This is a genomic window from Clostridium beijerinckii, assembly GCF_018223745.1.
Taxonomy (GTDB): Bacteria; Bacillota; Clostridia; order Clostridiales; family Clostridiaceae; genus Clostridium; species Clostridium beijerinckii.
This window is the reverse complement of record NZ_CP073653.1, coordinates 425001-540343: the sequence shown is the minus strand read 5'-3', so window position 1 is coordinate 540343 and position 115343 is coordinate 425001. Positions and strand designations below refer to the sequence as shown.

Annotated in this window: 103 protein-coding genes, 10 tRNA genes, 1 rRNA gene, 1 pseudogene and 2 riboswitches (2 of these 117 cut by a window edge); of the genes and pseudogenes, 16 read left to right on the top strand and 99 right to left on the bottom strand. The window is 29.8% G+C overall.

Annotation, left to right across the window (positions count from 1 at the left end; genetic code table 11):
• The 3 genes from KEC93_RS02660 to KEC93_RS02650 all read right to left on the bottom strand — a co-directional run.
• Positions 1-120, bottom strand: the 5' portion of a protein-coding gene (locus KEC93_RS02660; RefSeq protein WP_011967823.1) for an alpha/beta-type small acid-soluble spore protein. Its footprint begins 72 nt before the window's first position; 120 of the gene's 192 nt are visible here — the first part of the coding sequence; it begins with the start codon at positions 118-120; its stop codon lies beyond the left edge, outside the window.
• A gap of 214 nt (positions 121-334) precedes the next feature.
• On the bottom strand, positions 335-1351 hold the full coding sequence (locus KEC93_RS02655; protein ID WP_039770333.1) for a hypothetical protein: 1017 nt from the start codon (positions 1349-1351) through the stop codon (positions 335-337).
• Between the two features lie 354 nt (positions 1352-1705).
• Positions 1706-1780, bottom strand: a tRNA-Trp gene (locus KEC93_RS02650).
• Positions 1781-2032: 252 nt separating this feature from the next.
• Here KEC93_RS02650 and KEC93_RS02645 point away from each other — a divergent pair.
• Positions 2033-3100, top strand: a complete 1068-nt coding sequence (locus tag KEC93_RS02645) for an NAD(P)H-dependent flavin oxidoreductase (RefSeq protein WP_017213011.1) — start codon at positions 2033-2035, stop codon at positions 3098-3100.
• Positions 3101-3198: 98 nt separating this feature from the next.
• Here the strand turns inward: KEC93_RS02645 and KEC93_RS02640 are convergent, their stop codons facing one another.
• From KEC93_RS02640 to KEC93_RS02630, 3 genes are all read right to left on the bottom strand, one after another.
• Positions 3199-3579 (bottom strand): RidA family protein, encoded by a 381-nt coding sequence (locus KEC93_RS02640; RefSeq protein WP_077869000.1) that lies wholly within the window; start codon positions 3577-3579, stop codon positions 3199-3201.
• Between the two features lie 208 nt (positions 3580-3787).
• Positions 3788-3862: transfer RNA gene (locus KEC93_RS02635), tRNA-Trp, on the bottom strand.
• A 187-nt stretch (positions 3863-4049) separates the two neighbouring features.
• Entirely contained in the window at positions 4050-4952 is a 903-nt protein-coding gene (locus KEC93_RS02630) for a metal ABC transporter substrate-binding protein (RefSeq protein WP_077869001.1), read from the bottom strand.
• Positions 4953-5399: 447 nt separating this feature from the next.
• On the opposite strand from KEC93_RS02630, the gene tsaE reads away from it, so the two are divergent.
• The 3 genes from tsaE to rimI are packed head-to-tail and all read left to right on the top strand — an operon-like array spanning position 5400 to position 7032.
• Positions 5400-5861, top strand: coding sequence for a tRNA (adenosine(37)-N6)-threonylcarbamoyltransferase complex ATPase subunit type 1 TsaE (tsaE, locus tag KEC93_RS02625; RefSeq protein WP_011967818.1), 462 nt, complete (start codon positions 5400-5402; stop codon positions 5859-5861).
• On the top strand, positions 5858-6592 hold the full coding sequence (gene tsaB, locus KEC93_RS02620) for a tRNA (adenosine(37)-N6)-threonylcarbamoyltransferase complex dimerization subunit type 1 TsaB (RefSeq protein WP_077870048.1): 735 nt from the start codon (positions 5858-5860) through the stop codon (positions 6590-6592). The genes tsaE and tsaB overlap by 4 nt, the downstream gene beginning before the upstream one ends.
• Complete coding sequence (rimI, locus tag KEC93_RS02615) at positions 6592-7032, top strand: ribosomal protein S18-alanine N-acetyltransferase (protein WP_011967816.1); 441 nt, start codon at positions 6592-6594, stop codon at positions 7030-7032. The genes tsaB and rimI overlap by 1 nt, the downstream gene beginning before the upstream one ends.
• 152 nt (positions 7033-7184) lie before the next feature.
• Here the strand turns inward: rimI and KEC93_RS02610 are convergent, their stop codons facing one another.
• From KEC93_RS02610 to kduD, 7 genes are all read right to left on the bottom strand, one after another.
• Positions 7185-7949 (bottom strand): DeoR/GlpR family DNA-binding transcription regulator, encoded by a 765-nt coding sequence (locus KEC93_RS02610; RefSeq protein ID WP_011967815.1) that lies wholly within the window; start codon positions 7947-7949, stop codon positions 7185-7187.
• Positions 7950-8145: 196 nt separating this feature from the next.
• The gene (gene rd / locus KEC93_RS02605; RefSeq protein ID WP_023974876.1) at positions 8146-8307 is read right to left on the bottom strand and encodes a rubredoxin; all 162 of its coding nucleotides are present in this window, start codon (positions 8305-8307) and stop codon (positions 8146-8148) included.
• Positions 8308-9086: 779 nt separating this feature from the next.
• The gene (locus tag KEC93_RS02600; protein WP_011967813.1) at positions 9087-9668 is read right to left on the bottom strand and encodes an ECF transporter S component; all 582 of its coding nucleotides are present in this window, start codon (positions 9666-9668) and stop codon (positions 9087-9089) included.
• A 190-nt stretch (positions 9669-9858) separates the two neighbouring features.
• Positions 9859-9976: riboswitch (FMN riboswitch) on the bottom strand.
• A 163-nt stretch (positions 9977-10139) separates the two neighbouring features.
• Positions 10140-10529: a bacteriohemerythrin gene (locus tag KEC93_RS02595; RefSeq protein ID WP_011967812.1), complete on the bottom strand. Its 390-nt coding sequence runs from the start codon at positions 10527-10529 to the stop codon at positions 10140-10142.
• Positions 10530-10834: 305 nt separating this feature from the next.
• The gene (locus KEC93_RS02590) at positions 10835-11461 is read right to left on the bottom strand and encodes a bifunctional 4-hydroxy-2-oxoglutarate aldolase/2-dehydro-3-deoxy-phosphogluconate aldolase (RefSeq protein ID WP_039773875.1); all 627 of its coding nucleotides are present in this window, start codon (positions 11459-11461) and stop codon (positions 10835-10837) included.
• Positions 11462-11550: 89 nt separating this feature from the next.
• The gene (locus KEC93_RS02585; RefSeq protein WP_023974874.1) at positions 11551-12498 is read right to left on the bottom strand and encodes a sugar kinase; all 948 of its coding nucleotides are present in this window, start codon (positions 12496-12498) and stop codon (positions 11551-11553) included.
• 136 nt (positions 12499-12634) lie between these two features.
• The gene (gene kduD, locus KEC93_RS02580) at positions 12635-13417 is read right to left on the bottom strand and encodes a 2-dehydro-3-deoxy-D-gluconate 5-dehydrogenase KduD (protein WP_039773877.1); all 783 of its coding nucleotides are present in this window, start codon (positions 13415-13417) and stop codon (positions 12635-12637) included.
• Between the two features lie 243 nt (positions 13418-13660).
• Between kduD and KEC93_RS02575 the strand changes: the two genes are divergently transcribed.
• Positions 13661-14470, top strand: a complete 810-nt coding sequence (locus KEC93_RS02575) for an IclR family transcriptional regulator (RefSeq protein WP_039773878.1) — start codon at positions 13661-13663, stop codon at positions 14468-14470.
• A gap of 243 nt (positions 14471-14713) precedes the next feature.
• Here the strand turns inward: KEC93_RS02575 and KEC93_RS02570 are convergent, their stop codons facing one another.
• From KEC93_RS02570 to KEC93_RS02560, 3 genes are all read right to left on the bottom strand, one after another.
• Positions 14714-15526, bottom strand: a complete 813-nt coding sequence (locus KEC93_RS02570) for a Cof-type HAD-IIB family hydrolase (RefSeq protein ID WP_023974872.1) — start codon at positions 15524-15526, stop codon at positions 14714-14716.
• A gap of 131 nt (positions 15527-15657) precedes the next feature.
• Positions 15658-16275 (bottom strand): sugar phosphate isomerase family, encoded by a 618-nt coding sequence (locus tag KEC93_RS02565; RefSeq protein WP_023974871.1) that lies wholly within the window; start codon positions 16273-16275, stop codon positions 15658-15660.
• A gap of 234 nt (positions 16276-16509) precedes the next feature.
• Entirely contained in the window at positions 16510-16977 is a 468-nt protein-coding gene (locus KEC93_RS02560) for a methylated-DNA--[protein]-cysteine S-methyltransferase (RefSeq protein WP_023974870.1), read from the bottom strand.
• A 754-nt stretch (positions 16978-17731) separates the two neighbouring features.
• On the opposite strand from KEC93_RS02560, the gene KEC93_RS02555 reads away from it, so the two are divergent.
• Positions 17732-19825, top strand: coding sequence for a glutamine synthetase III family protein (locus KEC93_RS02555; protein WP_023974869.1), 2094 nt, complete (start codon positions 17732-17734; stop codon positions 19823-19825).
• A gap of 155 nt (positions 19826-19980) precedes the next feature.
• Here the strand turns inward: KEC93_RS02555 and KEC93_RS02550 are convergent, their stop codons facing one another.
• The 5 genes from KEC93_RS02550 to KEC93_RS02535 form a co-directional block, all read right to left on the bottom strand.
• Positions 19981-20874, bottom strand: coding sequence for an ROK family protein (locus KEC93_RS02550; protein WP_023974868.1), 894 nt, complete (start codon positions 20872-20874; stop codon positions 19981-19983).
• Positions 20875-21218: 344 nt separating this feature from the next.
• Entirely contained in the window at positions 21219-21608 is a 390-nt protein-coding gene (locus tag KEC93_RS26415; protein WP_236892102.1) for a helix-turn-helix domain-containing protein, read from the bottom strand.
• A 23-nt stretch (positions 21609-21631) separates the two neighbouring features.
• Positions 21632-21847, bottom strand: a complete 216-nt coding sequence (locus KEC93_RS26410; protein ID WP_236892100.1) for a hypothetical protein — start codon at positions 21845-21847, stop codon at positions 21632-21634.
• Positions 21841-22665, bottom strand: coding sequence for a MerR family transcriptional regulator (locus tag KEC93_RS02540; RefSeq protein ID WP_023974867.1), 825 nt, complete (start codon positions 22663-22665; stop codon positions 21841-21843). Before KEC93_RS02540 ends, KEC93_RS26410 begins: the two co-directional genes overlap by 7 nt.
• Before the next feature lie 20 nt (positions 22666-22685).
• Positions 22686-23990 (bottom strand): MATE family efflux transporter, encoded by a 1305-nt coding sequence (locus tag KEC93_RS02535; RefSeq protein WP_077869788.1) that lies wholly within the window; start codon positions 23988-23990, stop codon positions 22686-22688.
• A 186-nt stretch (positions 23991-24176) separates the two neighbouring features.
• On the opposite strand from KEC93_RS02535, the pseudogene KEC93_RS02530 reads away from it, so the two are divergent.
• Positions 24177-25787 (top strand): annotated as a pseudogene (locus tag KEC93_RS02530) (IS1182 family transposase).
• 307 nt (positions 25788-26094) lie between these two features.
• Here KEC93_RS02530 and KEC93_RS02525 read toward each other — a convergent pair.
• From KEC93_RS02525 to KEC93_RS02490, 8 genes are all read right to left on the bottom strand, one after another.
• On the bottom strand, positions 26095-27018 hold the full coding sequence (locus tag KEC93_RS02525; RefSeq protein ID WP_023974865.1) for a DMT family transporter: 924 nt from the start codon (positions 27016-27018) through the stop codon (positions 26095-26097).
• Positions 27019-27073: 55 nt separating this feature from the next.
• Positions 27074-28030 carry a Gfo/Idh/MocA family protein gene (locus tag KEC93_RS02520; RefSeq protein ID WP_077870060.1) on the bottom strand — a complete coding sequence of 319 codons (957 nt, stop codon included), beginning with the start codon at positions 28028-28030 and terminating at the stop codon, positions 27074-27076.
• A 354-nt stretch (positions 28031-28384) separates the two neighbouring features.
• A complete protein-coding gene (locus KEC93_RS02515; protein ID WP_031276413.1) occupies positions 28385-29995 on the bottom strand; it encodes an IS1182 family transposase in 1611 nt (536 codons plus the stop codon).
• Between the two features lie 127 nt (positions 29996-30122).
• Complete coding sequence (locus KEC93_RS02510; protein WP_077868718.1) at positions 30123-32300, bottom strand: Tex family protein; 2178 nt, start codon at positions 32298-32300, stop codon at positions 30123-30125.
• 155 nt (positions 32301-32455) lie between these two features.
• Positions 32456-32791, bottom strand: coding sequence for a hypothetical protein (locus tag KEC93_RS02505; protein ID WP_039768503.1), 336 nt, complete (start codon positions 32789-32791; stop codon positions 32456-32458).
• A gap of 17 nt (positions 32792-32808) precedes the next feature.
• A complete protein-coding gene (locus tag KEC93_RS02500; protein WP_077868717.1) occupies positions 32809-33720 on the bottom strand; it encodes a site-2 protease family protein in 912 nt (303 codons plus the stop codon).
• A gap of 198 nt (positions 33721-33918) precedes the next feature.
• The gene (locus KEC93_RS02495) at positions 33919-35418 is read right to left on the bottom strand and encodes a sensor histidine kinase (RefSeq protein ID WP_023974860.1); all 1500 of its coding nucleotides are present in this window, start codon (positions 35416-35418) and stop codon (positions 33919-33921) included.
• Positions 35408-36103 carry a response regulator transcription factor gene (locus KEC93_RS02490; RefSeq protein WP_077868716.1) on the bottom strand — a complete coding sequence of 232 codons (696 nt, stop codon included), beginning with the start codon at positions 36101-36103 and terminating at the stop codon, positions 35408-35410. Before KEC93_RS02490 ends, KEC93_RS02495 begins: the two co-directional genes overlap by 11 nt.
• Before the next feature lie 194 nt (positions 36104-36297).
• Here KEC93_RS02490 and KEC93_RS02485 point away from each other — a divergent pair, with 194 nt between their 5' ends.
• Positions 36298-36630, top strand: coding sequence for a hypothetical protein (locus KEC93_RS02485; RefSeq protein WP_017213034.1), 333 nt, complete (start codon positions 36298-36300; stop codon positions 36628-36630).
• 134 nt (positions 36631-36764) lie between these two features.
• On the opposite strand, the gene prfB is transcribed toward KEC93_RS02485, so the two are convergent.
• The 15 genes from prfB to KEC93_RS02410 form a co-directional block, all read right to left on the bottom strand.
• A protein-coding gene (prfB, locus tag KEC93_RS02480) for a peptide chain release factor 2 (protein ID WP_373866474.1) occupies positions 36765-37863 on the bottom strand; the annotation gives its coding sequence in 2 pieces (ribosomal slippage) (positions 36765-37790 and positions 37792-37863; 1098 coding nt in all).
• A gap of 170 nt (positions 37864-38033) precedes the next feature.
• Positions 38034-40592 (bottom strand): preprotein translocase subunit SecA, encoded by a 2559-nt coding sequence (secA, locus tag KEC93_RS02475; RefSeq protein WP_023974858.1) that lies wholly within the window; start codon positions 40590-40592, stop codon positions 38034-38036.
• Between the two features lie 344 nt (positions 40593-40936).
• On the bottom strand, positions 40937-41470 hold the full coding sequence (gene hpf, locus KEC93_RS02470; protein ID WP_011967781.1) for a ribosome hibernation-promoting factor, HPF/YfiA family: 534 nt from the start codon (positions 41468-41470) through the stop codon (positions 40937-40939).
• Positions 41471-41885: 415 nt separating this feature from the next.
• Positions 41886-42542: a ComF family protein gene (locus KEC93_RS02465; RefSeq protein WP_011967780.1), complete on the bottom strand. Its 657-nt coding sequence runs from the start codon at positions 42540-42542 to the stop codon at positions 41886-41888.
• Entirely contained in the window at positions 42515-43531 is a 1017-nt protein-coding gene (locus KEC93_RS02460) for a hypothetical protein (RefSeq protein ID WP_023974857.1), read from the bottom strand. Before KEC93_RS02460 ends, KEC93_RS02465 begins: the two co-directional genes overlap by 28 nt.
• A gap of 18 nt (positions 43532-43549) precedes the next feature.
• Positions 43550-45778, bottom strand: coding sequence for an SF1B family DNA helicase RecD2 (gene recD2, locus KEC93_RS02455; RefSeq protein WP_039768516.1), 2229 nt, complete (start codon positions 45776-45778; stop codon positions 43550-43552).
• A 453-nt stretch (positions 45779-46231) separates the two neighbouring features.
• Positions 46232-47407 (bottom strand): methionine adenosyltransferase, encoded by a 1176-nt coding sequence (gene metK, locus KEC93_RS02450; RefSeq protein ID WP_011967777.1) that lies wholly within the window; start codon positions 47405-47407, stop codon positions 46232-46234.
• A 236-nt stretch (positions 47408-47643) separates the two neighbouring features.
• Positions 47644-47741, bottom strand: a riboswitch (SAM riboswitch).
• Between the two features lie 117 nt (positions 47742-47858).
• Positions 47859-47943: transfer RNA gene (locus KEC93_RS02445), tRNA-Tyr, on the bottom strand.
• 12 nt (positions 47944-47955) lie between these two features.
• Positions 47956-48030: transfer RNA gene (locus KEC93_RS02440), tRNA-Thr, on the bottom strand.
• Positions 48031-48060: 30 nt separating this feature from the next.
• Positions 48061-48136 (bottom strand) — tRNA-Val (locus KEC93_RS02435).
• 9 nt (positions 48137-48145) lie between these two features.
• A tRNA-Tyr gene (locus KEC93_RS02430) sits at positions 48146-48230 on the bottom strand.
• A gap of 12 nt (positions 48231-48242) precedes the next feature.
• Positions 48243-48317 (bottom strand) — tRNA-Thr (locus KEC93_RS02425).
• A 26-nt stretch (positions 48318-48343) separates the two neighbouring features.
• A tRNA-Val gene (locus KEC93_RS02420) sits at positions 48344-48419 on the bottom strand.
• A 9-nt stretch (positions 48420-48428) separates the two neighbouring features.
• Positions 48429-48513 (bottom strand) — tRNA-Tyr (locus tag KEC93_RS02415).
• Positions 48514-48672: 159 nt separating this feature from the next.
• The gene (locus KEC93_RS02410; protein ID WP_011967776.1) at positions 48673-49077 is read right to left on the bottom strand and encodes a hypothetical protein; all 405 of its coding nucleotides are present in this window, start codon (positions 49075-49077) and stop codon (positions 48673-48675) included.
• Positions 49078-49177: 100 nt separating this feature from the next.
• Here KEC93_RS02410 and yyaC point away from each other — a divergent pair, with 100 nt between their 5' ends.
• Positions 49178-49714, top strand: a complete 537-nt coding sequence (gene yyaC, locus KEC93_RS02405; protein WP_023974855.1) for a spore protease YyaC — start codon at positions 49178-49180, stop codon at positions 49712-49714.
• Positions 49715-49781: 67 nt separating this feature from the next.
• On the opposite strand, the gene mreB is transcribed toward yyaC, so the two are convergent.
• The 25 genes from mreB to KEC93_RS02280 all read right to left on the bottom strand — a co-directional run bounded on the left by mreB (position 49782) and on the right by KEC93_RS02280 (position 73879).
• Entirely contained in the window at positions 49782-50816 is a 1035-nt protein-coding gene (mreB, locus tag KEC93_RS02400; RefSeq protein ID WP_011967774.1) for a rod shape-determining protein, read from the bottom strand.
• A 79-nt stretch (positions 50817-50895) separates the two neighbouring features.
• Positions 50896-51150: a sporulation transcriptional regulator SpoIIID gene (gene spoIIID, locus KEC93_RS02395; RefSeq protein ID WP_011967773.1), complete on the bottom strand. Its 255-nt coding sequence runs from the start codon at positions 51148-51150 to the stop codon at positions 50896-50898.
• Between the two features lie 107 nt (positions 51151-51257).
• Positions 51258-51995, bottom strand: a complete 738-nt coding sequence (locus tag KEC93_RS02390; RefSeq protein ID WP_023974854.1) for a M23 family metallopeptidase — start codon at positions 51993-51995, stop codon at positions 51258-51260.
• Positions 51996-52435: 440 nt separating this feature from the next.
• Positions 52436-53494, bottom strand: coding sequence for a stage II sporulation protein D (gene spoIID, locus KEC93_RS02385; RefSeq protein WP_011967771.1), 1059 nt, complete (start codon positions 53492-53494; stop codon positions 52436-52438).
• 566 nt (positions 53495-54060) lie between these two features.
• Positions 54061-55323 (bottom strand): UDP-N-acetylglucosamine 1-carboxyvinyltransferase, encoded by a 1263-nt coding sequence (gene murA, locus KEC93_RS02380; RefSeq protein WP_077868715.1) that lies wholly within the window; start codon positions 55321-55323, stop codon positions 54061-54063.
• 161 nt (positions 55324-55484) lie between these two features.
• Positions 55485-56135, bottom strand: a complete 651-nt coding sequence (locus tag KEC93_RS02375) for a hypothetical protein (protein WP_011967769.1) — start codon at positions 56133-56135, stop codon at positions 55485-55487.
• 214 nt (positions 56136-56349) lie between these two features.
• Positions 56350-56757, bottom strand: a complete 408-nt coding sequence (gene atpC, locus KEC93_RS02370) for an ATP synthase F1 subunit epsilon (RefSeq protein ID WP_011967768.1) — start codon at positions 56755-56757, stop codon at positions 56350-56352.
• Between the two features lie 15 nt (positions 56758-56772).
• Positions 56773-58164, bottom strand: coding sequence for a F0F1 ATP synthase subunit beta (atpD, locus tag KEC93_RS02365; protein ID WP_011967767.1), 1392 nt, complete (start codon positions 58162-58164; stop codon positions 56773-56775).
• A gap of 14 nt (positions 58165-58178) precedes the next feature.
• Positions 58179-59030, bottom strand: coding sequence for an ATP synthase F1 subunit gamma (gene atpG / locus KEC93_RS02360; protein WP_011967766.1), 852 nt, complete (start codon positions 59028-59030; stop codon positions 58179-58181).
• Positions 59031-59071: 41 nt separating this feature from the next.
• Positions 59072-60586, bottom strand: coding sequence for a F0F1 ATP synthase subunit alpha (atpA, locus tag KEC93_RS02355; protein WP_011967765.1), 1515 nt, complete (start codon positions 60584-60586; stop codon positions 59072-59074).
• A gap of 10 nt (positions 60587-60596) precedes the next feature.
• Entirely contained in the window at positions 60597-61136 is a 540-nt protein-coding gene (locus KEC93_RS02350; protein WP_011967764.1) for a F0F1 ATP synthase subunit delta, read from the bottom strand.
• A gap of 2 nt (positions 61137-61138) precedes the next feature.
• Positions 61139-61618, bottom strand: coding sequence for a F0F1 ATP synthase subunit B (locus KEC93_RS02345; protein ID WP_023974852.1), 480 nt, complete (start codon positions 61616-61618; stop codon positions 61139-61141).
• A gap of 52 nt (positions 61619-61670) precedes the next feature.
• Positions 61671-61886: an ATP synthase F0 subunit C gene (gene atpE / locus KEC93_RS02340; RefSeq protein WP_017209887.1), complete on the bottom strand. Its 216-nt coding sequence runs from the start codon at positions 61884-61886 to the stop codon at positions 61671-61673.
• A 54-nt stretch (positions 61887-61940) separates the two neighbouring features.
• Positions 61941-62621 carry a F0F1 ATP synthase subunit A gene (locus KEC93_RS02335; RefSeq protein WP_023974851.1) on the bottom strand — a complete coding sequence of 227 codons (681 nt, stop codon included), beginning with the start codon at positions 62619-62621 and terminating at the stop codon, positions 61941-61943.
• A gap of 1 nt (position 62622) precedes the next feature.
• Positions 62623-62988, bottom strand: coding sequence for a hypothetical protein (locus KEC93_RS02330; RefSeq protein WP_023974850.1), 366 nt, complete (start codon positions 62986-62988; stop codon positions 62623-62625).
• Positions 62989-63707: 719 nt separating this feature from the next.
• On the bottom strand, positions 63708-64889 hold the full coding sequence (locus tag KEC93_RS02325; protein WP_023974849.1) for an acetyl-CoA C-acetyltransferase: 1182 nt from the start codon (positions 64887-64889) through the stop codon (positions 63708-63710).
• Between the two features lie 121 nt (positions 64890-65010).
• Entirely contained in the window at positions 65011-66201 is a 1191-nt protein-coding gene (wecB, locus tag KEC93_RS02320) for a non-hydrolyzing UDP-N-acetylglucosamine 2-epimerase (RefSeq protein ID WP_011967759.1), read from the bottom strand.
• Between the two features lie 237 nt (positions 66202-66438).
• Complete coding sequence (locus KEC93_RS02315; RefSeq protein WP_011967758.1) at positions 66439-66933, bottom strand: deaminase; 495 nt, start codon at positions 66931-66933, stop codon at positions 66439-66441.
• 81 nt (positions 66934-67014) lie between these two features.
• Complete coding sequence (gene upp / locus KEC93_RS02310) at positions 67015-67644, bottom strand: uracil phosphoribosyltransferase (RefSeq protein ID WP_011967757.1); 630 nt, start codon at positions 67642-67644, stop codon at positions 67015-67017.
• Between the two features lie 388 nt (positions 67645-68032).
• Positions 68033-68482 (bottom strand): ribose 5-phosphate isomerase B, encoded by a 450-nt coding sequence (rpiB, locus tag KEC93_RS02305; protein ID WP_023974847.1) that lies wholly within the window; start codon positions 68480-68482, stop codon positions 68033-68035.
• A gap of 50 nt (positions 68483-68532) precedes the next feature.
• Positions 68533-69582, bottom strand: coding sequence for an L-threonylcarbamoyladenylate synthase (locus tag KEC93_RS02300; protein WP_017209891.1), 1050 nt, complete (start codon positions 69580-69582; stop codon positions 68533-68535).
• A gap of 55 nt (positions 69583-69637) precedes the next feature.
• Entirely contained in the window at positions 69638-70225 is a 588-nt protein-coding gene (locus tag KEC93_RS02295; protein WP_011967754.1) for a hypothetical protein, read from the bottom strand.
• Between the two features lie 65 nt (positions 70226-70290).
• Entirely contained in the window at positions 70291-71373 is a 1083-nt protein-coding gene (gene prfA, locus KEC93_RS02290) for a peptide chain release factor 1 (RefSeq protein ID WP_011967753.1), read from the bottom strand.
• 135 nt (positions 71374-71508) lie between these two features.
• Positions 71509-73269 carry a peptide chain release factor N(5)-glutamine methyltransferase gene (gene prmC / locus KEC93_RS02285; RefSeq protein ID WP_077868714.1) on the bottom strand — a complete coding sequence of 587 codons (1761 nt, stop codon included), beginning with the start codon at positions 73267-73269 and terminating at the stop codon, positions 71509-71511.
• A 25-nt stretch (positions 73270-73294) separates the two neighbouring features.
• Positions 73295-73879, bottom strand: coding sequence for a thymidine kinase (locus tag KEC93_RS02280; RefSeq protein ID WP_017209894.1), 585 nt, complete (start codon positions 73877-73879; stop codon positions 73295-73297).
• 189 nt (positions 73880-74068) lie between these two features.
• Between KEC93_RS02280 and rpmE the strand changes: the two genes are divergently transcribed.
• Entirely contained in the window at positions 74069-74278 is a 210-nt protein-coding gene (rpmE, locus tag KEC93_RS02275) for a 50S ribosomal protein L31 (RefSeq protein ID WP_023974844.1), read from the top strand.
• Positions 74279-74491: 213 nt separating this feature from the next.
• The gene (locus KEC93_RS02270; RefSeq protein ID WP_039772942.1) at positions 74492-75598 is read left to right on the top strand and encodes an MGDG synthase family glycosyltransferase; all 1107 of its coding nucleotides are present in this window, start codon (positions 74492-74494) and stop codon (positions 75596-75598) included.
• Positions 75599-75639: 41 nt separating this feature from the next.
• On the opposite strand, the gene rho is transcribed toward KEC93_RS02270, so the two are convergent.
• The 14 genes from rho to KEC93_RS02200 all read right to left on the bottom strand — a co-directional run bounded on the left by rho (position 75640) and on the right by KEC93_RS02200 (position 91391).
• Positions 75640-77082 (bottom strand): transcription termination factor Rho, encoded by a 1443-nt coding sequence (gene rho, locus KEC93_RS02265; protein WP_039772945.1) that lies wholly within the window; start codon positions 77080-77082, stop codon positions 75640-75642.
• Positions 77083-77390: 308 nt separating this feature from the next.
• Complete coding sequence (locus KEC93_RS02260) at positions 77391-79001, bottom strand: CTP synthase (RefSeq protein WP_039773938.1); 1611 nt, start codon at positions 78999-79001, stop codon at positions 77391-77393.
• Positions 79002-79165: 164 nt separating this feature from the next.
• Positions 79166-79474 (bottom strand): hypothetical protein, encoded by a 309-nt coding sequence (locus KEC93_RS02255; RefSeq protein WP_023974841.1) that lies wholly within the window; start codon positions 79472-79474, stop codon positions 79166-79168.
• A gap of 105 nt (positions 79475-79579) precedes the next feature.
• On the bottom strand, positions 79580-79996 hold the full coding sequence (locus KEC93_RS02250; protein ID WP_011967745.1) for a YwiB family protein: 417 nt from the start codon (positions 79994-79996) through the stop codon (positions 79580-79582).
• A 131-nt stretch (positions 79997-80127) separates the two neighbouring features.
• Positions 80128-80865 (bottom strand): stage II sporulation protein R, encoded by a 738-nt coding sequence (gene spoIIR, locus KEC93_RS02245; protein WP_011967744.1) that lies wholly within the window; start codon positions 80863-80865, stop codon positions 80128-80130.
• A gap of 63 nt (positions 80866-80928) precedes the next feature.
• Positions 80929-81771 (bottom strand): 4-(cytidine 5'-diphospho)-2-C-methyl-D-erythritol kinase, encoded by an 843-nt coding sequence (ispE, locus tag KEC93_RS02240; RefSeq protein WP_023974839.1) that lies wholly within the window; start codon positions 81769-81771, stop codon positions 80929-80931.
• A 148-nt stretch (positions 81772-81919) separates the two neighbouring features.
• Complete coding sequence (gene cphA / locus KEC93_RS02235; RefSeq protein ID WP_039771792.1) at positions 81920-84562, bottom strand: cyanophycin synthetase; 2643 nt, start codon at positions 84560-84562, stop codon at positions 81920-81922.
• A complete protein-coding gene (locus tag KEC93_RS02230) occupies positions 84534-85379 on the bottom strand; it encodes a cyanophycinase (RefSeq protein ID WP_011967741.1) in 846 nt (281 codons plus the stop codon). Before KEC93_RS02230 ends, cphA begins: the two co-directional genes overlap by 29 nt.
• 6 nt (positions 85380-85385) lie before the next feature.
• Positions 85386-85562, bottom strand: coding sequence for a hypothetical protein (locus tag KEC93_RS02225; RefSeq protein ID WP_155715372.1), 177 nt, complete (start codon positions 85560-85562; stop codon positions 85386-85388).
• A 146-nt stretch (positions 85563-85708) separates the two neighbouring features.
• On the bottom strand, positions 85709-87271 hold the full coding sequence (locus KEC93_RS02220; protein ID WP_039771790.1) for a DUF3794 and LysM peptidoglycan-binding domain-containing protein: 1563 nt from the start codon (positions 87269-87271) through the stop codon (positions 85709-85711).
• Positions 87272-87733: 462 nt separating this feature from the next.
• Positions 87734-87976 (bottom strand): Veg family protein, encoded by a 243-nt coding sequence (locus tag KEC93_RS02215; RefSeq protein WP_011967739.1) that lies wholly within the window; start codon positions 87974-87976, stop codon positions 87734-87736.
• Positions 87977-88591: 615 nt separating this feature from the next.
• Positions 88592-89131, bottom strand: coding sequence for a glutathione peroxidase (locus KEC93_RS02210; RefSeq protein ID WP_077869019.1), 540 nt, complete (start codon positions 89129-89131; stop codon positions 88592-88594).
• A gap of 238 nt (positions 89132-89369) precedes the next feature.
• Positions 89370-90230, bottom strand: coding sequence for a sporulation peptidase YabG (yabG, locus tag KEC93_RS02205; RefSeq protein WP_011967737.1), 861 nt, complete (start codon positions 90228-90230; stop codon positions 89370-89372).
• A 162-nt stretch (positions 90231-90392) separates the two neighbouring features.
• Positions 90393-91391 (bottom strand): CotS family spore coat protein, encoded by a 999-nt coding sequence (locus tag KEC93_RS02200; RefSeq protein ID WP_011967736.1) that lies wholly within the window; start codon positions 91389-91391, stop codon positions 90393-90395.
• 108 nt (positions 91392-91499) lie between these two features.
• Here KEC93_RS02200 and KEC93_RS02195 point away from each other — a divergent pair, with 108 nt between their 5' ends.
• Positions 91500-92621, top strand: coding sequence for a glycosyltransferase family 4 protein (locus KEC93_RS02195; protein ID WP_077869020.1), 1122 nt, complete (start codon positions 91500-91502; stop codon positions 92619-92621).
• A gap of 319 nt (positions 92622-92940) precedes the next feature.
• Here the strand turns inward: KEC93_RS02195 and KEC93_RS02190 are convergent, their stop codons facing one another.
• From KEC93_RS02190 to KEC93_RS02180, 3 genes are read right to left on the bottom strand one after another with little or no spacing between them, the layout of a single operon-like run.
• On the bottom strand, positions 92941-93996 hold the full coding sequence (locus KEC93_RS02190) for a CotS family spore coat protein (RefSeq protein WP_077869021.1): 1056 nt from the start codon (positions 93994-93996) through the stop codon (positions 92941-92943).
• Positions 93997-94051: 55 nt separating this feature from the next.
• On the bottom strand, positions 94052-94858 hold the full coding sequence (locus KEC93_RS02185; protein WP_077869022.1) for a spore coat protein: 807 nt from the start codon (positions 94856-94858) through the stop codon (positions 94052-94054).
• A gap of 1 nt (position 94859) precedes the next feature.
• On the bottom strand, positions 94860-95876 hold the full coding sequence (locus tag KEC93_RS02180; protein WP_017210071.1) for a CotS family spore coat protein: 1017 nt from the start codon (positions 95874-95876) through the stop codon (positions 94860-94862).
• 128 nt (positions 95877-96004) lie between these two features.
• Between KEC93_RS02180 and KEC93_RS02175 the strand changes: the two genes are divergently transcribed.
• Positions 96005-97123 (top strand): glycosyltransferase family 4 protein, encoded by a 1119-nt coding sequence (locus KEC93_RS02175; RefSeq protein WP_023974834.1) that lies wholly within the window; start codon positions 96005-96007, stop codon positions 97121-97123.
• A gap of 156 nt (positions 97124-97279) precedes the next feature.
• Here KEC93_RS02175 and KEC93_RS02170 read toward each other — a convergent pair whose 3' ends face one another.
• The 5 genes from KEC93_RS02170 to tsaD all read right to left on the bottom strand — a co-directional run bounded on the left by KEC93_RS02170 (position 97280) and on the right by tsaD (position 102480).
• A complete protein-coding gene (locus KEC93_RS02170) occupies positions 97280-98434 on the bottom strand; it encodes an ABC transporter substrate-binding protein (protein WP_017210069.1) in 1155 nt (384 codons plus the stop codon).
• Between the two features lie 12 nt (positions 98435-98446).
• Positions 98447-98755 (bottom strand): PTS sugar transporter subunit IIA, encoded by a 309-nt coding sequence (locus KEC93_RS02165; protein ID WP_011967729.1) that lies wholly within the window; start codon positions 98753-98755, stop codon positions 98447-98449.
• A 199-nt stretch (positions 98756-98954) separates the two neighbouring features.
• Positions 98955-100184 carry a S1C family serine protease gene (locus KEC93_RS02160; RefSeq protein ID WP_077869023.1) on the bottom strand — a complete coding sequence of 410 codons (1230 nt, stop codon included), beginning with the start codon at positions 100182-100184 and terminating at the stop codon, positions 98955-98957.
• Between the two features lie 265 nt (positions 100185-100449).
• Complete coding sequence (locus tag KEC93_RS02155) at positions 100450-101451, bottom strand: alpha/beta fold hydrolase (protein ID WP_077829975.1); 1002 nt, start codon at positions 101449-101451, stop codon at positions 100450-100452.
• 9 nt (positions 101452-101460) lie between these two features.
• Positions 101461-102480 (bottom strand): tRNA (adenosine(37)-N6)-threonylcarbamoyltransferase complex transferase subunit TsaD, encoded by a 1020-nt coding sequence (gene tsaD / locus KEC93_RS02150; RefSeq protein WP_077869024.1) that lies wholly within the window; start codon positions 102478-102480, stop codon positions 101461-101463.
• A gap of 476 nt (positions 102481-102956) precedes the next feature.
• On the opposite strand from tsaD, the gene KEC93_RS02145 reads away from it, so the two are divergent.
• Positions 102957-103655, top strand: coding sequence for a RusA family crossover junction endodeoxyribonuclease (locus KEC93_RS02145; RefSeq protein ID WP_077869025.1), 699 nt, complete (start codon positions 102957-102959; stop codon positions 103653-103655).
• A gap of 21 nt (positions 103656-103676) precedes the next feature.
• Positions 103677-104240, top strand: a complete 564-nt coding sequence (locus tag KEC93_RS02140; RefSeq protein ID WP_077869026.1) for a GDSL-type esterase/lipase family protein — start codon at positions 103677-103679, stop codon at positions 104238-104240.
• Positions 104241-104317: 77 nt separating this feature from the next.
• Here the strand turns inward: KEC93_RS02140 and KEC93_RS02135 are convergent, their stop codons facing one another.
• A complete protein-coding gene (locus tag KEC93_RS02135; protein WP_077869027.1) occupies positions 104318-105274 on the bottom strand; it encodes an NAD(P)/FAD-dependent oxidoreductase in 957 nt (318 codons plus the stop codon).
• Between the two features lie 24 nt (positions 105275-105298).
• Positions 105299-105871, bottom strand: coding sequence for a sulfurtransferase-like selenium metabolism protein YedF (gene yedF, locus KEC93_RS02130; RefSeq protein ID WP_023974827.1), 573 nt, complete (start codon positions 105869-105871; stop codon positions 105299-105301).
• 289 nt (positions 105872-106160) lie between these two features.
• Between yedF and KEC93_RS02125 the strand changes: the two genes are divergently transcribed.
• The gene (locus tag KEC93_RS02125; RefSeq protein ID WP_077869028.1) at positions 106161-108044 is read left to right on the top strand and encodes an LTA synthase family protein; all 1884 of its coding nucleotides are present in this window, start codon (positions 106161-106163) and stop codon (positions 108042-108044) included.
• A 56-nt stretch (positions 108045-108100) separates the two neighbouring features.
• On the opposite strand, the gene KEC93_RS02120 is transcribed toward KEC93_RS02125, so the two are convergent.
• The 6 genes from KEC93_RS02120 to KEC93_RS02095 all read right to left on the bottom strand — a co-directional run.
• Positions 108101-108910, bottom strand: coding sequence for a putative ABC transporter permease (locus tag KEC93_RS02120; protein WP_077869029.1), 810 nt, complete (start codon positions 108908-108910; stop codon positions 108101-108103).
• 45 nt (positions 108911-108955) lie between these two features.
• A complete protein-coding gene (locus KEC93_RS02115; RefSeq protein WP_077869030.1) occupies positions 108956-110299 on the bottom strand; it encodes a TldD/PmbA family protein in 1344 nt (447 codons plus the stop codon).
• A 2-nt stretch (positions 110300-110301) separates the two neighbouring features.
• Entirely contained in the window at positions 110302-111687 is a 1386-nt protein-coding gene (locus KEC93_RS02110; protein WP_023974823.1) for a TldD/PmbA family protein, read from the bottom strand.
• Between the two features lie 291 nt (positions 111688-111978).
• Positions 111979-113076 (bottom strand): polysaccharide deacetylase family protein, encoded by a 1098-nt coding sequence (locus KEC93_RS02105; RefSeq protein ID WP_023974822.1) that lies wholly within the window; start codon positions 113074-113076, stop codon positions 111979-111981.
• Between the two features lie 165 nt (positions 113077-113241).
• A tRNA-Asn gene (locus tag KEC93_RS02100) sits at positions 113242-113316 on the bottom strand.
• A gap of 72 nt (positions 113317-113388) precedes the next feature.
• Positions 113389-115343 (bottom strand): 23S ribosomal RNA (locus KEC93_RS02095) (it continues 955 nt past the right edge of the window).

Here is a 115343-nt window from a genome sequence, read left to right as displayed (position 1 = left end):
ACTCAAGTTACCATTGTATTCTTTAAATGGTATTCCTAGTTCTTGAGCTACTTCGTCCTTGAATTTTTCCAAGCCACGTCTTGCTTCTGGAACTAATGTCCTATTATTGTTGTTTGACATAACGATCCCCTCCTCGGCTAATTGATAGAATCAGTAAACAAAACTCTAAAAATTTTATCTACCGATAATAGTATTTTAACCTTACGATTATTTATTATTCTCATTAATATAAGGACATTCTTCAATATTTATCCTCTATTAAATATTAAAATAGGAATCTCTACTCAATATAAATTTATCGATTTTACTATTGCACTACTAAATTCAATTTATTCTATACAACTATCTCTTTAAATGTTGTTTCTATATCTCTTTTTATATCAGTAAATATATCACTCTTATCTTTAATAAAAGAATTTAGCAAATCAATGGTTATTGAATTCAATTCAATAATATCTTTATCTGTAATTAAATTATCAGCCTTGCCTCTTTGTAAATACTTATTCATATCCTTAAAGAATCTATACACTTCATCTTTAATTAAATCCTTTGACATTAAGTCTTCTTTCATATTTAATAATCTTTTTCTAATATCTAATGCTTTTAATGGAAATAGTAAATACATGTTTTTTTCGCTTAATTGCTTAAAATCATATTTCCATCCTTTGATTATATTAATTGTATAATCTAGATTTTTTTCCTTAGCTTCTGATTTAATTGGATACACATCAGGAACTTCAATATTGGAATTCAATATTATCATGGATTTAGAATACTTATCCTTCAAAGCATATTCACTTTTATTTACACTTTTCCTCTTTTTTGCATTAAGGCTTATTACATTGTTATTATTCGATAAATTTACCTTAGTTATCATTATTGCTATATTTTCAGCATCGTTAGCGTGAAACTGTACCCTGTATTCAAACTTCCTATACTCATCTTCTGCTAGTATCTTCAAATCATAATTTGAATCTTCTAACTTAATATCTTCATTTATATCTATATTTTTTTTAGTCTTATTATATTTCATTCTCGCATCCATATTTAAATCATCATTATATAATGAATTTACAAGCTCAATTATTGTTGTATTATTTAACAAAAAAATTCTCTCAATAATTTTATTTAGGTTCTTTATACCACCATTCTTATTGAATTCCTCATTATATCTTATTTTCGAGTTATTAGCTTCATCATCTTCTTTGAAGCAATTAAACTTCTCTCTAAAAGATATATAGGACTTATTGCTTTCTTTTTCATTAATAGTATTATTAGTTGATTTTGCCAATCTATTTTTATTCTCTATTCCTTTTTTTCTAACTTCGTTTAGCAAAACTAATTTATTCATATCGTATTCCACCTCACAATGGATTATTACCATAATATGTCTTCAATATTCAAATATTGAATGTATTTTATAATAGCTCATTCACAAGACACAAAATAGTTTTTATAAATACATAATTATTTATGTTTACATATAGTTCATTATATTAATAAAATTATATACTTTTTCTGGGAAAGGTCAAGTTATTTTCTACATTTTATACTAAATTATTCTCTTTTTACTTATTTTTAGCTAATTATTTACACAAATATACAAACCAATCAGATGCATTTCTGTAACTCTAAAATATATTTTTTTATAAGCCATACATTTTTGTACATAAAAAAGCCGTAGTACAACGTACTACGACCTTTGTGGCAGGGGCAGTAGGATTTGAACCCACAACCAATGGTTTTGGAGACCACTACTCTACCGTTGAGCCATACCCCTAAGACATTAAGTATTGTATCATGTGTTTATCATTTATGTCAACAATTTTATTATTTTAATTTTTAGTAATCATTCAAATCAATAAATTATTATAATAATCTTAACACCCCAATGCACCAAACAAACTTAACTAAATAGTAGTTTTTTTAAATACTTCTTGTTTAACTACTCATATTATTTTATAATAAAATATAATACTTTGATAGTCAAAATATTTTATTGTCGAATTTTTCGTGAAAGGATATATGTAAAATGAATTTTAATTCTCTTAAAATTGGAAATTTAGTTGCTCCTATTCCTATTATTCAAGGGGGTATGGGAATTGGTGTTTCATCTTCTAATTTAGCTGCTGCTGTTGCTAATGCTGGTGGAATTGGAATCATCTCTGCTGCACAACTTGGTTATAATGAAGATGACTTTGAAAAGAACCCTTTAGAGGCGAATTTAAGGGCTTTAAAAAAACATATTACTATTGCTAAAGCTAAAGCAGTAAATGGCATTATAGGTATTAATGCTATGGTAGCAACTAATAATTATGAAGATCATATAAAAACTGCAATAGAAGCTGGAGTTGATTTAATAATCTCTGGTGCAGGACTTCCTACTATGTTACCTAAAATAGTAAAGAATTCCTCTGTAAAGATTGCACCAATAGTTTCTTCTTTAAAAGCAGCAAAAGTAATTTTGAAACTTTGGGATAGGCACGATAATGTAGCTCCAGATCTTGTTGTAATTGAGGGACCAAAAGCCGGCGGTCATTTGGGCTTTAAAGTTGAAGAGTTAGAAGATGAAAATTTAGATTTTGATAAATCTGTTGTAGATATAATAAATGAAACAAAGAAGTACGCTGAAAAGTATAATAAAGAAATTCCAGTAGTAGTTGCTGGCGGTGTTTTTGATGGATATGATATTGCTAAATATTTAAAATTAGGTGCTAGCGGCGTTCAAATGGCAACGAGATTTGTAGCAACTGAAGAATGTGATGCTTCGGATGAATTTAAAAATGCCTATGTTAATTGTAACAAAGATGATATTCAAATAGTAAAAAGTCCCGTTGGAATGCCAGGTAGAGCTATGAAGAATACATTTGTAAAAAGAACTAGCTCTGAGAGAGAGAAAATAACTCATTGTTATAATTGTTTAACACCTTGCAACCCTGCTAATACACCTTATTGTATAAGCAAAGCTTTAATAAATGCAGTAAAGGGTAACCTTGATGAAGGTCTCATATTCTGCGGTGAAAATGCAAGCAGAATAACAAAAATCACAACAGTGAAAGAGCTTATGGATGAATTAGTATCTGAAATTAAGAAAGCTTAAAAAAATAGACTATTTCAAAGAACTTCCTTATCACGAGGATATCTTTGAGATAGTCTATTTTATTTACAATAATATTATTTTAGCATTTCATCTATAAACTATACATTTTTGAAAGCTATTACTTCAACCTCGCATAATACTCCTTTAGGAAGCTCCTTTACGGCAACGCATGAACGCGCTGGATTACTAATAAAATACTTAGCATATACTTCATTAAAGTTAGCAAAATCACTCATATTTGCAATAAAGCAAGTAGTCTTAATTACATTTTCAAAATTAATATCATTAGCTTCTAATATAGCTGATATATTTTTCATTACTTGAGTTGCCTGCTCTTTTATATTACTTCCTACAACCTCACCAGTTGATGGATCCAACGGTATTTGTCCTGATGTAAATAATATATTTCCAAATCCTATTGCCTGAGAATATGGTCCAATTGCTGCTGGTGCCTTTTTTGTATTTGTTACTTCTAACATTTTATAATCCCTCCAAATCAAAATTAAGTTATATTAATTTACTTTTTATTAATACCATCATTATTTATATCTATTGATTTAAATTCATATCTCTAATAGGGAAAATTAAGTATTATAAATACGGATTTCCTTATGATCCTAATTCTTTGTTGTTGTAATCAAATTTTTTTATATAAAAAAATCGTAGTACAATGTACTACGATTTTTGTGGCAGGGGCAGTAGGATTTGAACCCACAACCAATGGTTTTGGAGACCACTACTCTACCGTTGAGCCATACCCCTAAGACAATAATCATTATATAACATATCTATAAAGAAAGCAACATATTTTTATAATTAATTATCGTGAAAATAAAACTACACTAAATATAAAATACTTTATATTTATATTCAAAATTTGCAAATTCTTTAGTGCAGTATATAATCACATCTAATAATAAAAAGATATATAACTCCAAAATAAGTAATTCTATTTTGCATTACTGGAATTTACGACTTCATTGGGTTTAGCCCATTTTGATAATTCTTTTATATTGTATAAAATCAAATCATCAAAAGACATATCTCCATAATATTTCCACAACTTTATAGTATTATAACCTGACAAATCTAATTTCGTTCCTTTTTCACCATCAACTATTATTATTATCTTTTTAGGATCTAAATTATTAATTTTTATGAACTCACTTAACTCATGATTATCAAGCTGAATAGTGTTTAAATTTAAAGACTTAGTTAAGTAATCAAAATCATTATTTAATGTAATAAATTTATATTCACTTAAGGATTTTATTTTCTCACTATATTCCTTTATGCTAGTATCAAAATTTTTGATAGCTTCATTATAATTTTCCTCATAATAATCTCTATTTTGAGGGTCTCTATCTTGAATAGCTGCCTTTACATTGTATAATGCTATTTTATACTCTTCTATACCTTCAAAATAGTAAGGATTTTCTTTAGTGTCATTATCATGCCCATAATTTAATAATTTTATGCCTCTAGCTAAATTTATTATCCCAAGGCTTCCTTTCTTCAATTCACTAATTAGTGAATCACTCCATGGTTCAAAAGATGTGCCAGAATATATAAATAAATCCATATTGGATATATTATTTAAAACATCTTCACTATATTTAAATTCACTAATATCTTTCTCATTAGTAAACATATACTCCGCATTATTCTTTTCCTTTATAATTTTTTTAACCATATAATATTGTGGTTTATTAACTATCATTATATTTAGATATTTATCTCTGCTTTCAGTTCTATTATTCTCAGTATTAGCTAATAAAGGATTTGAAAAAAAACTCATACCAAAAGACAATGCTATGGTTATTATCACCATGGCAAAGGTAATTTTCTTCAAAGACAAGTCACCTCCAAAATTTAACTGACTTCATTTATAACTTTCTTTTTAATATGTACTGTAATTAATTTCTTAAGTTAATTATTAATTAACATTTATTAGGTTAAACATAAAATAATTCACTTTATATATATTGAGTTACATATGTTACCTCAGTAATTACTCTGTTAATTAAATTTTAGCATATACCTATTCTTATTATACCAACTAATTTAAAATAAATATATACAAATTTATTACATTTTTTTGAATGCTTATTTCCTGTTTTATATAATTAAATTAGTTAATACATTATTAATTTGCTTTTATGCAATTTTGAGATAAAATAAAAAGATGAGAGTTTTTAGATTTAACAATTATTAGGTTCTATACATAATAACTATATGTAAGTTATTGATATAAAATTCTAATTAATAAGAATTAATTCTCACTTAAAGGAGGCACTTCATGGAATTTGAAATTTATAATGTAGATGATACTGCTAAATTAGGAATAAATTTAGGCAAATTATTAAATGCCGGTGATATAATCTGCTTAACTGGTGATTTAGGTGTAGGTAAGACTCATATTACAAAGGGCATAGCTAAAGGATTAGGCATTAACGATAATATTACTAGTCCAACATTTACTATAGTGAACGAATATGATAGCGGTCGATTAAAGCTCAATCATTTCGATGTTTATAGAGTAAGTGATCCTGATGAAATATATGCAATTGGATTTGATGATTATATATTTTCAGATGCAGTATCAATAATAGAGTGGGCAAATTATATAGAAGAAATTCTACCAAATGATTTACTTCATATAGATATAAAGAAAGATTACAGCAAAGGCGAAGATTATAGAAAAATCACGCTAAATGCTTATGGAAAAAGATATGATTATATAAAGGAGTTGAAAATATGATTATTCTTGCCGTAGATTCATCTTCTAAAGTGGCAACTGCTGCTTTGATGAAAGATGATAAACTACTTGGAGAAATTACATTAAACGATAAGAAAGAACACTCTATAATACTAATGTCTATAATTCAAGAGTTGCTAAACAATAACAACTTAAGTATTGATGATATTGATGGCTATGTTATTTCGAAGGGTCCCGGTTCATTTACTGGACTTAGAATAGGCATGGCAACAATAAAAGGTCTTAGCTTGGGAAGTAACAAGCCTTACATTAGTGTTTCTAGTTTAGATGCACTTGCATTTAGCGTATCTAATTTCGATGGTATAATATGCCCTATAATGGATGCTTTAAGAAATAGTGTTTATACTTCACTATATAAAGGAGAATATACTTGCTGCAGTAACAATAATGCTTCAAATTTACCTATAAAATTGGAACGTCTATTAGATTATTCAGCATTGGATATTGATGAACTTATAGAAATAATTAAATCCAAAAATGAAAAAGTTATTTTTATAGGCGATGGTGTTGATAAATATAAAGATTATTTGATTGATAATTGTCCAAATTCATATTTTCCTCCTAATCACCTTAATTTAATTCGTGCCTCTTCATTAGGTGAAATAGGCAGTGCACTATTAAAGAACGGAGAATATGACGATCCAAATTCTGCTCCGGTTTATCTCAAAAAATCTCAGGCTGAAAGAGAATACGAGCAAAGGATGAGATTATAGTGAATATAGCTATAAATTTAATGAAAGAAGAAGATATAGATGAAATTTTAGATATAAGCTCGTTGAGCTTTTCTATATGCTGGAGCAAAAATTCTTATATGCAGGAACTAACCAATCCTGTTGCTAAATATTTTGTTGCTAAAGTTGATAATAAAGTTGTAGGATTTGCTGGAACATGGATAGTATTGGATGAGGCTCATATAACAAACATAGCAACACATCCAAACTATCGAAAACAAGGAATAGCCTCTAAAATCCTAGAAGAATTACTATCTTATTGTAAATCTCAAGGGTGTGTAGCATATACTCTCGAAGTTAGAAAAAGTAATGCCGCTGCCAAAGCCCTTTATGAAAAATATAACTTTAAACAAGAGGGAATTCGAAAAGGGTACTATGAAGATAACAAGGAAGATGCTATTTTAATGTGGTTAAAGGAGTAATATCTCAATTACAAATTTCTGTGCTTAGGTAAACATATCAAAGAGACAATTCATGCAATCATTATGTTCAAATTGCATAAATTGTCTCTTTACACTTATCATCAATTTATATGCAGCAAAAAACTACCTCTAATAATTGATTTACTTATATTCTATATCAATTCAATTTCATTACTTTCTAACACATCTATAATTGGTTGATTAGGCTTTTCATCCGTTATTATAGCATTTATATCATCAATCATTGCAAATTTATAATTACCATCTACAAAAAATTTCTTGTTCTCCATAACTAAAAATGTCTTTTTACTCGATTGTATTATTGTGGCCTTAGTAATTCCATCCTCAATTTCAAAAGTAGTTATACTTTTATCAAAGGCATCAATTCCACAACTTCCTATAAAAGATTTATCAAATTTATATTTTTTAATAAAATCATTAGTTGAAGATCCAATAAAACCATTAAGAGATTTATTTAAAACTCCAGATGCAACTACAACAGTAATATTATTGGCTGCCTTTGCTAAAATATTTGCTATCTCCAACATATTGGTTACTACAGTTATTCTTTTTTGAGTTGTTAAAATAGATTTAGCTATAAGAATATTAATTGTTGATAAATCTAAAAATATAGTTTCCCTATCTTGTATTAGTTCTAAGGCTTTCTTAGCGATTATGCTTTTAGTTGAAATATCTATCTTCTCTCTTTCTGAAATGTCATACAACTGCGATGATTCCCTTATTTGAATCGCACCTCCATACGTCCTTTTCAGCTTTCCTGCATGCTCCAGTTGTTTTAAATCTTTTCTAATACAATCTTCTGTCACATTAAACTTTTTGCTTAAATCCTTAACTTTAACTTTTCCATATGTATTTAGAATATTTAATATTTCGTTTAGTCTCTCTTCTGTAAACATATCTATGCATTCTCCCATTTTTTATTATTTAGGACCTTGTGGTAAATAATTAATCTAAATATATTATAAGGGACTTTCAAAATATAATAAAATTATTTTGATAGCCCCTTATATCTATTGTTTTTAAATATTTTATTCTTATTTATAAATTTTCTAAAATAATTATATAGTCAAATTTAAATTAAAACAATATCTACTATTGTTCTTTTTCAAAATCTGATTTTGGAACTCCACATAATGGGCAAACCCAATCGTCTGGGATATCTTCAAATTTTGTTCCTGGTGCAACTCCATTATCTGGATCACCTGCTGCCTCATCATAAATATAACCACATACTGTACAAATATATTTTTCCATAAAAAAACCTCCCTTAGATTTGATAATTAAATATTAATAAATACATATCTTACTATATTAATTTATCATCTTGTAAAATATATATCAATTAAGCGCTTCTGCATTTATTGCGATGAGCTAATTAGAACGATCTTTAGTTTAAAAGTTTCTATAATTATATCATTTTTGTGACTTCTTGCAGAGTTAATAATTTAACTACTACCTCTCTCTATTATTACTTGTTATTCCTTATGATATACATTTAGCCATCTATCTTGTTGCATTTCACATACTATCATAAATTATTGTAATCTCATTTTTTTATATTCACTTGATCATTAAATATCTTTTTTAGTGTTTAAATATTTTCTATATATATAATAGCAAATAATTCATTATTAATCAATAATTATTATTAATTAATTTTAATTTTCTATCATATGAATTTATTTTATAACCTTTTGAACAATAAATATTAATACATATAAAAACTATAATATATCTATCTGTTTAACGTTAATTATTTATATATTATTATAACCATTATGCCAAATTAAATCTAAATTATAAAATTTAAAAGGAGAAAGCACTCGTCTTTATGTGAATAGTTGCTATTAAAATTTGATCTGATATTAAATGAGTAATCATCTTTAGCTTATTTAATAATCATGTTAAAAATCAATTTAATATTAATGTTTATATATAACATTAAATTTATATACCAACCAATATACAATAAAAAGCTGTAACAAAATTCGAATTATTTTGTTACAGCTTTTTCTGCTTATATTATTTTAAAATTATACAATTTTTGTCTTATTTTCTGGACTGCCAAAGTTTGGTTCAACCTTAAAAATTGAAACAGATACTTTTTTGTATAGAATATATGTTAATACCGACACCATAACCGCCTTTACTCCATTGAAAGCTAGTAATGCCCAAACATAATTCTGTAACATATCCGCTGGCATCTTCATCCCATAAGCTGGCAATAATAAATATATGTTACCCACGATTCCCATTGCCTCCATTGCAATTCCACCTATTATCATTCCTAATATTGCATTTTTCTTATTCTTATTTCTATAGTAGATAAATGATGCTGGTAAAATTAATGCTGCTCCAAACAAGAAGTTTGCTGTCTCTCCAACAAAACCTGTTTGACTTCCTCTGATTAATGGAACCAAAAGATTTTTTATTAATTCTATTATCACCCCTGCTACAGGACCAAATCCAAAAGCACCCAACAATGCTGGTACATCACTTAGATCTATCTTAAGCCATGGAAACGCAGGTATTATTGGAAAATCAAAATACATAAGTATAATTGCAATTGCTGATAATAAAGAGATTTTGATTAATTTACTTGTTTTTTCATTCATATTCTTTGCCTCCCAAAAGATTATCTTCTTGGTGTAGCTTATTAGGAATTTAGTGCCAAAGTATTCTTAGTACATTAGTTACTCCTGAACTATTTGCAATACTTAATAAAAAAAACAAAAAGCCCTGATGTAAAATACATCAGGGCATACATTCAGCAAGTAATAATAAATCAACTTTCAATTCCTAATAGGTTACCTTCTTTCATCCAGACTATACTGTCGGCCTCGGAGTTACACCGAATCTGCTTTCTTAAAAGCTCGCGGGCTATACCGCCGGTAGGGATTTACACCCTGCCCTGAAGATATATATTTTATTTTCTTTATTATATAACTTTAATCAATACTTTGCAACATCTATTTGAGCACTTTTTACATTTCTAAATTTTTAATAAAAAAAGAGTAAGATTTCTATATCTCACCCTCACCGCAAAATAATTATAATAAAAATTTAACCGTTTTATTATAATTATATTATTCTCCTATAAGCTTATCGGTTTTTAATATATGCTCTGTTAACCAATCATTTAAAAAATTCAAAAGTTTTATTAAACTTTCATCTTGATTTTCATCAATATTTTTATAATCGATTTCTTCAAGACTTTTAATAAATTTATCATGCTCAATCTTTTGAGTAAAGAGTCTTTTATAGTTTATACTTTTCATATATTCTTCTTCTGATTTAAAATGAAAAATTGTATAATCCTTCAGTTCGTCCATAATATGTATTATCTTATCATACTTATCAATTGCAAATTCATCTTTTAACAGCGTATAAGCTTGATCTGCTAATTCAAAAAGCTTTTTGTGTTGCTCATCAATCTGATCAATTCCGATTTTGTATTCTTCCTTCATTTCATACATGTATAATACCTTCTTTCTACTCATTATTTTAATCATACTCGGTTCATTTTTTATTAATATATCATTTTTTTAATATAAAGTCACTACACTTAGCCTTTTATTCAATAGATAAATTTCTAAATATAAATTGCAAATTGATATTATTTAACCCTACATTTTAAATAATATTAATAGTATCTGTTGCTTTCTAAAACAATCTGCCTTTTAACATAACTATTTTATAAATAGCTCAGAAAATCATTAATAAAAAAAAGATTTAAAGCACTTAATCAATAAAATTAAGTGCTTTAAATCTTTACTGAAAATTATAAATTTTTAACTTTACTTATAACATCTGCGCAATATTCTTTTACACCTGTAACACCGTTGCTTTTATAAACTTTATTTAAATCACTACCTATACCGCTACAATCTGCTCCTGCTTGTATCCATTCACTTATATTATCTTTGTTTACTCCTCCAGTAGGCATAACGCTAAGGTCTGGGAATATTGATTTTGCTGCCCCTATAAATGCCTTTCCAACAACATTGCCTGGGAATACTTTGATAAATCTTAAACCTAATTTGTAAGCCTTATTTAACTCTGACATTGTCATTAATCCTGGAATTATTAATGCTTTTCTTTGATTTGCATAAGCAATTACATCTTCATCTATACAAGGAGAAACAATAAAATCAGAATTATTTTCGATACATGCATCTACAGCATCTTTTGTTAACACAGTTCCTGCACCAACACAAGCATTTTTATATTCTTCTTTCAATTCTTTTATTAACTTTGGCGCATTTGGCACACTCATAGTTACCTCTATAATTTTCATTCCGCCTTCGATTGCTGCTATACTTATTTCTTTTGCTTCTTCATATGTTTTAGTTCTAATAACAGCTACTGCCTTTTCTTCTTTTAATGTATTATAAATTTTTTCAAACATTATTTATTACACCTCATCTTTAATTTATTTTATTTAAAATTAATCTACATCATTCATAAAATACTTTATTAAATACAAATATATATTTCTTAACGTTCTATTTTCTTTGCTTGTCCTAAATGTACTAAAACATCATCATAGTAAGGTAGTCCCTCATTATCGCCTTCGACACCTACAACTAATGATCCAACTGCATTTGCAAATCTAACACAATCTTCTAGTGACTTACCTTTTAATAAGGCCGTTAAAAATCCTGCTGCAAATCCATCTCCTGCACCTACTGTATCAACTAAAGCTTTTGGCTTAATAGCTTCAATATCATAAATATTTTTACCATCTGAACCTATAGCTCCCTTGGCTCCTTTTTTAACTATCACTTTTTCTATTCCTTTGTTATGGAAAACTTTTATTGCTTCTTCTATATTTGTATCTCCCAATAATATCTCTATTTCTTCATCACCTATTAAAAGAATATCAACATAAGGTAAAAGTTTTTCTATATAGTCTTTTGCTTCTTCCTTAGTCCACATCTTTAATCTAATATTTGGGTCAAATGATATTATAAGATTATTCTTTTTAGCTAATTTTACTGCTTCTAATATAACTTCTCTATTATTTTCAGTTATTGAAGGAAAAACTCCTGTAATATGAAGAACTTTTGCATTTTTTATATATTCTTCATTCAATTTCTTTGCATCCATTGTACTAGTTGGAGATTTTTCTCTATAATAAAATGATCTACTTGATCCATCAGATAAAACTTCTCTAAAATATACTGAAGTTGGATATCCATCAACAAGTTGTACCTCTGATGTATCTATCCCCTCACCTCTTACAATCTTTAGTATATATTTTCCGAAATCATCATTTCCCAATCTACTTATCCATCCAGATTTTAACCCTAATCTTGCACATCCCATTGCAACATTTAATTCTGCTCCACCTACTTTTCTTTTGAATGTGTCACAAAATATTATTGGTCCCTTTTCTTGAGGGCACATTGCAATCATTGCATCTCCTATAGTAATTACGTCCATAAATAAATACACCACTTTCACTATATATTTGTTTTTAACCTTACCAAATAAGTTAGAGATAGATTTCTATATTCATACTTTTGATAAGGCCATTTTTAAATTTTAGTCAATATTTATATATAATTTTGAATACTGATTATCTTACTAACCATCCTCCATCAACTGCTAGAATATGACCATTAACATAATCAGATGCTCTGCTTGCTAAAAACACTACCGCTCCCATTAAGTCAGATGGTTCTGCCCATCTATCTGCTGGTATTCTTCCCTGTATTTCTGCATTTCTTTCTTTATCTGCCCTTATTGGTTCAGTATTTGCTGTCTTTATGTATCCAGGTGCTATCGCATTTATTTGAATATTTTTACTCGCTAATTCATTAGCAAATGCCTTTGTTATACCTGCAACTCCATGTTTACTTGCTGTATATGGAGGCACGAACTTTCCACCCTGAAATGATAACATAGACGCTATATTTATTATTTTACCAGATCCTTGTTTAACCATTATTTTAGCAACTTCTTGGCTTAAGAAATATACAGCATTTAAATTAATATCCATAACTGCGTTCCAGTCTTCTTCTTTATAATCAAGAAGAGGTGTTCTTCTTATGGTTCCAGCGTTATTTACTAATATATCTACCTTCCCATAAAATTTCATCGCAGAATCAATCACATCTTTCCTTCCTTCTTTTTGTGTTAAATCTGCTTTCACGAATACCGCTTTTCTACCTTCTTTTTCTATCAATTCTCGTGTATCATCCCAATTATCACCGTGGGTAGAAATAACTAAATCTGCTCCTGCCTTAGCTAATGCAACTGCATATCCTTGTCCAAGACCTGTATTTCCTCCAGTAACTATTGCCACTTTTCCATCTAATCTAAAAAAGTCCATTGAAAACTGATTCAAAATGTTTTCCATTATCTATTCTCTCCTTTCCATATAAATATTTCCATCCTTACATGTATTATTAAATTTTTTCAATACACGCCATCGTTCCGTATTGTGGAACTCCGTTTCATTTATTATCTTAATTCTAATATCATCACTTACAATTGTCAATGATACTGGTATAAAAATAAAATTTTTAACTTTTTATTTGTTAAAATTAAAATTAAACATTACAATGTAGTATAAAGATAAAACTATTTAGGAGGATTTTATATGTCAGAGGATTTAAGCAATCCAAACTTAGTTCAATCGGTGGAACGTGCTCTTGATATACTTGATTGCTTAGCCGAATATCCAAAAGGATGTGGAATTGCTGAATTGTCAAAAAATTTAGGTTTAAGCAAGAGTACCATACATAGAATAATTACAACTTTAAAATATAAAGAATATGTTACGCAAAATGCAGAAAACGATAAATATCAATTAGGAATTAAGCTTCTTAACTTATCTTCTTCTATAACAAATAGTATGGATTTAATAAATGTCGCTAGGCCTCATATATATGACTTTGCTAATAAGTTTGATGAAGTCATACATCTTTGTATTCCTGACGAGTCATTTACTAACATAATTTATGTAGATAAGGTATCTTCCGAAAATACTAGTAGAAATATAGTAATGTCTTCTAGTATAGGAAAAAAAGCGCCTATTTATTGTACTGCTTCTGGTAAATTGATATTATCTCAATATTCTGATGATAAAATAAGAGAATTATTAAAAGATACAGAATTCATAAAATATGCAGAGAACACAATAACTGATATAAATGTTCTTATAGAAGAAATTCATGTTATAAGAAAGAACCTATATGCATTAGACAATATCGAATACGATACGGGTGTTATATGCATAGCTGTTCCTATTTTTGATAGAACCAATAAAATTATTGCTGCAACCAGTCTCTCATCCGTAACACTCTTTAATACTATGGATGATTTACTAAAATACAAAGAGGAATTTATGAATGTCGCTAAAAATATTAGTAGACTTATGGGATATGCATATTATACAGATATAAAATAAATTTTTTAAATAAAAAACTAATAAATTTCAAATATAAAAAGGCTGGAATTGAAATAAATTACATACATTTGCTTAAGTTTATAAATAAACATTACACAAATATATGTAATTCATTTCTATTTCACATAAATTAAATAACATGAGTTAAACTTAAATTTTTTTATACTTATTATCTATGCTTATTCATCTCTAAAAAAAGAATTTTATGAAAGTTCTAAATAAAACGGCTGTAAAACATTTTCTTTATTTCTTGTTGATAACATATTTTATCAGTGCTTCTGCTACCCCATCTTCATCATTAGTTAAGGTTACATCATCAGCATGTCTCTTCACGTCTTCCGGAGCATTTCCCATCGCTATTCCAACTCCTGCATACTCTAACATATCAATGTCGTTATAATTGTCTCCCATTGCTATTATTTCTGATTTATCTATACCGAATTTCTTTTGTAGACAGGTGATTGCAGATGTTTTTGATGCTTTTATAGGCATAATTTCTAAGTATGTCGACTTTGAAGGATATATATTTAAATCATTACCATAAATATTTTCTTTTAAGAAGTTTATTTCCTTTGGATTAGACATACATAAAATCTTACTTGGTCCTACTCCTTCTCTTTTCCATTGTTCTATTAATTTATTAAAATCAATAATATTAGGAATGATGTTAGTTATTTCACTTTCTTGTTTAGCCCAATAATCTAATTTTTCTATATACCATTCATCATCCTTATATAAACTCATATGAATGTTATTTTCACTTGTTAACTTATATATTTTCTCAAAATTAGAAACATCAATTGCCTCACTAGCCAATACACTATTATCCTTATCTAAGATTAAAGCACCGCTATAGCATATAATTGGTTCCTCTATTCCAAGTTCTTCTTGAAGAAACCTTATTCCTTTTGGCATTCTAGCTGAAACTAAAATTACAGGTATTTTCTTATTATTTGCAACTTTATTTATAGTACTTTTCACCTTTTCAGTTACTTCATGATTTGAATTTAACAAGGTTCCATCAATATCTAAACATATCATTCCAAATTTATCCATAGACTCATCCCCTAACTATTTATAATAAAACGTCAAATTACTTATAATTGCTTATTGAATTCAATATTTATAAGCAAATAAAACTCAATTTTATTCTCCTAAATAACACTACTTAAATTAATATGTTTTCTTTATATAATCACTAGACTTTTAGGATTAATTTTAATATTATGCAATTCCATAATGTTACTAAAAGAAGAAACCGATATTGGATCAACAATAATAATATCTGCCCGATCTAGGTTTAATCCTTTATAAAAGGCATCTTTTTCATACTTTTGATGTTCGGCAAGTAAAATAACCTTCTTAGCTCTTTTCACAATCTCCCCTTTAATATAAGCATCTTCTTCATTTTCATAATAAATACCATTACCTTTTATAGCTCCAGCTCCTATAAATGCCGCCTCAAACTCAATTTTGCTCAAATACTCATCATAATTCCTTCTATAGAAAAAGCGATTTTTCTTGTTAAATTTTCCATCAATCAAGTTTACTACAATACCATTCTTTTCCGAAAGTATATTAAAATTATCTATGGAATGAGTAAATATGGTCGCTTTTTTATCTAAAGATCTTGAAAGAAATTCAACACTAGTAGAAACATCAAAAAAATACGTTTTATTGTTATGAATAAATTTCATTGCCTTTTCAACAATCTTAGTTTTTTCATTAACATTTAATTTCAACCTCTCCTTATATGAAAATATATTGTCTTTATTAAAATTTTCATACCCTTCTTTCCCAATCATAAAATCACCCCTCATAAGTAATTATAAGTACATTTAATTATTTTTTCAATACTTATAAGCACTTTAATCATCATTCACCTAAAATACCTTATATAATAATTATTTAAAGAACTGAAACTTTACTTGAAACAATGTTATTTATTTGTCGTAAGTAAAAAAAGCAAATCTCTACAAATAGTTTACTATTTATAAAGACTCGCTCACCTATATTATTAAATCATATTATTTTTTAAGTCATCTTTTATAATCCTTCTCAATTTTAAGAAGCTTTTCCTTTATATTAAGACCACCAGCATATCCGACCAATTTACCATTAGCACCAATTACTCTATGACAAGGTATTATAATTGGAATTGGATTTTTATTATTAGCCATACCAACAGCTCTCGCCGCTTTCTCATTACCTACTATTTGGGCAATTTCACCATAACTCCTTGTTTCTCCAAAAGGAATCTCTTGTAGAGCACTCCATACTTTTCTTTGGAACTCCGTCCCCTTAGGTGCTAATGGTAAATCAAAACAATTCCGCTCTCCTTCAAAAAACTCTTCCAATTGTTTTATAGCTTTCCGTAATAACTCTGTTTCATTTCCTTCAACATTAAGTTCATCTTTGTTTACAAAACAAATTTTTGTAATTGCTGCCCCATTTTCCACTATACTGATTTTCCCAATTTTAGTGTTATAGTAATATACATTTTCCATAATACTCTTCCTTTTCTCAATATTATTTTTTTATATTACAATTAGAATAGGTGCTTCTTCACTCCTATTTTGCAAAAATTCTTTAATTATATAGTGAGAAATCCTGCTTATGTCACTAACATACCTGAACATACTTTTCATCTCTATATAAAAACTAATATCTTTTGATCAGACTAGAAACTTTTTTACTTAATATATTACCATAAAATTAAATTCAAAATAACATAATTAATTTTATAAAAAATTAATTATGTTATTTTGAACTTATATACCTTAATAATATATCTTCTATGAATAAAACCATATCAGAATAATTTTTTTAATTATAATTCTTATATTAAAATTAGTAAAAATATAATATAAACATTTAAATTTCTACTAATTTTTTACTGCAAAAAATCGGATTTTTGTATTGTACAACCTATAACAATATAGTATAATTATTATAGAAAATACTTAAGACTATGGTAGTCTTAGCAGTGTTATATATTAACTATGTTTAATTTATTAATTGAATAAGATTTTAGCAAAGGAGCTAGAGAATATTAAAATAATTCTTTAGCTTTTTATTTTTTTAATATGAATTTTTTGCCATATATGAATTTATATGGCAAAAACTTCTATGTGGCAATTTCTTATTTCTTGTTGACAATTTATCATTTATACTCTAAAATTTTTTTTAAATTATTAATGTTTTTAATTAGTTAATATTAATTTAAATAAATGTTGTGTATTCTGAAAGGGGATCTTATTAATGAACAAAATCAATGAAATTTTTGCTTCAAATGTATTCAGCGATGCTGTAATGAAAGAACGTCTTCCTAAAGCTACTTATAAAGCTTTAAAAAAGACAATTGAAAAAGGAACTACTCTTGAACCAGATGTAGCAGATGTTGTTGCAGCTGCAATGAAAGATTGGGCTGTTGAAAAAGGTGCTACTCACTTTACTCACTGGTTCCAACCTATGACTGGAATTACTGCTGAAAAGCATGATTCTTTTATAAATCCAACTTCTGACGGAAAAGTTATATTAGAATTCTCAGGAAAAGAATTAATCAAAGGTGAACCAGATGCATCTTCATTCCCTTCAGGAGGACTTAGAGCTACTTTTGAAGCTAGAGGATATACTGCATGGGATTGTACTTCACCAGCATTCCTAAAAGATGGTTCTTTATGTATACCAACTGCATTCTGTTCTTATAACGGAGAAGCTTTAGATAAGAAAACTCCATTATTACGTTCAATGGAAGCTTTAAACAAACAAGCTCTACGTGTTTTAAAAGCATTAGGTAATACTACTACTAAAAGAGTAATTACAACTGTTGGTCCTGAACAAGAATACTTCCTAATCGATAAGTCAATGTATGATGCTCGTAAAGACCTTATCTTAACAGGAAGAACATTATTCGGAGCAAAACCTTCAAAGGGTCAAGAACTTGAAGATCATTACTTTGGAACAATCAAACAAAGAATTTCTGATTTCATGAAAGAAGTAGATGAAGAACTTTGGAAGCTTGGAATATTAGCTAAAACTAAGCATAACGAAGTTGCTCCTGCTCAACATGAGTTAGCTCCTATATTTAGCACAACAAATATATCGACTGACCATAACCAACTTACAATGGAAATAATGAAGAAAGTTGCTGCAAAACATGATTTATATTGCTTGCTTCATGAAAAACCATTCGCTGGCGTAAACGGATCAGGTAAGCATAATAACTGGTCAATGGGTACTGATGATGGAATGAATCTTCTTGAACCAGGTAAATCTCCACACGAAAATCAACAATTCCTTTTATTCCTTTGTGCTGTAATAAAAGCTGTTGATGAATATCCAAGCTTATTAAGAGTATCAGCTGCTAATGCTGGAAATGATCATAGATTAGGTGCTAACGAAGCTCCTCCTGCTATAATCTCTATCTTCTTAGGCGATCAATTAGAGGATGTATTAGAACAAATTGAAAAGGGTCCAGCTACAAGTTCTAAGTCTGCAAGTGAATTAACTATTGGAGTAAATACATTACCTCCACTTCCAAAGGATGCAACTGATAGAAACAGAACTTCTCCATTTGCGTTTACTGGAAATAAATTCGAATTTAGAATGGTTCCATCTTCTGCTTCAATTGCTGGATGTAACTTTGTATTAAATACTATAGTTGCTGAAACTTTATCTGAAATTGCAGATAAACTTGAAAAGGCTACTGATTTAGATGCTGAAATCCAAGCAATCTTAACTGATATTGTTAAGAACCATAAGAAAATTATATTTAATGGTAATGGATATTCAGATGAATGGGTTGCTGAAGCAGAAAGAAGAGGTCTTCCAAATATTCACTCAACTGTAGAAGCTGCTAAAGCTATGATAGATGAGAAGAATCAAGCTGTATTAGAAAAGCATGGAGTTTTAACTAGAGTAGAATCAACATCTCGTTATGAAATCACTTTAGAAAACTACAATAAAATTATAAATATTGAAGCTTTAACAACACTTGAAATGGCAAAACGTCAAATTATACCTGCTGTAATTCAATATACTACAAGTCTTGCTGAATCAATAAACACAATAAAGGCTACAGGTATAAATGTAGATATTTCAGTTCAAACTGAATCATTAACTGAAATTTCAACTTTATTAGCTTCATTAAATAAAAATGTTTCACTTCTTGAAAAAGCAGTTGAAAAGGCTGATAACTTCGAAGGTGATATATTCGATTTAGGAATGATGTACAGATATGAAGTATTTGAACAAATGAATACTTTAAGAGCTGATGCTGATAAGCTTGAAACTCTAGTAGACGAAGAGTTCTGGCCACTTCCAACTTATAGCGATATGTTATTCAACGTTTAATATAAAATCTTTATATAAAATGGAGCGATTCTTTTTAGAATCACTCCATTTTATATATTATTACTAAGTTAATTTATATAATGTTATTATTAGAAAAGCTAAATGCTAATGACATTCTTCCATAAAATGCCGCCAACATTTAATACAATCATATTTCATTTGCTAGTTATAAAATTGTATAGTGCTCCTATGAGATTAGCATCATTTCTAAACTTACAGCCAACTACATTAGGTAGTGGTAAATCATCAATTTCAAAACTCTTGTGATACTTGTCCACATTCCTCTTAATATATTGTATCAATATCTCTTGACTACTTATCCCTCCACCGATTGCAAATATTTCCGGATCTAATATACACTGTAAATTAAAAATTTGTACTGCTAGCTTATAAGTGAAATCATCTAAAATTTCAAGAATATCTGGATCGTTGTTATTTGCATATTCAAATATTTTATACCCATCTAATTCATCTGGCTGAAGACTTTTTACCTTTGCAACTTCATTTATCAATGCTTTAGAACCACTTATAGATCCCCAACACTCATCCGTGTTCTCAGTATTATTTACATTTGTATTTATAAAACTAAACTCACCTGCAAAGAAGTTTTTTCCTTTATGGATTTTCTTATTTCGAACTATTCCTCCACCTACACCTGTTCCTAGTACTATTACAACTCCATCATCGAAATCTTTTAAACTTCCTTTCCAAACCTCTGCTAAAGCTGCACATTTTCCATCATTCTCTATTGTAATCTTTGTCGGACATCTTTCTTTAAGAATTTTTACAATCTCTTTACCTTCATTATATGATAGTGCACCACCTGTATAAGCATAGCCTTTTTCACTATCTAATACTCCTGGCATACTTATAGCCATTCCTTCTATATCATCTTTATATATATCATAGATTTCGCCTATTACATCTATAAAACTTTCAATTTTATCAAGTGGTGTTGGTTTTTTACCCCTTTCAATAAACTCCAAATCCTCTGTCATCAGTGCATACTTAATAGAACTTCCACCTACATCTAACACTAAATATCTCATCTCTACACCTCTCATTATTATACTTAAAATTTAATTCACCCAAACTCTATGTCCTAATACTTACCAAAATAACGTTTACTAAAATAATCATAGCATAATGTTAAACCTCTTTCAATTCAAAGTAAGTAACCTCAAATCATCTCAATTACCAATAAAAAAGCTCTCTCAACTTTTCATTAAGATAGCTTCTTCATTCAATTATGCATTATATATGTTTTAAAAGAGATTAACCCATTAAAATTTATTCTAAACTATAGCACTGCTGAATAAATAATCTTTAAATATAAATTAAATTATTTAAAAGTTATATATTCCTTTCATTTCAACTTAGAAACTTTTCTAATTTAAGTAAATCTAAAATTGTTAATTCTGTTCATTTTATATTCTCTAGGCGTCATTCCAAATTTTTTCTTGAATATCTTGTAAAAGTATGTTGGATTCTCATATCCTACAAACTCAATTATTTCAATAATCGAATACTCAGTTAATTTGATTAATTCAACTGCTTTGCTTAACTTTTTTTCTTTCAATAATTCTTTAAAAGTCATTTTAGTATGTATCTTTATAAATTTGCTAAATTTATAATCTGGTTGATTTAATTTTTCTGAGAGTTCTAGCAGAGTAGCTGTACTATAAAATTCCTCTATGTATTTAAGACTCTGAATTATCAACATCTTCTCATAGTTATCCACAGAATATGTCTCTATATCCTGTGAATTTTTTACTAACTCCACTAATAAAAGCCCTACTAGCAATTTTATTGTCGCTTTTTCATTATCGAATTAGTATACAGCTCAATTATTATTTTTTCTAATAACTCTTGAATATTTTTTCTTTCAGAAGCTTTAAAATATAGATATTCTCCTTCATCATAATCTGTATAAATACTTCTATCTACAGAATTCTCTCCATTTAAAATTCTTAATTCTTCATCTGTCAGAGCAATCAGTTTATCATGAATTTCTTTTAACATATGTTAATTCTTTTTTTCATTATCTCAAGCTTCATCAAAGTATTCTCTTTTCCATCTTCATTTACTTGAGGAAGGATATACACTTCATGGAAATCGCCACTTATCTTAATATTATTCTTATTTATATAATCAATAATTTTATTATAATATTTCTTATTTTCAAAACATCCACCTTCAAAATATATTGTTATATACTCTCCCTCTGGTAAGACAATTGCCCTTCCTTCATTTTTTAACATTCTTACATAATTATTTGTCATTATATTCTTATAAACCATCTTTTCTTTTAACTCATCATAGGAAACCATTGAGGATAATTCATAACTTAATTTTTCTAGCTGATTTTCACTATTAGGCATTACTTTTCTATAATTAATTTCCAATTCATCAATAGTGGCTGAAACGCAATCATAACTTATATATTCCCTTTTTTCATTATATTTAATAAATATTTTATCAGTTTCATATTCAATAATTGAAGAAACTGTGTTTTTCATATACTCTAAGTGATTTTTTATTATTTCCATTTCTAATAGTTTATTTTCCAAAACCTCTTGCTGAAAATTTATCATATCAAGTTTTTCTTCCATAGAAGTGCTTCTACCCATTAATTTTTTTATTTCATTTAGGGATAATCCCAATGTCTTATAATATTTAATCACATCCATTTGAAAAAATTGTTCTATACTATAATACCTATATTGGCTTTTTTCACTAATGACCTTTGGTTTTAGCAAGCCTATTTTGTCATAATATCTCAGTGTCTGAATTGATATGTTATTCAATTTTGACATTTCCCCAATAGAAAAATTACTCAATATTTATCCCCCTTGCCACCTTATACTGATATAGCTTTTTTTGTATTAGTTTTTGTATTAGTAACAATGTTTACTGCTAAAAACGTTAATATTTCTGAAAAAATCATACTAGCCCATATTCCATTTGTACCATAATAATGTGCAGCTAAAAATAAAATTACTGGCAAAAATACAAAAGATCTAAAAGCACAAATTAAGTTAGAGAACTTTGGCATTTCTATAGATTGATAGTACATCGATGTGCTTAAATTTAATCCTGTGAAAAAATAAGCTAAATTAGTCATATTAAGTCCAATATACGCTATATTTATTAATTCCTTATCTGTTGTAAACAAACCTATAAGATTTCTTCCAAATATAAAGCATACTAAGGTAAACAATAAGTTTACCGAGACTGACGCTATTAGTGCAAACTTATAAAATGTAAACATCTTTTTTGTCTCCCTCGCTCCAAAATAGTAACTTATTAATGGTTGGGCTCCTAAACTAACACCTAGAAGCATCATATAAATATTTGTAGTTATATAATTTATTATACTATATGACGCAATTCCTTCCTCTCTCATATAGATTCCTAAAACTATATTATAGAAGAATATTATTATCGAAAAGGCTGCTTCTGCAAAAAACGATGGGAAACCTATGGTAATAATCTCTTTAACCACTTTCATTTCCAGCTTCACATTTCCAAAAGTTAATTGACCTTTCTTCTTTAAAAAATGAGGCAGTATTATAGCTATTGTCGCCACTTGCCCAAGTCCAGTAGCAATAGCGGCGCCCCTAACACCCATATTTAAAGGAAATATAAATATATAATCTAATAATATATTTACCACTGTACCAGCTATCGTTGATATCATAGCTAACTTAGGACCTCCATCATTTCTAATGAATCCATTCAAAGTTATTCCTAACAAACTAGGTATACAAAACAATGAATAGTATCTCAAAAATTCTGCCGATAACTCCTTCAAATTTTCAGTCGCCCCCAAAAGAACTACTATGTACTCCGAAAAAACTATAAATACAAAACTAATAATACTACTTAATATTATAATTGATTTAAATGCTTGGCGAAAAATATATACTGCCCTTTCTTTATCTTTAGCTCCAAAGTTTTTAGAAACTAGAGCACCTCCGCCAACTGCAAACATTGTAGCTATTCCAAATAAAACTATTGTAGCTGGCATTGCAATTGCAACTGCTGCTAACCCCAAATCTCCTACACCTCGACCTACAAAAATACCATCTATAACTGTATATAATGACGATACAAACATAGCCGATGCTGATGGAATAGAGTATTTTAAAAACTTTTTAAACATATTTTTATCTTCCCTTTACAAACATATTTCCTAATATAAATTATAAAGTCTATAGTTGGAATAGAGTCAACCTCTTTATAAAAGGGGCTGTTGCAAAACTAACATAGTTAGTTTTGTAGCGGCTCATTTTTTTAGATATAAAAAATGTGAATTCCGAAGAACTCACATTCATTGTATAATTTACTTATGCTAAAAACCAAATTACACAATAAAGATTATACTGAGATTAATGATAATTTTCAACTTATATTACCATTAAATCTAGAAAATTTAATACCATCAGATGATTCAGTCCGCTTGCTAAGCCATGTATTGGAGGGATTAGATTACACGAAGTTGTATAAGGCGTACTCTTCCGTTGGAAGAAAACCGGCAGTGGAACCTAAAATTATGTTCAAAATAATATCATATGCTTATTCTCAAAATATTTATTCAAGCAGGAAAATCGAAAAAGCATGCAAAAGAGATATAAATTTTAAGTGGTTACTTCAATGTTATAAGGCACCGGATCATGCTACAATCAGTAGATTTCGTAAAGACTATATTTCAAATGAGGTAATTGAAGATTTATTTTATCAACAAGTTAATTATTTAGCAAATCAAAATGAAATACTATTTGAAAATGCATTTATTGATGGTACTAAAATCGAAGCGAATGCTAATCGTTATACATTTGTTTGGAAAAAAACTATTTTAAAAAATGAAGAAAAAATGTTTGATAAAATTCTTGTTCTTTTAGAAAATATTAACCTTGGAGAATTAAAAAAATTTACTGTTCAGAAAGAAACATTAATAGATGATATTGATAAAATTCTTCAATGGCTTGAATATGAAAAAAAGAAAAGAAACATAGAGTTTGTTCATGGAATTGGTAAAAGAAAAACCAAAATTCAAAAGTGGACAGAGCAACTATCTGAATATAAAGAGAGAGAAGAAAAATATAATTTGAGTAAAAAAATATTTTCAAAAAGAAATAGTTATTCTAAAACTGATCCAGACGCAACTTTCATGCATATGAAAGATGATCATATGAGAAATAGTCAATTAAAACCTGCATATAATGTGCAAATCGCAGTTGAAAGTGAATACGTAACCGGCGTCGGAATATTTGATGATAGAAATGATATAGCAACATTAATACCTATGCTTAATAATATGAAAGAAAAAAATTGGTCGTAAATATCTTAATATAATTGCAGACTCAGGTTATGAAAGCGAAGAAAACTATTTATTCTTAGAATCAAATAAGCAAACTCCTTATATAAAACCACAAACTTATGAGAAGTGGAAAAAAGAAGTTTTAAAAATGATATAAGTAAGCGCGAAAATATGAAATATGATGCTGAATCGGATTTTTATATTTGTCATAACAATAGAAAATTAATACCTACCTCTATTATTTATAGAAAATCCGCAAGTGGATACAAATCAGAAGTAACTGTGTATGAATGCGAAAACTGTGATAATTGCGATTACAAAGTAAAATGCACAAAAGCAAAAGGAAATAGAAAAATGCAGGTTTCAAAAACTTTTGTGGAAAAGCGTGAAATATCCTATAAAAATATTACAACTGAATTTGGAACTAAATTAAGAATGAATAGATCTATTCAGGTCGAAGGAGCATTTGGAGTTCTAAAAAGTGATTATGAATTCAATAGATTTTTAACACGTGGAAAAAATAGCGTTCAAACTGAATTTATTTTGCTTTGTTTTGGTTATAATATTAACAAATTACATTCAAAAATACAAAATGAAAAAACTCAGAATCATCTTCATGAATTGAAACCTACTGCCTAATTATGGAATAAATTAACTAGGCTTATTTTAGTGTGCTTAAAAATCAGAATTCTTTAAATAATTAATATTGTATTTCAAATATTTGGAGATTTGCTGGCTTAAACCGAAAAGGAGCATCGCTCCTGATTAAAATTTAATCATTTTGCGACACTCCCTTTTATAAAATCACATCCATAATAATCTTATATCAATCCCAAATCAATATCTCCTTATTTAGAATTTAATTATGCATCCATTCTCATAAGTTAAAAGATTTCCTTACAAAAATTGAGCTTTCTAAATATATGTTATACACAATATCCCAATTCTACTTTTCTTTCTTAACTCTATAAACTAGAAATATTCCATAACAAACTAAAATAAGCGCTATTAATATCTTAATATCAAATATATTTTCTCCTAATATTAATGCTGATAACAATGTTCCAAATACCGGTATTAAAAAATTAAATACTGATATTAATCCTACTTTGTTATATTTTAATAATTGCGTCCAAACAGCAAAGGCTATTGATGATAGTAATGCCATATATATAAGTAGTAATGTTGATTTCGCTGTAAATCCTTCTAAGCTACCTCCTAATGCAAATCCTAATGCAGTAAGAAGAATTCCTCCTATAAATAGCTGAAAACCAGTTACTATCGAAGGTTCTTGAGTTTGCGTTATCTTCTTCCCATATATTGCAGACACAGCAAATATTATTGCAGCAATCATTATAAACCCCTCACCTTTAAAAGTGACAGATGTTCCTCCTAATGATTCTCCATTTAAATTAACAATTACTACTCCTATAAATCCAATAACGCATCCTATTATCTTATTTAAATTTAACCTATCATTCTTATATATAAAATGAGCTAGAATTATACTTACAAAAGTTCCTGTTCCATTTATTATAGATCCTCTAACCCCTGTAGTATATGACATTCCCACATAGAAGAATATATATTGAAGTGCAGTTTGAGTTAAACCTAATAAAGTTATCTGACCAAATTGCTTTCTAGTAAATTTAAATATAACTCTTTTTGATATAAGCTCAAATATGAGTATAAAAATACCTGCAAGTGTAAACCTATATCCGGCAAAAATTAATTTAGAGCCTACATCACTTATATTAAATAGTGAATATCCAACTTTTATAGCCGGATATGCACTTCCCCATAAAAAGCAACACAATGTTGCTAAAAGTACAATATTTTTTCTGTTAGTATAAACTTTTACTTCATCCATTTTATATGTTTCTCTCTCCCGCCTAATCATTGTAAGTAGTTCATCCAATCACTTTTTATTCCGCATTCATTCTAATTCTATCTAATACTTCCATAACTCGAATTGATTCATTTAAAGTTAAATAATCACTTTCAAGCTTCGACTCTTTTAAACAGTTATGAACTTCTTTAATCTCTGCATACATGTCATCAAATTCTATATCTTTTTCAATTGTATACGACTTGCCCGAATTTAGATTAACAACAGCTTTGTTTGGTCTATTATACATCGGAATCTCCATCCATCCCTTTGTTCCTCTAATAATAGCTGTCCTTTCTTTATTTCTATCAATTGCCCCTTCTACAGTTCCTATTACTCCATCTTCAAAAGAAAGTATTGCTTTAAAATAGGAATCGACTCCTGATTCATTTATATCCATGTAAGATTTGACACTTTTAACCTGTGAATCGATCATATCCATTACAAATGACAATGGATAAATTCCTACATCTAGTAACGCCCCACCTTGGTCTTTATCTAATAAATACGATCCCGGTTTAATGTTTTCTACATTATTGCAAAAATTAGCTTCTATAGCCGTTATATCTCCAATCTCTTTATTTCTTATCATTCTCTTAATATCACTAATTATCGGAACAAACCTTGTCTTCATTGCTTCCATAAAGAATGTATTATTTAACACAGCTTCTTTTTTTATTTCCTTCATTTCTTCCGAATTTATCCCTACAGGCTTCTCACAAAGCACAGCCTTTTTATGCTTTAAAGCTTCGATGGACCAGTGTTTATGAAAGCCGTGAGGCAATGCTATATATACAGCATCCACTTCTTCATCTCTTAATAATTCATTATAATTTTCATAAACTTTCTCGCAATTATACTTATCATAAAATTCATCACGTTTTTCCTTAGTTCTAGATGCTATAGCATATAGTTTACCTTCATTAGAATATGATAAACTCTTTGCAAATCTCAAAGCTATATTTCCAAGTCCTATAATTCCCCATCTAATCATTACTTTTCCTCCTTATTATAAACCTGCAATTTTATTCATCTTTATTTATTAAAAATACTATTCTATATTACTATATCATACTCTCCATTCATACACGCTAATCGCTAGTACAAAAATATCCACAATACTTAGAACATATTAAATAATTATTAGTATGCAATCATATATTTCTTCCTATAAAAAATTTGTAAGCAGAAAAGGGAGTGTCGCAAAATGATTAAATTTTAATCAGGAGCGATGCTCCTTTTCGGTTTAAGCCAGCAAATCTCCAAATATTTGAAATACAATATTAATTATTTAAAGAATTCTGATTTTTAAGCACACTAAAATAAGCCTAGTTAATTTATTCCATAATTAGGCAGTAGGTTTCAATTCATGAAGATGATTCTGAGTTTTTTCATTTTGTATTTTTGAATGTAATTTGTTAATATTATAACCAAAACAAAGCAAAATAAATTCAGTTTGAACGCTATTTTTTCCACGTGTTAAAAATCTATTGAATTCATAATCACTTTTTAGAACTCCAAATGCTCCTTCGACCTGAATAGATCTATTCATTCTTAATTTAGTTCCAAATTCAGTTGTAATATTTTTATAGGATATTTCACGCTTTTCCACAAAAGTTTTTGAAACCTGCATTTTTCTATTTCCTTTTGCTTTTGTGCATTTTACTTTGTAATCGCAATTATCACAGTTTTCGCATTCATACACAGTTACTTCTGATTTGTATCCACTTGCGGATTTTCTATAAATAATAGAGGTAGGTATTAATTTTCTATTGTTATGACAAATATAAAAATCCGATTCAGCATCATATTTCATATTTTCGCGCTTACTTATATCATTTTTAAAACTTCTTTTTTTCCACTTCTCATAAGTTTGTGGTTTTATATAAGGAGTTTGCTTATTTGATTCTAAGAATAAATAGTTTTCTTCGCTTTCATAACCTGAGTCTGCAATTATATTAAGATATTTACGACCAATTTTTTCTTTCATATTATTAAGCATAGGTATTAATGTTGCTATATCATTTCTATCATCAAATATTCCGACGCCGGTTACGTATTCACTTTCAACTGCGATTTGCACATTATATGCAGGTTTTAATTGACTATTTCTCATATGATCATCTTTCATATGCATGAAAGTTGCGTCTGGATCAGTTTTAGAATAACTATTTCTTTTTGAAAATATTTTTTTACTCAAATTATATTTTTCTTCTCTCTCTTTATATTCAGATAGTTGCTCTGTCCACTTTTGAATTTTGGTTTTTCTTTTACCAATTCCATGAACAAACTCTATGTTTCTTTTCTTTTTTTCATATTCAAGCCATTGAAGAATTTTATCAATATCATCTATTAATGTTTCTTTCTGAACAGTAAATTTTTTTAATTCTCCAAGGTTAATATTTTCTAAAAGAACAAGAATTTTATCAAACATTTTTTCTTCATTTTTTAAAATAGTTTTTTTCCAAACAAATGTATAACGATTAGCATTCGCTTCGATTTTAGTACCATCAATAAATGCATTTTCAAATAGTATTTCATTTTGATTTGCTAAATAATTAACTTGTTGATAAAATAAATCTTCAATTACCTCATTTGAAATATAGTCTTTACGAAATCTACTGATTGTAGCATGATCCGGTGCCTTATAACATTGAAGTAACCACTTAAAATTTATATCTCTTTTGCATGCTTTTTCGATTTTCCTGCTTGAATAAATATTTTGAGAATAAGCATATGATATTATTTTGAACATAATTTTAGGTTCCACTGCCGGTTTTCTTCCAACGGAAGAGTACGCCTTATACAACTTCGTGTAATCTAATCCCTCCAATACATGGCTTAGCAAGCGGACTGAATCATCTGATGGTATTAAATTTTCTAGATTTAATGGTAATATAAGTTGAAAATTATCATTAATCTCAGTATAATCTTTATTGTGTAATTTGGTTTTTAGCATAAGTAAATTATACAATGAATGTGAGTTCTTCGGAATTCACATTTTTTATATCTAAAAAAATGAGCCGCTACAAAACTAACTATGTTAGTTTTGCAACAGCCCCTTTAAATTTAATTTATTATGTTAGCTATACTTCTGCTGATTCATCAATATCTTTCATAGTTAATGATATTCTCTTTCTCTTTTCATCAACTTCCAATATCGCTACCTTTACTATATCTCCAACTTTAACTATATCTAAAGGATGCTTTACAAATCTATTTGCCATTTGACTTTTGTGAACTAATCCATCTTGATGCACTCCTATATCTACAAATGCTCCAAAATCAGATACATTCCTAACAGTTCCAGCTAAAACCATACCAGGTTTTAAGTCCTTAAGTTCTATTATTCCCGTTTTTAGTATTGGCTTTGGCATTTCTTCTCTAGGATCTCTGCCTGGCTTCTTTAATTCTTTTATTATATCCTTTAGAGTCATCTCTCCAACTTCTAATGTTTCACTTAATTTTTTTAATCCTTGAGATTGAGCTCTTTCATCAATGTCACCTAATTTATTATTCTTAAGGTCTTCTTTATTGTAACCAAGTAATTCTATTAACTTCTTAGCTATAGCATAAGACTCTGGATGCACAGATGTATTATCCAAAGGTTCTTTGCTATCATCAACTCTTAAAAATCCAGCACATTGCTCATAAGCCTTTTGACCTAATCTCTTAACTTTTAATAGTTCTTTTCTTGAAGTGAATCTTCCTACTTCTTCTCTATAGTCAACAATATTTTTAGCGATAGATGCATTTATTCCGGAAATATGTGTTAAAAGCGATGGTGTTGCTATATTTAAGTCAACTCCAACAGTGTTAACTGAGTCTTCTACTACACCTGCTAAGGATTCTTCTAACTTTTTAGGAGTGACATCATGCTGATATTGTCCTACTCCTATAGCCTTAGGATCTATCTTAACTAGTTCCGCAAGTGGATCTTGCAACCTTCTTCCTATTGAAATTGCTCCTCTTACTGTAACATCTAAATCTGGATATTCCTTAGTTGCAAGTTCTGATGCTGAATAAACTGACGCTCCTGCTTCAGATACTATTACATATGCTAATTCTTTTCCAGTTTCATTTTTTATTTCCGTAATCATTTCTGCAATAACTTCTTCTGATTCTCTTGATGCTGTACCATTTCCAAGGGATATAACATCAACATTATGTTTAGCAATAAGAGCTTTTAAAGTTCTCTTTGTTCCTTCGATATCTCTTTTAGGCACTGTAGGATATACTGCTGTATTTTCTAAAAACTTTCCTGTTGCATCTAGAATCGCTATTTTACAGCCAGTTCTAAATCCTGGATCATATCCCATTACTACTTTTCCTTTAATAGGCGCTTGTAATAACAATGCTTTCAAGTTTTCTTTAAATATCTTAATAGCACCTTCTTCACCCATATCAGTTAATTCACTTCTTATTTCTCTTTCTATGGATGGATAAATTAATCTTTTTAACGAATCTCTAATTGCAAGTTTTAATTTTTCATCTAAAGTTTCATTGCCTTTTAATACTTGATTTTCTAAGTATTGAATTATCTTATCTTCATTAACAGTTATCTTAACATTTAGGATTTTTTCTTTTTCTCCTCTGTTTATAGCTAATATTCTATGAGGTGGTATCTTATTTACTGCTTCAGAATATTCATAATACATTTCATATGGAGTTGGTTCATCTGAACTTCCCTTTGATTCTATATTACCTTCTCTAATAACAAATTCTCTTATATACTTTCTGTACTTAGCTTCATCAGAAATGCTTTCAGCTATTATATCTAAAGCTCCTTGGATAGCTTCTTGACTATTTGTAACTCCCTTTTCTTCACTTATATACTTAGCTGCCTCTTCATCTAGGTCCCCACTTAATTTTCCTTCCAAAATTAGTTCTGCAAGAGGCTTTAATCCCTTTTCTACTGCTATTGTTGCTTTTGTTCTCTTTTTAGGTTTAAAAGGTCTATATATATCTTCAACTTCTGTTAAGGTCGTTGCATTCTCTAAAGCTTTTCCTATTTCATCAGTATATTTTTCTTGTTCTTGTATAAGCCTTGTAACATCAGCTTTTCTTTCCTCTAAATTTCTTAGATACGTAAGTCTTTCAGATAATTTTCTTAAGACTTCATCTGAAAGTCCTCCTGTTGCTTCTTTTCTATATCTTGAAATAAATGGAACTGTATTTCCATCATCTAAAAGTCCAATAACATTTTGAACCTGACTTAACTTTATTTCTAATTCTTTTGCGATTCTTTCTTCAATTGAATTCATAATTTCCTCCTGCTTATATTAAATTACCTAAATAGTCATTGCCACAACAATACTATTTTACCATATAAATCATTATTGCCATTACTATTTTTAGTAATGGCAATAATCCTATATCACTATTAATATTATAAACTTATTTTAATTGAAAGCAATAATTATATATATTTTTCTTCTACAGTTGTCCTCACTTTCAGTTTCCCATTTTCCTTACTAATCTCAAGAATTAATTTTCTTAAATCTTTTTTGCTCAATTCATTATATACTACGATTTCTTGTTTTTGCCCATCGTTATAATAGCAGAGTTTAAGCTCTGTTACTCCATTCAAATAACTTAAAACTAAAGTCTTAACTACTTGCCCATCCTTTCTTATATTCGATATTTTTAATGGATGTTTTTCTATTCCCTCAAAGCTTAAATATATATCCTTTAAGTCTTCACCTGTCAAGTTTTTAATAAGAATATCTTTTGTTCCTGGTATATTAAAATACATATTTACCCCTCCAATTTTTATTGAATAATTACAGAAGAATGAATCCCATGGATATATGTTATTCCAAGTCCCAAAAGTAACATTAATCCGAAATAACTTAATGCAAACATACACCTAATAGATGTCTTTACTTCATAATACGATTTATCTGAATTTCTATATTGTTCAATAACTTTTGCAATTCCAAGTATAAGTAATAATACAATAATTGGATTGAAAGCCTTGAAGAGAGCAATTATACCAATTGGTATTCCTATGAGCCATAACTTTGGTGATATAGCCGAAACCACTCTTCCACCATCAAGTGGATGAACAGGTATAAGATTAAATAGATTTAACATAAAACCTACATAGGCTAGTGCTGCCAAAAAGTCTTCTCCAGATATAAAGTAAAACAACAAACAAATTAGTGCACCTATACTTCCTAACACAGGCCCTCCTATAGCAACTTTCGCTTCTGTTGCTGCATCTTTAGGTTCTTCTTTCATGCTAATAAAAGCACCTACAAAAGGAATGAAAACTGGAAGGCTTACATCCAATTTAATTAATTTAGCCGTAAGATAATGTCCCATTTCATGAATCAAAAGCAGTAATACAAAGCCAACTCCAAATGCCACTCCATACATCTTAGCGTATATGACGATCATTAGTATCATAGATATAAAGGTAGATGCAAATTTACCAAGCTTTAATAATATTATTAAGAATTTTAATTTTCCTAGCACTAAAAATAAAATAGCTTTAAATTTCAAAAGTACTAATAGAAAAGCTCCTACTACTCCTAAAATTCCTTTTTTATCTTTTAATTTTGCAACTAAACCATTTTCCTCAAAGTGTTCTTCCGTATTAATGGTATCAGTTTCTTCTTTCAAATTATCATAATCTATGTTTGAATCAATATTTTCTAATTCATTTTTATCGTTGTCCATAAATTTTCCTTCTCTTTCTTATACATGATATTAAAGCATTAAGCTAAAGTTACTTTTAATAAACTATACTAAGAATAATGTATAATGCCTGCTCAAACTCCTCCTCCACTATACTTAGTATAAATGCATTTTATTAAAAGATGCTTACAACAATATTAAATTAACCTAAAAAATAAATTGCTAATCCAAGCTTTAAATTTAGATTTTATTCTTAAACACAACAAGTGGCAACATGATCTCAAAAGTTGTCCCTATTCCACTATCTATAATTCTAATATCACCATTATGTTTATTTAATATTTTCTTTGTGATAGATAATCCAAGTCCTGTTCCTCCAGTTTTTGAGTTTCTTGATTTATCAACTCTAACAAATGGGTTAAATATATTTTCTCTGTATTTTTGAGGAATACATTCGCCGTTATCTGATAATATAATGTAGAAATAATTCTCTCTCACTTCTGTCTTTACTCCTATTCTACTTCCTACAGGATTGTATTTAACTTTATTGTCTAAAACATTATTTATAGCTCTAGATAACTTTTCTTCATTTATCATTACATAATAGGGCTCTTCAATTATTTCAAAATCATATTCGAATTTTTTATGATCAAATTCTAGAATATAGTTTGCTATTATTTGCCTAACAAATTCAGCTATATCTGCTTTTACTGTAATCATTTTATAATCAGAATTATCATATAATGAAAATTCAAACAGGTCTGTTATTAATTTATTTGCTCTTTGTGAATTCTTATTTATTATGTTTAAGTATTCTAACTTTTCCTTTTCATCTAAATCATTATTATTAATTAAAATCTCACTATATCCTAAAATCGATGAAAGAGGGTTTTTTAAATCATGCGATATATCTAATATTAAATCCTCTTTTATCTTCTGTAATTTTTCATTTTGACTTTTTTCATTTTGTATAGTTCCTGCCATCATATTAAATCCATTTGCTAATTCAAGAAATTCATTCTTTTTATCTATATCTAAACGTATATTATAATTGCCATGAGATATCTCTATTACTCCAGCCAATAATGTCTTTATTGGTTTTATAAATGCGCTAGAAGTTGCTTTAGCTAAAATATACACTATTGAGAGAATTAATAGAACATTGAACGCACCCATTATTTTTATTATTAGATTATGAGGAATTACTTTGGTGATTCTATTCGGCTTTGTAATCTCTGAATACGGGAATCCAACTACCACTAAAGAATCTTCTTCTTTTAGATACTTGCTATATAGTGAATATTTAACATTATCTTTTGTTTCAATTATTGAATTATTGAAATCTGATAATGCAAACATTGTTCTAATATCATCATTTAGTGATTCTTCATTATCCTTTGTTAATCCAAATAAATACATATAGCTTTGCAAATTTATATTTTTAAATTCCTCGATAACATGTCCCCTCATGTAAAGAACTTTATTATCATTATTTATTTTTACCATAAAACCATCTATATCAGACAAATCCCCATCAGTTATACTCGTATAATCTTTTACAAGCTTATTTTGTAGCCCTCCAAAATAAGAATTATATGTATTAGGTCCGCATAAAGTTCCATAAACAACAATTGAGCCAATAATCGCTATTAATAGTATTATGTTTATAGCTATATATCCCAAAAAATATATAAAAAATAACTCTGTTGTAACACTCCTTTTTATTCTTTTAGCTTTCATGCATTGCAACCCTCTCAATTTTATAACCTATCCCTCTTATGGTTTTTATGTAGATTGGATTCTTAGGATCATCTTCTATTTTCTCTCTAATATGACTTAAATGAACCATTATATTATTAGAGTCTCCGAAATAAGCTTCCTCCCATACTTCTTCATATATTTGTTTCTTAGTAAATACTTTCCCTAAATTTGAAATTAATAACTTTAAAATCTTGAATTCCTTTGGATTTAGATCAATCTTTCTGTTCCCCTTATAAACTTCAAAAGTCTCAGTAAATAGCTTTAACTCTCCTGTCGAATAAATTACATCCTTATGCTCAGCATATTTGTAGCATCTTCTGAGATTAGATGCCACTCTTGCAGATAACTCTATCGGACTTATAGGCTTTACTAAATAATCGTCAGCTCCAAGTCCTAAAGCCAAAACTTTATCAGAATCATTCCCCATCGCTGTAATACAGATTATAGGAATAGTAGAGATGGCTCGTACCTTTTGTATCACTGAAATCCCATCAACATTTGGCATCATTATATCTAATAAAATTAAATCTATTTTTTTATTTTCAAATATATTTAAAGCTTCTCGTCCATCGGAAGCTTCATAAACTTCATAGTCTTCCTTTCTCATATGCAATGAAATAAGATTTCTAATATCCCTTTCATCCTCAACTATTAGAATATTCATAAATTCAACTCCTCCACTAATATGAATATATTTTATCATATTTATATACCATTTTAGGAATTAATTTCAATTATTAATTCTGATATTATATGCCAATCATATAAGAATACTTATTTTATATAAATTTGTTATTGATTGAATAAAGATCTAACGGTATAATTATTATGTAAATAATTACCAGAGGTGATGGGTTTATGGTTAAAAATATTAGTAGAATTTGCTCTTTCTCATTATTATTTTTACTCTCAATACTTGCTTTAAACGAATTTCAAATAATGAGTTACTCAGTTAACTTAAAAAATATATTTTACTTTCTAGTATTAATTTTGATTATGTTTTCGTCTGTTACAACTCTTCTAACAAACAAATCAGGCTTTTTTAAATTTGTTAGTGTAGTAATAATGACAGCATTGGTAGTTGGGGGAATCATGTCTATACTAAAACCTGGACTTAATATTTCCCTATATGTGTGCATAATTCTTATTGCCGTCTATTCTTTAATCGATATATTCTATAAAGCTGCTTAGCTATACAGATATGCCAGTTTATTTTTACTATTTATTTTATATAAACTTTACTTTTAGAATTTCTCTTAACAAAAAGACTTCTATCATAAAATCATTTGATAGAAGCCTTTTTCATTAAGAGAATATATATTCTTTTATTGTTGCTTTAGATATGCATTTATAAACATATCGATCTCACCATCCATTACTGATGTAACATTTGATGTTTCGACATTAGTTCTATGATCTTTGACCATACTGTATGGATGAAATACGTATGATCTTATTTGACTTCCCCATCCCATATCTTTTAATTCTCCGGTTAAATCCTCAATTTTTTCTTTATGTGCTCTTTCTTTCAGCTCGACTAGTTTAGACTTCAACATTTCCATAGCTGTATCCCTGTTAGAAAATTGACTTCTTTCATTTTGGCACTGTACAACTATTCCAGTTGGAATATGAGTTATCCTAACTGCTGAGTCCGTTTTATTAACATGCTGGCCTCCGGCTCCTCCTGATCTATAAGTATCTATCTTTAAATCATCAGATCTTATCTCTATATCTTGTTCCTTTGTAAGTTCCGGAAGAACTTCCATAGATGCAAATGATGTTTGTCTTTTACCATTGGCGTTATATGGGGATATTCTAACCAGCCTGTGAATACCTTTCTCCGCTTTTAAGTAACCATATGCATATTCCCCAGTAACTTTTAAAGTAACGCTTTTAATTCCAGCTTCATCTCCAGGAAGCAAATCTAGAGTTTCAATACTATAGCCTTGTTTTTCACACCATCTTGTATACATTCTTAAAAGCATTTCTGTCCAATCGTTAGCATCAGTACCTCCAACACCAACATGAAGCGTCAAAATGGCATTGTTTTTATCATATTCTCCGCATAGTAGTACTTTCATATTATAGTCATCAATCTGTTCTTGTATATCTCTTAAAGTTTGTATTATTTCATTAGCAGATTCTTCATCATCATCTTCCATGATTTCTTTTAGTACTTCTATATCTTCAATCTGAGACTTCAGCTTATCGAAATTTTCAATTTTATCTTTTATCAATTTACTCTTTTTTGTAACTTCTTCTGCCCTTTTTATATCATCCCAGAAACCTGCTTCTTGCATTTGATATTCTAACTCATTGAGCTCCTTTTCTAACCTATCTCGGTCAAAGTGAAGCCCCCATTTCTTCTATAGATTTTTTTATACCTGGAAGTTTAACCAATTCCTTTTCAAGTTCAATTATCATCTATTATTCACCTCTTTCAAAAAATCCAGTATTAATAAGAATTCCGCAGAAGCCTTCTTAAAACTGTATTTAATTCTAAATAACAATTCTTCAAACCTCTACGGAATTTATTATATCATATTTATCATTTTTCAAACTCTTTAGAGCTTATTACAAAGTTTCAAACTTGTTTATGCTTCTCTTCCACAACAATTTTTAAATTTCTTACCGCTACCACAAGGGCACAATTCATTTCTTCCATGCTTATCTAGATTTCTAACTGGAGCTACTGGCCCTGCACTAGGTCCACCTGGTTGATTTTGTCCTGGCCCTGGAGCAGCAGCACTTGAAGATTCCTCATGAATTGCTGCAGTTTCTTGAGCAACCCTTACTCTTTCTGGTGCAACTTCTATTCTAACATGGAATAATAGTCTAACTGTTTCTTCTTTGATTGCTTTAATCATATCATTAAACATTTCGCTACCTTCCATTTGGTACGCTTGAACTGGATCAATTTGTTTGAATGATTGAAGCCCTATACCTTGTTTTAAATGATCCATATTATCTATATGATTCATCCATTTAGTATCAACAGCTCTTAAAAGAACAACTCTTTCAACTTCTCTTAATCTTTCTGCACCAAACTCTTCTTCCTTTTGTTCATAGAACTTACGTGCTGATTCAAATAAGCTTTCGATTATTTCCTCATTTGACAGATTTTCAAGACTAGGTAAATTAACTGTACCTGGCGCTATACATATATCTTGTAAAGCAACCATTAGATGCAAGAATTCTTCTCTATAATCTTCTGATTCACCTGTAACATAAGTATTAACAGCATCAGCAATAATATCCTTTGTCATTGATAATATTTCTTCTTTTACATCTTCGCCTTCAAGAACTTCTGATCTTTGTTTGTAGATAACTTCTCTTTGGATATTCATTACATCGTCATAACCCAATAATTGTTTTCTAATATCGAAGTTATTACCTTCAACCTTCTTTTGAGCATTCTCAATAGCTTTTGAAACCATTTTGCTTTCAATTGCTTCTTCTTCTTGAAGTCCTAATTTTTCAACAACACCTTGAATTTTTTCTGATCCGAATATTCTCATTAGATCATCTTCTAAGGAAATAAAGAATGTTGATTCACCTGGATCTCCTTGTCTTCCTGAACGTCCTCTTAACTGGTTATCTATTCTTCTTGATTCATGTCTTTCAGTACCTATTATTTTAAGACCACCAAGTTCAACTACACCTTCGCCAAGCTTGATATCAGTACCTCTACCTGCCATATTAGTAGCTATGGTAACCATACCCTTTTCACCAGCATGACTTATTATTTCAGCTTCTTGTTCATGGAATTTAGCATTTAATACTTGATGTGGTACTCCTTTTTTCTTAAGCATACTTGATACAAGTTCAGACTTTTCAATACTTACTGTACCAACTAACACTGGTTGCCCTTTAGCATGAGCTTTTTCAACCTCTGAAGCAACTGCCTTTATTTTTCCAAGCTCTGTGCTAAATACTAAGTCTGGATTATCTTTTCTTGCTATTGGTCTATGTGTTGGTATGACAATAACATCTAACCCGTAAATTTCTCTAAATTCATTTTCTTCTGTTAATGCAGTACCAGTCATACCTGATAGCTTTTTATACATTCTAAAATAGTTTTGGAATGTTATAGTAGCCAAAGTTTTTGATTCTCTAGCGATTTTAACTCCTTCTTTAGCTTCTATCGCTTGATGAAGACCATCTGAATACCTTCTTCCCTCCATAAGTCTTCCTGTAAATTCATCAACAATTATTACTTCGCCATCTTTAACCATGTAATCTTTGTCTCTTCTCATAGCAAAGTTTGCTTTTAACGCTTGAGTTACATAGTGTTGTAATTCAATATTTTCAGCATCTGCATAATTGGCTACTTTAAATGTTACTTCTGCTTTTCTAACACCTTCATCAGTTAACATTACTGCATTTGCTTTTTCATCTCTAGTAAAATCTTTCTCTGCAACTAACTTCTTTGCAAAATAGTCTGCAACTTTATAAAATTCAGTAGATTTTTCACCTTGACCTGAAATTATAAGCGGAGTTCTAGCTTCATCTATTAATATTGAGTCAACTTCATCGACTACAGCAAAATTTAATGGTCTTTGAACTCTTTCCTCTTTGTAAATAACCATGTTATCTCTTAAGTAGTCAAATCCAAATTCATTATTAGTTCCATAAGTGATATCTGACGCATATGATTCTCTTCTTTGATCATTATTTAATTCATGTACAATAACACCTGTAGTTAATCCTAAGAAACCATATAACTCACCCATCTGCTCAGCATCTCTTTTTGCAAGATAGTCGTTAACTGTTACTATGTGAACACCATTTCCACTTAACCCATTTAAGTACGCTGGTAAAGTAGCAACTAGAGTTTTACCTTCACCTGTTTTCATTTCTGATATTCTACCTTGATGAAGTATCATACCACCCATAAGTTGTTCATCATAGTGCTTCATTCCTAAAACTCTTTTTGAAGCTTCTCTTACAACTGCGAATGCTTCTGGTAAAATATCATCTAATGTTTCACCATTTGCTAATCTTTCTTTAAATGCTGGAGTTTTTGCCTTTAACTCCTCATCAGAAAGCTTTTGCAGCTCTTCATCTAGATCATTTATTTTTTGTATAGTAGGTTTGAGCCTTTTAACTTCTCTTTCACTATATGTTCCAAATACGGCATTTAATAGTCCCATAATGTCATCCTTTCGAAATTATATATTTCACGTTAATTTCCAATATATTTTAACTATCCATAATTCATAATCTGTAATTTATTTTATAAATCACGTATTTTATAATTATAACATTTTACTTATCTTATTTTCAATAAAACTCATGATTTTTGTATTAAATCCTATATAAAGCACCCAATTTTAACTTTTTTTTAATATTTTAATCACAAATTATTAATATTAATTGAAAATTTTATGTAAAAATATTGTCATTATCTGTTCAATCATTTGATATGAAAAATAACTGTCCAATGATGCAAATTAAATAAGCACATTGGACAGCCATTATTAAAATCTCTTATATGTTATATGAATTCTGGTTCTAACAAACCATAATCCCCATCTTTTCTCTTATAAATTACATTTACTTTACTACTATCTGCATCTTGATATACAAAGAAATTATGTCCTAATAAATCCATTTGAAGAATTGCCTCTTCAGAATTCATTGGTTTTACCCCAAATTTCTTTACCTTAACCAATTTACCATCGTCCTCTTCTGATGGCTTAATATCTATATTATTTATTTCTCCAAATCTCAATGACCCACTATGTTTTCTAGATAATCTAGTTTTTTGTTTTCTAATTTGTCTTTCTAATTTATCTTCCACTAAGTCAAGAGATTTATACATATCAGAAGTTGATTCTTCGCCTCTTAATACTACTCCATTAAAAGGAATCATAACTTCTATTTTATGTCTATTTTTTTGAACACTTAGTGTAGCCTTAGCTTCTACATTCACTTCAAAATACTTTTCCAATTTGCTTATCTTTTTTTGCACTATTTCTTTTAGCGCATCTGTTAGTTCCATATTTTTTGCTATAACTGTGACTTTCATAAATTCCAGCCCCTCTCATATGAAAAAGTTTTTAAACTTAATATCTTTAAGTTATTAATATTTTATCACTTTTTTATTAACTTAACAAGAGAATTATCAGTAAATTCTGAAAACTAAAGACAAAAAATAAATCTAATCGCAAACTTTAGATTAGATTCCTCACATTTCCTATTAATGATAATTTTAAAATAAATAGAGGTAAAGCTAGTTGACCTGGTTTTTGACCCCACACTCGCCTGCTGGAGCTTTTGCTAATAGAATTTAATCCCTCACTACTAACCCTCTCAGAATACAATCTGGCAGGACTTACTTCTATACCGCACCATGCTCCTTAGACATTTTGTCTAAATTACGTGGATCGTTTTGCCTGCGACTAGCTTCGACTTTCAACCACAAACCTAGCTTTACATTAATATTATATATGACTTTTAGCTAAGGTCAAGAGTTTTATGTCTTTTACTTGATATTTTCTTAATAATTTATAAGCTTCTTTAAGAGTTGCACCTGTAGTTGTTACATCATCTACCAGTATAATATTATATTTTCCAATTTCTAATCCCTTTTTTATTTTGAAAGCATCTTTTATATTTTCATATCTTTCATCCTTCTTTAATTTTTTCTGTTCTTTGGTTTCTTTATCCTTTATCAAAACTTCTAGAGCTTCAATTGATAAATCATTAGCTATTTTCTTTGCTATATACTCACACTGATTAAATCCCCTAATCTTTTTAGATTTTTTTGATAGTGGTATATAGGTTATTACATACTCCTGATATTTCAAGTTTCTTATAATATATTCTTCTAAAAATTCTGCTAATATATCTCCTGCTGTAAAATTGCTTTTATATTTAAATTTAAGTATTAAATCTTTTAATACTCCTCCATAATACCCATAACTTATTATTTCATCTTGATACGAATCTGCTATTGTTTTTATACTTTTCATACAATGCTCGCATATACCAAAGCAGTTATCTTCTTTACATATAATGCAATAATTTTCTCTTGGATATATTACTTCAATTAATCCTTCTAATATACTTTTTATAATTCTATTAAACGCTTTTCCCATACCTTTTTATTGAAATCTCTTGCCATATTCTTTGCCTTCTCAATATCTTCTGATATATCGTTTGATACCAAAAGAACCTCTGGTAATTTTAGATTTACATTTCTTATTTGTCCACATATATACAAAAGCTTTTTATAAGTATATCTTTCATTATCAGCAAAAAGTACTACTGCATCATCCATATAGCAATATTCAAGTAACTCCTCTATTTTATTAGTTATTATAAATATTGCCTTATCCTTGTATTTTGATACTTTTTCACTCTTTTTTATATCATCATTTCCTGAAACTTTTATTACTTTTACATTTGAAAGTTTTAGTTTATTACAAAAATAATCATATACTATGTCAAGCTTCTCTTTATTGGGTACATAAATAGCCACCTTATGGCTATTTTCCCTGAACCATTTAAGATAGTCATATAGAGAAAATGGAATATCTGAATTCAAATCTATTCGTGTAGTTAATACCCTAGGCTCCACAAACGGTTTTTTATAATTATATGCTGCAAGTTCGAACTTTTCGCCTACTAAAGTCGTCTTTTCTATGCTATATAGCAAAACTCTTTCTCCTATATTTGAACACATTTCTAACATCTCTCTTATATTTACATTACTTAGATTGGAGAAGTATGTTATATCATCAAAAATAACCAAATCATAGTTCTGCTTAATCTTCATTAAGTTATTGTAGTGCGTAAAAGTAAGTTTAGCATTTGAAATTTCTTTTACAATATACGAATGAGTTATATCAGAATACATTTCTCTTGTTATATTTACTAATTCTTTGTTTTCACCTTCTTTTCCCCATACATATAAGACCCTCCCATTATTTTGTGAAACTTTACTTATTATCTTTGAAAAAACACACGATGTATTAAATGGAACTGTTATTACTGTTAAAAATTTGATATTTTTCTTATACCAATAATCTATCTTATCAAATGCATACTTTAAATCTTCTAAAGTTACTTTACATAAATTCCTCATACACCTATCTCCTTTCCCTTATTCTTCGAATTCATCTTTGGTTATTATCTCTCTTATTCTATATCTCAAAGATGAGTATCTTTCTATACTATTTGTATTATTAATCATATACATTAATGCTTTTTGAAACCCAACAACTACTACTAATTGTTTTGCCCTCGTAATACCTGTATAAAGCAAATTACGATTCATAAGAAATGGCGATCCCATAAATACCGGAATTATTACAACCTTAAATTCACTTCCTTGGCTTTTATGTATTGTAGTAGCATAAGCCAAATCCAACTCATCTAAAAAATTAAAATCATATATAACTTTTCTTTCTTCATCAAATATGATTGTAAGTGTTTTTCTTTCTTCATCGATGCTTTCTATGAATCCCAGATCACCATTAAAAACTCCCACTCCTTCATTTTCGCCATAACCACTAACCCTAATCCACTTTAATGTATAATTGTTTTTTGTTTGCATTACCTTATCACCTTCTCTGAAAATTATATCTCGAGAAGTCTTTTCCTTTTTATCTTTTGATGATGCATTAAACATTTCTTGAAGCTTCGTATTTAAATTTGTGACTCCAAGCACACCTTTTCTCATAGGAGTTAAAACCTGCATATCCTTCAGTTTATTCCAAGACTTATTAAACTTAGGGAGTCTTCTATTTATTAGATCCATTATAGTATTTGCAATTCTTTCTTGATTATCTTCGCTAATAAAGAAAAAATCTCTATCTTTTTGATTTAGCAAAGGCATCTGTCCCTCATTTATTCTATGAGCATTTACTACAATTAAACTTTCTGATCCTTGCCTAAATATCTCTTTTAATCTTACCACCTTTATATAATCGCTTTCTATAAGATCTTTTAGCACATTTCCTGGTCCAACAGAAGGTAATTGATCAACATCTCCCACAATTATCAACCTAGTTCCTAAATTAATTGCTTTTAGTAGATTCTGCATTAAGATAATGTCAATCATAGACGCCTCATCAATTATTATTACATCACAATCTAGAGGCGATGATTCTCCTTTTTCAAATACTGATTCATCATCCTCAGAAATTCCCATTTCTAATAGTCTATGTATTGTTTTAGCTTCTCTCCCTGTTGATTCAGTCATCCTCTTTGCAGCTCTTCCTGTTGGTGCCCCAAGTATTACTTTCATTCCATTATTCTCATATATATGTATTATTGCCTTTATAATTGTAGTCTTCCCTGTTCCTGGCCCACCGGTAATTATTTCTATACCATTATTAAATGCGCCAATAATTGCTTCTCTTTGTGATTCTGCAAATTTTATATTTTGTTCCTTTTCAAAAACGTTAATTTCGAAATCAACATCCGAGTTTATAGTCTGAATTTGCTGCAAACCTAAAGTTATTATTTTACTAGTAACACCTAGCTCGCAATAATAATATTGAAGCAAAAATCCGACTTCAGTACCGTTTATGTTTTCAACAATAATTTTTTGTTGCGCAGCCATGTCATATATATTTTTTTCAATTAATTCCTTAGATATTAACAAATTATTTTCGCATTCTTCTATTATATTATTTTTAGGCATAAATGTGTTTCCTGCAGAGCAAAATTGATTCATAACATATTTAATGCCACTTTGAATTCTAAACTCTGAATTCTTTTCAATGCCAATGCTCATAGCAATTCTGTCAGCTGTTTTAAACCCAATTCCTGATATTTCATCGCATAATATATATGGATTATCAGATACTATCTGCCTCGCATTTGGACCAAATTTCTTATATATTTTTACACACTGATTATTAGTGACTCCATGTTTATGAAAATATAAGATTATATCTTTTAAACCTTGTTGCTCTATATAGGATTCATATATTATTTGAAATTTCTTTTCCCCTATACCCTCTATCTCCATAAGCCTCTCAATATGGTTTTCCATTATGTCTAGAGTTTCTTCACCAAATCTCTCTATTATTTTCTTAGCCGTGACTGGTCCAATTCCATGTATTATTCCTGCACTTAAATATTTTTCTATGCCATCTAATGAATTTGGAAGAAGTTCTTCATAATCCTGAATATTAAATTGATTACCAAATTGTTTGTGTACTGTCCAGTATCCTGTTAACTTTACATTTTGTCCTTCTCTCAAGAAAGGAACTGTTCCTACAGCACTAATTAATGTCTTTTCGTTTCTAATTCTACAAACTACATAACCAGTATCTTCACTTTTAAAAACAATATTCTCAACAAATCCATTTAGAACTTCCATATAGAATCTCTCCAAATCTTTATATATTTACCTTAAACTTTCTAAAATTAAAATTTAGCGTCAAATTTAACTTTGATTTTTTCTTATAATTATATCATAAATATTTATACCAATTTAAAACTAATCACTTATAACTCATAATCTTTTCTTATTCTTCCCTACATAAAATAACTTTTAAATGGAGTATACAAAATAAAACTATAAATATTTAATAAATTCTAAAGTGCTCAGATTTTAAGTGCTTTTAAATGCTTATCTGTTTTGCAATTAAAGTTATAAATTTTAATCTTAGTTGAGCACTCAATCTATTAAATTTCTATATATATACTATTCAAATATATAATTATAAATTTCTCCATAATAAAAAGCCGTCTAGATTTAAGACGACTTTTTACCATTCTACAAAAACTTCTATTATATATATTGATAATAAAAATTCACTTAAGAATTATGCTATAGATTTTTTCTTATTTCATCTACTTTATTTAGTTGTTCCCATGGTAAGTTAAGATCATTTCTTCCAAAATGTCCATATGCAGCAGTTTGCTTATAGATAGGTCTTCTTAAGTCAAGATCTCTGATTATAGCTCCTGGTCTTAAATCAAATACCTTCTCTACTACTTCAACAATCTTATCTTCATCTACTTTTCCTGTTCCAAATGTTTCAACTTCAATTGAAACTGGCTTTGCAACACCAATTGCATATGCTAATTGAATTTCTAGCTTATCTGCAGCACCAGCTGCAACTAAATTCTTAGCAACCCATCTTGCAGCATATGCAGCTGATCTATCAACTTTAGTTGGATCTTTACCTGAGAAAGCTCCGCCGCCATGTCTGCCATATCCACCATAAGTATCAACTATTATCTTTCTACCTGTTAATCCCGAATCCCCTTGAGGTCCTCCAACAACGAATCTTCCAGTTGGATTTATGAAATATCTTGTCTCACTGTCCAATAATTCTGCTGGTACAACAGCCTCTATAACAAACTTCTTAAGGTCTTCCTGAATTTGCTCTAAAGTAACCTTCTCATCATGTTGTGTTGATATAACTATAGTATCAATTCTCTTTGGCACATTATCTTCATATTCAACTGTTACTTGAGTTTTACCATCTGGTCTTAAGTAACTTAATGTACCATTCTTTCTTACCTCTGTAAGTCTTCTTGATAATTTATGAGCCATATATACTGGAAGCGGCATAAAATCTTCAGTTTCATTAGTTGCAAAACCGAACATCATTCCTTGGTCTCCAGCACCAACTGCTTCAACTTCATCTTTTTCACCTTTTTTTGACTCAAATGCTTCATCTACTCCCATAGCTATATCTGCAGATTGTTCATCTATCGATGTAAGAACTGAACATGTATCACAGTCAAATCCAAATTTTGCTCTATCATATCCAATTTCTCTTACTGTTTCTCTAACTACCTTAGGAATGTCAACATAACAATTTGTTGTTATCTCTCCCATTACCATAACCATACCTGTTGTTGTGCAAGTTTCACAAGCAACTCTAGCCATTGGATCTTTAGATAGAATAGCGTCTAGTATAGCATCTGAAATTTGGTCACACATTTTATCAGGATGTCCTTCTGTAACTGATTCTGAAGTAAATAATCTTCTCATATCTTTTCTCTCCTTAGATTTAAATATTATAATTATCTTCACGAATAAAATTATTTTATTAAAAACTATACATAGCTTTATAGAATAATAATCGTTTATAAAAACTTTACCTTATTTAAATACAATAAATAATAGTCAAACTATTTTATTAATTGTTTCTTTTATAATTTAAGCATGCGCAAACTTAAAAAAATAAAAAAGCTCTTCGATAAGAAGAGCGCAATTTAGCAATCATTTTCTTATCTTGTAGAAAACTCTACAGGAATTGGCACCTTATATAATACAGGTTGCCGGGTTTCACAGGGCCCTTTCCCTCCACCTCTCTTGATAAGAGTAACATAATTCAATTTTCAAAAGTATTTTATCATATGCTGTATAATTAGTCAATATTATCAATCAATTTTTATATAAGATAAAAAATAAAAAAGAATAAACTTAAGTTTATTCTTTTTGGTGGAGGAAGATGGATTCGAACCATCGAAACGAAACGTAACAGATTTACAGTCTGCCCCCTTTGGCCACTCGGGAATTCCTCCATATTATTTTATTGGAGCTGGCAATAGGAATCGAACCTACAACCTGCTGATTACAAGTCAGCTGCTCTACCGTTGAGCCATGCCAGCATATAATTATTAGATTTAGTAATTTTATAATGGTGGGCACAACAGGGCTCGAACCTGTGACCCCCTGCTTGTAAGGCAGGTGCTCTCCCAGCTGAGCTATGCGCCCATTATAAATTGGTGGAGGAAGATGGATTCGAACCATCGAAACGAAACGTAACAGATTTACAGTCTGCCCCCTTTGGCCACTCGGGAATTCCTCCATATTATTTTATTGGAGCTGGCAATAGGAATCGAACCTACAACCTGCTGATTACAAGTCAGCTGCTCTACCGTTGAGCCATGCCAGCATATATATTAGATTAGTAATTTATAATGGTGGGCACAACAGGGCTCGAACCTGTGACCCCCTGCTTGTAAGGCAGGTGCTCTCCCAGCTGAGCTATGCGCCCATTATAAATTGGTGGAGGAAGATGGATTCGAACCATCGAAACGAAACGTAACAGATTTACAGTCTGCCCCCTTTGGCCACTCGGGAATTCCTCCATATTTATTTTTTATACCTTGTTGCCTCATTTGCCGGTCAACAATGATTAGTATATCGGTAAAGCGATTTTATTTCAACTCCAATATACACCCATATAAATAATTTAAATTCATATTACTCTCTATTTCTACAATATGCTCTCATTTAATATGTTAATCCTAATTATTTTTTATTCTTTTGTTAATCTCTTGTATATCTAAAAAAGAAGATGATATTTCTTGAATTTTCTTATAATCTTCTGTTGTTAATCTCCTTTTTAAGATTTTAAATATTTCTATTAGGCTTTCATTATCATTCGTATCTTCATAATATTCTTTTATTTTACCTATATCAAATGCAGATAATTTTTTTATTATTTTTTCAAGTTCCTTTTTATTATCTGTAGATAATTGACTTAACGCTTTTTCTTTATTTATTTTATATAATGGCTTCGAATACGAAACAGTTTCTTGTACAACAACTTCTTTTGCAGAATTTTCATCTTGCGGTTGCCAATATAACAGAAAATACATGTTTATTATTATTGTAGGAACTAAAACCAAATACATTAAAACTTTTTTCATATGCACCTCCTTATTTACTATTAATTTCCAAAAAACATTTTTTTATACTATCTTCTGTTAATTACTCATATATATATTTTATAAAGGAGGTATATGTCCCTTGAGCAAGCCAGATATTAAACTTGATCCTAAATTTTATTATAATTTAGCTTTAGAAGTTAAAAAATTTATATCAAAAGACACCATAATAGTTTGTATTGGTACTGACAAATGTATTGGGGATTGTTTAGGTCCTCTAGTTGGATCTATACTCACAGAAAACTTTTTTCCTTTACCTGTTTATGGAACTTTATCTTCTCCAATTCATGCTTTGAACATAGATGAACGCTTAAATGAAATATATAGTAATCACCCTAATGCATCAATAATTGGTGTTGATGCCTGCTTAGGTGACGAAGATGATATTGGTGAAATTCGTATAAGGGACTATGCAATACATCCTGGTAAAGGAGTCGGAAAAGAACTTCCCGAGGTAGGAATTGCATCAGTTATAGGCATTGTGGACTCTAGTGATAATGCTGAATTCTTTTTTTCGCGAAGCATAAGACTCTCATTCATTATGGATATGGCTAAAATTATATCCAAAATATTTATTGATGCCTATAGTTTAAGTCACTGGAAATATCCTAAAATTTAGGTATTTTATATTTAACTAAATAAATAGCAGTCAATAGTGAAATTACTAATGACTGCTATTTATAAAGCTATTCTATAAGAACTATTTGCTGAGAATTAACTTGACTATCTAATTTATCTATATAATTAAGCACTTTGCCTGTACCGTTCGCAACACATTCAACTGAGTTCTCGGCTATAGTTGCTACTACGCCAGTCTTAAACTCTATAAGTTTATCTAACCCATGTATTAAAGCCCCCCCACCAGTCATTAATATTCCTCTTTCTATTATATCCGAGGCTAATTCAGGCGGTGTTCTTTCTAATACCTTTTTTACAGTATCAACTATTATTTCCACAGGTTCCTTTATTGCATTTCGTATTTCTTCTGTTGTAATTTCTATTTCATCTGGTAATCCTGTAATGAGGTTTCTACCTTTCATCATACAAGTTAGATTTCTAGAGTTTTTAAATGCTGATCCAATATTTATTTTTAAATCTTCAGCTGTTTTCTCACCTATCATTAATTTATATTCATTACGTACATATTTTATTATGGCTTCATCGAACTTGTCTCCCGCTACTTTTATTGACTCTCTTTCTACCACTCCACCTAATGAGATAACAGCGATATCACAAGTACCTCCGCCAATATCCACTACCATACATCCATTCGGCTTAGTAATATCTAATCCTGCTCCAATGGCTGCTGCTAGCGGCTCCTCAATTAAATGGACCGTTTTTGCTCCTGAATTCATAGCTGCATCAATAACAGCTCTCTTTTCTACTTCTGTAGCTTGAGATGGTACACAAACAATTACTTTAGGTGCACTTATACTTCTTTTCCCGCACGCTTTTTTTATAAATTCCTTTAGCATTTTTTGTGTTATATCGTAATCAGAAATCACTCCATCTCTTAATGGCCTTACTGCAACAATATTTCCTGGGGTTCTTCCTATCATTTTTCTTGCTTCTTCCCCTATAGCCAACAATTTATTATTATTTTTATTTATGGCTACAACAGAAGGTTCTTTTAATATTACCCCTTTACCTTTTACGTAAACTAGTACAGTTGCCGTTCCTAAGTCAATTGCGAGGTCTATCCCCGTTCTCCAAAAGCACATTTTTTATTCACTCCTATAATACATATTAATACCTATATTTACATAATTCTACTAATAATATATTATAGACTTAATCCTACTAAGATTCAATAATTTTATACTTCATTTGTGTAGCTTTTCCACCTCTAATATGTCGTTCAGCTTTATTTAATTCTAAAATAGAATGAGTTTCTTGAGCAATTTCTGGGTTAATTTTTAACAATCTCTCTGTCATATCTTTATGAATTGTGCTCTTGCTAACACCAAAAACCTTAGCTGTTTTTCTTATTGTAGCTTTTGAATCTATGATATATCTTGCAACATCTAAAACTCTTTCTTCAATATAGTCTTTCAAAATACCACTTCCTTGATTTTATCATTTTATTATCATTTATTTTTTGATTTATTAGTCATTTATTTTAATGAAAAAAACAAATGACTAATATATATTTTCATAAAATCTTATTTAGATTTTAAATTAAAATATTTTTCTGGATTAACTTGTTCTCCATTAGCATTAATTACTTGTAAATTTAAAAATTCACCAAATACATCTTTACTAAATACCTTTGCGCTATCTCCTACTTTTGCAATAACTTGATTTGCTTTAACCTTATCTCCTTTTTTTACTGATAAGTTTGCATCAAGATTTCCGTATCTTGTCTTTAGGCCATTAGCATGTTTAATTTCTACTACAACCCCTTCTTCAACACCAGTATTTTCTGCAACTTCCACAACACCATCTGCTGCTGCCTTTACTTCTGATCCTACTGTTGATTGTAGATTAATACCTCTAATAGTTCTGAAAACTCCTTCTTCCATCTTAACTGGCGCAGGATAAGTATATTTTCTACTTTCTACTCCATCTATAGGATTTACAAATGTTACCGTATTATTTGTAGATACTGATGCAGCCTTTTCTATTTTTGTTTTATCTGCATTGTCTTTATTACTATTATTTTGAGCATTCTCTACTCTTTCAGCATTTTGAACTGAATTATTAGAATTTCCTTCATTTCCAGAATTCATTGTTAGATCTTTATTTACGTCTTCTGTTTTATTAACTTGGTTTTTGCTGTTGAGCATTTTATAAGAGATAGTTCCAACAGTTACTACAATACAGAGACATAGGAATAAGGCGATATAAAATCCCTCCTTCCTAAATAAGTTTTTAAGTTTTTCTTTTAAATTTTTGTCCAATATGAACACCTCCAATTGTTATAGTTCCCTTTTTATGAAAAATAATACATAAATTTGCTTTTTTATCATGTATTATTTACATTTAAAGGTATTTTAAAATTATTGTTATAAGTGTATATCTAGTGTTAAAAAGTACATATAATTTAATTATTAAACAATAGATATATCCATCAGGGATTTAGGCCCTAATTTAAGAAGTTCTACTTTATAATTTCTGTTTTAAGTAGTGATGTTCTAAATTATGTCCATCTCCACTTTTTTTAAACATACATATACAAAAATTCAATTAATTGGAGGATATACCCCATGCTAATTTATAGTCAAAAATAGAAAAGGATACTTGCTATAAAAAAATAAACAAGTATCCTCTTTAAATTTATTCAATTATTCATATGAAGTTATGCCAACCCTATGTCTAAGTTAACGTAAATACTCTCTCCTTAGTTGTAATTTATTTCTTGGATTTCGACTCCGCTATAGTAATGTTTAAGAATTTCATCATACTTCGATCCACTCTTTGCCATCGCATTAGCCCCCCATTGGCTCATCCCTACACCGTGGCCATAACCCTTGCAGTTAACTTCTACAGAATCTTGTTGAAAGTCTAATGTGAAATTGGTCGAATTCAAATTGAACAATGTCCTAAATTCAGTTCCTTTAACAATCTCATTGCCTATTTTTATTTCTTTTACACTTCCAGCTTCTGTAAAACTTAATATCTTAATTAGTGATGACAAATTACTTTTATTAGCATTAACACCTTTATATTTAGAATTAATTTTATTTATAAAATCGTTTATAGGAATTTGTGTGCTCGTCTTATATTTAGGTGCAATTTCTTCACCCTTACTGTCTTCTGATTTTAAATATGGTACATCCATAGAAAATACATCTTTTGCATCTTCTGTTTTTCCAGAGCTGGTTGCAAAAAATTGAGGATATTCCAACACTGAACCGTCATAAGTAAGAACTTGCCCTTTTGTATCTAGAACTGCCTTTTGTATCTTCTCCCAATTACTTTCAGCTTCACTTTTACTCCATTTAGAGATTCTCTCATCCTTACTCATATATACTTGGCAGTGGGTTGTATCACAAATTTCAGCTCCTTTCTCTTTTTCTTCTTTATTAGGGTTATTTCTTTTACTCATATAAAATGTTCTTGCTGCAACAGCTTGAGCTTTCAAAGCTTCTTCCTCAAAATTAGCTGGTACTTCACTCGCAACTACTCCCATTACATACTCTTCCAAATCTATTTCCTCAACTCTATCTTCTGACCTATGATATAGCTTAACTTTACCATTAGACGGAAATGTTATTTTTGAACTCTTCATTATATCTTTGTCACTCAAGTTAAACGAATCAATTTTCCCTTTACCATTTTCTAAGAAAGCTATTGGTAATGCTATTAATATAGTAAAAATGATCAAAGTCATAGCTGCAATTATTTTCACATTATTGCTAATCTTTATACTTGTAGTCCTAGCATTAATTATCTTCATACTCTACCTCCTAAAGCCTGCACTCTAAAGTATATTGTCTTAGCCTAATAATTATGTTAATTATGTTAACTTTAAGCTACCCAAATTTAGATAAACCATAACTTTCTTAATTAGTCTCTCCTATAACTTACGCATAGATTTAACTTAAATATAAGCTATTAGAGATAAAAAAATCCCAAGCGACTGTGGTTAAGCTCCGTATTGTGCTTCGCACTCTTTTCATTTAAGTTCCGTATTGTGCTTCGCACTCTTTTCATATGTGTAGATTTTTTTCACGCATCTAGCTTTTCGAACGCATGTGAGAAAAGTCAGGCGAATAAGATTTCTTTTTTATTCTTTTTAAAATACCCAAACTATTTAATCAACCTTTTTTAATTTATCCCCTCAAGGAGTACCTCGTCCACAGATTTTACTAAAATATAAATTCCCAAAGAATAAAAAAGCATAATTAGGGATAGGTAACTAAATTTCATGTAAATTCCTTTATAAAACTTACATGAAAAATTTGTATACCTTGTTCATAACTATGAACCCTAATTATGCATACACACAATTCATATCTTAATCTACATATTTATTCTATATATTTCTGCTCCTAAATTCCTAAACTTTTCTTCAATTCTTACATATCCTCTATCAATATGATAAACATCATTTACCACTGTTTCACCATCTGCTACTAATCCACTTAGTATCATTGCTGCCCCAGCCCTTAAATCAGTTGCTTTAACTTCGCAGCCTGTGAGTCTTGGCTTGCCTTCAATTATAGCAGTTCTTCCATCAATCTTGATGTTGGCTCCCATCCTTTGCAATTCAGCAACATGCATAAATCTATTTTCGAAAACTGTTTCTGTAATAACACTAACACCTTCAACAATAGATAATAAACTCATCATTTGAGCTTGCATATCGGTTGGAAATCCTGGATAAGGAAGTGTTTTGATATCCAATGGCCTCTTACTTCCCCGTCCATCTACTACAATGGAATGATCTTTGTAATTGGTAAAACCTATTCCACATTCTCTTAACTTTTCTATTACAGGTCTTAAATGCTCTTCATTCACTCCATTTATCTTTATTTTACTATTTGTAATAGCTGCTGCTATCATAAATGTCCCTGCTTCTATTCTATCATATATAGGTGTATAACTAATTCCTTTTAGATTTTTAACACCAGTTATAGTTATCTTTCCAAATCCTGCTCCTTCTATTTTAGCCCCCATCTTATTTAAGAATTGCGCTAAATCCCAGATCTCTGGTTCTTCTGCTGCATTCTCTATTATAGTTGTTCCTTCAGCAAAGACAGATGCCATCATAATATTTTCAGTAGCGCCAACAGATGGAAAATCAAGGTAAATTCTGTTGCCCACTATTTTCTTTGCTCTCACCTCTACAAACCCATGACCTATTACAACCTCTGCTCCAAGTAATTTAAATCCTTTAAGATGCAAATCAATTGGTCTACTTCCTATGTTACATCCGCCTGGTAATGATAATTTACAATATCCAAATCTAGCAAGCATAGGTCCCATAATTAAAAATGATGCTCTCATTTTCCTCATAAGCTCTTCATTAGCATCCATTTCTACTATATTTTTCGTATTTATTGTTAATCTATCGTTTACGTTTGAAATATTAACGTCACAGTTTAGTTCGCTTAATAACTTACAAATAACCTCAACATCTTCTAACCTAGGTGCATTATCAATAATTATAGGCTCTGGGCACAATATAGTTGCTGCAATTATTGGTAAAATTGAATTTTTTGCACAACTTATATTAACTTCCCCTCTCAGTTCTTTTACACCTTTAACCACTATTTTCTCCATATTATCCTCCATAATGAATTGTTAAGCATATGAAAAATAACTGTCCAAAATATTACATATACTCTACTTTAGATAAATCCAATAAGGCTTTGCTAATAAGCAAATCTATACTCTACCCAAAGCAAAATAAAGGTTATATTGAAAAGCTTTTTCAATATGTCTTAATATGTTGTAAATATTATTGGCGTACCAATTATTATATGTGAACCAGTATCATAATCAACTAATGCAAAATTAATTTTTTCTCCATCGTTCAAATAACCTGTTCCTGAGTATCCATTACTGATTTTCATAAGTTGTGCCTTCCTTATGTTATATTCACTGACTAATCCATTTGTAAAATAATCACTATCTAATCCTTTTTCTTTACCTTCATAGTAAAGAAAATATTGCATATTTTCTAATTTTGAATTTTCAATATTCTTAAGTATGTTTTTCAAATACTTTGTCCCATATTTAGGATTCTTGTTTGTTAATATAATTTCAACATAACTATATACATCTTCACGCCATATTTTTATATCAATATTAAAATCACTATTAAACGCTTCAAACTCATCATTTCCACCATCTTTATAAGAAAGAGCCATATTTCTAGGTAAATTTTCTTTTATTCTATAAGCTTCATTTGCGATATTATTTTTCGTCCTATACTGAAGTTTTACACCATTTTCTTGAAACTCACTTATATCTTTCACTTTCATTTCTAAAGTATTGAATGAATTTTGAGCGCTGACTATATCGCTGGAAATAGCACCTATATTAAAAAAAGATAATAATATAAAAATTACTATACTCATTTTTATATTCATATTAAGACCCCCTTAATTTATCTTCTTAATTATGGCCATCTCCTTTAACTTTTATTCTCTTTTCTATCCAGCTATATAATATATAATATAAATTTCTTAAAATTTTGTGATAGATTGTCAATATCTAGAATAAAAAATAATAAAAAATAAAGTGTAGCATCTTTATACGGATATTTCCTATATAAAAGATGGTACACTTTAATTTATAGTAACATTATCTATTAGATTTTTTTAGAGCTAATCTTTGCTTTGCCCTAAAGAATGCTGCCTCTGCTCTTCCTCTATTGTAGTTTTCGGAGTTTTTTAATCTATCTTCTGCTCTTCTAAAAGCTCGTTCTGCTCTTTCTTCATCAATATCTTCTTCAAACTCAGCAGCATCACTACTTATAACCATTTCGTTATTATTAATCTGAACAAGTGACTTAGAAATAAATAACTCTTCATCATTTCCCTTAGCATCTTTGAATTTCGCGATGCAAGGTATAGTAGTAGATATTAGACTTTGATGATTTGCAAGTACTTGAAATTCTCCATCTGCACTTTTTAAAGTTACTTTTTCTACTTGATCATTATACACTTCACGACCAGGTGTTATAATTTTTAGTAAAAAGGTATTAGCCATAATTGCTCATCCCCTTTATCCTAATTTTTTTGCTTTTTCTATAACATCATCTATAGTTCCTGCAAATAAGAAAGCTGATTCTGGCAATTCATCGTATTTACCTTCAAGAATTTCTTTAAATCCTCTTACTGTTTCTTTTACTGGAACATACTTACCTTTTAATCCTGTAAATTGTTCACCAACTGTAAATGGTTGAGATAAGAATCTTTGAATTCTTCTTGCTCTAGCCACGACAGCCTTATCTTCATCTCCTAATTCGTCAACACCTAAGATAGCGATAATATCTTGTAATTGCTTATATTTTTCAAGAACGTGTTTAACATCAGCTGCTACTTTATAGTGCTCTTCTCCAACAATTCTTGGATCAAGGATTCTTGAAGTTGATTCTAATGGATCAACAGCTGGATATATACCAAGTTCCGCAATACCTCTAGATAAAACTGTTGTTGCATCTAAATGTGCAAATGTTGTTGCTGGAGCTGGGTCTGTTAAGTCATCGGCTGGAACATATACAGCTTGAACTGACGTAATAGAACCATTAACTGTTGATGTAATTCTTTCCTGAAGTGCACCCATTTCAGTTGCAAGTGTTGGCTGATATCCAACCGCTGAAGGTGTTCTTCCAAGTAATGCTGAAACCTCTGAACCTGCTTGAGTATATCTGAATATGTTATCTATGAATAGTAACACATCTTGACCTTTATCTCTAAAATACTCTGCCATAGTAAGACCTGTTAATGCAACTCTCATTCTGGCACCCGGTGGCTCATTCATTTGTCCAAATACTAATGCCGTCTTATCAATAACTCCTGACTCTCTCATTTCATGATATAAGTCATTACCTTCTCTTGATCTTTCACCAACTCCAGTAAATACTGATAAACCACCATGTTGTTTAGCTATGTTGTTTATTAATTCTTGGATTAAAACTGTTTTACCAACTCCAGCTCCTCCAAATAGACCTATCTTACCACCTCTTTGATATGGTGCAAGTAAGTCTACTACCTTGATTCCTGTTTCAAACATTTCAGGCTCAACTGATTGATCTTTAAAGCTTGGTGCTGGTCTATGAATCGGATATTCTTGTTTTACTTCAATATCCCCGCACTTATCAATAGGCTTTCCTAAAACATTAAATAATCTTCCTAATACTTCTTCTCCTACTGGAACAGAAATAGGTGCTCCTGTGTCAACAGCATCCATTCCCCTCTTTAATCCTTCTGTAGCTGACATAGCTATTGTTCTAACTATATCATCTCCAACGTGTTGTTCAACTTCTGCTACTAATTCATAATCTCCCGCCTTAATAACAATGGCATTATATAAATCTGGGAGAGAATCTGAATCAAACTTTATATCTATTACCGGTCCAATTACTTGAACTACTTTTCCCATCTTTCCAGGCATAAGATACCTCCTTACTAATTTTGAGCTGCTGCTCCTCCAACAATTTCAGATATTTCTTGCGTAATCGCACCTTGCCTAATTCTATTAAATTTAAGCTTTAATTTGTCTAATAGATCATCTGCATTCTTTGTTGCTCCGTCCATAGCTGTCATTCTTGTACTTTGTTCACTACATTTCGAACTTAATAAAATGCTTCTGATTTTTCCTTTTAGATAAATATTAAGAGCATCTTCTAATACTATATCTAAATCCGGCTCAATAAGAAATGATCCTGTTGTGCCTTCAGATTTACTTATAGGCAAAATCTTAACTGACTTTGTTTCTTGTTTAACTGATGATATAAAGTCAGAGTATACAATATTAACCTCTGATACATCACCATTTAAATACATTTCAAGAGCTTTATCAAATATTTCTTTTGCTTCGCTTACTGTTGGCACATCTTCAATACCAACATATTCTCCTACTGGTTCTATCTTAATTCTCTTTAAATAACCAAGACCTTTGCTTCCAACTAAAACAATCTTTGCAGTATCCTTTTTATCTTTAATTTGACTTACTAATTGAGATACTACACTACTGTTAAACCCACCGCACAATCCTGAATCTGATGTTATTACTACATATAGTTTATTTTGACTATCATTCCCTTCAAAATAAACATTGCTTCCTTCTTCACCAGCTGTAGTTGCAAGATTTCTTACGACAGGTTCAGTTATATCAATAAACTTATTGTTTACTGCTAACTCATTTTTAGTTTTTCTTAACTTAGAAGTGGCAACAAGTCCCATTGCATTAGTGATTTTTCTTGTATTTTCAACTGATTTAATTCTCTTTTTAATTTCAAGAAGTCCAGCTGCGCCCATTATCTCCACCTCCTAAGAAGGGCATAGCTTAAGAATTTAAGCTATGCTTCTTGTAAAAATATCTTTTTAAACTCAACTATTGCTTCCTCTAACATAGATTTTATTTCATCAGTTAAAGTTTTTCCTGTAATAATTGATTTTTCAATTTCTCTATGATGAGTATCAACATACTCTAAGAATTCTTTTTCGAATCTCTTTATATCGCTAACTTTAATGTCCGATAAGAAATCATTAACAGCTGCATATAATATTATGATTTGCTTTCCAACTTCAAGTGGACTATATTGATCTTGTTTTAATACTTCAACTAATCTCTTACCTTTTTCAAGTCTTCTACTAGAATCGGCATCTAAGTCAGATCCAAATTGTGAAAAGGCTTCTAGCTCTCTATATTGTGCTAGTTCCAATCTTAAAGTACCACTTACCTGTTTCATAGCTTTAATTTGTGCACTACCACCAACTCTTGATACTGATATACCTGCATTTACTGCTGGTCTTTGTCCTGCATTAAATAAATCAGATTCTAAGAATATTTGACCATCAGTGATTGATATAACATTAGTTGGTATGTACGCAGTAACATCTCCGGCTTGAGTTTCTATAATTGGAAGTGCTGTAATTGATCCACCACCTAATTCTTTAGATAGCTTCGCAGCTCTTTCAAGTAATCTTGAATGTATATAGAAAACATCTCCTGGGTAAGCTTCTCTTCCTGGTGGTCTCTTAAGTAATAATGACATTGCTCTATATGCAGTTGCATGTTTTGAAAGATCATCATATATTATTAATACATCTTTACCTTGATGCATAAAATATTCTCCTATAGTGCATCCAGAATATGGAGCCATATATTGAAGTGGAGCTGATTCTGAAGCTGTAGCACTTACAACTATACTATAATCCATAGCCCCCATTTCAGTTAATGTATTAAATATATGAGCAACTGTAGATTGCTTTTGACCGATAGCAACATATATACATATAACATCTTTACCCTTTTGGTTTAATATTGTATCTATAGCTATAGCTGTTTTACCTGTTTGTCTGTCTCCAATGATAAGTTCTCTTTGTCCTCTACCTATTGGAATCATTGAATCTATAGCTTTAATTCCAGTTTGTAATGGCTCATTAACAGAACTTCTATCAATTATACCTGCTGCTGGAATTTCGATTGCTCTAGTTTGGCTTGTGCTTATAGGTCCCTTACCATCAATTGGTTCTCCTAATGCATTAACAACTCTTCCAATCATTGCTTCGCCTACAGGAACTTCAACAACTCTTCCTGTTCCTTTAACTGTATCGCCTTCTTTTATTCCTTTTTCTTCTCCTAAAAGAACACAACCAACATTATCCTGTTCAAGATTTAAAACCATCCCATATACATTGTTAGGAAATTCTAATAATTCCCCTTGCATACAATTATCTAATCCATAAACTCTTGAAACACCATCTCCAATTTGGATTATAGTACCAGAATCTACTGTTTTGATATCTTTTTCGTATTTCTCTATTTCCTTCTTTATAATAGAAGTTATTTCTTCTGGTTTAATATTCATGGATTCACCTCTATTCTTTCTTAAGCATTAATTCTTTCATTTCTTCTACCTTTGATTTTATAGTTCCATCAATAATATCATTTCCAACTTTAACATAAACTCCGCCTAGGAGACTTTTGTCTATTTTAGTATCAAATAAAATATTTTTTTCGTATTTTTTTTCAAAGATAGCTTTTAATTGTTCTAACTCTTCATCTAAAAGTGGTACAACTGTTTTAACTATACCTCTTATAGTATTTCTTCTTTCCAGATCAATCTTTTCCATTTGATCTAGTATTTCTCTTAACTGAAGAATTCTATCCTTTTCAATCAATATCATCATGAAAGAAAGTAATTCTTCATCAATTTTTCCTTTAAACAAATCAGTAAATAACTGTTTCTTTTTTGCTGTGTTTATTTTAGGATGATTAATTACTTCATAAAACTCTTTATTTTCATCAAATATATCACATATGTCTGTTAAGTCTCGCAAATATTCATCCACTTTATTGTTCTTTTCAGCAATTTCATACAGAGCTAACGCATATCTTTTTTCTAAATACTCCTGCATACTTACATACCTACCTTAGCAATAAAATCGCCAATAAGTTTTCTATGTGTTGCTTCATCTACCTGCTGCTCTAATGCTTTAACTGAAAGCTCTACCGCTAAATCTACTGCTTGTTTTTTAATCTCATATTCTGCTTTTTCTTTTTCTCTTTCAATTTCTAAGTTAGCTCTTTCTTTTATTGAATTTGCTTCAACTTTTGCATTTTGAACAATTTCCTCGTAAAGTTTATCACCTTTTGCTCTTTGAGCTTCAGTGATTTTCTTCCCTTCTTCTTTAGCTGATTGTAAAATTTGTTCATTTTTTACCAAATACATTCTAGCTTTTTCAGCATCTTCATCTGCTTTACTTATCGTTTGATTAACGAGATTTTGTCTTTCTTCAATTATTCCTTTGATTTTATCCCAAAAGAAATGTTTTAAAATCAAGATTATCAGACCAAAATTAATCCAATTGAATATAATTGTTGATACATTTACTTCCATTTTTACTTATATCCTCCCTTCGGAGTCAATGCAATTAACTCATACAAATTTATTATCTGTTCATTAACATAAATGCCATTACTAATCCATATATTGCTGTAGTTTCACAAAGTGCTGCACCTAATATGAAAAATGTCATTACTCTTCCTGATGCTTCTGGTTGTCTTCCTACTGCTTCAACTGCCTTACCAGCTGCAATTCCAATACCTACTCCTGCTCCAATACCAGATAATACAGCTATACCAGCTGCTAGAACTCCTAAACTCATTATGATTCCTCCTAAGATATTAATTAATTTTAATTTTTTAATAATTTTCTAAACTTATTCTTCTGCTATTTGTTTGATATTAATCATAGTTAGCATTGTAAATACTATCATTTGAATTAATCCATCAAATAAATCGAAATATGCGTGTAATATTACAGGTATACCAAACTGTGCAAAAATTGATATTGAACTCAATCCATGATACACCAATTCTAATAATATTACTGCTGCGACCATGTTACCAAAAAGTCTTAGCGCCAAAGACATTGGCAAAATAATTCTTTCTATTATGTTTAATGGCAGCATAGGGATAAATGGATGTAACAATCCCTTTCCAAACCCAAGTATTCCATTCTTTCTAATAGCATTTAAATTCACTACTAAAAATGTGGTTATTGCGAAGGATGCTGTTATGCTCAAATCACTTGTAGGTGGCTTAAATCCTAATAATCCAACTAGATTTAGTATTAGCAAATAGATCATTAATGTTCCTATATAAGGCAGAAATGATTCATATTCTTCACCCATAGTACCAACCATAAAGTCCCTTATTGCTTGATAGACTTTTTCCAAAGCCGCTTGGGTCTTACCAGGTTTTAACTTCAAGTTTTTTGTTAATAGAAAAGCACCTATCCCTAAAATTGCGATAATAATCCATTCAATTATTATCCCTGCAGTAATATCTACTGTAACGCCAAAAATTTCAGGTGAAAATATAGGTATCACGGGCTCCACTCTAAACACTTCCTTTCCTATTTTCTTTAATACGAAAAACTATAAGTAGTACATAATGTGAAACAAAACCTATCATATAATATATTACGTATTCCATGTTTCCCAAAAAAGGAAATATTGTGGCAATTATGAATGCCATCCTAATAAAATACGTAGGAATTATAATCCATGCTCTATTTTTATCCAAAAACTTTCCAACTATATAACCACTTGCTAGAAAATTTATTAACGAAACACACATGCCTATCATATAGATTCCTGCATTTATAAAGGTGGAAATTAAGACTATTATTAAAGATATCAATAATCCGCTCCCCAAATCATATTTTATCGTCTGTAGAAGCAGTTTATTCACTTCTTTATTCATACATAACCCCCTTAACCTCAATATCAGTAATTATATCTTTATATTTATCTTTAATAAAACACTATTTGAAAGTAAAATCAGCTTATTTTTACTTTATAATGAATTTATATTTCATATACTCGTGAATGCTCAGCTAATATTGGTTATTTCTTCATTTTTCTCATTTAATGATTTTTAAAAACTTGCTTTATTCAATTTTCTAAATATTCCGTAACATTTATCTACAAAATATTATTTTTGTTAACATTTTCATTACAAATTTTGTCATCAATTTTCAAAAATTTGGTGAATTTTATACTATTTTTGGGTTTTATAAAGCTATACTTACTATTATACATTTCATATTATTGAATACAGAAATTAATCCTTATTCAATATTTATTTTTTTTCAATCTACAATTACCAAATTTATATGTATTATTTTTTAGCAAATCCTCGCATTAACTATGTTATGAAGTATATAAAACACCTTAATGAAATATATGATTAAAAATTCTTTCATTTTTTCCACTGGTTTATATATAGTAATTATTTTGATAATATTTTTACCCCTTGTATCAGATAATGAATATACATAATAATTTCATTTTCCACTGGCTCTATCTAATTTAATACATGCATTTCTATTTTCTTCTTTTAACTTTATTTTATACTCTTATTTAATAAAAAAAGGTTACCATGAGAATTATCATAGTAACCTTTTTAAATCTTAATTTATATTAAATTCTTTCAACGATAAGAGCTGTTCCCATTCCGCCACCTATACAAAGTGTAGCTAATCCTTTTTTAGCATCTCTCTTTTCCATTTCATGAAGAAGAGTTACTAATATTCTTGCACCTGATGCTCCAACTGGATGACCTAAAGCAATTGCTCCACCATTTACATTAACTTTTGACATATCGAATTTTAAATCTTTAGCAACTGCTAAGCTTTGAGCAGCAAAAGCTTCATTAGCTTCGATTAAATCTAAGTCTTCTACTGTTAAGTTAGCTTTTTCTAAAGCTTTCTTAGTTGCATGGAATGGTCCATATCCCATGATAGCTGGATCTAATCCTTTTGAACCGTAAGAAAGTATTTTAGCCATTGGTTTAAGTCCTAATTCTTCTGCCTTTTCTGCACTCATAACAACAAAAGCTGCTGCTCCATCATTAATACCTGATGCATTACCTGCTGTAACAGTACCATCTTTAATAAATGCTGGCTTTAATTTAGCTAAAGTTTCTGCTGTTGTTCCGAATCTTGGGAATTCATCTGTATCAAATACTTTTGGTTCTCCCTTTCTTTGAGGAATAACAACTGGAACTATTTCATCTTTAAATCTTCCTGACTTGATTGCTGCTTCAGCTTTTTGTTGAGATGAAGCTGAGAAAGCATCTTGCTCTTCTCTAGTTAATCCCCATTGTTTAGCAATATTTTCAGCTGTAACTCCCATATGATAGTTGTTAAAAGCATCCCATAATGCGTCTTTTATCATTGTATCAACTAATTTGCCATCGCCCATTCTTTGTCCCCATCTTGCTTTGTCCAATGCATATGGAGCAGCTGACATATTTTCCATACCTCCAGCAACAACAACATCAGCATCTCCTGCTTTAATCATTTGTGCTGCTAAACTAACTGCTCTAAGACCTGATCCACAAACCTTATTAATAGTCATAGCTGAAACTTCTTGTGGTAATCCAGCTTTTATTGTTGATTGTCTTGCGGTATTTTGACCAAGACCAGCTTGAATTACATTACCCATAATAACTTCTTCAATTAATTCAGGTTTTACTCCAGCTCTATTTACGGCTTCTTTAATTACTAAAGCTCCTAAATCTACTGCTGAGACATCTTTTAATGCTCCACCAAAACTACCTAATGCTGTTCTTACTGCACTTACAATAACTACCTCTCTCATGTTTGACCTCCTAAAATTTTATAGATTATTTTATTAACTTTCGTTAAATTATTAACATAACTAAATTATACCTTTTATTATTTCTTTTATCAAGCATAAATTGTTAAAATTTAAACAAACTTTATCTTTTAAATTCTTCTACTTCTCTTGTTGTCAAACCAAAATATTTTAATATAGCATCTGCTATTCTTCTAGATGCAATTCCATCTCCATAAGGATTTATAGATTTACTCATTTTACAATAAGCATCAGGGTTTCTAAGTAACTCGTTTGCCTCTGATACTATTTGATCTATATTAGTTCCAACCAACTTAACGGTGCCTGCCTCTACAGCTTCTGGTCTTTCAGTAACGTCTCTCAACACAAGTACAGGTTTTGCTAAATGTGGTGCTTCCTCTTGCAATCCCCCTGAATCTGTCATAACCATAAACGATTTATTCATCAAATTATGCGTTTCCTTAGTATCTAATGGTGACAGCAAGTGAATTCTTTCTTTTCCTCCAAGTCTCTCATAAACTACATCTTTAACTACAGGATTCAAATGAACTAAGTACACTAATTCTACGTCTTCATTCTGTTCAACTATTTTGTTTAATGCTATACATATATTTTGGATTCCTTCTCCCCAGTTTTCTCTTCTATGAGCAGTTATCATTATTACTTTCTTACTAAAATCAATATTATTTAACTCTTCGTTTTCAAAGATGTAATCATCTTCAACTGTATGTTTCATAGCATCAATTACAGTATTTCCTGTAACATATATATCACTCGCATTTATTCCTTCCCTTAGTAAGTTCTCCTTCGAACCTTTAGTTGGTGCAAAATGTAGATCAGCTAGACTTCCTGTAAGTTTTCTATTCATTTCCTCTGGAAAAGGAAAATACTTATTAAAAGTCCTTAGACCTGCTTCAACATGCCCAACTTTAATTTGCTGATAGAATGCAGCTAAAGAACCTGCAAATGTAGTTGTAGTATCTCCATGAACTAATATCATATCTGGCTTTTCTTCTTTAAAAACTTCCTCTAACCCTTCTAAAACTCTACTCGTAATTCCTGTTAAAGTCTGTTTTGTCTTCATTATATTTAAATCAAAATCAGGTTTTATATCAAATAATTCCAAAACTTGATCTAACATTTCTCTGTGTTGAGCTGTCACGCAAACTTTCGATTCAATCTCTTCTCTTCTTTCTAATTCCTTTACTAAAGGTGCCATTTTTATAGCCTCAGGTCTAGTTCCAAAAATCGTAATAATTTTCTTTGTACTCAAATTATTTCCTCCTATATTTAAGCAATTATAGATTTTTCTCATTCTATTTCTAAGTACTGTCTTTATGTATATTTAAAATCAAGTTAAACTTAATTCAGGCGTAGTTTAGTCTCCATCTGAATCTTAGTTGAAACTTATCCAGCGCCGTGCAGCCGTTATCTCCTCATTAAAGAAAAAAGCGTATTACGCATACTATCTATCTGGTAAAGTTTATACTTTAAAAATAAATCCAACTCGCAATGCTTGTTGGATTTATTCAAATATGCAAATTCTAAAAAATTAATACCCTGCGTCTTTTACTATTCTTAGAGAGTCATCGTCTTCTATCCATGAATCTACGCTTATTTCTCTATACTCCTGCTTTGAATCCCTTATAATAACATTAGAAATTCCAGCATTAATTATCAATCTCTTACACATGGAGCAAGAGTTTGCATCCCTTACATATTCTCTTGTTTTTGCATCTCGTCCTACCAAATATAATGTAGCTCCAATCATATCTCTTCTAGAAGCGCTTATTATTGCATTAGCTTCACTATGTACACTCCTGCACAACTCATAATGAGTACCTCTTGGAACTTTCAACTTTTCTCTTATGCAACTATTCAAGTCCATGCAATTTTTTCTACCTCTAGGTGCTCCTGTGTATCCAGTAGAAATTATTTCATCATTTTTAACAATTATAGAACCATAGTTTCTCCTCAGACAAGTTCCTCTCTCTAAAACTGTTTCAGCAATATCCAAGTAATAATTTTTCTTATCTCGTCTCTCCATTTTCTATATTCCCCCCAGTAAAATTATCTTGGGTCATTCAGAAACTTATGTATATAGCTTTTAATTCTAATAAATCACTAATTACTTAGTGCCAAATAATCTATCTCCAGCATCACCAAGACCTGGAACAATATATCCATGTTCATTTAATTTTTCATCAATTGATGCTAAGTATATATCAACATCATCATGTGCTTTTTTAATAGCTTCTATACCTTCTGGTGCTCCAACCAAGCACATTAATTTTAAATTTTTTGCACCTCTATTTTTTAACATAGTTAAAGCATCTATTGCAGATCCGCCTGTAGCAAGCATTGGATCAACTACTATAATATCTCTTTCTGCAATATCTTGTGGCATTTTACAAAAATATTCAACTGGTTGAAGTGTTTTCTCATCTCTATATAATCCAATATGTCCAACCTTAGCTGCTGGTATTAAATTAAGTACTCCATCAACCATTCCAAGACCAGCTCTTAAAATAGGAACTACAGCCATTTTCTTTCCTGAAAGCATTTTACATTTAGTAACTGCTACTGGTGTTTTCACTTCTACTTCTTCCGTATTTAAATCTCGTGTGACTTCATACGCCATTAACATTGAGATTTCTTCTACTAATTTTCTAAAATCCTTTGAACCTGTTTTTTCATCTCTTAAGATTGCCAACTTATGTAATATTAGTGGATGATTTATTTCTATAACTTTGCTCATTATTATTCCTCCAAGTTTGCTTTTAGTATTTATAGCCCTTTATATTTATATACCCCATTTAGCTTTCTAATAATATAAATTAATATTGTTGCAGCATAGCTGCTTTTTCTAATCTAAATGATCTTGGTTGCAGCATAGCTGCTTTTTTCTAATCTAAATGATCTTGGTTGCAGCATAGCTGCTTTTTTCTAATCTAAATGATCTTGGTTGCAGCATAGCTGCTTTTTTCTAATCTAAATGATCTTGGTTGCAGCATAGCTGCTTTTTTCTAATCTAAATGATCTTGGTTGCAGCATAGCTGCTTTTTTCTAATCTAAATGATCTTGGTTGCAGCATAGCTGCTTTTTTCTAATCTAAATGATCTTGGTTGCAGCATAGCTGCTTTTTTCTAATGTGTATACTTTTTTTCAATATCTGAAATCTTATCTATTCTTTTTTGGTGCCTATCTCCTTCAAATTTAGCTGATATAAATGTTTTTACTATATCTAAAGCAAGACCTGCTCCAACAACTCTTTGGCCCATAGTTAATATATTAGCATTATTGTGTTCTCTTGTTGCATGGGCACTAAATGTATCTGAACATAGTGCTGCTCTAATTCCTGGTACCTTATTGGCCGCAATACCAATTCCTATTCCTGTACCACATATTAATATACCAAACTCATATTCCTTTGCAGCAACCGCTTCTGCTACTGGTAATGCAATATCCGGATAATCGCAAGAACCTGTTGAATATGTACCAAAATCCTTAATCTCATGCTTTTCACTTTCTAAAAACTTTATGATTTCATTTTTAAGTTCAAATCCACCATGATCGCATCCAATTGCAATTTTCATAATTAAATCATCTCCTAATTTATTTTGTGATTTTTCAACATGCATAATTATTATACATTTATGATATCAAATCCAGCAGCTTTATTTAATCTATTCATAATAGCTACCCCTACACCTTTTTCTTCATATCCTTCTGCAAAAACTAAATCCGCTCCTAGGTCATCACACTTTCTCAATGCTTCAAATAAACTTCTAGCAACTGTTGATAAATCACTTAGACTACCCAATACTATACTAGTTCCTTCTGTATATTCATCAACATTTTCTTCAACAGTGAGGATACATACTTTTTTACCTTTTTCTATATTATAGTGTACCATTTCGCGGATTTTTTCAATAGTTTTTTTTCTTTCCCCAGAAATTATTGTAACTTTAGCATTTGGTGCATAATGCTTATACTTCATTCCAGGAGCCTTTGGCTTTAAGTTTTCGCTTGGTTTTTCCATTATAGCTTTATCTATTTCAATTCTTGGGTCAACTTCTCTAAGCATCTCTAATGTAATACCACCTGGTCGTAAAACTATAGGTGGTACTACTGTGCAATCCACTATAGTAGATTCAACACCTATGTCACTCTGTTCTCCTCCAAGAATATAATCAACCTTCCCATCAAGATCCTCTATGCATCTCTGAAAATCTGTTGGACTCGGTCTCCCACTTATATTAGCAGAAGGTGCTGCTATAGTTGTCTGAGATAATTCAATTAGTTTTCTAGCTACTTCATTATCAGGCATTCTTATTCCGATAGAGTTTAAATTAGCACTTGTTACATTAGGTATTATATCTTTCTTACTCAAAATTATTGTGAGTGGTCCTGGCCAAAATCTATTTATAAGTTCATCAGCTACTTTTGGTATTTCTTTTGCATATAGATCAAGTTTCTTCGACGAAACATGAATTATGAGTGGATTATCTTGCGGTCTTCCTTTGGCCTTAAATATTTTTTCTACCGCTTCTTCATTAAGTGCATCTGCACCCAATCCATAAACTGTCTCCGTAGGAAAAACTACAGTACCGCCATTTTTTATACATTCAGCAGCTTCTCTTATTTTCTCTTCATCCTCACTAACATTTTTGATCATACTAATTTTAGTTTTCAAACATATTACCTTCTTCCCCTAATTCTAAACTTATTGTTTATAAAAAAATTCCTAATTAAACTATAAGCTGGCCTCTTGATATTTTTATATTTTGTATACTTTCATCAGTGTAAATAGCTTTAACGCAATTCCTATATATTGAATCTAATAATAAATACTTCTTTAGTCCACCTCTTTTTATTACTTGAAAATAATACTCTTTCTGAGAATTTAATTGTTTTATAGAATTATAATCTTCAATAATTTGTGGATATCTTCTTAAAAACCCATCATCAACAGGTCTCAATCCCTTATTTTTAAAAACAACATTTGTTATTAAAACTATTTCTAAATCATAGTCAGATTTATTTGTATGTACAAGTACAACTTTATCACATATAATTAAATATTCTTTAATGGAAATACCGACCTTGAAAATCAACCTATTATTTAAGCACCTATATTCAACAATATAGGCATTCATCTTAATTATAATAGCTATAACTATTAAAAATTCTATAAAAATCACATAACTAATATAAAAAATAGTAGTTAATCCGGTTATTATTAGAACTGTTGGAAGAAAAAACGCAATAATAACCATGGTAATTAAGAAAATTTTTAAATGTAATCGCTCTTTTTTTACAGCCTTATATATATCCATAATCAATCTCCAATGTACTTTTAAAGCCCTACATATATAAAATGCAAGGCTTTGCTTTATAGTTATTACATTTGTGTGTTTCCCATTAATTTCATCTTTTCAGCTTGGTCAGCTGTAATAAGTGCATTTATCATTTCATCAATATCTCCACCCAAAAATGTATCTAACTTATATAAAGTTAGTCCTATTCTGTGGTCTGTAATTCTTCCTTGAGGATAATTATATGTTCTAATTCTTTCACTTCTATCCCCAGTTCCAACTTGGCTCTTTCTGTCTTCTGCTATTCCTTGTGCTCTTTCTCTTTCTGCCTGTTCATATAATCTTGATTTTAAAACTTTCATAGCTTTTTCTTTATTTTTTAATTGTGACTTTTCATCTTGACATGAAACTACAAGCCCTGTAGGCAAGTGAGTAATTCTTACAGCCGAGTCTGTAGTATTAACGCACTGTCCTCCATTTCCTGAAGCTCTAAATACGTCTATTCTAACATCTTTATCTGCAACTTCTATTTCAACATCATCAACTTCTGGTAGCACTGCTACTGTAGCTGTTGACGTATGAATCCTTCCACTTGATTCAGTATCTGGTACTCTTTGAACTCTATGAACTCCACTTTCATATTTTAATTTAGAATAAGCTCCATTACCTTTTATCATAAAAACAACTTCTTTAAAACCACCAAGATCTGTTTCATTCAAACTCATGATTTCTACGCCCCATCGTTGAGTTTCAGCATATCTTGTATACATTCTAAATAAATTGTATGCAAATAGTGCAGCTTCTTCGCCACCTGCACCCCCTCTGATTTCAACAAATACGTTCTTATCATCATTAGGATCTTTTGGTAATAATAAAATTTGTATTTCTGTTTCTAGTTGTTCTTCTCTATTTGTGAGATCAGTTATTTCTTCATTTAACATTTCTCTCATCTCTTTATCGCTTTCACCGCTTAACATTTCTTTGTTAGCTTTTAAATCTTCAACTACTTTCTTATATTCCCTATAGCTATTAACTATAACTTCTAAGTCAGCATGTTCCTTACATAGTTTTCTCCATTCATTCTGATTCTGCATAATTGATGGATCACTTATTTTCACTGATAATTCATCATATTTGTTTTCTATAAATTCTAATTTATCTAATAACATTTGATCACTCCGTACTTCTTTTTTCACATTTCTACATTATATCATATTTTAATTACTTAACCAACTAACCTCATTTATAAATTATACATCCTATGACTTCTTAATTCGTTCTTATACCTAAAAGATCTGTTTCAATTAAATTTTAATTCCAACTACCACCCTATCAAGGCTAGCAAAATCTTTAACAATTTTCACATTAGTAAAACCGTTATTTTCCATTAATAGTTTCACCGCTTCTCCTTGATTATATCCTATTTCAAATGCTAATATCCCACTTTCTCTCAATGTATATTGGCTTTGGTCAATTATTTTTCTATAAAAATCTAATCCGTCATTTCCACCATTTAATGCAGTGTGCGGTTCATAATTCTTTACATCCTCCATTAATTTCCCAATTTCACATTCCTCAATATACGGAGGATTTGATACTATAATGTCATATATTTTATTATTTTTTATCGACTCTTCTAGCAAATCACTTTTTATAAAGAAAACTCTATCTTCTAACTTATTTTTCTCTATATTAATTAGTGATACTTTTTCCGGAATAGGATAATAGTCTATTAAATCAACTTTTATATTTTGCCTAAAATGTGCTAATGATATACCAACTGCACCAGATCCAGAACACAAATCGCATATTTGCATTTCTTGATTTTCTTCTATAATTTTAAGAACTTCATCTACAAGTATCTCTGTATCCCCTCTTGGTATTAAAACACCTTCTTCAACATAAAATTCGATACCCATAAATTCACATTTATTTAGAATATATTTTACTGGCATTTTATTTCTACGTTTTTCAATCAAATCAAAATATTTTTCAGCATCTTCCTTACTTACTTCATCTTCTTTATGTGTAATTAAGTAAACCCTATCTTTCTCAATAATATTTCCTAACAATAGCTCTGCATCTAACCTAGCAGTATCTATGCCATTTTCTTTTAATGTAAATGTACCTGTTTTTATCAGCTCTTCAATATTTTTATTTGGATCTTTTATTCCTTCTGCTGCTTTCAACGATGCAATAGCCACTTCAATTTGGGAATCATCTGGTTCTTTAGTTGTTAACAGTTGTAACTTAAGACCAGGATACGCTATTATTTGAGCTAGCATACTGTCATTTTTACCAAGCCATTTTATTATCTCATAACTAATCCCTGTAACTACTGGTATAAGAATAATTCTAAGAGCTAACCTTTCTATGATTCCACCCCACCCAGTAAAAGAAAACACTATAATACTAACAAACATTACCAAAAATAAAAAGTTAGTACCGCATCTTGGATGTAATCTTGATTGTTTTCTAACGTTCTCTACAGTTAATTCTTCCATAGCTTCATAACAGAATATAGTCTTATGTTCAGCTCCGTGGTATTGAAACACTCTATATATATCGTTAAGTTTGCTTATAGAAAACATATAAAGCAAGAGAATCACTATTCTTATAAGAGCTTCGATCAGATTCAGCATTACATTCGAAATACCTACACCTTTGAAAACTGATGCTATGCCTGTTGGCAATGCAACGAAAAGTCCTATAGCGAAAAGAAAAGAAATAAACATAGTTATTGCCATTAATACACTATTAGCCCTTTCTCCCAGTTTGTCATCTAACCATTTTTCAAATTTAGAAGGTTCTTCATTATCTTCTTCCAAAAATGATGCTGAGTAGTTTAATGATTCCATTCCAACCTTCATTGATTCTACTAGTACGAAAAAACCTCTAAGAAAAGGTATATTTAAAATCGGATATTTTTTTGTTACTGGTCTATTATCTTTAAAATCTATTTCTATATTACCTTTGGGAGTTCTAACAGCAGTCGCAAGATTTTTACTTCCTCTCATCATAACACCTTCTATGACAGCTTGCCCTCCAACATCACGTCTTTCCATTTATAAAAATCACTTACTCTCCTAATTAATTTTCTTTGTATTTATAGTAGCACTCTCCACACAATGACTCATATTCAACATTATCTTCATCATCAATTGCGATTTGTTCTCCCTCAAATACAAATTTATTATTTATTTTTCTTCCATTAAATATGGCTTTCCTACCGCATGCACAGATTGTTTTCATTTCTTCAATACTATGAGCCAACAATAACAATCTTGTACTACCTTCAAATCCATTTCTTTTAAAATCAGTTCTTAGACCATAACATATTATAGGTATATTAATCTTTACAGCAATTTCAAACAACTGATCTATTTGTGATTCTCTTAAAAATTGAACTTCGTCTACTAGTATACAGTCTATTTTATTATTTTCTTTTATATAATTACTGATTATTTGAAAGATATCATCCTGATCTGAAACTAATAAATCTACCCGCCTATTTACTCCTAACCTAGATACAAGTGTGTCTCCACCTTTGTTATCAATTCTAGGTTTAATAATTACCACCTTCATACCACGTTCTTCATAATTATAAGCAACTTGCATTAAATGAGTTGATTTTCCAGAATTCATGGCCCCATATCTAAAATATAATTTACTCATCTGTAAAATACTCTCCTTATTTAAGGTATCATAATCGATTATATCATTTAATAGTGATCATAAAAAGACATTTTTATATTATTTACATACACGGATTTATTATTGACGCTAAAATTCTACTATGATATAATATGGTGGTTGTTATTGAATAATTAACATAGTTTATATAATTGAAAGAGGTGAAAAATAATGAGAGAAGGCATACATCCAGAATACCACCACAATACAGTGGTTAAGTGTGCATGTGGAAACACTTTCACTACTGGTTCTGTTAAAGAAGAACTAAAAGTTGAAATATGCTCTAAATGCCACCCATTCTTCACTGGTAAACAAAAAATTGTTGACGTTGGTGGAAGAGTTGATAAATTCAACAAGAGATTCAACCTTGACAACAAGTAATAACTTTATGAGGAAAGACGATGTCTTTCCTTTTTTATTCATATTTCTAATATATTAGAAATATATATTTTACTGCAATTGTTTGCAAACTTATACATACTTAAAATTTAAATAACTAAATTTTAATATATTAGCGTATATAATTTAATATTTAAATTATATACTATACATGGTAAACTATGTAATATAATAATGTTGAAATGAGTGACTTTCATGAAAAAAGTTTTAATCTTAACAACATCTACAGGACAGGGACATAATCAAGCTGCTGCTTCGGTAGAGGAATCATTTAATAATTCTGGTTATGAGATTACAAAGCTTGATTTTTTAGCCAAGAATAGCAAGCTTCTTAACGATATAATTGTAATTGGATATGAGTTTTCGGCATCGAAGTTTCCCAAAACTTATGGTTTCTTTTACAAACTAACTGACACAAATTTAACTAATAAACTATTAAAACTCATCTTCTTTATGGCAAGAAAGAAGGTTTCGAAACTTATAAACAAAATACAACCAGATGTCATCATAGCTACCCATTCAATTAATATTAGCGTAATTTCAGATCTAAAAAAGAATGGATTGGATATACCTTTTATTTTAGTGGTTACAGATTTTAAGGCTCATTATTTATATGTGGATTCTTACGTTGATGCTTATATAACCGGAAGTAACTATACAAAAAAATCTCTAGTAGATAGAGGTATTAATCCTAATAAAATTTATCCAATAGGCATACCTATAAGTAGTAAATTTTATACTGAAGTTACATCAGCAAACGATTTAAAAGATGATGAATATTTTAATTTATTGCTTATGGGAGGAAGTCTTGGGTTAACTACTATTTTTACAGTTCTTAAAGAATTGTTAAAAAATCCACACAAGTTAAGAATCACAGTAGTTTGTGGCAAAAATGATAACTTAAAGAATAGATTAATTAGTTATTGCAATGAAAATAAATTTGAAAACAAAAAGCTTCATATATTAGGCTTCACAAAAGATATCTCTTATTTAATGGATTATTCTGATATCCTAATATCAAAACCTGGTGGATTAACTGTTACAGAATCTATAGTAAAGAACATTCCATTAATAATTCCATTTGCCATACCAGGTCAAGAAAATGAAAATATAGATTTTCTGACTAGCGAAGGTTATTCAATATATGTAAAAGATTTAAGCAAGCTAAATGATAAAATAAATTATTTAATAAATAACCCCAATGAGCTATCCAAAATTAAACTAAAGCTCAAAGAGTTATCATCAACTTATTCTTTAACTAAAATAGTCGATATAGCAGATGATTTAATTTCAAAAAAATAAAAGATGGCCACTAGAATAAAATGGTCATCTTTTTTTGTTATCTATTGAACTTTTTTCTGGAATACATCTATAAATTCTTTATTGTTGCCAGTTTTAGATAACATATTAATTAAATTCTCTGTAATATCATCTGAGTTTCCATCTCTATACATCTTTTTCCTTATGGAGAATGCTACTTCTAATTCTTCTTTAGATAAAATCAAATCTTCTTTTCTTGTTCCAGACTTATATATATCTATAGCTGGGAAAATTCTTCTCTCTTGTAGACGTCTATCTAAATGAACCTCCATATTACCTGTTCCTTTAAATTCTTCAAATATCATATCATCCATTCTCGACCCTGTTTCAATTAGTGCAGTAGCTAGTATTGTTAAACTTCCGCCCTCTTCAATTTTTCTTGCTGCTCCAAAAAACTTTTTAGGCATTATAAGCGCACCTGGATCAAGACCACCTGATAATGTTCTACCTGTAGGAGTTATTGTCAAATTGTATGCTCTTGATAATCTAGTTATACTATCCATAAGAATAACAACATCTTTACCTTGCTCAACCATTCTCTTAGCTCTTTCTAAGACCATTTGAGCTACCTTTGCATGGTTTTGCGGTTCCTCATCAAAAGTTGAATAAACTACATCTCCATTAATAGACCTCTTCATATCTGTAACTTCTTCTGGTCTTTCATCTATAAGCAAAACAATAAGCTTTACATCAGGATAATTTTTAGATATATTTTGAGCAATCTTTTTTAATAGCGTAGTTTTCCCAGCCTTTGGTGGAGCGACTATAATTCCTCTTTGCCCCTTTCCTATTGGGCATATTATATCCATCAGTCTAGACGATAAATCATTACTATCAGAGGTTTCTAATTTTAATCTTTCTTTTGGATATATTGGTGTTAATGTTTCAAAGGATTTTCTTCCTATAGCTTTTTCCGGATGCTCTCCATTAACTTTTTGAACAAATAATAAAGCTTTAAACTTCTCAGTTTCCTTTGCTTCTCTTACTTTACCTTCAACTTCATCTCCTGTTCTTAAATTAAATCTTCTAATCTGAGATGGAGATACATAAACATCTTCGCTACTAGTTAAATAGTTTTTACATCTTAGGAAACCAAAACTATTATTTTCAAGTATTTCTAAAATTCCATTTGCAACGTTGGATTCATTTATCATTTCTTTTAAATTTTCTTTCTTTTCCACATTCCCAATTTCATTTGTTCTAGATTTTACTTCTGAATCATTGCTTTCTTTATTCGACTCAGTATTATTACTTCTAGGCATAACACTTCTAGTCTCTTCTACATTCTTAGGTGCTATATTTTCTCTTAATATAACACCATTCTTTTCTATAAAGTTACTAGGAACTTTCAATATTTCTTCTATTAGCTCATTCTTTTTATATTTAGATATATTTTTCACACCTAAATCTTTAGCAATATCTTTTAACTTTGTTAAAGTCATGCTTTCATATTCTTTTTTTGTCAAGTTCGCACCTCCAATTTATAGATATGAATCTATAAAATCAATTCTTTTATAATTTTAGTTATATTTTATATCGGAAAATTTAACAGTAAGATAGTTAGAAATGATATATTTGAGAATATTTTAGAATAATACTTGTAAAAATACATTTTCTATTAGTTTGGATATTTATTTAAAATTTAATGCAATATATTAAATTTTATTTTATATAATTCACGATCAATAATTTAAACTATTAAAGTTATTAAAATAAGTTTAATATATAATAAATTATAATACTTATTATATATTAAACTCAATAATAAAACAAATTACTTTGATTTATTTTCTTCTAATGCTGCTTTAATAAATCCTACAAACAACTTATGTGGCTTGTTAGGTCTTGATTTTAACTCTGGGTGGAATTGTACTGCAACATACCATGGATGATCTTCAACTTCAACAATCTCAACTAATCTTTCATCAGGACTTGTTCCTGCAATTTTCATTCCAGCTTCAGTTATTTGTTTTCTGAATTCATTATTAAATTCATATCTATGTCTATGTCTTTCCTTGATAATTTCATTTTTATATACTTCATAAGAGTTAGTATTCTCAGCTAATCTACAAGGATATAATCCTAATCTCATTGTACCACCAAGATTTTCTATATCCTTTTGATCTGGCATAAGATCTATTACTGGATAATTTGTACCTGGGTTTATTTCCGAACTATTTGCATCTTCATACCCTAATACACTTCTTGCATATTCAATTACGGCACATTGCATTCCCAAGCAAATTCCTAGGAAAGGTTTCTTATTTTCTCTCGCCCATTTTATAGCTGCTATTTTACCTTCTATTCCTCTGTCACCAAATCCACCTGGCACTAATATTCCATCAACATCTTTAAGTAATTCTTGAGCATTACTGTTTTCAATATTTTCGGCATTAATCCACTTAATTTCAACATTAGTATTATTAGCATATCCACCATGACTTAATGCTTCAACTACTGATATGTATGCATCGTGTAACTCAACGTATTTACCCACTAATGCTATCTTCACGTTGTTTTTAAGGTTCTTAATCTTTTGTACCATTTGAATCCATTCGGAATTATCAATATCTTTACATCCTAAATGTAATTTTTCACATACAAGATTATCTAAACCTTCTGAATGTAGCATTAATGGAACTTCATATAAATTTTCCGCATCAAGATTTTGAATTACTGATCTTCCGTCTATATTACAGAACAATCCAATTTTAGCCTTAACATCATCTGATAATTCTTTCTCAGTTCTGCATACTATTATATCTGGTTGGATACCTATCATTCTTAATTCTTTTACTGAATGTTGAGTAGGCTTTGTCTTTAATTCTCCTGCTTTTCCCAAGTATGGTACCAAAGTAACATGTATGTAACAAACATTTTCAGCTCCAACTTCACTTTTTATTTGTCTAATAGATTCTAAAAATGGTTGTGATTCTATATCTCCAACAGTCCCACCAATTTCAGTTATTACCACATCAACATCTCTATCTTTTGCTACTTGGTATACTTTATCTTTTATAGCATTAGTTATATGAGGAATTACCTGAACTGTACCTCCAAGGTATTCTCCCCTTCTTTCTTTTTCTATAACAGAACTATATATCTTACCAGTTGTAACATTTGAATTTTGGGTTAAACTTTCATCTATAAATCTTTCATAATGGCCTAAATCTAAATCTGTCTCAGCTCCATCATCTGTAACAAAAACCTCTCCATGCTGATAAGGGCTCATTGTTCCCGGATCCACATTAAGATATGGATCAAATTTTTGAATAGAAATTTTTACCCCTCTATTCTTCAATAATCTCCCAAGAGACGCTGCTGTTATTCCTTTTCCTAGTGCTGATACAACTCCGCCTGTAACAAAAACGTATTTAGTACTCATTTTTATCCTCCCTATGTTAAAATGTTCTTCTAAATTAATATTGACTTTTTCAAAAAGTCATGCTATAATGAAAATCACCCCATAATATAATATGGGGCACTTGTGTTGCTTAATAACATAGGTATTATAATATCACATATCTACTCCAATATCTAGTCTTTTTTTTATAATAAATTGGTCATGCTATTCTTTCCTATATTATCTTCTAATTCAAAGTACTTCTCTCTAAAAAGTCTATTTATTAATAACTTTTCTTCTGCTAGTTTCAAATTGTTACTTATACTCTTAGAAGTTTTTAGATTAAAAACTTCCTTAACTCTCTCAGTATCTAAACAGTGATTATATTTTAATAATAATAATAATATATATTTATTATCTCTATTTTTTAGCAATTCTATAAAATTTTCTTCATCAATTCCGTAATATTTGCATATGTTATTCAATATCTCTATATATTTCAATCCATTTTGCATATATATTCCTCCCTTTGAAATTATATCCCATTTTTTTCTAATTTAATCAACTTATTCCTAAATATCTTTATACAAAGGGAGTATTTAAATAAATATAGAACCTACTTAATTTAATTTCACACCGATAGTTAAGTTTGTCTTCAATGCAGGCTGTCCACCTATTTCTAGTATGTACATTGCGGTTATTGTTCCGCCCTCTTTACTAATATCAATATTAAGTTTTTTAGTATCTATTTGAAGATCCATAACACCGTACGGCGTTTTATATAGAGATATTGTTCTATGATTATTTCTAAATTCCATTTTAGTTTCTGTAGTGCCTTCTCTTATTAAATCAAAAGAATCATTTCTTATTATTATAGTAGTCTTTGTCCCTTCCATCCCTGAAAGCTTTGTTTCCTCATACTCTACCTTAAATCCATCTTCTATTTCATGGAAATCTCCTGGAGTTACTACCCCTACAAGATCCTCTTCATTATCCAATACATAACTATCTACCGTTATAATAGCTTTTTTCTTCATATTCTCCTCCACTTATAATATATTATATTTGAATATTATTTTTGACTTTCAGAAATAAGCTTTAGCTTTATTAAATTCATTTGACAACTATATAAATTTCGTGAATAAAACTTCCAAATATCCTATTAATATTATTTAAATATATCTCGAAATATTTCCACTATTTTAAACTTTATCTTTATATTATTTCCATCTGCCTGCTTATCCCCTACATTTTCAGTTGAATCGTCTTTAGATTCTAATTCAAAACTTTTTCCATTTGACTTTATTTTATTCTCTGTTTTATCATATTCCACTTGTGCCTTTGATTCGTCTACAAAACATAATGGAGGAAACATTACACACCACCAGTTTCTACCTTGTCCACTTCCTATAATTATTCTAAAGGCCTCATAATTTCCTTGAGGTAAAGTGATATTACCATAAGACTTATCAGGAAAATTTTCCCTAGACAATTCAACTTTTACATCATAATCATAATTATTATCCTTAATCACTTGTTGTGCAAGTGTTTTAACATCTTCCATCTTATCTTTTATAATTTTTCTTGATTCATCTAATGATTGTGAAGAATTTAAATAAGGATATAGATAATCTATAACTCTATTCTTAACTTTTAACTTCAATTGTTGATCATCATCATTATCACTATTAGCAATTACATGAAATCTTATTAATGAATCTTTAACCTCGTCGTAATTGAGAACCCTCATATTATTATCATTTTTATTACTTTCTGTTGCAATTAAACTATTTACCAAACTTGTACTATTACCTCTAACAATGCTTGTACATCCAGAAAATATATTTATACTTAATGTTATTAAAACTACCAATACTATTTTTTTTAATTTCAAATATTTTATCATAAACAAACCCCCTTGTAGCTAAAATTATTACCACTTGGAGGTTTTTTATACATTCAATTTGAATTAAATTGTTCTTGTTATAAATACATCTTTATATTTTTTTTTCATTTCATCATAACATAACTGTGCTTTTAGCATATCATCAAAAAGAGCAAAAACAGTTGGTCCACTACCACTCATCATTGTACCTATAGAGCCAATAGATTTCATTTCTTCCTTAATGTTAGCAATAACTCTATGCTTCCTTAAAGTAACATTTTCTAATAAATTTTTCATATTATTTGCTACAAAATAAACATCATCATTATTCATATTTTCTATTAAACTATCTATTTTAGGATGAAATACAACTTTTGATAAATCAAAGCATTTATAAACTTCTTTTGTTGATACACCAAAAGGTGGCTTTACTAAAACTATTATTTTATCTTTAAATGATTTTAATTGGGTAATTTTTTCTCCTATACCTTCGCACAGTGCTGTTCCACCTTTTATGCAATATGGTACATCAGCTCCTAGTTTTAGCCCTATAGATTTCAATTCTTCATCACTTGCATTTACATTAAACATCTTATTCATAAGCTTTAAAACTCCTGCTGCATCGGTACTTCCGCCTGCCAATCCAGCTGAAACAGGTATATTCTTAGTTAACTTTATATCTACTCCCTGACTAATAGAATAAGTTTCCTTAAATATTTTTGCTGCTTTATAAGCTAAATTTCTTTCATCTGTAGGAACATAATGTTTATTACAATTTAACCTTATCTCAGATTCAGTTTTCTCTATTTCTATTATGTCATATAAATCTATAGTTTGCATTATCATTCTTAATATATGATATCCGTCTTCTCTTTTCCCAACAATATCTAAGGCAATATTTATTTTGGCATAAGCCTTAATCTTCATTATTTTATTCCTTTCTTAACATTTTGACAATATTTTATCATAGGTAAAAAATCTTGTCTAATTAATAAATTAAAAAAGGATTAATAATGTCTATTAAACATTCTACTATGAGATCAATTTTAGATAACTTTAAATCTTTTATCAAGAGTTATAATGTATTACTGTACTGTTTATATTCTTCATCGAACGTATCTAGTTGTTTGTTTGGTTCCTCATTTATAAACTCTAAAAGAGAATCTAATTTTTCATAGAATACTACAATCATATCGCCCTTATTACTCATATCTATTGCATATTTTAACGCTTGAACTTCATCTAGACAAATCTTCAAATTTGCATTTTTATTAGTTTTCAATATTGACTTTTCTAATATATCTGCAATCTCTCCAGATTTTCTACCCCTTTTATCCTTATCTTCTTTTATTACTATTTTATCAAAATTATTAGCACATATTTCTCCTATTGCGTATCCTATATCGTCTTTTCTATCTCCTGGTATTCCAATTACCCCAATTAAATCATTATCTCCCTTAATCTTTCTCAATGAAGATATAATCGCTCTATAACCTTCAATATTATGAGCATAATCTAATATAACTCTTCTGTTAAGGTAATTGTACATGTTAAATCTTCCGCTATTATCTTCATTCTTTAACCCAAAGTCCATAAAACCTTTTGAAATCATACAATAATCAACTTCTAAGCCTACAAGCCCTGCACAAGCTGCCATTGCATTTTCTATATTATATTCTAATGTTCCATTATATGATATTGGTAACTCTCTAGTAGCTACAATTTCATACTTCTTCTTATTATTAATTACGCAAATTTTATCATCTTCAACAAATACAGCTATTTTGCCATTAGCTATATTTTCTTGTATCAACGGATTTTCTTTATCTTTTGCAAAATAAATTTTTTCTGCTGTGAATCTATTTATTACAGTTTTGCTATATTTATCATCAGCATTTACAACAACAAAACCATCATCTTTTACTGCTTCTCCTACTAAAGCTTTTGTAAAGCTCAACTCTTCAATAGAATTAATTCCATCCAAGCCCAGATGATCATTGGTTATATTTGTGATTATTGCTACATCTGCCAACTCATATGCTAGCCCTCTTTTAACCAATCCTCCTCTAGCAGTTTCTAAAACAGCTACATCTACATCTTTATTCATCAGTATTGATCTTGCGCTATTAAATCCAGAATCATCTCCCTTATGTATACACTTTTCATTCAAATATACACCATCAGTCGATGTCATGCCTACATTGCTTCCCATCTTTCTTAGCACATGACTTATTAACCTTGTAGTAGTTGTCTTTCCATTAGTGCCTGTAATAGATATTACAGGTATATTTTTAGGTTCTTCATCATAAAGCGTTTCAAGTATTGCTTTTCCCACATTACGCCTTTTACCTTTTGAAGGGAAATGGTGCATTCTTATACCTGGTGCGGCATTTATCTCTAAAACTACTCCATTATTATCCTTAAGCGGAACACTAATATCTTTTGCACAAATATCAACTCCACAAATATCTAACCCTAAAGTTTTAGCTGCATTTATGCAACTTTCTATATTTTCCTCACAGATTTCATCAGTGCAATCTATTGCTATTCCACCAGTAGAAAGATTTGCATTCTCTCTTAATAATATTTTTTCACCCTCTTCAGGGATATAGTTCAGTTCCAATCCTCTTTTAGAAAGGCATGATATTAACTCAGCATCAATTTTTATTTTGGTTAATGCTTTTTCATGATCCTCTCCTCTTAATGGATCCTTATTAAGAACCTCTATTAACATCCTTAAACTATCTTTTCCATTTCCAATAACATATGGAGCAATTCTCAATGATACAGCTACCACCTTGTAATTTACAACACAAACTCTGTAGTCGCTTCCTTCAAAGTATTTTTCCAAAATTATATCCTTTTGATTTTTTCTTAAGTTAATATATGCATCAACCAATTGTTTTTGATCTTTTATATTCAGTATTACTCCTTGACCCTTGTTTCCGCATTGTGGCTTTAAAACCACTGGATATCCAATTCGTTCTGCTTCTTGTAATAATCCAATTAAATTAAGCACTTTACTTCCGTCTGCTACAGGAATATTTTGAGTTTGAAGCAACTGTTTTGTTAAGAGTTTATCACAAGATATATCAACTCCTACACAACTAGTCTTGTTTCCTATAGAAGCTTCTATAATTCTACCCGCTTTTCCATATCCTATTTGATATATGGTACTGTCCCCTAGTTGCATAACAGGAAGTTTATATTCCCTTGCAGCATCACATATTGCTTTTGTAGTCGCACCCATTTGCTCATTTTGCAATATATTTTGTATAATTTTCATTCTTCCATCGAAATTTATTGGATTTTGCGCTATCAAAGAATTCATTAAATCTATGGCTAAATTAGCCACCTCAAGTATTGTATTTTTATATTCATATTGTACGATAATATAATACATATCGCCTTTAATTTCTCTTGCCTTTCCATAAGCAACATCTATTCCTAAATTATTTTGCATCGCTATCATAGTGTGTTCACAAATATGCGCTAGGTAAGTTCCTTCTTTTAGTCTTTTAACAAAACCACCTTCTTCATCAATTCCGCATCTATGATTTTTTAATTCAGGAATTATGTTTACAAGATTAAAATTAAAATTCGGTATGTCCTTACTTGCTATTTCAGAATATCCTTCCAAATCCATATCTATTCTTATACACTTTTTATGAGAATAAATATTTTGGCCTTCATATATTCTCTTTTGTATTATCTTCATGATTAAACTTTTCCTCCTCAAAAGGTGACTTTTTTATAAGATCAAATTTATTTCCATCAGTTAATACATGCAACTTAACATTATGCATACTCAAAATATCATCTGCATATAATTCTGAAACATTAGTATATGTAATTGCACTACCATCAATAAAGTAAACTGCTCCTTCACCTATTACCTCTATCATTCCAGATTGGTTTACTACTATTCCTGTATTCTCATCTATTCCTATTCCTAAAACCTCAGGGTTTTGTGCAATTCCTGTTAATAATCTCCCTATTCTTCCTCTTTGAGCAAAATGTTGGTCAATTATAACATCCTTAATCAACCCAAGGCCTGGAGACATTTTTAATGTGCATTTTCTAGGATCATCATCATCTTCCCCTTGAACTATCATTGTGTCACTCATTACGGATGCTCCTGCTGAAGTACCTACTATAAATGCACCATTCTTCCAAGCTTCTTCTAATGCATCATAAACCGGAGTTCCGCCAATTAAACTTGTTATTTTTAATTGATCTCCACCGGTAAAAAATATTAATGAAGAATCTCTGATTAGCTCTACATTCATATCATCAGATGCTTCTGTTCTCTCACTTATATCTAATACCTTTATATTTTTTACTTCAAGTTCTCCAAATACCTCTTTATATTTATTTGCGGCCTCTTTAGGATAATCAGTTGCAATAGTTGCAATTAATAAAGTATCTTTACTTTTGTCAATTGAATCACATACTCTTTTTAAAATTTCTTTTTTGCCTTCTTTATCTTCGGCTCCTCCAATGATTATTAAATTACCACTTAAAACTTTTTTCAAATTTTCTCACCTCATATCATGCATTACATATTCTATCCACCAGATTAAATAATTATTCAAGAAATTTGGCTGCTGCAAATGCCAAACCACGTTTCCTATAAGAATAATTTCTCTAGTTTTTACTTCCTTAAGTTCGAAGTAATTAGCAACTATAAAACAAAACTTAGTTTGTGTATTTTTCATTTTATTATGTAAATATTTTTTCTTCATATCCAAAAACTTTTTCTATTTTTAGATCTTAATAATATTGCTTCATAAAAAAAGAGATACTCCAGAATTCATCTAATGAAATTCTTAAAGTATCTCTTTTTTTATGAATTTAATTAATTTTAGAATATTGCCCTTCCTGGTATTATCAATTTTTGTCCTTCTTCAATATGTTCTGGATCTTCAATCTTATTTATTTTAATTAAATCGTCAACTGTTGTATTATATTTTTTTGCTAAGTTCCAGAAAGTATCCCCTTTACTAATTACATATATAGTAATACTAGCTTTCTTTTCTGGAATATCGCCCTCTTCTTCAACCACATCTGAAACAAATTCTTTATTCATTTCATACAATACTCTGCCAGATAGTATCACAGTAGCTTTAATAGCTATATTATTTCCTTCTATAGCTGCTTCAATATTTTCTAAATTATTTTTAATTATAGATTTCATATTTTCATCTGCGCCTGCTATATCAATTGCAGCTGAGAATGGTATCTCTGCTTTAACACTTGATAGGTATTTCTCCTCATCAGTTGTCTTATACAATATACTTGCTTTTATAATTCCCTCTACAATAACTCTGTCTTTTACAACTTGTTTATCTGTTAATATTATAGCCCCATTAGCAGATATTATATGTTCAGGTCTCAAATCATTATCTTTCAATTGAATATTATACTTAACAATTGCTTCAGAATTATTCATTCCATGAAGAATTCCAACTTCATGTTCATCTTTTTTGAGACTAAGCAAACAATTGGTAGAATATGCATCTTTAATAGTATCTATGTTTTCTTTTGAAAATATCTTAACATTTGCTCTAACTACAAGCTCATCGTTTATAATTCTTATTTCGCCTAAATCATCTTCTTCCAACATTAAATCATTATTTGATATTTCATAGGAAACAGTTGGAATCATATCTGATGTTATACCATTAATTTCTTCCTCTTTTGATAAATAAATATCATCTTCTAATGGAATTATTTCCTTAGAATCTTCTCCTTTGTATAGTATATTTAATTTGCAGTAACAGCCAAGATAAACTTTATCTTCTGTTATTTTTATTTCCTTTTTATGAAGTAGTAAGGAACACTTTAATATTTTGCTGATTTGTGGTTTATCCATACCAACTCTAATCATAGATTTGCCTACTAATTCAACATCCTCTGTTGCATTGATTTTATTAATTGTCTCTGTTTTTTTCAATACTTCTACTTGATCATTGCCCTCAATATCTTTTACAAATTCAAATTCATTGCTCTTGTAAAGTTCCCAATCTACAGTAACTATACCCTGAATAGATATTTTCCTCTCATTCATTATGTTTGCTTCAATATGTTCAATATTACACTCTGCCTCGCAAATTACTCTATTTTCCCCTTGATTTAAGTCAATATTATTTGTAAAGTTCTGATTATAATTCACCGAATTTACTGCGAGTCCCTCTTCTTTAGCTAAATATATTACTGTGTACTCAACCTTTCCTTCTATAACTACTTTATCTCCAATTATTTCTTTATTAGTTACCATTGGTCTAGCTTCAACAGTTAATATCTCTTGTACATCAGGATGGGTATCAGGGATTAAGTATTCATCTTTTAATACCGAATTCGTATTATTTTCCCTAAGCAATTGTTCAAACTGTACATTTTCTTTTACAATATCTATATCTGCCATATTTTATACCTCCATAAAATTCCTACTATTCATTTATATACATATGAGTAGAAATTTATGATAAATATATTTTTATTTTATTCTAACAAATTAAGTAAACCTTTTATTTAATTTACTTAACAATATTTTTTTAAATTTTTTTGCGTTTTTTATTGACATATACTATTTTTTGTCGTAATATAGTAATTGGTTATTGACCATATAACCTCTCATAAATTCTCAATACCCTTTTATACCATAGTTGAAAGATGGAAACCCACCATCTTTCTTTTTTTATAAAATTATTTAGTTAATCTAAATCCTATTATCATTTTAATCATAAAATGATATTCTATTTATGGCTTTCTACGTATAAAAACACTTCTCACAATTTCTAATTCATTAATTATTTTAAATAAATATGAATATTAAAAACTCACTTAAAAATAAAACAAAAAGAAAAAACTCCGAATTAATCGAAGCTTATATTCTAGTTGGAAATACCAATTGTACAGTCTTTGTTAATACATCTGAATAACTATAAGTCACGGTCCTTTGGGTGTCATTTTTTAATCTTATAACAAAAATACTTGGGTATACACTTTCAATTATACCATCATTAACTAAAATCTTTTTCCTTCCACCATTAGCTTTTAGAGTCACTTTCTGACCGACGTGTCTCTCTATATCGTTTTTAATGGAAGCAATAGTTTTAACTTTTTCCATGTAAACACCCTCTTTCATACTAATTATATAACAAAATCATAAATTAGTCAAGTAAAATAAATATTTTATCATTTATAGCACCATATTGTCAATGTAAACATTTTTCCAATTATATATGTTTTCAAGCTATTTTATTATATTATCTGCTTTTTCTTAATTATTATTCCCCTTATCATTAAATTTAATTCTATAACATTTCATAATCTATAAATAACCTTAATTTTATTTTTAAATTGATTCCATGTTCATACTTAGATAAGTATATAATTTAAAATCAGATATTATATTAAAAATCTTTCTTAGCTCAATGTTATATCTATAAACTATTCCCCCTTCAATTATTCTATACTCTTATCCTATTAACATAATTTCGAGTATTTCCAATGTTATATATTGACCAATACTACTTACAGTAATATTGGTCAATATTTTATTCCTTACTATATTTTTTAAGAAAATCTTAGTAGACATTTTATATAAAGCTGGAATTCCCTCCCCGTTCAGAATTTATTCTCAACAATACCAAATGACATTTTTTAATCATATAAAAATATTTTTTACTATAAAATACTCCTTTAATCACACGTACATTAAAGGAGTATTTATATTTATTCTCTATTTTTCATTAATTAATTTTTCAATTTGATCAGCAATTTTCTCTGGTTCATATGTTGGTGCAAATCTAGCTATTACTTTTCCCTCTTTTGATAGAAGGAATTTTGTAAAATTCCACTTAATATCATCTCCACTTGTATTAAAGCCTTTTTCTGATAAAAGATTATACAATCCCTTTGATGCATCATCTTCGCTTGCAATAGGAGCCTCTTTCTTTAAAAAAACATATAATGGATCACTATTCTCTCCATTTACATCAATCTTTGCAAATGTTTTAAAAGTTGTTCCGTATGTTAATTTACAAAAATTTGATATCTCTTCATTAGTCCCCGGCGCTTGCTCAAAGAATTGATTTGATGGAAAATCTAATATTTCAAATCCACTGTCTTTATATTTATCATAAAGCTTTTGAAGCCCTTCGTATTGTGGAGTAAACCCACATCCTGTAGCTGTATTAACAATTAGTAATACCTTTCCCTTGTATGTCTCCATAGAAACCGAATTTCCATTTATATCTTTTACTAAATAATCATATATCATTTTGCTTCTCTCCTTATCATCTTTAATATGAACTTAAGTGAATAAACTTATGTTTTCATAAATTATATTTTATAAAATTAAATTTGTTTAAACCATTATATATTCTATTATTATTTTTGTCAAATAGAAATATTATATTTATTAATTATAGTTAAAAACTTCAATACTCTTACTAATTACTTTGATGCATTGAAGTTTTTAATAATTTATTTTATGCAATTCCTATCTAAATTATTTATTAAATATAAGGAGATTTAGGATATCCTTCTCTATACTTTCCCCTGGTCTGCAATCCTCCAACTCCCTTTATTCCTGTTATCGTATTTTCAATAACATCAGTTATTGAGACTACCTTATCAATTCTTGTATAAGCAATCTTCTCACATACAAAAACAGGGTCCAGGCAGTGTATTAATACTCGATTTGGACTCGAGGCAAAATTAGCACCTACGTCTAATATTCTTTCATAGCAACTTTGACAAGCCCCTGCAAATATTACTAATTCATCATAACTTGAATTATAATTTCTTAAGTTTTTGACTGATTCTAAATAATATCTTGAATTTCTATAATTATCTAAATTCAAATAATCCCTTGGTTCTCGTAAAACACTATCGTGTCCAGTTAAAACTACTATGTCCGGTTTTATTTCTTTAACTAAGTCTACTATTACCTCTGGTTGATCTTTTTCCGCTATAGCTCTCCCCACTGCATCTAAAGATAATTGCTTATATACCTTTAAACAAGTCTCCATGTACTCACTATCCCCATCTACATGGAGAATCTTTCCTGGTCTTCCAAACATCAATTCATTCTTCGTCTTTATCTTAGGAGATTTTTCAACTTTATCCCTAAGATCACCTCGTAGTATCATAGCTTTCTTTATGGCCTCATTAACTCTTGTATTTAATATTTTATCTTGAGATCCAGTGTCCTCTTCTGCCATTTCAAGATCATCCAAACTTGCATCTGCTATTATTCTTATATTAATTCCTTTTAGAATTATATTATACTTTCCGCCACTATCTTTAATATCAATTATTTTAAAAGTAATATCTTTATTATAAGATTTTCTAACAACTATATCTCCTATTTCCATTACTTTCTCCTAATACATTCTTTCACATTATAATATGGTAAAGATTATTAAAGGTTTCTAAATTAATATAAGAATGATTTTATTCTATCTAGGCAAGAACAAAATAAATGAACTATCGAAATAATTTTTTAATTATTTCGGTAGTTCATATTATTATGTTTATTATATCTTATATTCATTCTTGAATTTTTCTAAAAATTCTAGGTATTTCTCTTGCTCATGTATTATTGATTCTAACTTACCTGCAAATGTATTTTGCCCCCAATTAACTTCATTATAATAATATCTATTTGCAAGCCTCCAATATCTTTGTGGGAATTGAAGATATGCATATAATACCTTATATTCCTCTGGTTTTAATTTTGATACTGAATCATAGGATTCTATAATAGCTGTCGCAAATTCTAAATTCCACTCAACTCTCTTTAGCACCTTTATCATAAAATTGCTTATATCAAAAGTTCTAACTTCTCTTTTACAGTAATCAAAATCTATAACATGTACATCCATACTATCGCTTAAAATTATATTATGATAAGTAAAATCATGATGGCAAAAACTTTTTTCATTCTCAGCAATTGCACATAACTCATAGTAATCTGACTCATTTAAAGTCACTAAGGATTTCTTTCCAATCTCTTTATAAAACTCCATAGATTTTAAATAAAGCATGTCAAAATCACTTTTTATACTTTTTTTCCTTACCATATCTCTCATTTTATCTAAAGATTTAATTCTTTTTTCTATTAAATGAGGCCATCTGCCAAGATCACTTTTGAGCTTAGAATTCTCAGGTGGATCATAGCCCTTAGATGCTTCATGGAGATTAGCTAAAGTCTTTGCTGCTATTTTTACTTCATCTATGTTATGGAAGTCACATTCCCTTCCTTCTAACCATTCAGACAAAGTATATAAGTCTTCATTAACCAATGCATAAGGCTCTCCATTTATGTTTAAATAGTATTTATCTAAATTATTAAAACCATTTTTTCTTAAGTGCTCTTTAGCACCATACACGAACAACAACTTTTGGGGTCCATAATTTATTTTTTTCAAACATCTCTCGCCTTTATCTGTTTTAAGATAGTATACGCCTTTATTTGCCTTTATTTTTTCTATCTTTATATTGAATTGTCTTTCAATTTCAAATTCCCTCATCATACTTCTCACCTCCTGTATATTTATATGAGGATATCATTTCTTTTATTAACATTTTTTATATTCTTTTAATATAATACATTAAGACAAATGCTATGAAAGGGTTTAATAATGAAAATAGGAATAGATGGTAGAGCTGCAAAGTGGTATCGAGGCACGGGTATAGGTACCTATACTTATCAGTTAATATCTAGCCTCAACAATGTTGATAGTAACAATAACTATTTAATTTTCACACCACAATGTGACTTTATAAGCGATTTAAAGAATAATTTTAAAACAGAACTTATTGAATCAATACCTTCTAATAGTTTTTGGGATGATATAAATGTTCCCAATATATTAAATAATGCAGACATAGAGCTTTACCATGTCCCACAAAACGGGGTTGGTCTATCAGAAAATGTTGAATGCAAAAAAGTTATTACTCTACATGATATAATTCCTTTAAGAATGCCTGAAACTGTTAGTGATAGATATTTAAAAATATTTAATAATGAACTGCCTAAAATTTTAGATAATTGTGATGGAATAATTACTGTATCTAATTACTCTAAGGATGATATTGCTAAGGAATTTAACTTTCCTGCTGAAAAGATTTATGTTACCCCATTAGCTGCTGAAGATATTTACAGACCTATGAGTAAATGTAAATCTAAAGACTTTATTACCGAGAAATATGGGATAAAGGAAGACTTCGTACTTTACGTTGGAGGATTTAGTCCAAGAAAGAATATTATAGGACTAATAGAAGCTTATTCTAAACTCCCAAATAAATTAAAAGAAAGTTTCAAACTAGTTATAATTGGTCGTAAGGGTCCTTCTTATACTAAATACAAAAATAGAGCTGATGATCTAAATATATCTAACAACGTTATTTTTACTGATTTTATTCCCATTGAGGATATGCCATTATTCTACAATGCTGCTGAGGTCCTTGTATACCCTTCTTTTTATGAAGGATTTGGACTTCCTCCTATAGAGGCTATGGCATGTGGTACTCCTGTAATAGCTTCTAATGTTACGTCATTACCTGAAGTATGTCATGAATCAGCGCTTTTTATAGATCCTAATGATATTGATTCACTATCTTATGACATAGAAAGAGTTTTAAGTAATAGCCTATTAAGGTTAACAATGGTCAAAAAAAGCCTAACACGAAGTAAAAACTTTTCTTGGAATAAAACAGCCCTAGATACAATATCCGCCTATGAAGCTATAATAAATTCATAGAATAATACACTAACTATATAAAATAAAATTTATATTTTTTATATAACTAGTAAAATTCCTTCATAGTTTTTGTAATTAGCTACCTTATAAGTAATTTATATTACAACAGTTTCAATTAAACATTAAATATCTGTATAAAGGCAAGAAAATCATAAGAGATTTTCTTGCCTTTATAAATTCTCAATATTTCTTAACTAATAAGAAACCAATATTCCATTTTCAAAATAAAATATTGGCTTAATCATTATTATAAATAGGTGAATTATAAGTTAGATTTATATTATTCTTTACATTCAAATAAATTAATCTTATATTTAAATTACTTCTTTACTTCAGAACCTATGAAAAATTTATTTTCTAAAACCTTTAAAAATTCATATCTAAAATCCTCATTGCTAAACTTTCCTTCAAATCTGCTTAAATATACTTCATATTCCCAATTCTTTCTCTTATGATAATAATCTCTTGATATTGTATAAAAATCTTTAGGGAACTTTATAAGTATATACAAGAGTTCTTTTTCTTCTTTTTTTAAAATGGACACATTCTCATATCCATTAATACAAGTTGACATCTTATCCACATCGAATGCGGCATTCTTTATACACTTTAAAATAAAATTCCATATATCCATTACTCTTAAATCTATAGTCATAAAATCAAAATCTATTATATTTATTTCATTATTTTTGGTTAAGAAATTATGATAAGCTAAATCATTATGACACAAACGAATAGTATCTCCATCCTGCCTTAGGTTATCATATGAGCTTTTTTCAAGGTCATTTTGAACCTCTTTAATTTCATTTAAATACTTATCTACATTGTTTACAAATAATTTATCAAATTCATTTTTATATTTGTACGTATCTACTAAGCTCTTCATCCAAATTAAATCATCATATGCTTCTTTAATTTTATCTTTCAAAGATATATCTAGAAAATCTTTTTTGTATTTATCCTTCAAATATTCTCTTAATCCTTTTGAAGCTTTATGCATTAAAGCTATATTTTCTGCACAAAGATCAATTTCTACTGGATTAGAAAATGATGCTTCTCTTCCATTCAATATATCCATAACAATATAAATTTGTCCATTCCACTCTTTATAACATGAATCATCTTTGAACCTTTTATATGTTATTACATGTTCATAACTCTTTTTTACATAGTCTAAAGAATCACTTATTAAATTGACTCTATCTACATCATAATTTACTCTTTTCAATATTTTATTTCCTTCATCTGTATATACCAAAAATACTTTTCTAAGTGGAACAATGTCGTTTACTTTTATTCCTAGTTCTTCGAAGAACTTTAGGCTCAAATCATAATCGCATAAATAATTTTTTTCTGAATACTTAGTTCTATTCATATTCTTCCTCCTAACAACTAAGCTTTAGGTATAAACAATAACTACCTTTGGTTACCTATATGATAAAATTTTTACTTTCATACTTTAAACTTTTCTTCAATCCATTTAATAATTGTTCGTCATTCCTTGCTTTCCTACTACCCTTACATTCCTCATTTTGTATATTATAAATTTCCCTTGTATTATCCTTTCTACTATCTCTATACCTCTCCCAAAACTTTAAAAAATCCTTTGGATAACTGCAAAGCCCTCTTAAATAATCAAAGCTGTTAAATGATAGGTGTGATCCATGTACAAATAACTTTATTAGTTCTTCCTCATCTATATTAATTTCCTTTCTTTGTAGTTTCTTAATATAATTATATAAGTCTTCTTCTACTAAGTTATATGTCATACCTTTTATTGTACACACTTCTATTTTTTCATTATTTTTTCTTAAATTACTTTTATCAACTTTACCAAGGCAGATTTCTTCTCTATTCATACTACGTCTTATAACTCCAAAGTAGTCATGTTCATAAATATAATTTATAGCCTTATTAGCTTTTTCCAACATTATTTTTCCGTTTGATAATATGATATTCTCTATCTCATTTGTACATGTTTTACTAGATACATATGAATAATTCTTTTGTAGTTTTCTTATCTGCACTTTATAAGATTCCACTTCTCTGCCTATTGTGCTTTTAATTTTGCTTAGCCCTGTTAGATTACCGCCTAATAGCAATTTATGAAATTCTATAATTAAATCAACTTGAGAAACTATATCATTTCTTTGCATATTTTTATCATAACTAAAACCTTGTCCCATAATAGCTATTCCTTTTTTATTTAAATACTTATTAATCAATAATTCATCCATATTAATTTCCCCCACTAAAATAACTATCAATAAACTTTTCTCTAAATTCACAATCATTTAAGTACTTCTCTAACTTATTGATGAAAAATTCTTCTCCCCATGGTTGCTGTTCCCAATAAACCTGCAACCCTATTTGCCAGAAAGCCTGAGGAAATCTTATAAATTCTCTAATTATAGGTAGCTCTTCTTTTCTTATTTCTATTCTCTCACTATAGGCATTTAAAATTAGATTACATTTGTCGCTTTCCCATTTTCCATCTTTCATTGATCTTATTAATAAAGAAGATACGTCGTGTAGATGTGAATCTAATATGCAGTAATCAAAATCTATAATATTAATATTTTTCTTATTATCTATTAATATATTATGATGAGCATAGTCATGGTGGCAAAATCCCCTTGAAAGAACTTCCTTTTCCATAACCTTTACATAATTATTTTTTTGAAGACCTACTATACTCTTTTCTGCTCTATTTAATTCTTTTTCCATATTGTCCAAATACAATAAATCAAAATTTGATTTATATGCTTTTTGACTTATTCTATTTTTAAAATCCAGTATTTCTCTTCTCCTTGTCTCAAAAACATCTATCCATGAAAACCATCCAATCCTTGGTTTCATCTCTTTCTTCAATGTAAATCCTTTGCTGCATTCATGTAATTTTGCAAGCTCATTTGATACCATTGATAATTCTATTGGATTATCATAATTACTTACTCTCGATGGAATCCATTTTGTTAAGTACGCATACTTTCCGTTTATGTTACCATATTCTTTTTTTTCTCTATTCATAATAAATTCAGGAATATCCCCAAATCCATTTCTTTGTAAATGCTTCATTGCAGATAAGATAAAATAAAAATGAGAGAATTCATATTTAACTACTTTCAAACAATATCTCTCATCCTTTGTAATAACTTTATAACTATTTTTAACTTTTTCAATATCTTCTACATCTAAATTATAATTTTCTTCAATATAGCCTTTAATTTTAAGTATCTCCTTATTATTCTCCATAAACTTTTCCTACCAGCTATTATTTATTTTTATTATATGTGCTCAAATAATTTATTGTGATTTATATTCACAAAAATTAAAAACTAATAATATTCTGTATTATATATGTAATTTGTTGAGGTGTTCATATGAAAATTGCCATTGATGCTCGTAGTTCCACGTTACATCAAGGAACTGGAATTGGTACTTATACTAGTAATCTCATATCAGAGATTCTTTCTTTAGATTCGAATGATGAATTCACTCTATTTTGCTCTGGAAAATTTAACAAAGAATTCAATAAGGAAAATGTTAATATAATTTATTCTTCAGGTAGACATGGCGGTTTTTATGAAAGATATTATATACCTAATGCACTTAACAAGGTCCATGCTGACCTATATCATATTCCTCAAAACGGAATAGGACTCGATTTTGATACAAAAATACCAACTATAGTTACAATCCATGATCTAATCCCATATATAATGCCTGAAACTGTTGGCAAAGGATACCTAGAACGATTTTTAAATAATATGCCAAATATAATTTCTAATTCACGCGGCATTCTAACAGTTTCTGAATACTCTAAAAGAGATATATTGAAATTCTTTAGTTTTTATCCTGAAGAAAAAATATTTGTAACTCCACTTGCCGCTAATAATAATTTTAAACCTTTGGATAAGAATCAATGTAAGCTATACGTAAAAAACACATTTAAAGTTGATGATCCTTATATATTATATATAGGTGGGTTTAGTTTAAGGAAAAATGCCTTAGGATTAATTAAATCATTTTGTAAAGTTTATAAAGACTTGAATAAGCCTTATAAGTTATTGCTTGGGGGCCCTTTAAAAGATGAAGGTGAAAAGTTACTTTCATTTGTTCAAGAAAATAACTTACAAGACAAAGTTGTTTTTTGTGGATATATAGAAGATGATATTCTTCCTGTTCTTTATAGCGGGTGTGATGCATTTGTATACCCTTCCTTCTATGAAGGATTTGGCCTTCCTCCGCTTGAAGCAATGAGCTGTAAGGCACCAGTTATAACATCTTCTATAACTTCTATTCCAGAAGTAACTGGTGATAGTGCTATTTTGATAAATCCTTATAATATAGAAGAATTAGACAATGCCTTAGTTGATCTTTTGAATAATGAAACTTTAAAAGCTGAGCTTAGTGAAAAGGGATATCTAAGAAGCCTCAACTTTACTTGGAATAAGACTGCCAAGAATACCTTAAATGCCTATAGAAGTTTAATATCTTAGACTTTTATAATTATTTAAATCTTTAGTAATAAATTAAATGTGAATTCAGAGTGATATTTCAAATACTATTTAAAATAAATTCAGCATTATAAGAAACACATTACTGTTTTTCTTATAATGCTGATAATCTAAAACTATTTATATAAATTCTCATTATTAATTGGTATTTGCTCGAATCTCTTGCTTTATCTTTATATATTCATCGTAATTACTTATGATTGGAGTTTTTTCTTCTATATTACTTAATACTACAAGAGGACTTTTTCCAGTAAAATTTTTTACTGGCTCCTCAATATCTTTAGTATTATAAGTATATAAATAGCTTGAGAAAAACTTTCCTTCCTTAACATATTTAACAGCTTCCTTGTTGTTCGTTATTACGTAAGTTATAAATTTTTCAATTAGCTTATCATTCTCGCTGTTTTGGTTTAATATTAATAAATTATCTCCTTCTGATGAAAAAAACTTATTAGCCCCTGGTTTAAGGCTAGGCACGTTATTAACGCTCCACGTACAAGGAACATCTAATGCTGCTATTTCTTTCATTGCATTAATAGACGATATTCTTGCTAAGAATTCTCCTCCATTTTGTAAATTTAAAATATTATTATCCTCTAGTTTTTTCATCATAGCTTGAACTTCTGATTTAACTACATCTGTGCTTTTATCACCATCACTTAATGTTTCCATGGTTAATAGATCCATCAAATCTTCGTAATCTTGATCAGTTGCATTAATTATAAATATTTTTCCGTTACTTTTTTCATGAATATCTTTTCCAATCCTTATAATATCATCCCATGTATTCAGACTATCTCTTTCATATCCGTAACTTTTTAATAAATCTTCTCTGACATAGAAAGCTAATGGCCTAGATGTTAAAGGTATTCCTATGGAACTATCACCATATTTAACCTGAGCCACCCTATACTTAGAAAAATTCTTAGCATATTCGCTCAAGAGCTTATCATCCTTGTTATAATACTCATAGTTATCCAATTTTAGTTTATCAAAACTAAACCTATCTATCTGCGCTATACTAGAAATCTTTGATTTCGTACTTCCTTCTGAATTATTATTAACTATCTGATTGTAATTTTCTAACTTCTTTACACTTATTGAAGTCCTATCATTCTCCTTCATAAAATTATTGGCGCACTCAACTAAGTACTCATAAGAATTCTCATTTACTAAGAGCTCTATATTTCCTCTAACTTGTTGCTCTTTATTCGGTTGAAATAGATTAATGCTTACTATTCCAATTAACAAAAGAACCGAAAATACAATAGCATATTTAATTTTATTTTTCATATTTATATACCTCTATTTAATAGAACTTATTTTTTCATGCACTTCTATTAATTCAACCGCTAAATCCTTCAAAACCATTGTAGTCATTAAGTGATCTTGAGCGTGAACTAAAAGCAAGGAGAATTCTATTTTCTCATTTACAGCTTCTCCCTGAATTAAACTTGTTTGAGAATTATGTGCATATCCTAATTCCTCATCAGCTTTTATTATTAACCCTTTTGCTTTATCAAAATTTCCTTGTTTAGCTAAAGTAATTGCTTCCATAGAAAAAGTTCGTGCTTCCCCGCTGTGCATTATTATATTTAATATTATTTCCTCCATAAATTATCCCCTTCTCCATTTAGATATCAAAAAACTATTAAATTAAGATACCTTACCCTTATAATCTTTAATTTTACTACTTTTCCTTAAAGTTTTAAAGAATATTATTTTGATGCAATAAAAACTAGAATTGATAACATTAAATTTATCAATTCTAGTTTTAACACTCAAATATATTTAATTTCTATTTAGAAGGATTTTAATTAGATTTTTCTTCTAATACAACTGACAAATCAATAGTTTTCTTATCTCTAATTACTTCTATCTTCATAGTATCCCCAGCATTCTTACTTTCCTTTATTGTCTTAAGTTCATCGAATGTCTTAGCTTCTTTTCCGTCGCATTTAACAATTATATCTCCAATCTTAAGACCACCTTTTTCAGCCGGTGAATACTCTTCAACAGAAGATACATATATTCCTTCTACCAAATCGTATTTCTTAGCAGTAGCGCTGTCAATTTCTCTTATCTGAATTCCTAGATTTAATATAGGTTTTGATAAAGCATCTATCTTATTCTTAACTTCATTTATAGGTATTGCAAACCCTATACCTTCAACTGGTGTTGATGATCCCGATGCATCAGAACCTATCTTCATAGAATTTATTCCTATAACTTGCCCTTTAGCATTCACTAATGGACCTCCACTATTTCCAGGATTAATAGCTGCATCTGTTTGAATGAAATCTACACTTTTTCCACTATCATCTATTGTTCTATTGCTTCCACTTATAACTCCCTTTGTAAGTGTCTGAGCAAAATTCTTTGAGAGAGGTGTTCCAATTGCTATAACCTCAGCTCCTGGATATACTTCATCAGAGTCTCCAAGTTCTGCAACAGCAGGAACTTTAGTTCCATCTTTTAATTTAAGCATTGCAACATCTCTATCTTGATCATAATTTACTACTGTTGCACTTACTTCAGTATTATTACTTAAAGTTACTGTAATTTCTTTAGCATTTGCAATTACGTGATAGTTAGTTAGTATATATCCTTCTTCATTTATAATGAACCCTGATCCCATCCCCTCAACTTCGCCGTTCATAAATCCACTGTTAGATGAACCTTTCGTCGAAACAATGACAACTGCTGGCGCAACTTTATTAAATGCATCTGCCGCTGACATTGCATCAGGAGTGCTTGATGTGAATGATTGCGGAATATAACTTGTTATTTGTTTAGTTGCAGCAACATTATTAGTTTTCATGAATGAATAAGTAGCAGCACTTCCAATTGCCCCTCCTACCATTGTAAGAACTAAAATTCCTGCAATCCTTCCTAGCATGCGCAGACCTCTTCTTTTCTTTCTCTTCGGATCTACATAATTATTACTATTTTGAAAACAATTTTCCCATGCAACTTGCTGACCTTTATCTACTGGTAATGACTCTACATCAATAAATTTTTCGTTATTATCATTATTATTCATGTATTTTTCCTCCTATATATCAATTCTCAACTTATATGACTAGTAATTAAACTATACAAATTCGTTCTTATAAAGTATATTAGAATACTTTAAATATCTACTAGTATTATCTTTATAGTGTTAGTATAGATTTATTATGTGTCAAACAAATGACAAGAATATATAATTTGATATAATTTTTTATGAATTTTAGCCCAATAGAAGCTTTATTTCTTAATTATTCAATAATACTTAATATTTAATAAAATATACATATTTATTAGCATCAAGATTTTTTAGCTGCCTTCTTAGCATCTTTTAATACACTATTAACGCCGGTAACTACTGAGTCAGGATCTAATACAGACATTGGAGATCCCTCTATTTCCTCTTTATATATAGTTGTTACTGTTGTATTACCAATCTTTTTAACAGGATCATCTTCATTATTAGTTATTAAATATAATGGCTTATTTCCTAGTAGTTCATTAGTTTGACTATTCGAAATGCCTTTATATAAATTTTCTAGTTCGTTTGAAACTGCCTGTTTATAATTTTTCTTATTTTCAAAACTCTGAAATTCATCTAATTCATTCTGATTTAAATACTTCTTAAACGTATCATTTTCCATAGTTAACCCTGCTTTATTTAGCAATGCAGTCAAACTAAAATTCGTACCCATTTTCTCAAATATACTTCTATAATATTTGGACTTAATACTATTCTTAAATTCCTTAGTTTGAATATTTTCCTCTGATATTGGGTTAATTAACACAACTCCTGCTACTGAATCTGAATATAAATTGGCAAAATTACTAAGAACCAGACTACCGTACTCCTCTCCAACTAAAACGTATGGCTCTGGTGCTCCAGCTTTTCTAAGCAATGCTTTCAAATCCTTAGCCTGCTCTTCTGGCGTTCTATTATCCCCGCCATCATTAAATCCATATCCTTCTCTATTATATGTAAAGGTAGATATCTTCTTCTCCTCTAATGACTTACAAACATCATCCCACTCATACATTGTAGTTCCAATTGATCCATCAAATACTACAGTATAATCTCCACCAGTCTTAAGCTTATACTCCATTTTACGTCCATCTATTCTGACATACTTAAATCTAGATTTTAATCTTGTATTATCTACAAAGTCATTTAAAATTTGCACTAAAAAACCAAAGATAAATAATCCCACAAAAAAGATAACACATTTTTTTAAAATGCTCCTTTTGCTGGTTTTATCTTTCTCAACCTTATGTACTCCATTAGAATGTGATAACAGCTTCATACCTAGACTCTACCTCTCCCCTAGTTTTAAGTTAGGTTTTGCATTTATATTTAAATCTGATACTGCTCCCTCTTGATAGTTGAAATATGCTGCACTTCCTATCATTGCTGCATTATCTGTACACAATATAGGTGATGGGAATAGAATTTCAATCCCTTTTTTTCTACCTTCCTCTAGCAAAGTTTCTCTTAAACAAGAATTCGATGCAACACCACCTGCCACTGCAATCTTTTTTATTCCTTTTCTTTCACAGGTTAAGAATAGATTGGTCTTTAATACATCTATTATCGCATTTTGAAATGACGCTGCAATATCAGCTTTATTTATCTCTTCTTCTTTCATTTTTGCCTTATTTAAATAATTCAACACAGCTGATTTAACTCCACTAAAAGAAAAATCTAATGTATCATCCTGAAACTTAGCTCTTGGAAATTCTATTGCATCCTTATTTCCTTTCTTAGCTAGCTTATCTATTTTGGGTCCGCCCGGATATCCAAGTTCTAATGCTCTTGCCACCTTATCATAAGCTTCTCCTGCCGCATCATCTCTTGTTTGGCCAATAACCTCAAAATCCCTATATCCTTTTACATGCACAATAAAAGTATGTCCTCCTGAAACCACTAGTGAGACAAAAGGTGGCTTTAAATCTTTATGCTCAATAAAATTAGCACTAATATGTCCTTGTATATGATTAACCCCAATTAAAGGCTTTTTAGAACCTAATGCCAATCCTTTTGCGTATTGAAGCCCAACCAAAAGTGCCCCAACAAGTCCTGGTCCATACGTAACTCCTATTGCGTCAACATCATCTATTGAAATTCCTGCTTCTAATAATGCGGCTTTTACAACACTATCTACTGCCTCAATATGCATTCTCGATGCAACCTCTGGAACCACTCCTCCAAATTTTTTATGAGTATCAATTTGTGAAGCAATTATATTTGATAAAACTTCTCTACCATTCACAACTACTGCAGCAGCAGTTTCATCACAACTTGATTCTATTGCTAAAATTATTTTTTTATTCATATCTAATACCTCTTTTTATTACAATTCAAATAAAATTATTTATTCTGATCTATCTAAATAAGCTGATTAAGCCTATTTATAACTTAATTTTAACTAATCTAACAAGAGAAAACTTTGATATATTAGTTAAAATTAAGAACTAGATAAATTAAATACTTTACTATAACATTATTTAATTTATCTAAATCTATTTTATCTTAAAAAAAAGATAAAATCTCGTATTTATATATTGTTTAATATCTTCTTAATATTTATGAAATCATATCTTTTCAATGCGCAAACTATTCTATATTTTAATTACTAAAATATTATACTTTATCTATACAATATTATCAAAGTTCAATTTTTCTAGTTATACAAATGCACTTAACATATATCTTATTCTCACAATTTCATTGTAATATTAACTTGTTGTATAAAAGGTACATATGATGTATATTTGAGATAACAAATATACTTTCACGAGGAGAATTTAAATGTCTAACTATGCTAAAGTTATAATTAAAGGATCACCTATTACAAAATCCAATTTTAAGTTACACAATCTAAATGGACGTGCAATCCTACCACATAGCTCTGGAAAATATCATGATAGGTATGCTCTATACGAACAGGAAATAGCACTTCTTGCAAGAAATCAAAATCCTGATGTTGTTTTTTCTGAAAGTCTAATAGCTTTACTAAGAGTATATTATAAAAGTGAAAAGCGTCATCCAGATACCATTAATATTACAAAAAGTATATTTGATGGCATTGAAAAAAGTGGATTAATTATAAATGATGCTCAGATAACCAAAATCTTTACAGAAGAATATTATGATAAAGAGAATCCAAGATTTGAACTAGAACTCTTTGCTGAAAGTGAATATGATTTTAGCTATAAAGTTATCAAAAGAACTACTTCCTTAAAACCTAAATTATATTCTCCAATAAGAAAAAATATACTATCTGATAAAACTAGTAGTTCTGCAACTGATTATCAAAAAGATAAACTTGATTGCAATGCTGAAAATAAACGTGATAAAAAATCAAAAAAAAACTCGTCTAACTCATTAATGTCTAGCGAAATGATTATATGTAACATCTGCAATAAAGCCATTATTTCAGATGATTATGTAAAAGCCGATTCAGGAAAAACATTAATATGTAAAAGGTGCTTTAACAAACTATTCTAATTACATAAAAGGAGTCTATATATGAATAATAAGCTTGATATCATTTTCTTTGGAGACAGCCTAACTTTAGGATATGGGGTAACTAAACAAAATTCTTGGGTTTACAAACTTACGCAAGAACGCTCCCTTTCATCATTAAATAAAGCCTGTAATGGTGATACTACCACTTCAATGCTTACTCGCTATAATGATGATGTTTTAATTTATTCTCCATCGAAAATTTTTATAATGGGAGGTAGCAATGATCTTCTTCTAGGACGCAAAATTCCTTTTATAATTAGTAATATTGGAATAATGATTAATGATGGACTAAATATAGGCTCAAAAGTGACTTTAGGAATTCCCCCTAAGATTATTGGCCAAATGGCAAATTCGCTTTTTTCTCCTTCGCATCTATATTCTTATGCAGAAAAAGAACTTCAATATTTAAAGGATGAACTCATTAAATTATCTAATAAATACAATCTTCAATTTATCAATTTCTACGATTTGACATTTAATAGGGATGATATTTATTTAGATGGAATTCACATGAATTCACTTGGCCATCACCTAATGTATGAAAATGCTCTCAATTATTTTTAAACCATATTATTCTGTGAACTAATTAGCAGTAATTTTAGCTTTTATTATATTACTGCTAATATATCTCTACCTAACTTCTACATGCTTTCCTTTACAAATCTAGCCGCAATAATTCCACATTGTATACCATCAGTTTCTTCCATCCAAAACGCATTTTCTCCGTATATAACATTTCCACAAGCAAAAAAACCCTCTAAAGATGTTGCAAAGTCTACTACTTCAAATCCAGATGTCTTAGAATTTATATCAAAACTTGTTTTTTTAATTACGGTTGTTTCTGGCAAGAAATTAACTGATAATAGAAGTGAATCACATTCCTTTTCTATTATTTCTTCATTCTCTAAATTAACTATTTTTAGCTTCTCAATTCGCGTTTTCCCTTCAATTTCTGTTACTCTAGAATTCTCTATTACTGGTATATCAAAGCCATCAACAATATCTCGTATTTCCGAATTAGCCATTTCTTCAAATGTATTCTCAATGACAACCGCTTCTATATTTCCACCTTCTACTATAAGCCTTCTTGCAACTATGAATCCCCATTTATTTTTCGCTATAATCACAGTCCTTCTTCCTGGTAGATATCCATCTAAATTAATTATTTTATGAGCCTCTCCTACAGTGAATATTCCTGTAAGTCCATTGGTAGGAATTATAACATTTCCTGAATATGTTTCTTTTGCTCCCATAGCAAATATTATCGCTTGAGCGGTTAAATCTTTAATACCATCTCTAGAATTTACATATGTAACTTTTTTTCCTTCAGTTACTTCTAAAACTGTAGTATCTAAAAGTATTTCTATTTCAAATTCTCCTAACTGCCTTTCTATAAAATCAATATACTCTGGGCCGGTCACTGGATCATCTAGAAAGTTTTTTCCAAAACCATTATGAACACATTGATTGATTATTCCCCCAACGTTAGACTCCTTTTCAATAATTAGTATTTTTGTTATTCCCTCTCTTGCAGCTCCAAGTGCAGCTGTCATTCCCGCTATTCCTGCCCCAATAATAATTAATTCATAATCTGGCATTATAATATCCTCCACCATTAATTCCTAAAGCTTTATTAATTTCTTTGCTTTCTTCATTGCAACTACCATATCATACATGCTTGCTATTTCTCCAAAAGTTATTTGTTCTGTTAATTTATAATAATCCAAGGATGTATCACTTATTAAAAGTTTAACGCCCTTTTTATATAACATTCTTATATCTTCTATAGCCTTAGAATCCCTTTTAAACAACTTAACCCCTGAATTTAAGAATAAAATTTCTTTTGGAAGTTTATCATACTCATTTAATGCTTCGAAATATTCACTCATTAAAGTTATTCCTAAATCATCATTTCCCTCACCAATTTTATCTCTTGTTATTAATATAGAAAAAATTTCTTCCTCATCTTCTGATTCTAGGCATCCTCTCTTTTCCATCTTTATTAAAAATCTATTTTTTTCATCCTCTATATCTATTTTATATCCTTTATGCGCTGCATACCTTATAACATTTGACCGCCCTAATTCATTGTTTACTACTACAACAGCTTCCCCTTCTCCAATTGAATTAAAATACTTCTTAACTTCTCTTATTATTTGTAGATATGATAATCCTCTGCAATCTATTTCTTTCATATGTTTGACCCCTTTATAATTATTTTAATCTATAATTAATATATCAAATTTTTCAATCGATTTCTTAACTAATATATAACTTAATTTAAAAATATATTAAATTAAGTTATTATAAGTCTATTATATAAGTTTTCCCACATTAATAGTATACCATGCTAATTTTTATATATAGTTTTTTATTCACAAATTATTTACCTTTTAATTACTAATATATCATTAATTTATATTTGTTTAATCCATAAATTTATGTATACTATAATGTAGTGATATATTGAATTGAGGTGAAATCATGAGTTCTTCTAACTCATATGTTGTTAATTTTTTTAAAAATAGCTTAGAAAATAATATAAAAAAAGATAAGGTTATAAGATTAATTTTCTTTCTAATAGCTCTTGTCTCTATAGTATTAAAAGGGATTATATTTCAAGGATTTGTTACGAGCAAAGATCCATATACATTTAGTTTTTCTACTGGCTATGAATCTGCTAGTTCTTTCTTAAATTATTATGTGGCCTTTACTTTAATATTCTTAAGTTTCTCATTATTATTTAAAGGTAAAGGTAGAATAATCTATACTCTAGTAATCGATTTTTCTTTAACACTATTAATATTAATTGATGTATGGTATTTTAGAGGTTTTTTAACTGTTCCATCTGCGTTAATATTAACTCAAACTGCTAATTTAGATAATATGTCTGGAAGTATATTATCAATGACCAGCAATTTAGATTTTATATTTGTATTTGATTTTATAATACTAGGTATATATGCTTACATAACTAGAAAATCATTTACTCAAGTACATAAACGAGCATTTAAAACATTCTTTTGTACTTTTGTTTTGCCAATATTATTTATAATTTATGTACCTATCAGTATAACTGTATTCAATAATACAGATGTTCATAATGCTTACTTATTCAGTAATTATGATAAGTCAAATACTGCCAAATACTTTTCTCCTATTGGATATCATATTATGGATTGTTATACAGTTTATAAAGATTCTAAACCATATAAATTAACAGATCAAGATAAAGCTTATATAAATGAGTTATTTGAAATAAAAAAAGAGAACCTTCCAGATAACGAGTACCTTGGCATGGCAAAAGGAAAAAATTTAATTTATATTCAAGTTGAGTCTTTAGAAAACTTTGTTATCGGAAAAACAGTTAATGGAAAAGAAATAACACCTAATTTGAATAAATTAGTACAAAAATCATTGTACTTCCCTAATACCTTTGAGCAAGTAAACGAAGGGACAAGCTCCGATGCTGATTTAATGGTTAATACTTCAATGTTGCCTTTAAGACAAGGAAGTACATTCTTTAGATATCCAAATACTAATTATAATTCCTTACCAAATTTATTAGAAGGTGAAGGCTATGCTACTTCTGCTATTCATCCTGATAAAGGTTCTTTTTGGAATTATAAAAATGGATTGCTTGGAATAGGCTTTGATAAATTTACTGATTACTACTCATTTAATGTTGATGAACAAATTGGCCTTGGTATAAGTGACAAAAGATACTTCGAGCAAGTTGTTCCTATGTTAAAAGAATTAAAGCAGCCATTCTACGCTGAAACTGTAACATTGACAAGCCATGGTCCATTTGATCTTCCAGAAAAGTACAGAGAACTTGGACTTGATCCTGAATTAAATGAAAGTAAACTTGGTGGGTATTTTGAAAGTCTTCACTATACAGATAAACAAATAGGTTATTTTATTGATCAATTAGATAAAGAAGGATTACTTAAAAATAGCATTATAGCAATAATGGGTGACCATACAGGAATTCATAAATATTATGACGATAGCATTGGGCAACTATCTCATAAAGAAGATTGGTATCTAAATACAGGAAATCCGACTGTTCCATTTATTATCTATAATCCATCTACAAATGAAGGAAAAACATTTGATAAAATGTATAATGGCGAGGTTGATGTAATGCCAACACTCTTATATTTACTTGGAGTCGATAAAGATAAGTATGAGAACACTGCTTTAGGTAGAAACTTATTAAATACAAATAAATCTTTTGCCGTAATAACTAATGGAACACTTAAAGGTGGGGAAAACTTAACAGATAAAGAAAAAGATATTTATAAAAAATCATTAGATCTTTCGGATAAAATGATACGTGCAAATTATGCTCATAATTCTAATTAGATAATGATATTTTAACTATAGTAAAGAGATGGTCAAATAAAATTCGACCATCTCTTTTATTTTTTCTTAATTTTTTTTATCTCTTCTTTTAATCTATCTAGTGAATGTTGATACTTCAAAGACTTTATATTTGGAAATGCTTTAATTATTCGTTTATTCACGGCCTTATTGTTTAAAACCAAATTTTCTAATTTAAATTTTAGCTTGCTAATTTGTTCTTTCGCATGAATAACTTTTTCACTTTCCTGTTCTATCAAGCCATCAAATCTGCTTAAATTTTGTTGTAGGACCACTTTATAGCTTTCAGTTTTTTCTCTTATCTCATCAAATAAAGCGCTCATTTCTTTGAGTTTTCCACCTAATTTCAAAACTTTAACTGTTGTAGTTATCCCATCTGTTAATAAATATAAGAGTGAAATATTACAAATCCACATAGAAACCTTTAGTGATATGTGACTAACTAAGTCTATTATAATTGGATTAACAACTTTTATTGTGATTAGAGATAAAAGACCAAATAACACTGAATTTAATAGACATACTCTGCCCTTTATATTAAATTTATAGCCTGAATAATCCCACCATTTAAGATTAAATATTGTTTCTAGCAAAAAACCTGTTAAATACTCTAATATGCTTGTAAAAATCATTGCACTCAAGAATAAAATTATAATATTATCTGAAAATGGAGCCAGCAATATAATTACTATAAGTGCACCTGATCCATAGATAGGGCAAAATGGTCCTTTTAAAAAACCTCTATTTACATACTCCATATCGATTATAGAGCAATATATAGTTTCACATATCCATCCAAGAAAGCTATAAATTATAAAAGAAAAAAGATAAATATAGATTATATTCATAACTATTTAACCTACCTTAGCATATCTATCAAATTAATAACAAAATTATTTTCCAGCTATTGAAAGTTCTTTCACAACAACTGACGGACATCCTATGCTACTCATCGGGAACTTTAAGTCACTTCCTACTTCCTCTATATCTTTCAGTAATGTAAAGAAATTTCCTGCAACTGTAATTTGTTCTACCGGAAAGCTCTTCTTTCCATTTTCAATCATAAATCCTTTAGCTGCTAAAGAAAAATCTCCAGTTACAGCACTAGCTCCAGAGTGAAGGCCTGCAAAATCTGTAATTATTACACCTTCTTTAACTTCATTGCAAAGTTCTTCAAAAGATTTATTACCTGGATTTATATAAAAATTTGTGGCACTAACACCTACTATTGATGCATACGAAGCCTTGAATCCATTTCCTGTAGATTTAATTCCTGCCTTATGCGCAGTTTTTATATTATATAATAATGTATTCAATTTTCCTTTAGATATTATCTCTTTTTTGATAGTTGCTACTCCTTCATCATCAAATGAAGTTGTTCCAAGCCCATCCTTTAAGTGAGGATCATCAATTAGAGTCACTACATCTGATGCTATAATTTCCCCTTCTTTTCCTTTCAGCAAAGATAACCCTTTTTGTGCTTGCTCTGCATTAAAAATTCCTGAAAAAGTTCCAAGCAGTGATACCATGGCCTCGTTATTTATAATTATCTTATATTTGCCTGACGGAATACTTTTTCCACCAATTCTTGAAAGCGCTTCTTCAAGACCTTGCTTAGCTAAACTTTCTGGATTTATGTCATCTATCTTTTTAGCCATAACATATCCTGTTCCATCATACTTTTCACTATTATCTTGTATTATTGGAACGACATATGCACTTAGATTATTCCTTTCATTTTTCAAATTAAGTCCCTTTGAATTTATTATTCCATAAGTAGCTTTACCATATCCAATTCCACAACCTTGGAAACTTACAACTTTATCACATTGTTTTTTACATTCCTTTTCTATTTCTAAAGAAAGAGCTATAAGCTCATCAGGCTTAATATTATCCAAATCTTTTTTGTAACAGTCTAATTCTTTATATTCCTTATCCCCTTCATATATAAACTGTTCATCATCATTTTCTATAGCAAATGCCGCTTCCTTTGCATTTCTTATAAGAGTTTTTATTGCTTCTTCATCTAATATTTCAGTATATGAATATCCCATTTTGTTATTGATTTTTCCTCTGAACGAAAGACCAAAGGCATTATTTAGTTTATATTTTTCAACTTCGCCTTCATAAATACTTAAACTTAAACTTTCAGCATCAGAATAATATATTTCAAACTCTTCAAAGCCTGAATTCTTAGCTTCTTTAAATAATTCTTCTTTAAATAATTCAAAATCCATATTTATCTACCTCCAACAGTCATTTTCTTTACTCTAATCATAGGCTGACCTACGTTGGTAGGAATACTTCCTGATGATGAGCCACACATACCTTGAGCTACATCTAAATTATTTCCGACCATATCTATATCCATAAGTACTTCACTACCTTTACCAATAAGACTTGCTCCTCTTACCGGCTCCTGAATCACACCATTTTTAACTAAGTACCCTTCTTGAACTGCAAAATTAAACTCACCAGTTACAGGGTTAACCGATCCGCCTCCTAGCTTCTTTGCATATAATCCTTCTTCTATAGATTTAATGATATCATCCGGATTATCATTTCCAGCTGCTATATAGGTATTAGTCATTCTTGAAGTTGGTTGGAACTTGTAACTTTGTCTTCTTGAACTTCCTGTAGCCTCCATATTCATACGTCTTCCATTTAACTTATCAATCATATAACCTTTTAGAACACCATTTTCAATTAAAATATTTTTTTGTGTCTTATTACCCTCATCATCTATATTTAGCGATCCCCAAGCATTAGGTACAGTTCCATCATCTATAGCTGTTACCTTTATTGATGCGATTTTCTCACCTAATTTATTAGCAAAGACTGAATTTCCTTTAGCTACAGCACTGGCTTCTAAAGAGTGTCCACAAGCTTCGTGGAATATAACACCCCCAAACCCATTATCTATAGCAACAGTCATATTACCTGCTGGACAGTTCTTTGCATAAAGCATCGTATGAGCTATTCTCGCTGCTTCCTTTCCGTGATATTCTGGATCAACACTATCAAACATTTCAATTCCCATATGTCTTCCAGGTCCTTCAAATCCAGTTTGGTTTTCGCTTCCTTTTGATGCTATTGCACTTATGCCTAACCTTGTTCTTATTCTTGTATCTTGAACATATAAACCTTCAGTGTTCGCGATTAAAATATTTTGCTCTTTATCTGCATAACTCGTAATAACTTGAGAAATATCACTGTTATAATTCTTTGCTGCATTATACGCACTTTTTAAAATTGCTATTTTTCTATCGTATGCAACATCCTTAGGATAATACAATATTGGATGTATTGTAGATATACTCTTCTCAGTCAATACTATTGAATTTATTTCATTTTTATTTACATCACCTAAGGCTAAAGCTGCTCTATAGGCAGTGTCTAAAAGACCACTTAAGCTATTATTATTTGTATAAGCATATACACTGTTCAATCCCTTGAATATTCTTATTCCTATACCATAACTTCTTCCACCTATGGCATCATCTACTTTGCCGTCAATTAATGCTATAGAATTATTAATTGAATTTTCTTCAAATATCTCAGCAAAATCGCCACCAGTTACTAAGCACTTTGCTAATACCTCTGCTACAATATTTTTTGATAACATCTTATTCCTCCTTATTCCTAATATAAAGATAATTTTCAGTAATATTATAATTATATACATTCTATTATTAAGATTATTGTTATAAATTATAACCTTAGTGCTTCCATGTATGCAAATCTAATTATATATTAATAGTTTATCATTAATTATTCCTATTTCAATTAATTGATAAAAATAATATTTGTACCAATTATATAAAAAAACTATGTCATTTTTATTTATTTTAATTTATGTAACCAAAGTTTAGCTACATAAATTAAAATAAATGAAAATCAACATAGTCATATTAGGCTATTTCATAATTTTAAATTCATATCCTTGTTGTTTTAGATATTTGATTATTTCTGGCAATGCTCTTGCAGTTTCCTCTTTTCCATAAGTATCATGCATTAATATTATCGCTTTTTCTCTTCCTGATACAGTTTTTATAACTTCCTGTTTTAGCTGGTCTGCATTTTTATGTGCCCCTTCTGCATCTTGAGACAATGAATTCCAATCTATTTGATGATAGTCTTTTTCATGAAGAGCCTTATCCATTGCATCAGCCCCCGATGGGTCCTTCTTATCCCATGTCATTTGACCTCCTGGGAATCTAACAGCTCGTGTAGAAAAATCCTGTCCTAAAATGTTTTTCAAAGACTGATTAGTTTTTTCAAAATCAGAAATACAATTTTCTAAATTTATTTTTCCATTTGGATATAAATATCCATAATTATGTGAATAAGTATGATTACCTATTGCATTTCCTTCTGCAAATTCTCTTTTAACTATATTTCTATTAGTTTCACTTTCATCTATTGCTTTTCCCACAAGAAAAAAAGTAGCATGAACATTTTCTGCTTTAAGAGTATCTAAAACTTTTGGAGTCACAGTTTCTGATGGACCATCATCAAATGTTAAATAAACAACTTTCTTTCCATCAGCTCCATCAGGCATTTGACCCTTCATCTGCTGATTTAAATATTTTTCTATAAAAGCAACATCCTCTACTTCTGAACTTCCCGCTGAATTATATACGTTACTATCTGTCTGGTTTTTATCTCCTTCAGAATATGGATTTTCATTTGCATTAAGAGCTTCTGCTGTTTGCTTATTCATAACAAATTTTTGTAGCGTAATAGCGATTCCTATAATTATAGCTACACCTATTATCGTAAGTAAAATAGCAAATTTTCTTTTTTTTATACTTTTGAAATCTTCTTCACCAACTTCATCGATCTCAAATGGCCTTATATTATCACTAATATCATTGGTCTCAGAATTACCTTTATTGGTTTTAGAATTGTCATCTATCTCACTATTTTCAATAGATTCATCAGCTTCTTTTGCTTCATTAACCTCACTGGTTCCATTACTATAATTCATACTATTATTAATGTCATCGCTCATATTATAATACCTCTTATATTTCAATAGATTTTATTATTAATTATTCCGTAGTATCTAATTTAATTATTAATAAATTTCACATCCATATATAGTATAAGTTTTTACTCTATTTTATACAACAAAAAAAAGCCGATTTCTCGACTAAAAATTCTTTTATTATAAATATGGCTCCGCGAAGAGGACTCGAACCTCCAACCTATCGGTTAACAGCCGAGTGCTCCACCATTGAGCTATCGCGGAACGTCATTTGAAAGAATATAATGTTCTTTCAAAATTGCATATAATTTTAATGTATATTACAACTTGATTATATTGGTCAAGCCCTCGACCTATTAGTATCAGTCAGCTAAATATGTTACCATACTTACACCTCTGACCTATCAACCTTGTAGTCTTCAAGGGGTCTTACTAGCTTATGCTATGGGAAATCTCATCTTGAGGTGGGCTTCACACTTAGATGCTTTCAGCGTTTATCCCTTCCCGACTTAGCTACCCAGCTATGCTTCTGGCGAAACAACTGGTACACCATAGGTCAGTCCATCCCGGTCCTCTCGTACTAAGGACAGCTCCTCTCAAATTTCCTACGCCCGCGACGGATAGGGACCGAACTGTCTCACGACGTTCTGAACCCAGCTCGCGTGCCGCTTTAATGGGCGAACAGCCCAACCCTTGGGACCTACTTCAGCCCCAGGATGCGACGAGCCGACATCGAGGTGCCAAACCTCCCCGTCGATGTGAACTCTTGGGGGAGATCAGCCTGTTATCCCCGAGGTAGCTTTTATCCGTTGAGCGATGGCCCTCCCACGAGGTACCACCGGATCACTAAGCCCGACTTTCGTCCCTGCTCCACTTGTAGGTGTCGCAGTCAGGCTCCCTTCTGCCTTTACACTCTTCGAACGATTTCCGACCGTTCTGAGGGAACCTTTGGGCGCCTCCGTTACATTTTAGGAGGCGACCGCCCCAGTCAAACTGCCCACCTAACAATGTCCTGTCACCAGTTTCATGGCATCCAGTTAGAACTTCAATACTATCAGGGTGGTATCCCAACAACGACTCCACTAAGGCTGACGCCCTAGTTTCCCAATCTCCCACCTATCCTGTACAGACAATACCGAAATTCAATGCTAAGCTACAGTAAAGCTCTACGGGGTCTTTCCGTCCAATCGCGGGTAGCGAGCATCTTCACTCGCACTACAACTTCGCCGGATTTGCAGTTGAGACAGTGCACAAGTCATTACGCCATTCGTGCGGGTCAGAACTTACCTGACAAGGAATTTCGCTACCTTAGGACCGTTATAGTTACGGCCGCCGTTTACTGGGGCTTAAGTTCACACCTTCGCGTTACCACTAAGTGTTCCCCTTAACCTTCCAGCACCGGGCAGGCGTCAGCCCCTATACATCAGCTTTCGCTTTAGCAGAGACCTGTGTTTTTGTTAAACAGTTGCTTGTGCCTATTCTCTGCGGCCTGATTTCTCAGGCACCCCTTCTCCCGAAGTTACGGGGTCAATTTGCCTAGTTCCTTAACTGCAATTCTTCCGTCGGCCTTAGGATTCTCTCCTCATCTACCTGTGTCGGTTTGCGGTACGGGCACTACTTCTCTCTCTAGATGCTTTTCTTGGAAGCATGGAATCAGATACTTCGGTTCCGTAGAACCTTCCCCATCACGCCTCAGAATTATTGGAACGGATTTGCCAATCCCAACTCCCTAAACGCTTAGACTAGCATCCAATAGCTAGCACATCCTATCCTTCTCCGTCACACCATCGATAATAACGATTGTAGTGGTATTGGAATATCAACCAATTGTCCATCGACTACGCCTTTCGGCCTCGCCTTAGGTCCCGACTAACCCTGAGAAGACAAACTTTACTCAGGAAACCTTAGATATTCGGCCTGTAGGATTCTCGCCTACATCTCGCTACTAATGCCAACATTCTCACTCGTAATCAGTCCACCGCTCCTTACGGTACGACTTCAGCCCGATTACGACGCTCCTCTACCGCTCACGCTAATGCGTGAACCCGTAGCTTCGGTGGTAAGTTTGAGCCCCGGACATTTTCGGCGCAGGATCTCTTGACTAGTGAGCTATTACGCACTCTTTTAATGAGTGGCTGCTTCTAAGCCAACATCCTAGTTGTCTTAGAAATCCCACATCCTTTTCCACTTAACTTACACTTTGGGACCTTAGCTGACGATCTGGGCTGTTTCCCTTTTGACCATGGAACTTATCTTTCATAGTCTGACTGCCGGACTGATAGTATGTGGCA

Coding starts and splice junctions, on each gene's coding strand:
- KEC93_RS02510 (WP_077868718.1), bottom strand. CDS start 32,300: ATGAATTCAATTGAAGAAAGAATCGCAAAAGAATTAGAAATAAAGTTA.
- KEC93_RS02550 (WP_023974868.1), bottom strand. CDS start 20,874: ATGAGATATTTAGTGTTAGATGTAGGTGGAAGTTCTATTAAGTATGCA.
- KEC93_RS02600 (WP_011967813.1), bottom strand. CDS start 9,668: ATGAATGAAAAAACAAGTAAATTAATCAAAATCTCTTTATTATCAGCA.
- KEC93_RS02215 (WP_011967739.1), bottom strand. CDS start 87,976: ATGGAAAAAGTTAAAACTATTGCTTCCATTAAAAACGATATAGAGAGA.
- KEC93_RS02460 (WP_023974857.1), bottom strand. CDS start 43,531: ATGAGGAATTTATGTAAAGTAACTTTAGAAGATTTAAAGTATGCATTT.
- KEC93_RS02350 (WP_011967764.1), bottom strand. CDS start 61,136: ATGCAGGAGTATTTAGAAAAAAGATATGCGTTAGCTCTGTATGAAATT.
- KEC93_RS02140 (WP_077869026.1), top strand. CDS start 103,677: ATGAATAATAAGCTTGATATCATTTTCTTTGGAGACAGCCTAACTTTA.
- spoIIR (WP_011967744.1), bottom strand. CDS start 80,865: ATGATAAAATATTTGAAATTAAAAAAAATAGTATTGGTAGTTTTAATA.
- prmC (WP_077868714.1), bottom strand. CDS start 73,269: ATGGAAAGACGTGATGTTGGAGGGCAAGCTGTCATAGAAGGTGTTATG.
- atpA (WP_011967765.1), bottom strand. CDS start 60,586: ATGAATATTAAACCAGAAGAAATAACTTCTATTATAAAGAAGGAAATA.
- KEC93_RS02175 (WP_023974834.1), top strand. CDS start 96,005: ATGAAAATTGCCATTGATGCTCGTAGTTCCACGTTACATCAAGGAACT.
- KEC93_RS02250 (WP_011967745.1), bottom strand. CDS start 79,996: ATGAAGAAAAAAGCTATTATAACGGTAGATAGTTATGTATTGGATAAT.
- mreB (WP_011967774.1), bottom strand. CDS start 50,816: ATGTGCTTTTGGAGAACGGGGATAGACCTCGCAATTGACTTAGGAACG.
- KEC93_RS02145 (WP_077869025.1), top strand. CDS start 102,957: ATGTCTAACTATGCTAAAGTTATAATTAAAGGATCACCTATTACAAAA.
- KEC93_RS02325 (WP_023974849.1), bottom strand. CDS start 64,889: ATGAGAGAGGTAGTTATTGTAAGTGCAGTAAGAACAGCATTAGGTAGT.
- atpE (WP_017209887.1), bottom strand. CDS start 61,886: ATGAGTTTAGGAGTTCTAGCAGCTGGTATAGCTGTATTATCTGGTATT.
- rpiB (WP_023974847.1), bottom strand. CDS start 68,482: ATGAAAATTGCAATTGGATGCGATCATGGTGGATTTGAACTTAAAAAT.
- KEC93_RS02170 (WP_017210069.1), bottom strand. CDS start 98,434: ATGAAAAATAAAATTAAATATGCTATTGTATTTTCGGTTCTTTTGTTA.
- KEC93_RS02225 (WP_155715372.1), bottom strand. CDS start 85,562: ATGAAAAATACACAAACTAAGTTTTGTTTTATAGTTGCTAATTACTTC.
- KEC93_RS02115 (WP_077869030.1), bottom strand. CDS start 110,299: ATGGATTTTGAATTATTTAAAGAAGAATTATTTAAAGAAGCTAAGAAT.
- KEC93_RS02585 (WP_023974874.1), bottom strand. CDS start 12,498: ATGGACGTAATTACTATAGGAGATGCAATGATTGCAATGTGCCCTCAA.
- yabG (WP_011967737.1), bottom strand. CDS start 90,230: ATGGAAATAGGAGATATAGTTGTTAGAAAATCTTATAATAAAGATATT.
- KEC93_RS02485 (WP_017213034.1), top strand. CDS start 36,298: ATGGTTAAAAATATTAGTAGAATTTGCTCTTTCTCATTATTATTTTTA.
- KEC93_RS02210 (WP_077869019.1), bottom strand. CDS start 89,131: ATGATATATGATTATTTAGTAAAAGATATAAATGGAAATTCGGTTTCT.
- KEC93_RS02270 (WP_039772942.1), top strand. CDS start 74,492: ATGAAAAAAGTTTTAATCTTAACAACATCTACAGGACAGGGACATAAT.
- KEC93_RS02465 (WP_011967780.1), bottom strand. CDS start 42,542: ATGGGAAAAGCGTTTAATAGAATTATAAAAAGTATATTAGAAGGATTA.
- KEC93_RS02525 (WP_023974865.1), bottom strand. CDS start 27,018: ATGGATGAAGTAAAAGTTTATACTAACAGAAAAAATATTGTACTTTTA.
- prfA (WP_011967753.1), bottom strand. CDS start 71,373: ATGTTATTAGATAAATTAGAATTTATAGAAAACAAATATGATGAATTA.
- KEC93_RS02255 (WP_023974841.1), bottom strand. CDS start 79,474: ATGCAAAATGGATTGAAATATATAGAGATATTGAATAACATATGCAAA.
- KEC93_RS02200 (WP_011967736.1), bottom strand. CDS start 91,391: ATGATGAGGGAATTTGAAATTGAAAGACAATTCAATATAAAGATAGAA.
- KEC93_RS02590 (WP_039773875.1), bottom strand. CDS start 11,461: ATGTTTGAAAAAATTTATAATACATTAAAAGAAGAAAAGGCAGTAGCT.
- rpmE (WP_023974844.1), top strand. CDS start 74,069: ATGAGAGAAGGCATACATCCAGAATACCACCACAATACAGTGGTTAAG.
- yedF (WP_023974827.1), bottom strand. CDS start 105,871: ATGAAAGAAATAGATTGCAGAGGATTATCATATCTACAAATAATAAGA.
- KEC93_RS02575 (WP_039773878.1), top strand. CDS start 13,661: ATGTCAGAGGATTTAAGCAATCCAAACTTAGTTCAATCGGTGGAACGT.
- KEC93_RS02330 (WP_023974850.1), bottom strand. CDS start 62,988: ATGAATAAAGAAGTGAATAAACTGCTTCTACAGACGATAAAATATGAT.
- KEC93_RS26410 (WP_236892100.1), bottom strand. CDS start 21,847: ATGTTAAAAGAAATTCATGATAAACTGATTGCTCTGACAGATGAAGAA.
- metK (WP_011967777.1), bottom strand. CDS start 47,407: ATGAGAAGATTATTTACTTCAGAATCAGTTACAGAAGGACATCCTGAT.
- cphA (WP_039771792.1), bottom strand. CDS start 84,562: ATGAAGATAATACAAAAGAGAATATATGAAGGCCAAAATATTTATTCT.
- KEC93_RS02220 (WP_039771790.1), bottom strand. CDS start 87,271: ATGGCAGATATAGATATTGTAAAAGAAAATGTACAGTTTGAACAATTG.
- kduD (WP_039773877.1), bottom strand. CDS start 13,417: ATGGAAAACATTTTGAATCAGTTTTCAATGGACTTTTTTAGATTAGAT.
- ispE (WP_023974839.1), bottom strand. CDS start 81,771: ATGAAGATTAAGGCTTATGCCAAAATAAATATTGCCTTAGATATTGTT.
- KEC93_RS02640 (WP_077869000.1), bottom strand. CDS start 3,579: ATGTTAGAAGTAACAAATACAAAAAAGGCACCAGCAGCAATTGGACCA.
- KEC93_RS02165 (WP_011967729.1), bottom strand. CDS start 98,755: ATGGAGGAAATAATATTAAATATAATAATGCACAGCGGGGAAGCACGA.
- KEC93_RS02190 (WP_077869021.1), bottom strand. CDS start 93,996: ATGAATAGAACTAAGTATTCAGAAAAAAATTATTTATGCGATTATGAT.
- tsaE (WP_011967818.1), top strand. CDS start 5,400: ATGGAATTTGAAATTTATAATGTAGATGATACTGCTAAATTAGGAATA.
- atpD (WP_011967767.1), bottom strand. CDS start 58,164: ATGCCTGGAAAGATGGGAAAAGTAGTTCAAGTAATTGGACCGGTAATA.
- wecB (WP_011967759.1), bottom strand. CDS start 66,201: ATGAGAAAAATCTATAATTGCTTAAATATAGGAGGAAATAATTTGAGT.
- KEC93_RS02295 (WP_011967754.1), bottom strand. CDS start 70,225: ATGGATATATATAAGGCTGTAAAAAAAGAGCGATTACATTTAAAAATT.
- KEC93_RS02410 (WP_011967776.1), bottom strand. CDS start 49,077: ATGAAAAAAGTTTTAATGTATTTGGTTTTAGTTCCTACAATAATAATA.
- KEC93_RS02555 (WP_023974869.1), top strand. CDS start 17,732: ATGAACAAAATCAATGAAATTTTTGCTTCAAATGTATTCAGCGATGCT.
- KEC93_RS02490 (WP_077868716.1), bottom strand. CDS start 36,103: ATGAATATTCTAATAGTTGAGGATGAAAGGGATATTAGAAATCTTATT.
- hpf (WP_011967781.1), bottom strand. CDS start 41,470: ATGAAAGTCACAGTTATAGCAAAAAATATGGAACTAACAGATGCGCTA.
- KEC93_RS02645 (WP_017213011.1), top strand. CDS start 2,033: ATGAATTTTAATTCTCTTAAAATTGGAAATTTAGTTGCTCCTATTCCT.
- KEC93_RS02125 (WP_077869028.1), top strand. CDS start 106,161: ATGAGTTCTTCTAACTCATATGTTGTTAATTTTTTTAAAAATAGCTTA.
- spoIID (WP_011967771.1), bottom strand. CDS start 53,494: ATGAAGATAATTAATGCTAGGACTACAAGTATAAAGATTAGCAATAAT.
- KEC93_RS02280 (WP_017209894.1), bottom strand. CDS start 73,879: ATGAGTAAATTATATTTTAGATATGGGGCCATGAATTCTGGAAAATCA.
- KEC93_RS02500 (WP_077868717.1), bottom strand. CDS start 33,720: ATGGACAACGATAAAAATGAATTAGAAAATATTGATTCAAACATAGAT.
- KEC93_RS02110 (WP_023974823.1), bottom strand. CDS start 111,687: ATGTTATCAAAAAATATTGTAGCAGAGGTATTAGCAAAGTGCTTAGTA.
- atpC (WP_011967768.1), bottom strand. CDS start 56,757: ATGGCTAATACCTTTTTACTAAAAATTATAACACCTGGTCGTGAAGTG.
- KEC93_RS02515 (WP_031276413.1), bottom strand. CDS start 29,995: ATGCTAAAAACCAAATTACACAATAAAGATTATACTGAGATTAATGAT.
- KEC93_RS02195 (WP_077869020.1), top strand. CDS start 91,500: ATGAAAATAGGAATAGATGGTAGAGCTGCAAAGTGGTATCGAGGCACG.
- KEC93_RS02495 (WP_023974860.1), bottom strand. CDS start 35,418: ATGAAAGCTAAAAGAATAAAAAGGAGTGTTACAACAGAGTTATTTTTT.
- KEC93_RS02345 (WP_023974852.1), bottom strand. CDS start 61,618: ATGGAAGTAAATGTATCAACAATTATATTCAATTGGATTAATTTTGGT.
- upp (WP_011967757.1), bottom strand. CDS start 67,644: ATGAGCAAAGTTATAGAAATAAATCATCCACTAATATTACATAAGTTG.
- KEC93_RS02595 (WP_011967812.1), bottom strand. CDS start 10,529: ATGTATGAAATGAAGGAAGAATACAAAATCGGAATTGATCAGATTGAT.
- recD2 (WP_039768516.1), bottom strand. CDS start 45,778: ATGGAAGTTCTAAATGGATTTGTTGAGAATATTGTTTTTAAAAGTGAA.
- tsaD (WP_077869024.1), bottom strand. CDS start 102,480: ATGAATAAAAAAATAATTTTAGCAATAGAATCAAGTTGTGATGAAACT.
- KEC93_RS02160 (WP_077869023.1), bottom strand. CDS start 100,184: ATGAATAATAATGATAATAACGAAAAATTTATTGATGTAGAGTCATTA.
- KEC93_RS02315 (WP_011967758.1), bottom strand. CDS start 66,933: ATGGAGAGACGAGATAAGAAAAATTATTACTTGGATATTGCTGAAACA.
- KEC93_RS02105 (WP_023974822.1), bottom strand. CDS start 113,076: ATGAGCGATGACATTAATAATAGTATGAATTATAGTAATGGAACCAGT.
- murA (WP_077868715.1), bottom strand. CDS start 55,323: ATGGAGAAAATAGTGGTTAAAGGTGTAAAAGAACTGAGAGGGGAAGTT.
- KEC93_RS02375 (WP_011967769.1), bottom strand. CDS start 56,135: ATGAATATAAAAATGAGTATAGTAATTTTTATATTATTATCTTTTTTT.
- KEC93_RS02155 (WP_077829975.1), bottom strand. CDS start 101,451: ATGAAGCTGTTATCACATTCTAATGGAGTACATAAGGTTGAGAAAGAT.
- KEC93_RS02535 (WP_077869788.1), bottom strand. CDS start 23,990: ATGTTTAAAAAGTTTTTAAAATACTCTATTCCATCAGCATCGGCTATG.
- KEC93_RS02565 (WP_023974871.1), bottom strand. CDS start 16,275: ATGATTGGGAAAGAAGGGTATGAAAATTTTAATAAAGACAATATATTT.
- KEC93_RS02260 (WP_039773938.1), bottom strand. CDS start 79,001: ATGAGTACTAAATACGTTTTTGTTACAGGCGGAGTTGTATCAGCACTA.
- KEC93_RS02185 (WP_077869022.1), bottom strand. CDS start 94,858: ATGGATGAATTATTGATTAATAAGTATTTAAATAAAAAAGGAATAGCT.
- rd (WP_023974876.1), bottom strand. CDS start 8,307: ATGGAAAAATATATTTGTACAGTATGTGGTTATATTTATGATGAGGCA.
- KEC93_RS02655 (WP_039770333.1), bottom strand. CDS start 1,351: ATGAATAAATTAGTTTTGCTAAACGAAGTTAGAAAAAAAGGAATAGAG.
- atpG (WP_011967766.1), bottom strand. CDS start 59,030: ATGGGCGCAGCTGGACTTCTTGAAATTAAAAAGAGAATTAAATCAGTT.
- KEC93_RS02180 (WP_017210071.1), bottom strand. CDS start 95,876: ATGGAGAATAATAAGGAGATACTTAAAATTAAAGGCTATATTGAAGAA.
- secA (WP_023974858.1), bottom strand. CDS start 40,592: ATGGGACTATTAAATGCCGTATTTGGAACATATAGTGAAAGAGAAGTT.
- KEC93_RS02610 (WP_011967815.1), bottom strand. CDS start 7,949: ATGTTTACAGAAGAGAGACTAAACGAAATATTAAATATTCTAAATACA.
- KEC93_RS02570 (WP_023974872.1), bottom strand. CDS start 15,526: ATGGATAAATTTGGAATGATATGTTTAGATATTGATGGAACCTTGTTA.
- KEC93_RS02505 (WP_039768503.1), bottom strand. CDS start 32,791: ATGTATTTTAATATACCAGGAACAAAAGATATTCTTATTAAAAACTTG.
- KEC93_RS02120 (WP_077869029.1), bottom strand. CDS start 108,910: ATGAATATAATCTATATTTATCTTTTTTCTTTTATAATTTATAGCTTT.
- KEC93_RS02135 (WP_077869027.1), bottom strand. CDS start 105,274: ATGCCAGATTATGAATTAATTATTATTGGGGCAGGAATAGCGGGAATG.
- KEC93_RS02520 (WP_077870060.1), bottom strand. CDS start 28,030: ATGATTAGATGGGGAATTATAGGACTTGGAAATATAGCTTTGAGATTT.
- KEC93_RS02560 (WP_023974870.1), bottom strand. CDS start 16,977: ATGGAAAATGTATATTACTATAACACTAAAATTGGGAAAATCAGTATA.
- tsaB (WP_077870048.1), top strand. CDS start 5,858: ATGATTATTCTTGCCGTAGATTCATCTTCTAAAGTGGCAACTGCTGCT.